Below are 115,343 nucleotides of genomic sequence, written 5' to 3' on the forward strand. Positions count from 1 at the left end.
ATAATGAAAAACTAAACGCCTTTTCCCGAACTCAGGTTAAATCTAAGTGCAAAAAAACCGCTGGAAAATCCAACGGCTCTATTTTATAAAGAAGTAAAAATTATTTTGCTCTCAATCTTTCTTTAATCGATTCGATATTCTTTTTTGCAGAATCTTCCAGAATTAGGCTTGCACTCATGTGGATTCTTGCAGGCATCAATTCATTGAAATGATCTGTTCCTTCCCATGAAACTTTTTTAATCAGAGCTAATGCATCACTGCTTCTTGAAGACAATGTCTGTAGAAACTTTTCGAGTTTTTGGTCCATCTCTTCTATATTTTCAGAAACTGAATGATATACATTATGCTGCTCAGCCCATTCTGCTGATCTGAAGTCTGCATCAATTGCCATTGCCGAAAACTGAGATTTTCCAATTTTTCTTTCTACATAAGGTCCGATTACGAAAGGTCCGATTCCCAGATTAATCTCCGTTAAAGCCAAAGCTGAATCTTTCGTTGCAAAACAATAATCTGCTCCACAAGCCAATCCTACTCCACCACCTGTTGTTTTACCCTGAACTCTTACCACCACAATTTTTCCGCAATTTTTCATGGCATTTAAAACTTTTGCAAAACCTCCGAAAAACTGAGTCGATGCTTCCAGTTCTTCAATGGCCAAAAGCTCATCAAAACTTGCTCCCGCACAGAAAGCTTTTTCACCTTCACTTTTTACCAGAATAGCTTTAACCTCATCTTTTGCCCCTTCTTCTAAAATAGTCTGAGCCAGTTTTTCAAGAATTGCCCCTGGAAGAGAATTACTTTTTGGAGTGCCGAATGTGATTTCGGCAATATTGTTTTTAAGTTCTGAAACTACGAATTCGTTCATTTTTTAGATTTAAATAGATTCTTACAAAAATAATAAATAAGAACCTTTTACTGAGAACAAAAGAGAAATATTCTCACATAAAATCAATAGCCCGTTCAGTAAAAATACGGAAGGCTCAATTTGGTATTTTCTACTCTACCCTGACTTTTACAGATATCGTTCCTTTGACTTGTAAATAAACATAACCACCGGCGGAATCCGAAAAGCCTGAGAAAAGAGTAGGAACATTTAAAACTGAAAAAAAATAATATCATGGAAGAAATGATCGGAGTCATTAAGTTATTTGCAGGAAACTTTGCACCTAGAGGTTTTCTATTCTGCAACGGAGCGATTTTAAGTATTGCGCAAAATCAAGCATTATTTTCAATTTTAGGAACGACTTACGGAGGTGACGGCATCACTACTTTTGCTTTACCCAACTTAAACGGACGTTATCCAATCGGGGCAGGCAGCTCAAACACCGGTAAAAATTATGTATTAGGAGAAATGGCAGGAACAACTCAAAATACACTTTTACAATCAAACTTACCAAGTTTTATCAGCCAGTTGAAAGTTTCGAAATCCAATGCTAACACAACTTCACCTGCATCAGGGACATCAATTGCGGTAACCGGAACACCGAACGGAAGAGAATTTGATGCTGTTCCAAGTTATGTAGATGGAGATCCTGATACTATGATCAATGCAAAATCTGTTTCATTCACAGGGCAGAACTTACCGGTAAACAATATGCCGCCTTATTTAGGGCTTAATTATATTATTTGTGTGGAAGGCATTTATCCTTCAAGATCATAATTTAAATAAATCTAAACCAACTATTTAAAATTATCATCATGGAAGAAATATTAGCAACCATCAAATTATTTGCAGGAAATTTTCCACCAAGAGGATTTATGTACTGCAACGGGCAAATATTAAGCATTGCACAAAACACAGCCCTTTTTTCTATTTTGGGAACGACTTACGGAGGTAACGGACAAACGACATTTGCTTTACCCAACCTGAACGGTCGCTATCCAATCGGAGCAGGAAGTTCTAATACGGGAAATATTTATGAGCTTGGTGAAATGGCAGGAACACCTGAGAATACTTTAATTCAAACGAATCTTCCTTCATTTGCAAGCCAACTGAAAGTTTCCAAATCAAATGCTAACTCTACCTCGCCGTCGTCTACGAGCTCTTTAGCTGTTACAGGTACACCAAACGGAAGAGAATTTGATTCCATTCCAAGTTATGTAGATAGTGATCCTGATACTATTATTAATATGAAATCTGCCATGTTCATCGGTCAGAATTTACCTGTTAATAATATGCCGCCTTATTTAGGGCTAAATTACATTATTTGTGTCTCAGGAATTTTCCCGGCAAGACCATAAATAAATTTTAAATCAAAAAACCTAAAAAATTAAAATCATGAAAAGCACTACTTTTTTTACAATCTGTAGTCTGCTCATTTCCTTTTTTACATTTGCGCAGACCAGTACAGAAATGTTTGAAACTGAATCCGTGGGAAGTACAAGTTTTACGGATAATGGAGTAATTTTTAATATTATCTCGCATAATGCTCCTGCTTCACTTTTTGACATTGGAAATTTTGCCAATACAGGATGGAGCGGCACGGCAAATGACAACAGATATATTGATAATACGGGAACTGCAACACTGGCAAATGCCAACGTTTCTTTCAGTATAAAAACGACTTCAAACTTATTTAAAGTTAACAGATTTTGGGTATTTCTAGCCAATCATTTTATTAACCAGAATTCTACTGGCACTCTTACCGTTACGGGAAAATTAACGGGAGTAACAAAATTTTCACAAACCAAGACTACCGGCTTTGCAACAAGTCTGGGATCTACAAACGGTTATACCTTGATTGACCTTACCAACCTTAACGGACAGAACTATTCGAATATCATCGTTGATGAACTTCGCATTACCATTGGAGGAGATTACCGCTACATAGGTTTTGATGCCTTTACGTGGGTGAAAGATTCGGGTATAGTTCTAGGAACAAATGATGTAAAAGCTTCTGAGAAAGAAGTAAATATCTATCCCAATCCAACGAGCGGTCCCCTTACCATTAAAGCTACTGAAAATTCAAAATTTGAAGTTTACAGCCAAACAAGACAGTTGGTTAAAACAATTGAAGCCAGAAAAGGCGTAAACGAAGCTGATATTTCTGAACTTCCAAAAGGAGTTTACATTGTAAAATCTTCTTCGGAATCTCATAAAATCATAAAAAAATAGGATAAAAACGAACTAACTCTTCAAGTAAACTGCCTGCTTCATTGCGGGCAGTTTTAAAAATATCAAACACAAAATATCATGGGACAAGGCGCTAGAATTTTATTAACGAATAAGACTCCGTACACCTGGAAAAAGACCTACCACTACTCTTATCAGATGACGGAATGGAACTCTCATTTCCCTGAAACGATTGCACCCGGAACTTCTGTTAATATTTATACTGAATTCGAAGAAGGATCAACCATTACCGAAAAAGACGACGAAGGAATCATTGAGTATACTTTTGAAGAAACAGGAGAATCTTTTCAGGTTTTAGCAGGGTATGTAGATGAAGGTGATATCAGAATTTTTTTCAAAAACCTTCAAACACTACAAAATGCAATAGGATCTACAATAACAATTGGAAGTAAGAGAAAGCGATATGCTGGACTTTACGAAGAACTTTTTGTAAACTTTACTATTGTAAAAACAGACGTAGGATATATTACCATTGCAAGAGATCAGGACAATCCAAACTGGATGAAGTATATCTCCGATGATAAAAACTTGGCACAACTTACCATTCCAGGAACGCACGACTCTTGTACATATACGCTTAACAGCGGGTTGTTGGACAGATTCTCACAAGCAGTTCTTGAAGAAATAGCAGATGCATTAACACTTCTCATTCCTATTTTAGGAAAGCTAATAAAAACGATGGGGGGAGTAAGTATTGAAGTCATCAAAAATATTACGATGTGTCAGACAATGGATATCATGACTCAATTGTATAAAGGAATCCGATTTTTAGATATTCGATTGAGGAATGAAGGCGGAGAACTTTGTACATATCATGGTGGAATTTATTTGCGTTTAAAATTTCAAGATGTATTAGATGCTACCTATGATTTTCTTCAAAAACATCCGGGTGAAACTATTATCATGTCCATTAATAAAGATGGAGACGGAGATGACATTACAGATTTAGTAAAAAGCGCCGTTGAAGCTCGCCCCGAAATGTGGTACGGAGTTGAAAACGATTCAACCGGAACAAAATGGACAAAATTTGATATTCCAAATCTTAAAGACTCCAGAGGAAAAATTGTTTTACTGAGAAGATTTGGAGACAATAATACTCAAATGGGAATCAATGCTGCTACAATGGTTTGGCCAGATAATGGAACCAATCCGATGCCGCCGGCTGTCAACTGGAATCAGCAAGACTTTTATATTCAAGACAATTATCAGCCTTATTTCTTGAACGACCTCGACAGTAAGTTTGATGATCATGTTTTAAAACTCATTAATGCATCAAAAACAGATACAAGCAATACGCTTTACATCAATTTTACGAGTGGTACAGGTGGAGTTTATCCGCAGACATTAGCAAATGGATACCTGTCGGCGCATCCTCTAGGGACAAACGGAAAATTATTTGATCACTATGTTCCAAAAGGCGAGCAATGGTCTTCCGAAACAACAGAAAAATTAGGCATTATTCCGATGGATTTCCCTGAAACCCCTTATAATGGAGCGGTAATCGGTCAATTAATCAGTCTGAACAGCTTTACAGCTCCTTCCTCTATTACTGCAAAAGCAGTTCCCTCCATGGAAATGGAAAAAGAATAATAAAGATTCTAATACATAAGTTTGATGAGGTCCTCTGGAATATTTTTCAGGGGATTATTTTATCGGGTCCATTTATGAATGTGTTCTATTTTTAAGTTTCTCTTCATTAATGTTTGAAATCTTAGTTTTAATAAAATTCGCCTTCCTTCTATTGTACGTGTAAAAATTAAATCAGAAGCGGAAAAATTCTTGCTCCATGTATGTCGGAAAAATTCTGCACTCCTTTTATTTTTAGCAAAAGCTTCCGGAAGTGGAAAATATAAACTTTTCTTCATCAAAAAAAACTTATTTTTCTGCTCCAATAAATATCTTGGATTATCGACCGGAGCAATTAATTCCTGCAAAGTCTGAATAAACTGTGATTTTTCATAATTAGTTCCTCCTTCCAAATGACAGATCGAGTTTTTATAAATATCATTTGAGGTTACTATTTTTAATTTTTCTTCAGGGGTTTGAACAATTTTTTCGTTGATCAGACTTTTCAATACCACATCTCCTATCAATTCAAGGTGTCTTGCTATATTTTTATATTTCAGATATTGTTTTGTTGCTCTGTAAAATTTCCCTCCATAAACACCAATTCCGATAAGACCTGCGACCATAGAAACTTTGAAAAAAGCATCTATAGAATGAATATCATCAAAAGATTTAACCAACTCAGAAACAACTTCATATAGAAACGTAAAAAAAGTAGAAAGCATAATTCCTGAAAAATTGCCTATCATTTTTTTCAGATAGTCCATTTTCAGGTTTTCATTTTCCCTCATTTCTCCAATTGGAATCTGTATTTCTTCAATTAACACATTTCCTTTACTTAAAGCCATTTTCCAACGTTTAGAAAGACTCTCTCTGTCTCTAGCAAAGGCAAATGTTTGTAAATTAATTAAGGAAAATTCTTTTTTCTCTTTATCAGCTTTAATACCTAATCGTTCAAAATTATTTTCAATAGAAGGATTATCGTTATTTGAAACTCCAACGAAAGTTTTAAACCGTCTTTTTAAAATATCAAAATCCTGCCCACCGTTTTCGTTTTTTTCATCAAAACAGACCAGATGCCAAATATTTCCCGTTTTGTGCGGGTTATCTTTATCTGTCCGAATTACTCTTCCCCTCATCTGGTTCGAAAGAACAAACGAACTTACGAAACTGGCAAGAATTAAAGTATTCATTTTCGGAGCGTCCCAACCTTCTCCTAAAAGTGATTTTGTACCAATCAATACCTGAATTTCACCAATCTGAAAAATCTCTGTAATGATATGTACAATATTATGTCTTATACTGTCTGAAATATTGATTAAAAGATAATCTGGGTCGTAAGTAAGTTCAGAAACAGAAATATTAAAAATTCCCTTTTTATTGCAAAATCCAACAAAAATACTCTTGGAGGTTTTTGGAATAATTACAATACTTCCGGTAAGAACACCTAGCTTTTTCTTATTTGTATTTTCCCTCCTTAATTTTTCAAAAATGGGAATAGCTCCAATTTTATCGAGTTCTAAATCATTTTGAGTATTATTAGTTAAAAACTCTTTCTTAATGAAATCTGTAAGAATGACCATTTTTAAATCATCTTGAAGTACAGAATATTCAAAATCAACAATATCTTTTATTCCCTCAAGCTTTCCAATGCTCGAATTAAATATTTGTGTCAAGTTTTTATTATTAAAAAAACTAACCACCCTTTTATCTAAAAAACCATTCCTTCTTAATCTATTTTCAAGACTGGTACGATGTTCTTCAAATTGTTTAAAGTTCACTTCATCTACAAACAGATAAAAATCCATTAACTCTTCCAACCAAAAAATCGAACTCTGGAACAAATTTTTGCTGATCCCCTACAATTTCAAAATGAAGATCTATGATTTCTTTTCCTTTAAAATGTAAATAAACCAATCCGGAAGTATACGAAGAAAGATTTTCATAAATCCACTCAAGATAATGTTCTGGATGAAGATAAACCGGGTGATTTTCTAAAGCATGAAGAATAATTTTATCATTTTTAATTTCTTTGAAAAAATCATGGGCATGTTGATAGTAGTTTTCAATTTTGTGTTGTTCTGTTTCAGTTGGTAAAGTAAAATAGACTAAATCCTGATGTGGACAAAGATCGCCTTCAATCATCAATTCCGGAACTGAAATTTCTACATCAACATTCCCATTTAACTGAATATATTTCTGCCATTCCATACCGGAAACATCAAAAGGAGGTGTTGCTGTAAGCGCAACAATTGTAGGATTAATTTTACTTTTAAGCTCGATCAAACTCTTCCACCAAACATTTTTCAGATGGTGAGCTTCATCCAGAATGAAAGTTCCTACTTTTTGCTTTTTAAGATTTTTTATAACATTTGAAATATTTGACCCGAAAACTTCTTCAGCAAAACTTTCATCATCAAGCTCATTTTCACTTAAATTATTACATGCAGCATGAATTCCCTGATATGTTGTAACGGTAACAAAGCTTGGATTTTTAATATCTATTGAAATCCAATCGGGAGTATTTTCCTGCTGCAAAAACAATTCGCAAAATCGATAAACCCATTGATTTCTTATTGCCAAGGTCGGAGCAACAATAAGTGTAGGCTTGTCAAGACGAAGCATCATTTCTAAACCCAGAACCGTTTTTCCCGAACCGGGAGGTGCTACAATATGCAGATGATTATCATATAAATAATCATTCGCATTATCTAAAAAAAATTTCTGGTATTTTCTCCAGTTATATTTAAATCTTAAATCTTTGGGAAACGAATTCATTTAGTGAAAATTTTATGAAAAGCTTTCTATGTTTGCCTTTATTCTATTTTTTCAAAGCCAAAATATACTTATCAATATACAATTGTTTCTCTTTCGATTTATATTGCTGAATATATCTCGGATGCTCCAACACAGTCATTCTATCGAAAAGCTGAGCTTCTTTATTTAATTTTGAAATAAAATCAGCATTCTTTTTTCCTAAAACAAAAACTTCTGAAGTATCAAGATTTAAACTTATATGTTTTTTCAGAGAATCGATCATAAAATCTTTGACCTTACTGAAAAGCTCTTTGTCATCATAATAATTGGCATTCAGCCACCCGCTTTTTGATTTTCTTACAATCGCCAAAGGAAAAGGTGAATTGATATAAATATCCTTGTAAAAATCATCTGCTCCACCATACTCTGCTATCATATCATACATAAAAACAGAGGATATTTCGTGTGTATGAGCGGATTTCATTTTGATTCCACAAACACTTTCCAATCGTTTTGTATCAGTGAACGGAACTCCGGTAACTCCCGCACCATGACGACTTGGGTTTATTCCAATAATGAACTTCCTGTTATCGGAATCATTGTAATATTTTTGATAAAACTTTTGCATGACAACCATTGTTTCAGGATTATCAAGATAAGGATTCAATACCTGAAAATCTTTAGGAAGATCTCCTGTATATTTTAAATTTTGATTAAACTCAACAACTTTATCCGCAAAAGTTTTATTCATATTTAGTTTTTAAGAAAAACGAAATTTTCAGGCTGATCACTCTACATCATCCTCATCTCCATCTTCACTTAAAGCCAATTCAATATCAATAAATTGAATGTACAAACCGCAAATTTCTTCATTGGCATCGTAAGCAAAATACACAGGATAAGTTCCGTCTCCAAAACCACTTGCAAACATAGGAATCTGATATTCCGTATTTGGAACTTTCCAGTTGATCCAATCTCCCGCATCTCTTTGATTTTTTGGATTGTCTTTATAGCTTTGTTCGAAAAGTCCGGCAAAATAATCATCATAAAAATTGTCGACATCAGTTTCAGCCACAAATTTATCCACAAAAGGAAGCACTTCTTTATCGGTAATGCAACCTAGACCGGCATCTACTCCAAAACCAAAAAAATCATCTTCGGTAACGTCTTCCAATTCTTCAATCCCGACTAAAGCTTCTCTGTAAACAACAGGCTTTTCACCGGTAAACTCAACTTTTACAACAGCATACCTGTCGCCCCAATCTTCAGATTTTACTACGGAAATCGTCACTGGAAAATTTCCTTTCGGAGCCTGAACAAAATAAGGTGACTGATTACCATTCAAATCAACAAGCGGATCTCTCACAACTATTTTTCCGGAAGGGAGAGAAACATTTCCAATTTCCATTGTTTCGATTTGTTGACCAGCAATTTCATTTAAAGTGAAGTAAGATTCAAGGTCTGTTGGACAAACCAATATATTTTTCACATCTTCGTACTTCTGCATCCAGTTTTCTTTCATATAATTATTTTAGTAATTGATTTTATTCTTTAAAAATAGGCATCATTTAATCCAAATCAAAATCTTCTTCGTTTTTTAAGCCTTTTATAAAAGTTTCAAAATCTTTTGCCAGAAAAATTTTCCTGTAATCTGCTTCCTGATCTACGTGTACGACTTCCGGTTCGCCATCTTTTCCACATTTTGAATAATCCAGTAAAATCATATCATGCCCCGCAGACGGACAATCGGCAATATAAACACCATCATCCGGATATCCCCATTCTTCCATCATAAACCGACTTCCCAGTTCGCCACAAACTGAATATGTTTTTTCTCTTCCAATTCCCATAATTCCGGTGATTGCGACATGGTCATCTGCCCAAGAATTACTTTCTGCTGTTGGAAAACAGCTTTTTTCAACCAATCCTCCGTTCTGGATTCTCATTAATTCGATATAAGAAGCCGGAAGTTTATAGCCCAATTCGTTTTCAACAGAAGCAATCATTTCATCTTCCGGAAATTCCTCGATGTAATCTCTTACTGAATAACTGCTTTCACTCCAGAAATCGGTGAAGTCAAAGTCTTTGAAAAAGTGTAGATTCATATTTTGTTTTAAATAAATGAGATTCTGATTTTACTGTAAAAGTAATTATCATTTTTAATTAAAAACATTTCTTTAACTAAGATTTTTATGGAGCATCAATAATCTTGTCAAGATTTAAAACCTTGACAAGGATAGGAGCTTGCAACAGACTTCACAATGAAAAGCTAAAACTCAAAATCAATCATTTTTTTGTGTGACATTATAAAATTTTCTCTATCATCAAATAATTTAATAACCTCGTGCCTTTTCAATAACGTTTTTGAATTACTTAAAATAGATTGGTAAGAAGAAAAGCTATACTTTGAAAAATCATCTATAATTGAATGATGTAATGGGTTTTGGTGAATATAAATAATTGTATTGATTAAATATTCATCTGAAGTAATCAATTTTCTTTTAAATGGAGATTCTATCAAAGCTCCATGTTTATTGTTTTCTTTATTAAAAGCTTGAGAATAAGAATTGAAAATTCGAGAAAATTGTTTTGAGAAAATATTTTGTGGTGAGTGAAGTCCTATGCAAGCCTTGTCAAGGTTTTGAACCTTGACAAGGCTCTCCAATTCAAAATCAGATTTTATCTTAATTAAAAAATGAAAATGATTAGACATAAGACAATATGAATAAACATCACAAACCGGAGTAAGAAATTCCGAAATTTTACTTAGGAGAAACAAATAATTCCGATCGGATTTAAAGATATCTTCTCCGTTAATTCCTCTATTGTAAATATGATAGTAACAATCTGCTTCAATTGGTGTGGTTCTAATATCTGTCATTTCATTTGTGTGTTTTCCTTTAATCCTTGTCAAGGTTCAGAACCTTGACAAGGATTAAAAATAAAAAATCCCTTTCAGTAAAAACCAAAAGGGACTATAAAGTTATATTTTATTTTGAATTAAATCAATCCAAACTGCTCAAAATGATGGGTAAAATGTTTTTTGTGCATCAGTTCCCACATTTCTTTGTTTAATTTCCCGAAGACAAAATTCATGTGCTCTGCTTCTGGATTTTCTTTATAATAAATTACGAATTTCTTTAAATTATCCATGAAAGACTGTTTTGCAGCATCTAAATTTTTATGTCTTAGATCTAATAATTTTTCATCTTCAGCCAAGAAAGGCGCAGGGAAATCTTTCGGCATTTTTCTGTGATTATACAGAGAATCCTGCCATTTTTCCAATTGCTCTTCAGGAGTGAAACATTTATCCGCTTCAGGCTCACCTAAACTTACTAAAACGCCATGTTCCAAATGCTCAATCATTTGCTGAGGAGACATTTTTCCCCAACCTGGCTGGGTCGATTCAGTTAAGCCATTTAAAGCTTTTTGAATATTTTTTAAGTTTAAATCGATGAAAGGAGAATGTTTTGCCACCAATGTTAAAATAGTCGCTACACAAACAATCTCATCTCTTTGATTTACCACTTCAACCAACCATTTCACAACTCCGGAAGGAATATTTCTTCCTTTTACTCCTCTGTTGATTTTTTCTTTTGCCGTTAAATAAACCGTAATCGTATCTCCCGCATAAACAGGCTTGAAGAACGAACAGTTTTCCAATCCGTAATTCGCAATAACAGGTCCTTTTTTTCCTGAAACAAATAATCCGGCTGCCGCAGAAAGGATGAAATATCCATGAGCAACGGTTTTATCGAAGATAGTTCCTGTCAAGCTCGTTGCATCCGTGTGTGCGTAGAAATGATCCCAAGAAACATTGGAGAAATTCACGATGTCTGCATCAGTTACCGTTCTTCCTGCTGTTTCTAAAGAATCTCCAACCTCAACTTCTTCGAAATATTTCTGGAAAGGATGTTTATCTGAATATTTTTTCTCAGCGCCTTGCTGATAAATTTTAGTAATTGCCGTCAAAGTATCCGGAGACCCTTGAATCGCTGTCTTTTGAAGGAAGAAATGAAGACCGCCTAAACCACCCATTTCCTCACCACCACCTGCTCTACCGGGACCACCGTGCATTAAAGTAGGAAGTGGAGAACCGTGCCCAGTACTTTCTTTTGCATTATCTCTGTTTAAAACGAAAATTCTACCGTGCTGAGAAGCCATTTTCCACGAAGTTTCTGCCACAAATTGATCATCGTGAGAAATGATAGACCCCACCAAACTCCCTTTTCCTCTTTTAGCCAAAGCAGCTGCTTCTTCCGCATCTTTGTAAGGCATTAACGTAGAAACTGGTCCGAAAGCTTCGACATCGTGAGAGATATTTTTTGTAAACGGAGAATCGTTCAAGAACAATTTTGGACTCATAAATGCTCCATTTTCATAGTTGGCATCTATCAATTCGTGCTGTCCGTCATAAACAAGCTCTGTTTCCGCTTTTAATAAATTTATTTTTCTTAAAACCTCATCATACTGCTGTTTTCCAACCAAAGAACCCATTCTTGTTTCTCTGCTCAACGGACTTCCTATTTTTGTCTGGTCTAAAGCTTTAGATAAAGCATTCTGAACGTCTCCTATTAAGTTTTCAGGAACGATAATTCTTCTGATCGCTGTACATTTCTGTCCGGCCTTCGTGGTCATTTCGTTACGAACTTCTTTGATGAATAAATCAAATTCAGGAGTTCCCGGTTTTGCATCCAATCCAAGAATTGAACAGTTCAAAGAATCTGCTTCCATGTTGAAACGAACAGCATTTCCTGCAATTGATGGTAAAGACTTTAATTTTCTACCTGTCGTTGCAGAACCTGTGAACAACACAGAATCTCCATCCTGAATATAATCCAGAATATTTCCCGGTTCTCCACAAACCAACTGAACAGCTCCTTCCGGAAGAATTCCGCTTTCAATCATATCCTGGAAAACTGCGTTCGTTAAATATGAACCAAACGGAGAAGGCTTCACGATAGACGGAACACCTGCTAGCAACGATGTGGATAACTTTTCCAACATTCCCCAAACAGGAAAGTTGTACGCATTGATTTGTACTGAAACTCCTTCACTCGGTGTTAAAATATGAGTTCCCAGAAAAGTTCCGTTTGCTGAAATTTTCTGAGTTTCTCCATCTACCCAAAAAGGAGTGTTTGGAAGCATTCTCTTCGCCAATCCCGAATACGTAAAGAAAGTACCGAAACCTCCTTCAATATCTACCCAAGAATCAACATGAGTTGCCCCTGTTTTATATGATAAATCGTAATATTTTTTCTTTCTTTCTAAAAGGTAAAGTGCTACTTTTTTCAACATTTCCCCACGATCATAGAACGTCATGGATGAAAGATTTTTGTAACCTACTGTTCTTCCGTAATCTAAAGCCTGTTCAAAATTCAGTCCTTCTGTATCGGAAACAGCAACCTGTTCTCCTGTCACAGCGTTGTACAAAGGGATTCCGTTTCCAGAGCCTTCTATCCATTCACCGTGGATATAGTTTTTTAACTTTTCCATATAATATTTAATTTAACGATGTATCAATTTAACAGTTTACTAATGAGATGCTTCGACAGGCTCAGCATGACAGCACGAATTGTTATATTGATATATTTTTAGATTGTTACATTTTTAATTTTTCGCTTCCTGATACGGAAATAATTTCACCAAACCTTCATACAAACTTCTGTGAAGAATTGTTGCGTGATTGTCTGTTTCCATCATTTTATATTCTACCGTCCAGTTCTTCTTATTTGATTTTTTTAAAACATCAAATAAATCTTCAGCATCTTTTACCATCACCGGATGTTCACCTTTTCCAACAGAAACATAAATAAATTTCTTCGTATCCGGAATTTTGGTTAATAATTGAGAAGCCTGTTTTAAAAGACTTTCATCATCCCACCACAAACTTGGACTGATGATGAAATAATTATTGAACATTTCAGGCTTTTTTAATAAAATTTCTGTTGCTAAAAGTCCACCCAACGATTGACCGAAAAGATATTTATCGGTAGTTTTAAACTGACTTTCGATATAAGGTTTCAATTCTTTTTCAAGAAAACTGATGAATTTATCCGAATGTCCCGTTGTTGGATAATCTTTTTGTAAATCTTTTAAATCAGTGTGAAAAGTGAAGTCTCTTTTTCGATCAATATTAGCAATTCCAACCACAATTGTTTCCGGCATGGAATACATTTGATTAAAGAATTGAACTAAACCTGTCACATGAATAAAATCTTCATTCATACTTCCATCTAAAAGATAAATAATCGGGTAGGATTTTGTTTTGTCAAAATTTTGCGGAAGATAGATATTCAAAATTCTGTCTTCATTTAAAATTTTAGATTTTATGGTTCTGATTTCTCCAATAGTCAATGGTTTTACATTTATAGTCTGAGCAAAAGCCACAGATTGAAATGCAACCAGAATACTGAAGAAAATGAGAAGTTTTTTTAACATATTTAATTTTGTGTGGTAATTTATTTCACATCATCCCAAATGCTGTAATCAACAACTTTTGTAGGAATCTGCTGAACATATTCTGTAAAAGGTTCACAAGGAAGAATAGCATCTTTACCTTCTCTCGCTAACTCCTGGTATAGTTTTGTTCCTTCTGTTTTCCATCTAATCATTTCATCAGAAACATCACGGATGATTTTTGCAGGACTTCCCACGATTAATTTTCTTGCATCACATTTGAAATTTGCGGGAACAAAAGCCAAAGCTCCGATGATACATTCGTCACCGATAACGGCTTTGTCCATCACCACTGCATTCATTCCAACCAAACAATTTTTTCCGATATGTCCGGAATGAATAATTGCACCATGACCGATGTGTGCTGATTCTTCTAAAATAGTTTCAATTCCCGGAAAGACATGAAGTGTACAGTTTTCCTGAACATTCGCGCCGTCTTTGATGATAATTTTACCCCAATCCCCACGGATTACCGCATTGGGACCGATATAAACTTCTTCGCCAATTTCCACGTTTCCGATGATTACCGCCTGTGGATGAACATAAGCGGATGGTTTGATGATGGGACGAATTCCGTGATATGAGTAAATATTCATAAAATTTTTGTTAAAAATTTAATTTAACAATGTATCAATCTAACAGTTTACCAATTGAGATGCTTCGATAGTTCGACAAGCTCACTACAAGCAAGCTCAGCATGACAATGGAATTGTTACATTGATACATTTTTATATTGTTACATTCTTGAAAAAGTTATACTTTTTCAATTACCATTGCATAGCCTTGTCCGACACCGATACAAAGGGTACACAATGCATATTTTTTATCTTGTTTTTGAAGTTCCATAGCGGCAGAACCAATGATTCTTGCGCCTGAAACGCCAAGTGGATGACCGATTGCAATCGCTCCTCCGTTTGGATTTATTCTTGAATCATCATCTTTTAAACCTAATGTTCTTGTTACTGCTAAAGCCTGAGCTGCAAAAGCTTCATTCAATTCAATGATATCCATATCATCTAAAGAAAGATTCAGTCTTTTTAATAACTTCTGAGTCGCTTCAACAGGTCCGATTCCCATAATCCTTGGCTCAACACCAGCAACAGATGAACCTAAAATTTTAGCTTTTGGTTTTAGACCATATTTTTTTACAGCTTCTTCACTTGCCAGAATTAAAGCAGCTGCTCCGTCATTCATTCCAGAAGCATTTCCTGCCGTTACTGTTCCTTCTTTTCTGAAAGCCGGACGAAGTTTTCCTAATCCTTCCATTGAAGAAGTTGGCTTGATAAATTCGTCTGTATCGAAGATTTTCGGTTCGCCTTTTCTTTGTGGAATTTCAACTTTTACAATTTCCTCCGCCAGTCTTCCGCTTTGCTGAGCTTTAGTCGCTTTTTGTTGAGACCAGACAGCAAATTTATCCTGATCTTCACGGCTAATGTTATGCATATCTGCTAAATTTTCAGCAGTATCTCCCATTCCGTCAACTCCGTATAATTCTTTCATCTTAGGATTAACGAATCTCCATCCGAAAGTCGTATCAAACATTTGGCTATCTCTACCGAAAGCTGCGCTAGGTTTTGACATTACATAAGGCGAACGCGTCATATGTTCTACCCCACCTGCAATATAAATTTCACCTTCGCCCGCAGCAATTGAACGGAAAGCATTTGCTACCGCCGACATTCCCGAAGCGCAAAGTCTATTTACCGTTTCACCACCGATTTTATACGGAAGTCCAGCCAGTAAAAGCCCCATTCTTGCTACATTTCTGTTATCTTCACCCGCCTGGTTTGCGCATCCGAAAATAACATCCTCAATTTCTTCAACAGGAACTTCAGGATTTCTTGCTACCACTTCTTTAATAACAATTGCCGCCAAATCATCAGCTCTTACTTCCGATAATCCTCCCTGTAATTTTGAAATGGGAGTTCTGACATAGTCAATGATATATACGTTATTCATAATGATTTTAATGTAACAATCTAGCAATGTAACAGTGTACCAATGCTAAATTGGTTGATTTTTATTTAGACTTGTACTTAATATTTTATAAATAATTTTCCCAATCTCAATGATCTGAAGTTCTAACTTTTCATTAAAAGGATAAGTCTTAGAATTCTTACAGAGATAGAGCCAATATTTTGTTTCTTCTAATTCTTTAGCCGCAATTTTAATTTTATTTATAAAATCATTTTTGCTGTGAGGGTTTTGTGCTTCAAATGCGTTCGCTCCGATACTTGTTCCAGAACGCAACAATTGTTTTGCTATAACAAATTTTCTTCTTTCATCTAACAGTTCACAAAATTCAATTATATCTAAAGAAAATTAAACTGTTTTCGAAATTAATGGATTGTTGTCAAAGTTTATCATTTGTGTAAAAAATTAATTTTATCTCATCATTATCATTGGTAAACTGTTACATGGATAGATTTTTATATTGAGCCTAAAGCTCCGTTACTTTTTTTCCGATTTTATAAACTGTTCCGACAAATTTCGCAACCAATTCTTCATTTTGATTGGTAATTTTAATGTCATAAACAGCGGTTTTTCTGGTGTCGTTTACTAAGATACTTTCTGCTCTGAAAACATCGCCTTCTTTTCCCGCTTTGGTAAAATTGATGATACAATTCAGTGCAACAGCTGCATCTCCGGAATTATTAGACGAAAATGCCAGTGCAGAATCTGCAAAAGCAAACGTAACACCTCCGTGAACGGTTTTTAACCCATTCAACATTTCCTTTTTGATGGGCATTTCGAGTAAACAATAATTTTCTTTGACTTCGATCATTTTAATGTTCATCCACTGGGAAAAATAATCCTGATCGAACATATATTCTGCAACCTGTCTTGGATTCATTTTAATTTATGTTTGTTATTTCTTCATATAATTCATCAACCAATTTGTCATAAATACTCATGGTTTTGCCAAGAATTATCTGTTCGTATGAAAGGTTTTCTGAATCGGATGGATTTTCAGTTGGATAAGCTTCATTTAAGTCAATACCATATTCATTGGCTAATCTTTTGATCAACCCGCGATATTGGTCATTAAATTTCCCCAATAAATTCAATTTTTCCTGATCATCATGTATTGAAGAAAGTTCCTGAATTATATATTCTTTTTCAATGAGAAGCCTCGTTTCCAATTCGGCTCTGAATCCGTTTATATCCATAATATTAATTTGAGAATTTGAAAATGAAAACCATTGATAATCAATTTTCAAATTGTTTAATTCATTTTACGTAGTAACGGGCTTTGTCTGTATCTTTCTTCTTGATATTCTTCATAAAGACTTTGAAGAGTTTCTGAGATTTTTGCATAACCGATTTCTTTTCCCCAAGCCAATAATCCTTTTGGATAATTTACCCCTTTCTGCATTGCTAATTCAAGATCTTCGTCGTTCGCAACACCTAATCTTTTTGCTTCAACCGCTTCATTAATCAACATAGAGATAATTCTCAGAAATATTTGCTGATAAAGGGCATCATCTTTTTCGGCAACAGGTTTTTCAGCACCTTCAGAATAATCATAAAAACCTTTTCCTGTTTTTCTGCCGTGAAGTTTTGCTTCAGACATTCTTTGTTGAAGAAGAGATGGCTTGTATTTCGGATCGTAGAAGTATTCGTTGTAAACCGTTTTTGTTACTGAAAAATTGACATCAACACCAATGAGATCCATTAATTCAAACGGTCCCATTTTGAAATTTCCGATTGTCTTCATGGCTCCATCAACCTGTTCTATTGTTGCGATGTTTTCTTCAACAATTCTTAGGCCTTCACCGTAATAAGGGCGGGCAATTCTGTTAACGATAAATCCGGGAATATCTTTTGCAATAACAGGTGTTTTACCCCAATCTTTCATAAGATTGTAGATTTTTTCCGCTAAAGATTTTTCTGTTAATAAAGATGGAATAACCTCAACTAAAGGCATCAATGGAGCCGGATTGAAGAAGTGAATTCCGATGAAACGCTCCGGTTTTTGTAATTCCACACCGAGAGAGGTGATGGAAATAGATGATGTATTGGAACCAATCACACAGCTTTCTGAAACATGTTTCTCTAATTCTGTGAAAACTTTGGTTTTAATTTCTTTGTTTTCGATGATGGCTTCGATCACTAATTCGCAATCTTTGAAGTCCTTCAATTCTGTAGCAATGGAAATATTAGCTAAGATTTCAGTCATTTTCTCTGCTGAAATCTTCTGTTTATCAACCAATTTGGTTAATGTTTTTTCCAAACCTACGGTTGCCGTTTCTACTTGTTTTGCATTGGCATCATAGACCCAAACTTTGCATCCGTTCGTTGCGGCTACTTGTGCAATGCCGATTCCCATCGTTCCGGCACCGATAATTCCTACTTCCATAATGTAACAGTGTATCAATGTAACAATGTAACAATCACTGTTAAACTGCTACATTGGTACATTGTTATATTAATTCTTATTTTCCTTTATAATTAGGTTTTCTTTTTCCTAGAAAGGCACTTACCCCTTCTTTAAAATCTTCTGTTTCTGCAGCTTCCTGCTGTAAATCTCCTTCCAGTTCCAATTGCTCTTTCAGCGTATTATTGTAAGAAGCAGCAAATGCTTTTTTGGTTAATTTAAGTCCAACAGTTGGCATATTTGATGTTTTTTCTAAAATTTCTAATGATTTAGAAGCGAATTCCTCTTCAGTAAAAATTTCAGCCACCAAACCGTAAGATTTTGATTCTTCAGCAGATAATTTCTTACCCGTAAATGCTAAATAATTTGCTAATTGTCTTCCCAATAATTTAGGTAAGAAATACGTTCCTCCTGTATCAGGAATTAAACCGATATTTGAAAATGCCTGAGCAAAATACGCTTTTTCAGAAGCTAAAACGAAATCACAAATTAATGCCAACATTGCTCCAGCTCCTACTGCAGGACCGTTTACCAATGCAACTACAGGTTTTTTGCAACGTGTAATTTCCGTAACCAAAGGGTTGTAATAATCTACTACAATCTTTCTGATGATATCATTGTCATGATGCTCGTTACCTTGAACAAACGCATCATCCAGATTCTGACCGGAACAAAAAGCTCTTCCTCTTCCCGAAATGGCCACACATCTTACCGTAGGATCTTCACTACATTCTTTAACAAAGTCTTTTAGATCTGATAAAGACGGCTTTGTAAGCGCGTTCATAGTTTCCGGCTGATTCAGGTAGGCAATTTTCAGTTTTCCGTCAAAATGCGTTTCAATATCAAGTTGTGTATACATAGTATTAATTTTTAAATTTAACAATGCACTAATTTAGTCATAATGTAACAATTTATCAGTCTAATAATATAACAATTGTAATGTCATACTGAGCATATTGGTAAACTGTTACATTGATACATTGCTATATTAGTTTTAGTGACATTTAAAATAGTCAAAAGGCTCTAAACAGTCTAAGCACTGATACGAAGCCTTGCACAATGTAGATCCGAATCTGCTGATCTGTTTTGAATTCATAGAACCACAACGCGGACATTTTTTCGGCTTCCCGATGTGATGTTCGTCGGCTCCTTTTTCGGGAGGTGTGATTCCGTACACACGAAGTTTTTCTCTCGCTTCATCTGTCAACCAGTCTGTTGTCCAAATCGGAAACATTTTGGTGACTACTTTCGCATCCCAACCATTTTCTTTCATGATTTTCATGATGTCTTCCTCAATGGTAAACATGGCTGGACAGGCAGAATAAGTCGGCGTAATGGTCACTTCGCAAGAATTCTCACTCGTGATTTTCGCTTCTCTTACAATACCTAATTCCACAATATTGATTACCGGAATTTCCGGATCGGGAACGAGCTCTAATATTTCTAAAGGATTTTTCATAATTAATTTGAAAATTTGAAAATGTGCTAATTTGAAAATGATACGTTGCTCGTAATTTTCAAATTCTCCGATTTTCAAATTAACTCATTGATTTTTTTACCATGTACATCCCGGATATGCTCTCTGCATATATTGCAATTCACAAAGGATAAATCCAAAATATTCTGTGTGGTAACCTGTTCTTGATTTTGGCTGCATAAAAGGATTCGTTGGATATTCTAAACCGAAATCTGCAAAATCTTTCTGTGTAATTGCTAAAAATTCTTCATAAAGAGCATCTGTATTCGGAGCAATATTTAAAGCTACCAAGTCATCTTCTCCTTCTGTTTTTGCAAATAGACCTTTTGTGTATTCCCAGATACTTTCAATCGCTTTTTCTAAACGGGATTTACTTTCTTCTGTTCCCTGAGCGAAAATTTTCATCCAGGAAGCAGTGTGAGTATAATGGTATCTTACTTCTTTCAAAGATTTCTGAGCAATGGCAGACAATTCTTCATTGGCAGAATTCGATAATGCTTCGTACATCAATTTCTGATATACTGCGAAAACATAAACCTTTAAAATTGTCTGTGCATAATCTTCGTTCGGAAGTTCCGTCCAGTGTGCATTTAAATATTCATGCTCGTATCTTAAAAATGCCAAATCATCTTCACTTTTACCGTTATCGATCACTCTTGAAGCATAAACGTAAAAGTTATTCGCCTGACCAAGCTCATCCAACGCAATGTTTGTCAATGCAATATCTTCCTCCAAATAAGGACCTTCACCACACCATGCAGACAAACGCTGTCCCATAATGAAACTGTCGTCCGCTAGTTTTAATAAATAATTATATAATGGGTTCATTTTTTATAGAATTTAGAAATTAGAGGTTAGAAATTAGACTAAATTCTAGAATCTAACTTCTAACTTCTTTATTACATATTTTTTACATCGTTAGGAATATCGTAGAACGTCGGGTGACGGTACAATTTGTCATCAGCCGGATCAAAGAATGCTTCTTTATCAATTCCTTCTGAAGTCACAATATATTTACTTGGAACAACCCAAACGGAAGTTCCTTCTTTTCTTCTTGTATAAACGTCTCTTGCGTTCTGCAAAGCCATTTCTGCTGTTGGTGCCTGTACAATTCCAACGTGTTTGTGAGATAATCCCGGTTTAGTCTGAATAAACACTTCCCACATATCTAAATTTGCCATAAATAAAATTAAATTAACAATGTATCAATGTACCAGTTTAACAATAATGAGATTCTTCGCTTTGCTCAGAATGACAATTGAATTGCTACATTTTTACATCGGTATATTGTTATATTGAAATTTTTTCCTGTTTTTCTGCGAAAGCTGCCGCAGCTTCTTTTACCCAAGAATTTTCTCTTTGAGCTTTTCTCTTGGTTTCAATACGTTTTTTGTTGGCAGGACCGTTTCCTTTTAAGATTTCCATGAATTCATCCCACGGAAGTTCTCCAAAATCATAATGCTGTCTTTCCTCATTCCATTTTAAATCTTTATCAGGAACGGTTAATCCTAAAAATTCAGCCTGAGAAACCGTAACGTCGATAAATCTCTGACGAAGACTGTCGTTACTTTCTCTTTTTACTCTGTAATTCATAGAAATTTTAGAGTTTGGCGAGCTGTCATCATTAGGTCCAAACATCATTAAAGCCGGCCACCAGAAACGATTTAACGAAGCCTGAGCCATTTCTTTCTGCTGTTTTGTACCTCTACAAAGCGCCATTAAAATCTCGTAGCCCTGTCTTTGGTGAAAAGATTCTTCTTTACAGATTTTCACCATCGCTCTTGAATAAGGACCGTAAGAATTCCCCATCAACATTACCTGATTCATAATCGCAGCTCCATCAACCAACCAGCCAATGGCACCGATATCTGCCCAGCTCAACGTCGGATAATTGAAAATACTTGAGTATTTTGCTTTTCCTTCCAACATATCATCATAAGTCGCATCTCTATCCGCTCTGATGGTTCCATTTCCTAACGTTTCAGTCGCAGAATACAAATATAAACCATGACCTGCTTCATCCTGAACTTTAGCCAACAGCGCCATTTTTCTTCTCAATGAAGGTGCTCTGGAAATCCAGTTGGCTTCAGGCAACATTCCAACAATCTCAGAATGTGCGTGCTGTGAAATCTGACGAACCAATAGTTTTCTGTAATCATCAGGCATTACATCTTTTGGTTCTACTTTATTTTCGTCGTGTACGTATTGTACAAATTTTTCTAAGTCCATAATTTTTTCAATTTAACAATGTATCAGTCTAACAATGTACCAATGATTACTACACTGGTAAATTGATATATTGTTACATTAAATTATACATCATAATTAAGCATCACCACATTCGTTGTCGGGTGACATTGACAGGTAAGAACAAAGCCTCTGGCTACTTCTTCTTCGGTAAGCGCGTAGTTTTTCTCCATGAAAACTTCTCCCTCCAAAACTTCGGCTTTACACGTACAACAAACTCCTCCTTTACATGCAAAAGGTACAGGAAGATTGTCTTTCAATGCTTTATCTAAGATACTCTCTTTTTTAGAATTAAGGTGGAACGAATATTCATCATCATCAATGATTACTGTTACCATACTTTCTATATTGGCAATAGCTTTGAATTCATCGCTCATTTCCTCCGTATTCTCTTCGTCTGGAGCGGTGAAATATTCAAATAAAACCTGAATGGCAGGTACTTTTTTATCCTTCTTTAAATAATCAGCAATCCCTTTAATCATTTCTGAAGGGCCGCAAATGAAGAAGGTAGATTCTTTAACATCAATATCTGTATATCTTTCGAACAGCTGATCTAATTTTTCAGGAGAGATTCTTCCTTCAAAAATCGGATCTTCGTGTTGCTCACGGCTTACTAAATAAACAACTTTCAGTCTTCCGTTAAAAGTGTCAACCAGTTTATCGATCTCAGCTTTTTTCATGACATGATTCATGCTTCTGTTGCTGTAGAACAAATAAGCGTTTGAATTCGGTTCCTGATAAAGACTTTCTTTAATATTTGACAACACCGGAGAAATTCCGCTTCCTGCCGCCAAACCAACGTAAGTTTTTACGTTTGTCGGGTGATAAGATGTATTAAAGCCACCCATCGGAGGCATTACTTCAAGGATTTCGTCCATGTGAAGATGTTCATTGAAATAACCGGAAACTTTTCCGTTTTCCAATAATTTCACCAATACTTCCAGCGTGTTGCTTTTTTCACTCGGAGCATTGCAGATAGAATAAGAACGTCTCTCTTCGTTCCCGTTGATCATCATTCGGAAATTAAGATACTGCCCCTGCTTGAATCTGAATTTATCCTTCAGCTCCTCAGGAATTTCAACGGCTACATTTACAGCATCGTTGGTATCTTTCTGAACTTTTACAGTTTTTAATTTATAAAATGAATTCATTTTGTTTTTAGTATTCTATTAATTTTTCCACCTTCGCATTTAGGTAAACTGTCCTGAGCATGAATTTTCACTTTCGTGGTGATTCCTACTCGTTTTTTTATTTCGTTTTCTATACTTTTTCCAAAGTTTCCGACAAAAATAGCATAATCATCGGTATTTTGATCCAAATTTTTCGAAGCTACCAATTCATCATCAATTTCAACATCAATATCCAGCGCCACACACATTTGTTCTTTCTCAATTGGTGTTAAATAATAATTCGGAACCACGCCTTCCACATGGGAAAACGCTTCCTCAATCTGACTTGGATATACATTTACCCCTCTTACGATCAACATATCATCGGCTCTTCCAAGAATTGGCCGCATTTTCACCATTGATCTTTTTGAGTTTTCATCATAATAAAGACTGGTAATATCGTTCGTCCAGTAACGTAAAAGCGGCATCGCTTTTTTCGTTAAAGTGGTAATCACCAAAACGCCTTCTTCACCAAAAGGAACGGGCTGTTTTGTAATCGGGTCTAAAATTTCAGGATAAAAATGGTCTTCCCAAATATAAGAGCCTCCTTTTTCTTCAAAATCTTCCATTGAAACTCCAGGTCCGATAATTTCACTTAACCCATAAATATTGGTTGCATGAACGCCTAATCTTTCTTCAATATGATGTCTGATCAATTCCGTCCACGGCTCTGAGCCTAAAACAGCGTATTTTAAACTGATTTCTTCCGCCGAGATTCCTCTTTTTGCAAATTCATCAGCGATTGTCAACGCGTAAGACGGTGAGCAACAAATAACTTCAGGTTTAAAATCTATAATTAAATCGACCTGTCTCGCGGTCATTCCTCCCGAAATCGGAAGAACGCTCATCCCTAATTTTTCCGCTCCGTAATGTAATCCCAATCCGCCCGTGAAAATTCCGTAACCGTACGCGTTATGCAACTGCATTCCTGGTTTCGCTCCTGCTGCGTTCAAAGATCTTGCTACTACTTCGCTGAATAAATCAACGTCTTCTTTTGTATATCCTACAACCGTTGGTTTTCCCGTTGTTCCGCTTGAACAGTGAATTCTCTGTAATTCATTTTTGGGAACGGTAAATAATCCGAACGGATAGTTATCTCTTAAATCCTGTTTGTAAGTAATCGGAAGTTTCGTAATATCTTCGATCGACCTGACCTCTTGTGGAGATATTCCTGCTTCATTAAATTTTCCTTTATAAAATTCCGACTTCTCCCCAAGATAGTCTACCAATTTCGCCAATCGCTCAGATTGAAGCTGTCTCAACTGGTCGAGCTTTAAATATTCAACTGAAAAATCCATACCTTAACTAACTAACATTTGTTAGGTGTAAATTTAAAAAGATTTTGGAACGTGACAAAATTTTTATGATTTTCGTCATATTTTGAATGATTCTAAATAATTTGAATAAGGTTGAGGTTAAGTTTAAGCTTTGTTTCACGCTGATTTTGTCATCCAGAGCGAAACAAAGTGGAGCGTGGAATCTCTAATACTAAGTTTAGATTCTTCCTTCGTCAGAATGACAAAGACTCTGATAAAATTTGGGGAAATTTTCGTGATAAAAAAATTTAATGAGTTTTATTTTTTCTCATTTCCCAATAACCCAAAAAGAACTTTATCCCTTATCTCATCAGTGATATCATTGGTTGATTCAATGTTTCTTTTAAACCAGAAATAGGAATTATTTAAGGTATGAAGAATAAACCTTGTGGTAAAAGCAGATGATCTCAATTCCCAGTTTTCGGACTTATAAATTTCAGAAATTAACTCTTCAACTTCTTCCTGATAATTTTTTCTCAACTCTACAAATTCGGGAAGTCTCTCTTCTAAATGCCTCCATTCATTGGAATAGATATGGGTAACATCACGGTTTTTCAAAACAACTGATAAATGTTTATCAATAAAAAGATTGAGCTTTTCCTTTGGCGGAATATCGGTATTTTTCACCTCCTGAAGTTCATCGAAAAACTCCTGAGCAATTCCAAAACAGATCCATTCCAGAATTTCTTCTTTTGAACGAATATGCGCATATAAAGAAGCCGCCTTAATATTGAGTTTTGTTGCCAAATCCCTCACAGAGCTGCCCATATACCCTTTCTCTTTGAAAAGTTCTACGGCAACATCCAGTATTTTCCTTTGTTTTTCTTTTAACTCCATCTGGTAAAACACAAAAGTAATTATTTTGATTTTAATATTTTGATTTTGGGGAGATGATTTTTACCATTAGAAGTTGACATACATTAATATGTTTACGAAATACATTGTGTTCATTTGGCTTTATTCGAAACTCTTATATATTTTTTAACCACCCCGTCAAAAATTCTTTGAATTTTCGCCCCCAAAAGGAGGAGAATTTTAACTTCGCTAATAATTATCTGGAAATTTAGAAATAATCTTAACATTCAATTATTTTTCTATTTCGAACAAACCTGACTGTTTTTCCATAATTTTTAATTCAAATTATCTGAATCGGAAATTTTGTCTTTACTACATGAATCAAAAATACATATTTCTGAAAATTTGTCCGTTATTTTTAAAAATTCAACAATTGAACGGTTTTTGCGATATACCCATCAGAATTAAATGATTAAATAAGATTGAGGACATCAGAAATTAGAACTTCGGATTTAAAAATTAACATTTATTAGACTCTTATGGTCTGAAATCTGATGTCTAAAATCTAAAATTGAAAACTAAAGATTAAAGAATCAAAAATATACAAAATATGAACTTAAACCAATATACCGTAAAATCACAGGAAGCCATTCAGGCTGCACAACAAGTGGCCATGGAATTTGGCAATCAGCAAATAGAACCTCAACATTTACTGGAAGGAATTTTTCAGGTAGATGAAAATATATCGCCTTTCTTATTAAAAAAATCTGAAGCAGATGCCAATTTGGTAAGAGAGCGCAACCGTGAAAATCTTGAAAAACTTCCAAAAGTACAGGGAGGAAATATTTATCTTTCACAATCTGCAAATAAAGTCTTGCTTGATGCTCCCAACATCGCTAAAAAAATGGGTGATGAATTTGTAACGATCGAACATTTATGGCTTTCACTTTTGGAAACCAGTTCAGAAGTTTCGAAGATGCTGAAAGATATGGGTGTTACAAAAAACCTGTTGGAAGGCGGAATTAAAGAATTAAGAAAAGGAAGTAAGGCAACTTCTGCAAGTTCGGAAGAGACGTATCAGTCCTTAAATAAATACGCTAAAAACTTCAATGAATTAGCTGCAGAAGGAAAATTAGACCCAGTAATTGGTCGTGATGAAGAAATAAGAAGAGTTTTACAGATTCTTTCAAGAAGGACAAAAAATAATCCGATTCTGATTGGTGAACCCGGAGTTGGTAAAACCGCCATCGCAGAAGGAATTGCACATAGAATTATTTCCGGAGATATTCCTGAAAATCTAATGGATAAAACATTGTATTCACTGGATATGGGAGCTCTAATTGCCGGTGCAAAATACAAAGGTGAATTTGAAGAGCGTTTGAAATCTGTTGTAAATGAAGTGATCAAATCAGACGGACAAATCATTCTTTTTATCGACGAAATCCACACATTGGTGGGAGCCGGAGGTGGTGAAGGTGCAATGGATGCTGCCAATATTCTGAAACCTGCTTTGGCAAGAGGAGAATTAAGAGCGATCGGTGCGACCACTTTAAATGAATATCAGAAATATTTCGAAAAAGATAAAGCACTTGAAAGACGTTTCCAGAAAGTGATGGTTGAAGAACCGGATACAGAATCCGCAATCTCCATTCTTCGTGGAATTAAAGATAAATATGAGGCTCACCATAAAGTAAGAATCAAAGACGAAGCGATTATTGCCGCAGTGGAAATGTCTCAACGATATATTTCGGATCGATTTTTACCGGATAAAGCGATTGACTTGATTGATGAGGCTTCGGCTAAATTGAGAATGGAAATCAATTCAAAACCGGAAGAGCTGGATGTCTTAGACAGAAAACTAATGCAGATGGAAATTGAATTGGCAGCGATTTCAAGAGAAGGTAATCAAACAAAAATTGACCATTTAAAAGAAGATATTTCGAAAATTTCTGAGGAAAGAAATGAAATTAATGCTAAATGGCTTAAAGAAAAACAAAAATCTGAGGATTTAACATCCATCAAAAAAGATATAGAATCTCTGAAACTGGAAGCTGAAAGAGCATCAAGAGCAGGAGATTATGCAAAAGTGGCTGAAATTCAGTACGGAAAAATTAAAGAAAAAGAAGATGCTTTGCAAAAACTGGAACTGGAGATGCAAAACCATCAGAATGAATTAATTAAAGAAGAAGTAACAGCAGACAATATCTCTGAAGTGATTGGAAAATGGACAGGAATTCCTGTAACAAAATTATTACAATCCGAAAGAGAAAAATTATTGAATCTTGAAACCGAACTTCATCACAGAGTTGTTGGTCAGGATGAGGCGATAACTGCCGTTGCAGACGCAATCAGAAGAAACAGAGCGGGATTAAGTGATGATAAAAAACCAATCGGTTCATTCTTATTCTTAGGAACAACCGGAGTTGGAAAAACCGAGCTTGCAAAAGCATTAGCCGAGTTTTTATTCGATGATGAAAACAATATGACGAGAATCGATATGAGTGAATATCAGGAAAGACACAGTGTGTCTAGACTTGTCGGTGCGCCTCCGGGATATGTTGGATATGATGAAGGCGGGCAGTTGACGGAAGCCGTGAGAAGAAGACCATATTCGGTAGTACTTTTAGATGAAATTGAAAAAGCACATCCGGATGTTTTCAACACATTGCTGCAGGTTTTAGATGACGGTCGATTGACGGATAATAAAGGCAGAGTCGTGAATTTCAAAAACTCGATTATCATTATGACTTCGAATTTAGGTTCGCACTTGATTCAAGAAAATTTTGAGAATATTACCGATGAAAATCAGGATGAAATTGTCGACAAAACGAAAGATCAGGTCTTTGATCTATTGAAACAGACCTTGCGTCCGGAATTTCTGAACAGAATTGATGAGGTGGTATTGTTCCAGCCTTTAAGAAAAAAAGAAATTGGAAAAATCGTAACGTATCAGTTGAGAGGATTCAATGATTTGTTGGCCAAACGAAATATCATCATGACAGCAACACAAGACGCTGTAGATTATCTGATGAATAAAGGATATGATCCGGCTTTCGGTGCAAGACCGTTGAAAAGAGTGATCCAACAGGAAGTTCTCAACAAACTATCAAGAGAAATTCTTGCAGGAACCGTGAATGACGGTGACAGAATCACATTGGATTATTTCGAGGAAACAGGTTTGGTTTTCAGACCTGCTGAACAATAAGTAGTTTTTTTCATATATATTATTTTTGAAGAATTTCCGCAGACAAAATCTGCGGAAATTCTATTTGTAACATATCAGCTGTAAAATAAGCAAATTCAATTGTCACCGACCTTACAAGCCACAATATTTCTAGTTTATATTCACTAATTCTACATCAAAAATGATGGTAGCGCCTGCAGGAATTGCTGGTCCGGCACCATTATCTCCATAAGCCAGATCCGAAGGAATGTAAAATCTGTATTTAGATCCTTTGCTCATGAGTTGGATACCTTCTGTCCATCCTTTAATTACCGCGCCCAGATTAATATCCATTGGTGCGCCTCCATTTTTGTCAGTAGAGTCGAAAACAGTTCCATCCAGAAGCTTTCCGGTATATTTTACCTGTACAACATCTGTTGCTTTTGGTTTTGTTTTACCATCGCCTTCCTGCAACACTTCATATTGTAAACCTGAAGCTGTGGTCTTCACTTTAGAATTACTTTTATTTTTTGTAAGAAAATCCAGACCCTTTTTCTTATTTTCTTCTGCTTGTACCCCCGCTACAGCTTGTTTTTTTTCATGTTGCTTCTGCATAAACTCCTGCATAAAGGCATTCATTTCTTCCGCAGGCATCAACTTTTTTCCTCCCTCCATTTCTTCTTTAATAGCCTGAGCCAAAAGATCTGCATCTACTTTGAAACCTTCTTGTTTCATGTTTTGAGCAATACTTAAACCTATATAATAAGAAGCTTTTTGGTCATCCGTGTATTTGCTATCTACTTTAGTCTCATCTTTCTTAGCACATGAAATACTAAATACTGCTATGCAAAATAATGCGATAGTCTGTCTTTTCATTTGATAATTTTATTGTTTATGATTAATGAATTAAATAATCGCTGCAAATCTATCCAAATTCTTTATAATTTTAATTAAAATTTGCAATCCGTAAAAACCCCATAAATAAATAGGAGAAAACCGCATCCTATTAAGATAAAATTTATCGAAATTTGCATTACTAACTAACATTTTACTATAAATTCTAACATTATGAAAACAAAACCTATCTCAGATGCTGAAACACTTGAACTAACTTCAGTTCCAAACACGATGAACTATGAACTAATCCAGACTTTGGTAGACAATTACAGAAACAACCATCTTGTTGCCATTAAGGATAAATTAGATATTGATGATGCACATTCCATTCATTTTAGTCTGGCAACTTTGAAAAAATTCATCACCGATATTGAAACGGAAACTCAAAAAAATAATCCGGAAGTTACAGAAGAAGATTTAGGAATCAGATTTTATTATGCAGCCTACCCTACTACAGAGAACTGGAGCGTGATGGCCAATACACCTATCGGTACAGAGTACGCAGAAAGACACACATTGGTAATGATTCCCACTTTGAAAAAAGAAGATGAAAACGGAGATCTTCTAAGCTATGATTTCAATCCGTTGGAAGGCAGCGAAGGGGAATTTATGGCTATGGCATCTAATAAAAAATCCGGACCATCAGGAGAAGTAATGTCTCAGAACCATGGTGCCTTAAACCCGCCCAATCAAGTTAAAGTTGAATTATTTTAATTTTTTATACATTTAGATCTTTATTAAAAACGCAATGACTGAACTTGAGAGAATTTTACAGGAATCAATGATTTGGGTCGAAGGCTTGGCGGCTGTCGTTTCTCTGCTTTATTACAATCGAATAAAAAATCAGTATTGGAAATATTTTACTTATTATTTGGTTCTGATGTTTTTGTCTGAAGTTATTGGAAAATGGGGGCAATTTTTTTTTGAATATAATAAGCCTGCATTTTTTAATTATTTTGTAATTCCGCTGGAGTTTATCTTTTTCTATTGGTTGTATGCAGCAAAATCTTTTGGAAAACCAAAACTATTTTATACGATATCCGCATTATACCTGTTATCATTTATTCCGAATGAAATTTTCATGACAAAGAAAATAATTTTTTCGTTCAGTTATACCTTCGGGTGCCTCATTCTCATGGGGTTGGTGGTCATGGAGTATTATAAACAGATCAACTCATCAAACATTCTTGATTTCAATAAGAATCCAATGTTTTATATTAATCTGGGGGTTACCTTATTTTATATCGGGACTTTACCTTTCTGGGCATTTTTTGCTTATATTACAATTTACAGAGAAATCTATCATATTTATTTCTCATACTTCTTGATATCAGGAATCGTGATGTATTTATTATTCTCAATTTCATTCATATGGGGAAGACGGAACTCTTAATAACGCTTATCTTATTCAACATATTTTTTGTGTTGTTTGTAGCTGCTGTGATGGTTTACATCCGAAAATATAAGCAGCGTAAAAAAGAATATCTCAATGAAATCGAAATAAAAAATGAGATTCACCAAAAGGAGCTTCTGGCTACGCAGCTGGAAATTCAGCAGGCTACTATGCAGCAGATCGGGCGCGAGCTTCATGATAATATCGGTCAGAAATTAACCCTTGTAAGCCTCTATACCCAACAGCTTTTATATGAGAATAAAGTTCCGGAAGTAAGTGAAAGAATAGATCAGGTATCACAAATTATCAACCAGTCTCTTCAGGACTTAAGGAGTCTTTCAAAAACCCTGACAGACGATAATATAAATCAAAAGGAAATCGTAACTTTAATTCAGGAAGAGGTCGACAATACCAACGCTTTTAAAAAGTGTAATGTAGATTTTAAACATAACTTTAAGCAGCTGGATTTAGGCTTTGTCCATAAGAATGTATTGCTAAGAATCACCCAGGAATTTATTCAGAACAGTATAAAACATGCCAACTGCAGAAATATTTTTATTAATCTGAATACTTCTGAAAAATACCTTTGGGAACTGACTATAAAAGATGACGGCATCGGATTCGATCAATCCAATATAAAATCCAACGGCATCGGCCTGACCAATATGAAAAACAGAGCAGCAATCATTGGTGCAGATTTCAGTCTTGAAAGCGAGGAAAACTGCGGAACAACGCTCAATATTATTTTAAAGAAACAGCCATGAAAAAGACCATTGTTATTGTTGATGACCACGTACTTATTGCAAAAGCTTTGGAGGGGATCATTGATAATTTTAAAGAATTCGAAGTGATCTACGTTGCCGAAAACGGCAAAGATCTTATCCAAAAGTTTGAAAACAACAGTAAGATTCCAGACATTATCCTTTTGGACATCAGTATGCCCATTATGGATGGTTTTGAAACGGTACTTTGGTTAAAGGAAAATCACCCGAATATTAAAGTAATGGCCTTAAGCATGCAGGGAGATGATAAAAGCGTCATCAAAATGATTAAAAACGGAGCCAAAGGATATTTACTGAAAAACACACATCCAAAGGATCTTGAAACGGCATTAACAAAATTAAACAATGATGGATTCTTCTACCCTGAATGGGCTTCAAAAATCATTTTTTCCAATATGAATAATGAAGAACAGATCAGCAATATAAGAATTTCAGACCGTGAGAAAGAGTTTTTAAAATATACTGTTACCGAACTCAGTTACAAAGAAATTGCCGATAAAATGTGCTGCAGCCCAAGAACGGTTGAAAGCTACAGAGATCAGCTTTGTGACAAATTAGATCTCAAAACACGTGTCGGCCTTGCTGTTTTTGCCATTAAAAACGGTTTTGCAGAATCATAAAATAAAACACATTCACTCATATTTATCTTAAAAAAACCTTTCCCCAGATTTGGAGAAAGGTTTTATTTTGATCAGCAATTTTGTAAAAATCACATTATAAATTTTTTGAATTATCAGCAGGCGTGTAATCCATAAAAAGATCACCATCCAGTTTGATCGATTTCACTTTCTTCTTAATAGGAATCGTCAGCATCGTTTGTTTTTGATCTTTCTCCCATAATGCCGGTGAGAAATGCAGTTTCTCTACACCTCCATCTTCATAGCTAAGAATAGCATCAAAAGGGATGGCAAAACCTCCGACATTATCTACATTTACCGTCAGGAGATCATTCATCTGAGAAACGTTGCTTATTTTCAGATCAATATAATTATTGGTGTAGAACCAGTTATTAAAGAACCAGTTTAAATTCTTTCCGGAGCCTGTATTCATAGAATTAAAATAATCCCATGGGATCGGATGTTTTCCGTTCCAGTTATCCATATAGTGGTGAAGAGCTTTTTTGAACAATTCATCTCCAAGATAATCTTTCAGTGCTAAATACGACAACGATGCTTTCACATAAGAATTATTACCATATCCTGCTCCGCTTACCTGCGTACTCATAGAAATAATAGGCTGATCCTGCTCTGTGGATGGATCACTGATCCATTTTTTAACTCTGAAATTTTGATAGAATTCTTTGGCAGCCGCCTCACCATTCTCATCGATCCCGATAAGGTATTCTAATGTGGTTGCCCAGCCTTCATCCATAAATGCATAACGCGTTTCGTTGATTCCCATATAAAAAGGGAAATAAGTATGGGCAATTTCATGATCTGCAGTCAGTCTTGCATCCTGAAAATTATCCGGAATACTGGAATCATTGATCATCATCGGATATTCCATATCTGCATATCCTTGAATAGCCGTCATTACATTGTACGGATATTCCACTCCGGGCCAGTTTTTTGAAAACCAGTCCAGATTATAACGCATCCACTCTACATATCGTTCAAAATCTTTTGCACCAGCTTTGTAGCCTGCCTGTACACTTGCTCTTTTTGTTTTAAGCTGTACACTTGAGGCATCCCAGACATAGTGATTGCTCAGCGCGAAGCAAAAATCTGTGATATTATTGGCTTTAAATTTCCAGATATTCCATTTATTCTGCCTCGTTACTTTTCCGGATTTCATTTCCTGTTCAGTAGCGATATGCATTATTTTATCGCTTTTTAACGAAGCTTTATATCTTTTTAAATATTCTGGCTGAAGGACAGCATCAGGATTTAAGAAATCACCGGTTGCCCAGACCACATAATTTTTCGGAGCCGTAATGGCAAAACTGTAATCATTAAAATCATTATAAAACTCCTGTCTGTCCGAATGCTGAATCATATCCCAACCGTTGTAGTCATCATATACAGAAATTCTCGGGAAAGAATAGGCTACATAAAAAGTTTCCGGATCGATCTGTCCTTCTCTTCCACTTTGTACAGATAGCGGGTATTCCCATTCTATTTTAATTTCGGCTTTTGTTTTTGATTTTAAAACTTTGGTAAGCTTTACTTTTTCAACGGTGCTCCAGTCTTCACTGTTGATATTATATTTTTCACCATTTACGATGAATGACTTAATATTCAGTCCTGATGACAGAAAATCTTTTGAAACAAATCCCGATCTTGGAGACTGTGGCTTATGAAGATTATTTACAAACCGTATCGCCAGATCATCCAGATCATTGGGACTGTTGTTGGTATAGATAATTGTTTCTTTTCCGGAAACCGTTTTTGAATTGGCATCTACTTTTACCTCAACATTATAAATCCCTTTATTCTGCCAGTAATTTTTTCCCGGAGCACCAGAAAGGTCTCGGGTTCCGTTTTCGTAAGCTTTTTTAATATTCCTCGGCATATACAATTCCTGCGCGGAAAACTGCCATAATGAAACCATCATTACTATTCCGGAAAGAAGTTTTTTCATATCTCCTGCTTTTTTTTAAATAAATTACATCAAAAGTAGGAAAAATGTCACATAGAACAGTCAATTCTTTTCCAGTAATCGTTCTTAAATGAGTTTTAAGTTTATTTTTATAATCTTTCCTGCTCGTCGGTTTTTTTTATGGTTTTTGCATTTTTCACCGATTGATTCCCAAAATTGAACTTTAAAGAAAGGGTAAAGCCCTGTGTATCGCGATAATCTAAAAAATAGTTATCCTGATTGGCATATTTGGTACTTATTTTTTCCCGTGTGGATCTGAAAATATCATTAAAAATAAAACTGGCTTCCAGTTTTTTATTGAAAAACTTTCTGTTCATTACAAAATAAGCAGACCAGGAATTCGATATTCTGAAGGTTCCCTGTATTCCCGGAGAATAGTATTTGTGTCCCACTTCCATTTTCCAGTCTGAAGTTTTATCTAGAGTAAAGCTTGTGGATATATTGGAAACCCAGTTCCAGACTTTATTTTTATACACAATATCATCCACACCTTTGAAATAATTTTCATTATGTTCAAGATTCTCGGACATCACCACATTCCACCATGGTTTGACCTGAAAATTTTTGTAGAGACTGAGGCCAAAAGCCTGCCCTTTCTCAATATTGGTAAAATAATAAATCAGATGATTGGTACTGTGCTCCTGAAATGATATTTCCATGGAGGGATTAATTTCTTTCCGATAATACAGATCCAGATTCCATTCTTTCCATGAATATGTAAAATTAAGATTATGAGTAATTGTCGCTTTTAATTTTGGATCTCCCTGATAATATGAAAAAAGATTAAAGTAGGACTTAGCAGGATTCAGCCATGAATAAAAGGGTCTGGTAATACGTTTTCCGTAAGAAAATCCAAACTCATGCTTACTTTCTGTAGTATATTGTGCATAAAAAGTAGGAAACAGATTCCAGTAATTATTTTTATTCACCTCATATGGCTCGGAAACAATGCCTTCAAGATCTGTCATCTCAGCACGTAATCCTCCTTTAAAATCCCATTTTCCTATTTTGTAGCTGAGAGAAGTGTACAAAGAAAAATTATGTTCTTTATAATCAAAAAGGCTGCTTTTTTCAGGTCTATACAGCAGTTGACCATTTTCGTTATCCGAAAAGTACAACTGGCTGTAGGTTTTTACAAAACTGTATTTTGTTCCGGCTTCCAGTTCAATCTTATCATTTTTCCATTGATAATCCAGCTGGGTCGAATACAGCTTAACATCACTCTTGTTATCTGTTAAAAAGTTGTCTTCTTTGGGCTGCTGATTGACAAAATTCAGATGAGTGAGAACGTTCTGATATTTCTGGGAATTATTCCCTGTAAAATAATTAACCCACGATATACTGCTTTTCTTATTTAACTTCCGGTCAATCTGAAAGCTTACCGAATTATTAATTGTCCTTGACTGATGATCATTTATTGTAAGGTAATCAGACTCTACCCTATCCTGAGTATTATAAATCAGGGTTGGGACATGATATGTTCCAAAAGACTTAGGGGTAAAATATCCTGAATAATTAAGACTGGCATTCGTTAGACTGTCTATTTCATATTCAATATTGAAATTAACGGTATTCTGACTGTTGTTCTGATCTTTTCTGTTCATCGTACTGATCCATGTCGTTCCACTTTCCGGATAATTAACATAATCTGTTCCTTCCCTGTAATAAGTCCCCGCTCCTCTGTAGAAACTTCCCATAACGGAAAGTTTATTTTTTTTATAATATTGGGAAAGCCCTACATTTCCTTTCGCATATTGGGTTTGTGTATATTTTGAGGATAGAGTTCCTCGATAGCCTTCTATTTTATTTTTTTTCAAAACAATATTCAGAACGGCACTTCCGGAAGCCTCATACCTGGCAGGCGGGTTGGTAATAACTTCTACTGATTTTACTTCGTCACCCTGTGTATTTTCCAGCAGGTTTTTTAGTTCATCACCGGTTAGCATTATTTTTTTATCATTTATCGTAACCAGAATTCCGGTACTACCTTTAATCGCCAGGACATCATTATTTGCTGTAACGCCCGGTGTCTGCTTCAGGATTTCCCATGCATTTTGTGATGAAATATTAGAGTTTTCAACGTTGAATTCCAGACGGTCTACTTTCCTTTTTACCAAAGGTTTTTTCTTTGTGAGTATGACCCCATCAATATTTTGCTGATTTTTTTTCAGGATTATTTTCAAAGGCTCTATTTGTTTACTCCAGTCAATGAGTTTTTCAAAAGGATCATACTCATTTTCTTTAATAACTAATTTTACGGAATGCTGATCAACTTCAGCTAAAGTAAAATGCCCTTCTCGGTTTGTCAGCCATGTTTTAACCAAAACATTCTGAGAATTATAAACCTGGACAGCTATTGAATCGAGTTGATGATTTTCGGAATCCAGAACTGTCACCTCAATATTTCGTTGTTGAGAGAATATAAAAAAAGGGACGCAGAGAAAAAACAGGAGTTTGTACATGGTATATGGTGAAAAACAGTTTCGTTACATTATTTTTCATTTACAAAATTGCAGATTGACAGGAAGAATTACAGTTAATGGAAGGTTAATGCGAGGTTAATGTCTATTAGGGAAAGACTAAAATTTTATCTTTGTCTCAGATGATTCTAAAAAGTAAATACCTGATTTCGCTCTTTGCAGCATTATTCCTGCTTCTCTTGGGGATTCAGGTATATTTTATGTACAAAACTTATCAGGTAAAAGAGCGCGAAATCTACAGAACTGTCCATGAAGGGCTTACTCATTATACCGACAAATTGGAAGATGTAGGCGGATTAAAAAAAGCCAACAATGATGATATCCTTCAAAAGCTGTTTATCGATTATCATAATAAAAAGATCAACAAGAAGGAATTTCTGGAACACTTTGAAAAAAATAGAAGAAACAACCAGAAAAAGCTCAGTAAATACGTCGACCAAAAATTCGAAAAAGAAGGCTATATCATTGCTGCCAAAGTTCAATACATATCCATAATTTTTATTCCTGACAGTACAAAATTAATTGATCATCCGATTGTTTTATATGACACTAAAAACAGGCTCGAAAAAGCTGGAATTTCAAATTCCGGAAGGTGGGAAACCTCATCATCAGCCACGAATGATGAAAACAAAAAATTAGAGAGAAATGATTCTTTTCTGGTAAAAAGTAAAACCGAATTTCAGATTTTAAATATAAAAAGTATCGTTTTCAGGGATCTTACTTTACTTATTTTGTGTTGTGCTGTTTTACTGTTAAGTGTTTTATTGATTTATCTTTTCACCGTTAAAAATTTAATTAAACAACAAAAGCAGGTCGAAGTTCTCCACACTGTTGTGGATAACATTTCTCATGAGTTTAAAACACCGATTGCAACTTTAAAAATTGCTTTAAAAACATTAAAAAAAGAATTCAATCCGGAAACTCTGCCTCTAATTGACAGACAAATACAGCGTCTCGAAAGTTTAATGTTTCAACTTCACAAAGATGAGTCAGGGGAAGAAATGACAAAAATTCAGCCCGGTGACTGGAACTTTTTTATTCAGGATCTGGCTTTCACCTACCCTGCAGTAAAATTTGAGTTAAAAAATTCTATTTCTCAGGAGTTTCATCTGGATAAAAGTCTGATGGAAACTGTCATCAAAAACCTTTTTGAAAACAGTGTAAAATATGGGGCTTCAGAAATAACAACAGAGATAAGTTCTTCGAAAGGTATTCTAGAGATCAGAGTCTCCGATAATGGAAACGGAATAGAAAATAAGGAGCTTAAAAATATTTTTGAAAAATTCTACAGAATACAGTCCAACAATATTCATAACAGTAAAGGATTGGGATTGGGGCTCTATTTTGTAAAGAAAATCATTACAAAATACAACGGAAAAATAGAAGTTTCAAGCACAGTCAATATTGGTACTTTATTTAAAATATCTATTCCTTATGAAAACTAAAATTCTCCTGGCTGAAGATGATCCGGATTTCGGAATGATTTTAAAACAATATCTTGAACTTGAAGATTTTGAGGTCACCTGGTTTCAGAATCCGGAAGAAATTATCCCTCTTTTAACATCTGAATTTCAATTTCACATTGGTATTTTAGACATTATGATGCCTAATATTGACGGTTTTTCTTTAGCTAAAATGATTTTAAAAGAAAAAACCAGCTTCCCGTTATTATTTTTAACGGCCAAAAACCAAAAGATCGATCGCTTAACCGGTTTAAAAATCGGAGCAGATGATTATATCGCGAAGCCTTGTGATCCTGAAGAACTGGTATTAAGAATTAAAAACATCCTGAAAAGAACAACGTCCACAGCCATTGAAACATCCATCAAAATAGGCGAATATCTTTTGGACACCGAAAAACAGCTCCTCTCTCATCCAAAAGAAAATATTCGGTTGACCATTCGCGAGCAGGAGCTACTGCTTTATTTCCTGAAACATCATCAAAAGACCTTGAAAAGAGATGACATCCTTGATAATCTCTGGGAAACAAATGATTATTTTACAGGAAGAAGCCTGGATGTTTTTATCAGCAGACTGAGAAAATATTTCCAGCATGATCCCAAAATAAAAATCCAGTCTCTTCGGGGAATTGGTTTTGAGATTGATTTTCCGAAAGAATAATTTTAATTACAATCAAAAGAAATGTTATTTTTATAACCGTGAAAAGCTAAATTTCATTACAACGATTCTTAATTGACTTATAAAAAACACAGCGTTATGATTGATCCTAAAAAAGCAGTTCATCTGGTCTATGGCAGTTCAGGAAGTGGTATTTTAAATTATTACTTTAAAACAAACTTTCCGGATGATGAAATTCATATACACTGTATTTATAATGATCTGACAACAGGTCCTCTGACTGATTTCACCTCTGAAACTGATTATGAAGCTTATATTTCTTATTGGAAAACAATTGACAGGATTTGTCATCAAGAATCCACTGAAAATGAAGAAAGTCATTTTGAATATCCGGAGCTTTCGATCGAATTTAGCATTAATTTCCCGGAAAACCAACCTCTAATTATCTGGCATGGATCTGATGCAGGAGAAAAACTGATGCTGTATCGGTATTGCCATCTTTTACAAGAGCGGAATTTATTTGAGATCAATTCAGATGAATGGGCGGTAAACTCAGAAATCCCTGACAGTCAAAATCGTTTAGGAAAAAGAAATCCGGAGTTACTGAATGGGATACTAAACCTCGTAAAAAAAATTAATGATGACGATAAGAACTTCTATGCTGAAGAATGGGAAAGATTGAAAAAAGATCAGAAATCAAACAGAATATTAAAAAATGACAGAATCATTTCAGTTGATGAAGATTATTATGATCAGAATCTTTTATCACTGTGTACTTCTGAATACCAGAATGCAGCCAGAATAATTGGGGAAACTATGGGGCAGCAGGAATCCACCGTAGGGGATCACTATTTATTTTACAGGATTCATGTTCTTATTGATCAAAACCTGCTGGAATGTAAAGGAAATTCAGCACTTATGAGAGACCTTGAAATCCGAAAAAAATAAGCTTTATTCCATGGAATAAAGCTTATTTTTTTATTTTATATCGTTATTTTTTAAAACTGTAAATCCACTAATACCGGAAAATGATCCGATGGATACAGTAAATTTTCTCTTCTGTCATTGACATGTCTGTGAGACTTTATTCTCAATCCTTTTACAAAAATATAGTCGATCCTGTCTTTAGGAACTTCGTTAACATTAAATGCGGTGAAAGTTCCCACCGGGCCATAATGTAGTTTTTCTGAATTGTAGAAAGAATCTTCAAGATTTTGGGAAAGAATTTTGATCGGTTCAGAATCTTCCGTTAAATTAAAATCACCACTCAAAGTCAAAGGTAAATTATCCGGATTTAATTCTTTAATCTTCTTTAAAATCAATTCTGAAGATTTCACTCTTGCCACATTCCCGATATGGTCAAAATGAAGATTCATGGCCATAAATTCTTTCTTCGATTTTTTATCCCTGAAAACAGCATATGTACAAATTCTGTTCAATGCAGCATCCCATCCTTTTGAAGGTTTTTCAGGAGTTTCTGAAAGCCAGAAAGTTCCGGATTTTACAACCTGAAGCCTGTTGGTATCATAAAAAATAGCCGAAAATTCGCCCTTGGTTTTCCCATCATCTCTTCCTACTCCTACATAATCGTAATTTCTCAATCCTATTTTGATATCTCTCATCTGTTCCGGAAGAGCTTCCTGAACTCCGAAATAATCGGGATGATAATAGCTTAATAAATCCATTACATCCTGTTTTCTCTGTGGCCATGCATTTTCTTTATCCGATTCTACATTCAGTCTGATGTTGAAACTCATCACTCTAAGATCCTGCGAAAAACTTAACCCGAAAAACATCAGGAATACGATTGAAAATCTCCAGTTCATAATTATATATTTTAATTTACAAAGCAACAAAAATAAGACTTCTTCCAAAGAGAAAAGCCCTAAACGCATGATTATACTGTTAATTTTTCGGTCAGGAAGCTGGAGGACAGGAGAGGGAAGGTGATGATCGACATTAATTAATACTCAGTCGTAATAAAAAAACTTCTAAAAACTTCAAGCCTCAGGCTTCCATCTTCCCAACCAAAAAATCAGTTCGATTTTTTTGCTTTGATCATTGCTTCCAAAGCATCCCACATATCCTGCGGAATATCTTCCAGCATATTGAATTCACCTGCGCCCTGAAGCCATTCTCCACCATCTATTGTCACCACTTCACCATTTACAAAAGATGAAAAATCAGAAACCAGATAAGCCGCAAGATTTGCCAGCTCCTGATGTTCACCGACTCTTTTAAGCGGATTTTTTTTCGCTAAGTCAAACTGATCTTTCATATCTCCCGGAAGCAGCCTGTCCCATGCTCCTTTCGTTGGAAATGGTCCTGGTGCAATGGCATTAAACCTAATATTATATTTTCCCCACTCAACTGCAAGAGATCTTGTCATAGCCAATACTCCCGCTTTTGCACAGGCAGATGGAACTACATAGGCAGAGCCTGTCCAGGCATAGGTTGTAACAATATTTAAAACAGTTCCCGGAGTTTTCGAATCGATCCAGTGCTTTCCGATAGAAAGAGTACAGTTTTTTGTTCCTTTTAATACAATATCTAAAATAGAATCAAAAGCCGAATGCGTTAATCTCTCGGTTGGTGAAATAAAATTTCCGGCTGCGTTATTCAATAAAATATCAATCCTGCCGAATTCTTTCAGTGTAGCTTCTTTCATAGCTTCCACTTCATCCCAGTTTCTTACATCACACGAAACACAAAGAACTTTTCCACCGGTTTCTTCTTCCAGCTCTTTCGCAGTTCCCTGTAATTTCTCCAGGTTTCTGGAGGTGATCACCACTTTTGCTCCCAATTGAAGAAAATATCTGGTCATCGCCTTTCCAAGACCGCTTCCGCCTCCTGTAACAATGGCAACTTTATCTTTAAGTGCATCTTCACGCAACATCGGTTGTGTATATAGACTCATACGTTTTAATTTTTCTTAAAAATAATAAATATTGAATGGATTCTCTCTAAATTAAATTTATAAATAATGTCATAAATAATATTCTTTGATTTTTTAATTAATTTTATCCTTTGAAAATATATTTACACATGAAAAGGTCAGGAACTTATGTTTTTCTATTTTTTTTATTTTTTAGTTTACATTTTAAAGCTCAAAAATTCGAAAAATTATACCAATATGTCAATCCTTTGATCGGAACAGAAAAAATGGGTCACACCTATCCCGGAGCAACTGCGCCGTTCGGAGCGGTTCAGCTGAGTCCGGAAACTGATACGATTTCCTACGAAATGAATGGAAAATACAATGGTGATGTTTATAAATATTGCGCGGGTTATCGTTATGAAGACAAAACGATTGTTGGCTTCAGTTCTACCCATTTCAGCGGAACAGGGCATTCCGATCTGGGAGATTTTCTGGTAATGCCTACCGTTGGAAAATTACAGTTAAATCCCGGAACGGCAACGAATCCCGAAAGCGGCTACAGAAGCAGATTTTCACATCAAAATGAAAAATCAGAAGCAGGATATTATAAAGTAAAACTGGATGATCATGATATTTTAGCTGAATTAACGGCCACGACGAGAGTTGGTGTTCATCGTTATACTTTTCCTAAATCTGATCAGGCACATATCATTTTGGATCTGATGGCAGGAATTTACAATTATGACGGTAAAAATGTATGGACCTACGTTCGTGTCGAAAACGGAAATACCATTACAGGTTACCGACAAACAAACGGTTGGGCGAGAACAAGAACAGTTTATTTCGCGATGAAGTTTTCAAAGCCATTTAAATCTTACGGCCAGAAAAATTATGATGGTAAACAGGTTTACAACGGATTTTGGAGAAAATTCGACCAAACGAAAAACTTCCCTGAAATCGCAGGAAAAAACCTGAAAATGTATTTTGATTTTGATACGAATGAAAACGAAGCCATTGAAGTAAAATTGGCAATATCACCAGTAAGTCAAGCTAATGCATTGGAAAATTTGGAAAAAGAAACCGGAAATTTATCTTTTGACCAGGTTAAAGCACAAACGCAGGAAATCTGGAATAAAGAATTAAACAAAATTGTCATTAAAGGCTCTGAAACAGAAAAAACGAATTTTTATACAGCAATGTATCATACGTTTATCAATCCGACAACATATACAGATATAAACGGAGAGTATAAAGGCTTAGACCAAAACATTCATAAAGCAGAAGATTTTACCAACTACACAACCTTCTCAATCTGGGATACCTATCGTGCGCTACATCCTTTCTTTAATATTATTCAGCCGAAAAGAAACGGTGATATGGTGAAATCTATGATAGCTCATTACAATCAGTTTTCGATGAAAATGCTGCCCATCTGGTCTCATTATGCAAATGACAATTGGTGTATGAGCGGTTATCACAGCGTGAGTGTGGTTGCAGATGCAATTATCAAAGGAAATTATCACGGTGATGCAAAAGAAGCATTGAAAGCTTGTGTCGCGACTGCTAACAAAAGAGATTACGAAGGCATTGGACAATATATTGATTTGGGATATATTCCTGCTGAAAAGAATGGAACTTCGGTTTCCAATACTTTAGAATATGCTTATGACGACTGGGCAATTGCTCAATTGGCGAAACATTTGGATGAAACTGAAATTTATAATCAATTCATCAAACGTTCTGAAAACTGGAAGAATAATTTCGATAAAACCGTTGGATTTATGCGTCCTCGACTAGCAGACGGGAGCTTTAAAAAAGATTTCAACGCATTAAGTACGCATGGACAAGGTTTTATTGAAGGAAATTCTTGGAACTACAGTTTCTTCGTTCCTCAAAATCCAGATGAATTAATTCAGTTAATGGGTGGAAAGAAAAAATTCGCTTCAAAATTGGATGAACTGTTCACCATGCATCTTCCGGACGAGTTTTTTGCAGATACAGAAGATATTACAAGAGAAGGAATTATCGGCGGGTACGTTCATGGAAATGAGCCGGCACATCATGTGGCCTATCTTTATAACTGGGCGGGACAACCCTGGAAAACTCAGGCACAAATCAGAAGAATTTTGGAAATGCAATATAAAGACACTCCCGATGGATTGGGAGGAAATGATGATGCAGGACAGATGAGTGCCTGGTATATTCTGAGTTCGCTTGGTTTTTATCCTGTTGCTCCGGGTTCAGAAGATTATGCTATTGGAAGTCCGGCGATTGACAATGCTGTTTTAAATTTAGAAAACGGAAAAACTTTTGAAATCGAAGCGGTTAATCAAAATCCTAAAAATGTGTATGTTGAAAAAATCCTATTAAACGGAAAGGAAGTTAAAAACTTTACGTTGAAACATTCTGATATAATGAATGGTGGAAAGTTGAGTTTTTATATGAGTTCTAAACCTAAAAAATAATCTGCATTATACACAATCAGTGATTTGCATACGACAACCATGGTTTTGCATACATCCGGTTTCTAATTTCTGCGGAATTTTGTATCAAATAAAAATCAAAATATGAAATTGAATCAGGTAAAATTAGGAAGTCAGGGGCTAATCGTTCCGAATATAGGTTTGGGATGTATGGGAATGACAGGTTTCGGAGATGCAGACATGTACGGTAAGACCGATGAGAAAGAAGCTGTAGCAACGATTCACCGTTCTTTGGAATTGGGTGGGAATTTTCTGGATACTGCAGATTTATACGGGCCTTTCAAAAATGAGCAATTGATTTCAAAAGCTATTGAAGGCAATCGTGATCAGTATATTATTGCTTCAAAATTCGGTTGGGAAATTGATGATAACGATCAGATAACCTGGAAAATCAACGGAACTAAAGACTATGTAAAAAAATCAGTCGAACGGTCGTTGAAAAATCTAAAAACAGATTACATCGACCTTTATTATATGCACCGTCTTGATAAAAATACGCCCATTGAAGAAACTGTGGGAGCGATGAGCGATTTGGTGAAGGAAGGGAAAATTGGTTATATCGGGCTTTCGGAGGTATCTTCTGAAACGGTGAAAAGAGCTCATGCTGTCCACCCTATTTCTGCGGTACAAAGTGAATATTCTCTGTTTGAAAGAACTGTTGAAGAAAAAGGCGTAATCAAGACTTTAAATGAGCTGGGAATTGGTTTTGTGGCGTATTCACCTTTAGGAAGAGGATTTTTATCCGGAAATATCAAAACGATCGATGATTTGCCGGAAAATGATTTCAGAAGAGGAATTCCACGTTTTCAAGGGGAACATTTCCAAAAAAATATCGAATTGGTGGAAGCGATTGAAAATATGGCGAAAGAAAAAAATATTACATCGTCTCAATTAGCTTTGGCCTGGATTATCAGCAAAGGAATTCTTCCTATTCCGGGAACAAAACGTAGAAAATATCTTGAACAGAATATTGAAGCATCAAAGATTGAATTGTCTGAAACCGAGCTTCAAAAGTTAGAAAGTATTGTACCTTTGGGAACAGATACGGGGGCACCTTATGATGAATTCAGTATGGGATTGTTGGATTATTAATTTGTAATTTTAATTGTTTAAATAAATTCAAACCTCATAGGTTTTTGAAACCTATGAGGTTTATGTCTAAAACGCAATCCTGTCGCGCCCCGGCTTGAACGGAGCTCTTTTTGCGGAACGAAGTGGAGCAAAAAAGCGGGAGTGGAAGACGGAAAAAGGCGCCCTAAAAAATAAAAATTATGAACACTATAAAATCTATTTCGGCATTTCACAGATTGCTTTCTCTTCCCGAACCGAAGCATCCGATGGTAAGTGTAATCAACCTTCATGAAAGTATTTTTATTGAGGATGAGGTTTGGAAAGGTTTTGTAAGCAGATATTATTGCGTTGCCCTGAAACGGAATGCGACGGGGAAAATAAAGTACGGACAACAACATTATGATTATGACAAAGGTGTTCTGAGTTTTACGGCTCCGAATCAGGTTCAGTATCTGGATTTGAAGACGATGGATTGTGAAAATACAGGTTATCTGCTCATTTTCCATGAAGATTTTTTACTGAAACATCCTTTGGCAAAGACAATTTCATCTTATGGATTTTTCTCTTACGCTGTAAATGAAGCTTTGCATTTATCTGAAGATGAAGAGAATGACTTGCTTGAAATCATGAATAAAATTGATAAGGAATGTCAACATATCGATCATCATACGCAGGAAATTATTTTGTCGCAGATTGAATTATTGTTGAATTATTCGAAGCGTTTTTATGAAAGACAATTCATCACCCGAAAAAGTGGAAGTCATCAACTTTTAACGAAATTTGAAACTTTTTTGAATGATTATTTTAATCAGGAATCTTCTGATAAAGGGCTTTTAACGGTTCATCAAATTGCAGAAGCGATGAATCTTTCTGCGAATTATTTAAGTGATCTTTTGCGGGTTCATACGGGACAAAATACACAGCAACATATTCATGAAAAGTTAATTAGTAAGGCTAAAGAAAAGCTTTCGACGACTGAACTTTCGGTGAGCGAAATTGCTTATGAATTGGGATTTGAGCATTCGCAGTCTTTTTCTACACTGTTTAAAAAGAAGACGAATATGTCGCCTTTGGAGTTTAGGCAGTCTTTTAATTAAATTTTCCTTAGATTTTCACAGATGATTGCGTTTAAATATCTGCAAAATCTGCGAGAGAAAAATTATGTTTTGGCTAAAGCCGATTTCGATGCTCTAAAATGAAAAAGCGGACTAAAGTCCGCTAATTAGTTATTAAATCTATTTCATAAATTTTTACTTCTAAAACGCATCTTCTCTGATATTTCGTTTATGGGTTTTTCCCCATTCTGAAAGCGACATGATAACATTTTTAAGTGTCTTACTGTAATCGGTAGAAATATATTCTACAATTACCGGTATTTGTTCCGCGTGAACCACTCTTTTCACAAAGCCATTCAATTCAAGATCTTTCAATTCATTAGAAAGTACTCTTGCTGAAATTCCCTGAATGCTTCTTTGAAGTTCATTAAAACGGATATTCCCGCTTTCCTGTAAAACAATGATGATTTTCAGTTTCCATTTTCCACCGATCACATACAATGCATCTTCAACAGCCGAAAGACCTTCAGAACATTTCTGACTGCATTCAGAATTATTTACGATAATTGTTTTTTCCATAAATCAGAATTTTTAAACTAACCAAAAGGTTACTACTAACCTTTAGTTCACTACTAACTTTTGATAAGCAAATGTACATAATTTTGTCAAAGAAATTTTAATTAAAAAAAATGAAAAACATACTTCACATTATTTCAAGCCCTAGAAAGGAAGTTTCGGCAAGTAGAAAATTAGGAAATGCTGTTATTGAAAAAATTCAGGAAAAATATACGGACAGTATTGTAAAGGAACGTGATCTTACAACAAGTCCAACTCCACTTTTGGACGCTGCTCATATCAACACATTTTTTTCTCCGGCAGAAAGCCATTCTTCAGAACAGCAATCCATCAACAAATATTCTGAAGATTTAATTTCCGAATTAAAAGAAGCCGATATTATTGTTATTGATTCCCCTATGTACAATTTTTCTGTGCCTGCAACTTTGCGAGCTTATTTCGATTTTACTTCAAGAGCAGGATATACTTTTAAATACGACGAAAACGGACCTAAAGGCTTGCTGAATGATAAAAAATTATACATTGCTTTTACATCCGGAAATATTTATTCCGAAGGTCCTTATCAGATTTATGATTCTAATGTTCCGTATATTAAAAATATTTTTAGTTTTTACGGAGTTTCGGATGTCAGCGTTTTCCGAGCAGAAGGTTTGGCGATTCCGGGAATCATGGAAAATTCTTTGGAAAAAGCGATTGAAGGGATTGCTATTGATTAATTTTTTAAATATAAGTGTTAGAAAACGAAGCCTTCTCAAATGGGAAGGCTTCGTTTTTTTATATCAGTTTTAATTAAAAAAATCTCTCGCAGATTTTGCAGATGACGCAGATTTTTTTTGCTCAATCATCTGCTAAATCTGCTTGATCTGCGAGAGAAATAAATAGGTTTTGGCTAAAGCCAATTTTTCGTTTTAAACTAAAAAAGCGGACTAAAGTCCGCTCCTATTGATATAATGATACTGTTATAATTTATTCTTGAACCTCAAAAAGCAAACGCTCTCCAAATTTCTGTTCATTAATTTTTCCGTTTTCATAAACCAGATTTCCGTTGACGAAAGTGTGGGTAACTTTAGAATGGAAATTCATCCCTTCCAACGGACTCCAACCGCATTTGTAAAGGAGATTTTCTTTTTCAACCGTCCAGTTTTCGTTTAAATCAACCAAAACTAAATCTGCTTTATACCCTTCTCTCACGAAACCTCTTTTTTCAACCCTGAACAAAATCGCAGGATTATGAGCCATTTTTTCAACGATTTTTTCTAAAGAAATTTTTCCGTTTTTGTAATTTTCAAGCATCACCACCAAAGAATGCTGAACCAAAGGTGCTCCCGAAGGACATTTTGTATATACATTCTGTTTTTCTTCCCAGGTATGAGGAGCATGATCGGTTGCAATTACATCAATTCTGTCGTCCAACAACGCTTCCCAAAGTCCGTCTTTGTCTTTTTGAGTTTTTACGGCAGGATTCCATTTGATCAGTCCGCCTTTTGTTTCATAATCTTCATTAGTAAACGTCAGGTGATGAACACAAACTTCTGCCGTGATTTTTTTATCTTTTAAAGGAATATCATTTCTGAAAAGTTCCGTTTCTTTCGCTGTTGATAAATGGAAAACATGAAGTCTTGCTCCCGTTTTTTGTGCCAACTCAATTGCTTTTGAAGAAGATTTATAGCACGCTTCTTCACTTCTGATCAAATGATGGAATTTTACAGGAATATCTTCTCCATACTCATCAACATATTTTTGAGTATTGGCTCGGATCGTTGCTTCATCTTCACAATGAACGGCAATCAACATTTTTGTATTACTGAAAATATTCTCCAGGGTTTCAGGATTGTCAACCAACATATTTCCAGTGGAAGAACCTAAAAACAATTTAATTCCGGGAACGTTTCTTGGATTTGTCTTCAATACTTCCTCCAGGTTATCATTTGTTCCGCCCATCATAAAACCGTAATTAGCATAGGCTTTTTGAGCAGCAATTTCGTATTTATCTGCCAATAACTCCTGAGTGACAGCATTCGGAACAGTGTTTGGCTGATCGATAAAACTTGTTGTTCCGCCTGCAATAGCAGCACGCGATTCAGTTTCTATTTCTCCTTTGTGTGTTAACCCCGGCTCACGGAAATGCACCTGATCATCAATAACTCCTGGCAAAAGATATTTTCCGGAACCGTCGATAATCTGATCCGCTTCTTCAGAAATTTGAGAATCTATTTTGGAAATTAAATCATTTTCAATTAAAATATCGCCTTCAACGATCTTTCCTTCGTTTACGATTTTTACATTTTTGATTAAGGTCTTCATTTACTTTTAAGAAATTAGATGTTAGAAATTAGAAGTTAGAAAAGTTTTGAGTCTTAAATTATGAATCATGGGTGATCACTAATTTCCGGCTTCTAACCTTTAGCTTCTATGAAAAACAAAATTAAGGTTTATGAACGAATTTTACCCTCGCTGATAAAAATCTATTTCTAAATATTTACATTTGTAAAAAAAATTTCGACTTTGTATAAGAAACTATTAGGGCAGACAATCATCTACGGAGTAGGAGCCATAGCGCCTAGGATAATTTTATTTATCCTTAATCCACTTTTGATCTATAAAATTCCCAATGAAGGTTTTGCTATTTTCACACAGCTGTACGCATGGATTTCATTTGTTAATATTATACTTTCTTTTGGTTTTGAAACAGCTTATTTTCGATTTTCAGCTGAAGAAGGCAATGAAAAGAAGACTTTCAATACTTCCTTTTGGTTTTTGTTTTCGACTTCTACTGTATTCCTCGCATTGTGTTACTTATTCAACCAACAGATAGCTGATTACGCAGGCTACCATGATAATCCTGAATACATTAAGTGGTTTGCATTGATTGCATTTTTTGACAATTTACTGGTTATTCCGTTTGCATGGCTGCGTTTTCACAACAAACCTATCAAATATTCTGCGGTGAGAATTGTTCAGGCTGTTTTTCAGGCTGTTTTTACAGCAGCGCTATTCTTCTGGATTCCGGAAAGCATTTCAAAAAGTTTTGGACTAGACCAAAATGTAGATTATCCGTTTTTCAGTAATCTTGCAGGGAGTGCCTTAGGGTTTTTATTATTACTTCCTATTATATTAAAGGTGAGATTTCAGTTTATCACCGCCTTATTTGGACGTATGATCAAATATTCATTTCCATTAATGCTGGCTGGTTTAGCATTTATGGTTAATGAAAACTTTGACAAATCTATTCAAAGAAACCATATATCGGATGAAGAAGCCGGTGCTTACGGTGGTTGTTATAAGTTGGCGGTACTGATGACCTTATTTGTTACAGCTTACAGAATGGGTATTGAACCTTTCTTTTTTAAACAGATGGATAAAGGGGATGCTAAGAAAACTTATGCTAAAGTTGCCGAATATTTTGCATTTTTCGCCTGCGCTGTTGCCTTAGGAATTATCGCTAATATTGCATGGCTGAAAGATGTTTTCATCCCCAACAAATCTTATTGGATTGCCATAGACATCATCCCGATCATTGTTGTAGCCAATCTTTGCTTCGGTATTTATTACAACTTTTCAACCTGGTACAAAGTAACAGACAGGACCAGCGTCGGGACTGTTATTTCGTGGCTGGGAGCAGGCATCAATATCGCGCTTAACCTTTTAGCATTAAATTATTATCACAGCATGATTGGTTCTGCATGGGCAACTTTCGGTGCCTATGTCATTATGATGATCGTATCTTATCTGTTAGGTCAGAAATATTATCCGATACCTTACAGAATGAAAAAAATGTCTTTCTTTCTGATATTACTTGGAGTTTTCAGTTTTATCATTGTGAAATATCTTAATTATAATATCTTAACGAGCAACTTGTTATTTTTAATTTTTATCGGAATTTTAGTTTACTCAGAAAAAGAGATGCTGCTTTCAAGAATCAGAAAGAATTAATTTTTGGTCTCTGTTTTGCAGGTAAACAAGTCTATTAAAAAAACGTAACAAAGGTTTCAGATATGACAAATATTACCCTAAAGATGGGTTTTAATTATTATCTTTAACCTGAAATTAAAACAAACTAAATAAAAAACATTCTTATATAATTTATGAAAATTATTGTTCCTATGGCTGGGCGTGGTTCCAGATTACGTCCACATACATTAACTGTTCCAAAACCTCTTATTCCTATCGCCGGAAAGCCGATTGTACAAAGATTGGTGGAAGATATTGCTAAAGTTGCAGGAGAAGAAATTGAAGAAGTAGCTTTTATCATCGGAGATTTTGGTCCGGAGATTGAAAAATCTCTGATTCAGATTGCTGAAAAACTGGGAGCAAAAGGAAGCATCTACTATCAAAATGATCCTCTTGGAACCGCTCATGCCATCAAATGTGCTGAACAGTCCATGACCGGAGATGTAGTGATTGCTTTCGCAGATACGCTTTTCCGTGCAGATTTTGTTTTAGACAAAAATTCTGATGGTGTTATTTGGGTAAAAAGTGTAGAAGACCCTTCCGCTTTTGGAGTTGTAAAATTAGACAACTACGGTTTCATTACAGATTTTGTTGAAAAACCGACAACTTTTGTATCAGACCTTGCTATAATTGGTATTTATTATTTCAACAGTGCTGAAAAGCTGATGGACGAAATCAATTACATCATGGATAATAATATTAAAAATGGTGGTGAATATCAGTTGACAACAGCCTTGGAAAATTTAAGAGCAAAAGGGGCAAAATTTACCTTAGGAAAGGTAAATGACTGGATGGATTGCGGAAACAAAAATGCTACCGTAGAGACCAACAGTAAAATTCTTGATTACGAAAAAGAAGAAATGCTAAACTACCCTGCCTCAGCGGTTATTGAAAATTCATTGATCATTCAGCCTTGTTTTATCGGCGAAAACGTGAAAATTTCAAACTCTAAAGTTGGTCCTGGTGTTTCATTAGGAAACAATACGATAGTGGTCAACTCAAATATCGAAAACTCATTGATCCAGGAAAACACAAGAATCAATCACGGAAACCTTTCTAATTCAATGATTGGAAATTCTGCTCAGTATTTTGGGGTTTCCAGGGAGATTTCATTAGGAGACTATTCAGTTTTGGATTTTTTATCTAAATAATAGATTATCTTTAACTTAACCCATATAAATTCAAACCACACAAAATGTTTTTGTGTGGTTTGGCGTTAATATTGCAACGTATTTTTTAAATTGAAAAGGTAAATACATGAAAAATTGGATTCCGCTATTGTTATTACTTTTTGTAGTGACTTCTTGTAAAACAAGGAATGCTCATCGAAAAAAAGACAATAATATAAAAACAGACAGTACTTTCGTGATCGGCAACGATGACAATCCAAAGGATGCCAATGAACCGGTAAGAGATAAACTTACTTTCTATGAGCATGTATTGATTCCGCCAAAATTCGATCAGGTAAAAATCAACAGTAAAGTAAATGTAGAAACCGGCAGTTTTATTCCTACCCTTGATGCAACGATTTATATTGAAAATAACAAAAAGGTATGGATGAATTTATCGGCGCTTTTATTTAATGTTGCCCGCGGAATTGCTACTCCTGAAGGTATCAAAGGACAGGATAAGACCAGCAGAACCTACATTGATTCGGATTTTGATTATCTGAATAATTTACTGAATGTCAATTTTATCGATTACAAATCTTTAGAGAAAATTTTAATAGGTCGAACTTTTGTAAAAATCAGTGACTCTCAATTTACCCTTACCAAAAATGCTCAGGGTTTTAAAATGGCCTCTAATACCAACCAAAAGATCGTAACAGACGAGAAAACAAGAGAATATAAAATTGTGTTACAGTATGACACCAATTATGATTTATTGAGCGTTAATTTAAAAGATGTTTTATCTCCCGATGAATTAGAAATTTCTTACAGCAACTGGGATGAGTTTAATGGAATTCGTCTTCCAAAAAGTGTTAAAATAATTATAAAAGGCTCAAAATCTAGTCAGATTTTACTGGAAAATACGAAATTTGACTTTTCGAGGATGGAAACGCCCTATTCTGTACCATCTAGTTACAAGAAAATTGAGATTAAATGATTAAAAAATTTAGCTTTTTAATAGGTATTGTATTGTTCGGACTCCATTATGGGCAAGGTCCAAAGAAAGAACAATTACAGAAACAAAATGCCGAGCTTAAAAAACAAATTGCACAAATAAATACAGATCTTGCTAAGACCCGAAATGAGTCTAAGCTGTCTATTGGCTACCTTACAAATGTCAACAAAAAATTAGTTCTAAGAGAAAAAGTATATTCTAACACTCAAAAAGAGAAAAGATTTATTGAGGACGATATTTATCTTCGTCAGTTGGAAATCAATCGCCAAAACAGAGAATTAGCCGTTCTTAGAAAGAATTATGCTGAAGTATTGGTGAATGCTTATAAAAATAAAGGGGTACAGAACAAAGTAACCTTCATTCTTTCTGCTAAAAACATGGGCGAAGCCATCAGAAGAGTTCAATATCTGAAACAATACTCTGATTATCAAGACAAAAAAGCAGCAGAAATCACCGACGCTGCCAATCAGATCAAAAAAACAATTGCTCAGAAACAGTCATCCGTAAAAGCTAAAGAGCAGCTTTTGGTTAATCAGCAGAAAGATTTAGCCACAATTAATGTTGAAAGACAGCAAAAAGAGCAGCTTGTAGCAGAATTCAAACAGAATGAAACTAAATTAACAGGTGAGCTTAAGCAAAAACAAGCGCAGTCAAAAGCCCTTGAAGGTCAAATCAGAACGATTATTGCTGAAGAAATAAAAAGAGCAAAAGCTGAAGAAGAAGCAAGAAGAAAAGCCGAAGCAGAAAAAATACGCTTGGCAAAAATCGCAGCTGAAAGAGAAAAAGCAAGAATTGAAGCTGAGGCAAAAGCGAGAGCTGAAGCCTTAGAAAGAGAAAGATTGCTTGCTGAAGCTGAAGCTAAAAGGGCAACCGAGCTGGCTGCTAAACGAGCTGAAGAAGAAAGAAAACGTACAGAAGAAGCTGCAAGAGCAGAATCTAACGCAAGAGACGAGGCACGAAAAGTAGCTGCTAAAAAAGCATCTGAAGAAGCTGCAGCAAGAGCAAAAGAAGCAGCGAATAAAGTTACTGCAGCCCGAGCAGCTGAAGCAGCTCTTGAAAAGAGAAAAGAAGACGATAAAAAAGCCGCTGAAACCAAAGCAATGACCAACTACGGGGTTACGACTGTAGCTGGAAGTAATTTCGCAGATAATAAAGGGAGATTGGGATATCCAGCCGACAGAATCGGACAAATTACTCACCGTTTCGGAAGACAGCCGCATCCTGTTTTCAAAAATATTTACGAAGAAAATAACGGTATAAAAATATCTGTAGCTTCAGGTACCCGTGCAAAGTCTGTATTCCCGGGAACTGTATCTTCAGTGATAGCAAGTAGTGACGGCACCAAAACCGTTATGCTTAAACATGGAAACTACTTTACCATTTATTCAAACTTGGGAAGTGTAAGTGTTTCCAAAGGTCAGCAGGTATCTGCCGGAACTATTCTTGGAGCTGTAGGTCAGGATTTTGACGGGTCTTACACGCTTGATTTCCAGGTATGGAACGGAAGTACACCAGTTGATCCATTAGGTTGGGTTTCTTATTAAAAAAGATTAACTTTGCAAAAAGAATTGAAATGAATACACTAACAATACTTGCCTTATCTTGGCAACATATCCTTATCGTAGCAGTACTTCTTGTATTACTTTTCGGTGGTAAAAAAATTCCGGAATTAATGAGAGGTGTTGGTTCAGGTATTAAAGAATTTAAAGATGCGGTAAAAGAAGAAGACAAGCCAGGTGCAGAAAAAAAGAGTCCTTCTACACCTACTAATGATAATTCTTCCAGCAACTAAAATTCTACAGAATTAATGAACTTTACAGAGACTGCATGGCCAATCTTCAATCAATCCATTGAAGATTATCACGTGCTTGATGACGTTAACGCTCTAATTAATAACCCGTTCGAAAAAGACAGTTTGGAACGGATTTTGTATGCAAAGAACTGGATTGATACCGTTCAATGGCATTTAGAAGATATTATTAGAGATGAAAATATTGATCCGACTGAAGCTCTTCAACTGAAGAGAACTATAGATGCTTCCAATCAGAAAAGAACTGATTTGGTGGAATTTATAGACAGTTGGTTTCTTAAAAAGTTTGAAAATATAACTCCTAAACCTGATGCAAAATTAAATACGGAAACTCCCGCTTGGGCAGTAGACAGGTTATCAATTCTTGCATTAAAGGTTTATCATATGTCATTAGAAGCTCATAGAGAATCTGCTTCTGAGGAACACAGAGCCAATTGTCAGGCGAAATTGGATGTGCTTCTTACTCAGAAAGAGGATCTGTCAACTTCTATTAATCAGTTGCTTGCTGATATTGAGAACGGTAACGTTAAGATGAAAGTATACAAACAAATGAAAATGTATAACGATGAAAGTCTTAACCCAATCCTTTATCAAAAGGGGCAAAAATGAAACGACTATTTTTCTTTGGAGTACTATTAATAATAACATCTTGTGCAACGGAAAAGCTTAATTTTTCTCCGTTGTCAAATAATTTTTATAGCGAATCAAAGGGTTCTAATTCCGACAGAGGTTTGAAGAAGAGTATTGACATTAACATTAAGGAAAATGTGAATGCTTCTGAAATTTCAAACTTAATTTCTACTTTTCCTAAGTTTAAAAATACAGATCTTAATGACGAAATAACTTCATTGAAGTACAGTTTGCAGAACTATTTATATGCAATCGATGCCAACAATGTAGCAGGAAAAAACAGGGCGGTTAAAGACTTTGAAAAATCTTATAAGAAAATCCAAAAACTCAGAAAAAATCTTAATAAAGATGATGATGAGGTTCTAAACAGGTATCTTGTAAGATTAAAAACAAATATCACAGTAATAGAAGACGCTATAAAAGGAAGTTAAAAAACTAATTTGAACGATTAATGATTAAAATTCAGGCGGAAGCAAATGTTCCTACAGAACATGGAAACTTCCGAATGATTGCTTTCTCCGAAAACGAAAACGACTGGATGCCGCATATGGCTATTATTGCCGAAAGTACAGATTTTTCAAAACCTGTCAATGTGCGTTTTCATTCAGAATGTATTACCGGAGAAGTTTTCCATTCAAAAAAATGTGAATGCGGTCAACAATTGGATGCCGCAATGAAATATATCCATGAAAATGGAGGGGTCATTATTTACCTTCGCCAGGAAGGAAGAAATATTGGAATCATCAATAAACTTAAAGCATATTCTTTACAGGAAAAAGGCTTTGATACAGTGGAAGCTAATTTAAAACTGGGTCTTCCGGCTGATGACAGAAATTTTGGTGTAGCCATCGAAATTTTAAATCTACTGGAGATAAAGGATATTAATTTACTGACCAACAATCCTGAAAAGGTAAAGCATGTACAGGAAAGTAATATTCATCTTAATTCAAGGATCCCTTTACAAATTCCCGCAAATGAAATAAGCAAAGGATACTTACAGACAAAAAAAGATTATTTCGGTCATTTACTCGATGATAATGACAACTAAATAAAAAAGCAAAAGCTCCGGAATTTCTTCCGGAGCTTTTTTGTAATTATAAAAAACTGAAAAGATATATTCTTAATTTGCTTTATAAGTCTTTATTTTAGACTCATCAATATTGTAATATTTTATGACAGCATTATAATCAGAAGTATCTACTGTCGATGTTCCTTTAGCAGCACTTGCAGGTACTAGTACCACTCTAAATGTCTGATTATTTAAGTATTGGTTCGCCTCAGCGCCTGACATAGTTGACTGATCAAAGTTAGCTTCTGTATAAATTTCTACAGTTTGAGTAGAGAAAAGAAAATTATAATCTAACTGTCTATTACCTGATAAAAAGTAAGTTTTAGGAAGTAACTGCCAAGCATTCCCATTATTTAAATCTCTTCTGTATACCAAAACGACATCAGTAGAACTGATGGTAATAGGAACAGTAAACCCATAATTATTTGAATTATTAAAAGACCCGGTAACATCTCTAGATTGAGAATATGTATCATAATCTTGATCATCATCTTTGCAGCTGAATATGAATAAGCTCACAAAAGCCAGTAATAAAATTGGAAAAAATTTTTTCATTTTATAAAAGTTTAGTTATTATTTATAAAGCGTATTCAAATCATATACCAAAAAATTCAAAAACCTTGTTTTCATCGTTTTTTTAATTGTATTTTTGTTCATATTCAAAAATCATGAAGAAATTAGTTTACACTTCCCTCTTTATATTCTTATTTTTAAGTTCAAAAATATCAGCGCAGTATCAGCCTAAAAACATATCAAAAGAAGATTTGAAAAAGGCTCACCAATGGGTTGACAAAACATATCAATCTCTTTCTCAGGACGAAAGATTAGGGCAGCTTTTTATCGTGGCTCTCTATACCAATAAAGGTGAGAATGAGATCAGTAATGTAAGAAACATTGTTACCAACGATAAAATTGGAGGGTTGATTTTAATGCAGGATGATGCCGCAAGAGAAATAAATCTTGTCAACGAATTTCAGCAAAAATCAAAAATTCCTTTAATGATCGGGATGGATGCAGAATGGGGTTTATTTCAGAGAATTGCAACCGCTCACAAATTCCCCTGGGCTATGACACTGGGAGCTATTCAGGATAAAAAATTAATCGAGCAAATGTCTGCCAAAATAGCCGAAGACTGTCACAGAATGGGCATTAATTGGGATTTTGCGCCAGTTGTTGACGTTAATACTAATCCTAATAATCCAATTATCGGGAACAGGAGCTTCGGTTCTGAAGTAAATAATGTGATCAGCTCTGCTTTATCATATTCAAACGGACTTCAGGACAACAATATTCTGGCAGCGATTAAACATTTCCCTGGACATGGTGATACCAATACAGATTCACATCTTGACTTACCTGTTGTTTCTCACAACCTGGAAAGATTAAATACCATTGAACTGGCCCCTTTTAAAGCCTTAATGAATAAAGGAATCGGAGGCGTTATGGTTGCCCATTTATATGTACCGGCTTTAGAATCCGGAAAAGGAATTCCTGCATCAGTTTCAAAAAATATTATTACAGGTCTATTAAAAGAAAAACTAGGTTATAAAGGCTTAATTATCACTGACGCCCTGAATATGGGAGCTGTAGCCAATAAATACAATCCAGGAGAATTAGATGCGATGGCCTTCAAAGCCGGAAACGATATTATGCTATTCTCTCAAGGTGTTGCTAACGGTAAAAAATTAATTCAAAAAGCAATTGATAACGGAGAAATTTCACAATCCAGAGTAGAAGAAAGTGTAAAGAAGATTCTTTTAACCAAATATTTCTTAGGCCTCGATAAATATACGCCCAGAAATCCTGAAAATATCAATTCGGATATCAATAATGATTCTCATAAAGTATTGGTTCAGAACCTATATTCCAATGCTTTGACATTAATAAAAGACAACAAAAAATTGCTTCCGTTGAAAGGAAAACAAGTCTATTATGTTCCTTTGGAAGAAGCTCCTTACCAAACTTTTGCCAATCAGTTGGGTTCAGGTGTAATCATTAAAAAAGCAGGTGAGATCAATACAATCCCTGCTAACTCTACAGTGATCGTTGGTTTTCATAAAGATAATTCCACCGCTTATAAACCTTATAAAATTTCAGAACCGTCAAAAAAAGTTTTGGCTGATTTAACAAAGAACCAAAATATCATTCTAAATGTTTTCGGAAGTGCTTATGCATTAAAAGATATTGACATTTCTAAAATTTCAACAGTACTGGTTTCATACGAAAATAACGATGATTCGATGACAGCTACAGCGAATGCATTAAAAGGAAAAACAAAAATCTGGGGCAGACTTCCTGTCTTGGTTAATGATAAATTAAAAGCAGGAATGGGAATCGATTTGAACCCTTCAACTGCAAAATAAAAGTGTGAATTCAGGTATTTACAACATCAAAACAATAATAAACTAATGAAAATAGGCATACTTTGCTATCCAACATATGGTGGAAGCGGAATCGTAGCAACAGAACTGGGAATGTCATTGGCCAACAAAGGCTATGAGGTTCACTTTATCAGTAATGCGCTTCCTGCAAGATTAGACATTACCAATCCGAATATTTTCTTTCACAGAGTAAATGTTCAGACCTATCCTCTTTTTCAATATCAACCTTATGATATTGCATTAAGTTCGATGATTTACCGTGTTGTGAATCTTTATAAACTGGATTTACTTCACGCACATTATGCCATCCCTTATGCATATGCAGCTTTTACAGCAAAGCAGATGTTACAGGAAGACAACAATGATATTCCTTTGGTAACAACACTTCACGGAACGGATATTACGCTGGTTGGTCAACATCCAAGCTACAAACATGCGGTAGAATTCTCAATCAATCAGTCAGACGCCATCACTTCTGTTTCAGAAAGTCTGAAAAGAGATACTTTACAGTTCTTTAAAATCAAAAAAGAGATTCAGGTAATTACCAACTTTATTGATAATTCTGAGTTTGATGAACCGAGTGACTGCCAACGAACGCAGTTTGCCAATCCTGATGAAAAAATCTTGATTCACGTTTCCAATTTGCGTCCTGTAAAGCGTGTGGATGAAGTTTTACAGATTTTCAAAAATGTTGAGAAAAAGGTAAAATCAAAGCTGATCATCATCGGCGAAGGTCCGGATATGGAAAAAATCAATCAGTTTTTAGAAGAAAATCCTGATTTGATCTCAAAAATCCGCCTGCTGGGGAAAGTAAATGACTTATATAGAATTCTTCAACTCTCAGACGTATTTTTATTGCCTTCGGAACAGGAAAGTTTTGGTTTGGCAGCATTGGAAGCAATGGCAGCCAATACCCCGGTAATCAGCTCCAATGCAGGTGGAATCCCGGAAGTAAACATTCAGGGAGAAACAGGATTCTTAGCAGAAATAGGAAATGTAGAAGCAATGAGCAACTACACCATTAAACTGTTGAGCAATGATGAACTTTTAGCTAAAATGAAAAAAAATGCGAAAGATCAGGCTATAAAATTCGATTTGAAAAACATTCTTCCTATATATGAAGAAATGTATAGAACAACGATCGAAAATTTCAAAAAAGAGTTGACAAAAGTCTAGCACTTCTGCTATATTTGTGTCACACTCATGACGGAAAAACTACTTCAATATCTTTGGAACTTTAAGGTTTTCAGACATTTTGACTTCAAGGATATTGAAGGAAATTCCGTTGAAATATTAGATTTCGGAAAATGGAATACCGATTCCGGACCGGATTTCTTATCTGCAAAAATTAAAGTCAATACCATTATTTTTGCAGGAAATATTGAGCTTCACGTAAAATCTTCCGACTGGATTTTTCACAATCATTCTCCTGACCCTAACTATCAAAACATCATTCTTCATGTCGTTTTTCAAAATGATATAGAAATTGAAGAGCTTAGCAGTAAACGTATTCCAACATTGGAATTAATAAGCTATATCGATCAAAATATACTCTGGAAATACGAAAAACTCGTGGGTGGAAGTCAGTTTATCCCTTGTGAAACAATTTTTAATCCAACTCAAATTCCGGTTAATTTCCATGAACAGAATGTGTTGAAAAAACTGGAAAATAAATCGTTCGAACTTGAAAAAAGCTTAGCGCAGTTTAAAAATAATTTTGAGGCGGTTTTATTTCACAGCCTAGCCTATTCTTTTGGTTTAAAAGTAAATGCTTTATTTTCAAACAGATTGCAGAAAGTATCGACTTCAGTATCATCAATAAAATCCGCCAGAATGAAACTCAATTGGAAGCATTATTTTTCGGAATTTCCGGTTGGCTGGAAAATTCTGAAGATGAATCAATGAAAATATGGAAACGTGAATTTGATTTTCTACTGGTTAAATTCAAAATTTCCGATTTAAAATTCCGTCCCAAATTTTTAAGATTACGACCACCTAACTTTCCGACAATCCGTTTATCACAATTAGCCAGCCTTTATCATCAGCATCAAGGTTTGTTCTCTAAAATTATATCTGTTAAAAATCCAGAGGATTTATTTGATCTATTTAAAGACATAAAAGCTTCGGAATATTGGGATAATCATTACAATTTCGGGAAACTTTCTCCGGTGGACCATCCTAAAACGGTAAGCAGAGATTTTATTGAATTACTCATTCTCAATACTATTTTACCCTTAAAATATACCTATCATAAATATCATCATGAAGAAATTGCTGATGAAGTACTAAATTTTTATAAAAATATTTCTCCCGAAAAAAATTCAGTGGTTGACAGTTGGAAAAAATTGGGCTTATTGTGTAAAACAGCTTTGGAAAGTCAGAGCCTGATTTATCATTATAAAAATTCATGTGAAGAAAAAAATTGCTTAAATTGCGGTATTGGATTTAAACTTTTAAAAGAATCTTCAAATGTTTGATAATATTCGCCATAAAATGGAAAGAGAATGGTTTGGTGTTCTGACAAGAACAGGCGCAAAACTGGGAATTCCTGTTTCTAAGCTAAGGGTGTTTTTCATCTACTCTACTTTTGCGACTGCAGGTTTTTTCTTTCTTATTTATTTAGGACTGGCATTTACCCTTTGGATTAAAGATATTTTCATTACAAGAAGACCAAGCGTTTTTGATTTATAATCATGGAATTTTTACAAATTACAAGCCCTGACGACTACAGAGTTCAGGAAATTTTCGACTCCTATTGCAGTACTTTTCCGGAGGATGAAAGAAGAGACTGGGGAAAACTGGTTACTCTTTTTTCAAACCCAAAAGTTAAAATAATTTCGGTTTCACATGAAGCCCGAAATGTAGGATATCTTATTATCTGGGAACTGAGTAATTATACTTTTGTGGAGCATTTTGAAGTGTTTCCTGAGTTTAGAAGCCAGAAATTAGGTTCTCATATTACAGGTTATTTATTCGAAAATTATCCTAGAATTATTCTGGAAATCGAACCTGAACATTTAGGTGATGATGCAAAAAGACGCTATTCCTTTTATCAGCGAAATGGATTTAACCTGATTGACGAAATGTATGTTCAGCCAAGTTACGGGCAGGGCAAAAAACCTCTCGATCTATGGCTACTGGCCAATTATTCTCCTGAAAATCTAAAGGAGATCAAAGATGAAATTTACGATGTCGTTTATCATTAAAAATATAAAACCGGGGAATATACCCGGTTTTTTTTGTCTTTTTTATTTTCCACTGATTATGCAGTTTTACACAGATGATCGCACACAATCTTTCAATATCTTATGATAAACACGTAAGAAAGACTTCAATTTAAAAAATTAGTTGACTTCATATTCCAGTTTGATCGTGATACTCGCTTCCTTTTCTTTGGAAGAAGTATTGAACGTTCCGCCATAAGAATAATCTTCATTGGAATTGGGTGCCGTAATCTGAATAACACCCATTGTTGCTTTCTTGAGATTTCCTAAATCACTTCCGGCATTTTCTGCAATCTTTTCAGCGCGCTCTTTGGCATCTTTTGTCGCAGACGCGATCATTTCCTGTTTTACAGTGGCTAATTTTGTATAGAAATAACTTGGTGAAGATGAAGTAAATTCAATTCCACGATTAATAATTTCTGTTATATTTCTGGAAAGATTTTCAATTTTTCCAACTTCTTTACTCTCTATGGAAACCCTTTGAGTCAGATTATATCCGGAAAATTCACCCTGAACATTATTCCCATTGGTATCTGTATAATTTCTGAACTGTTTTTGAATATCAACAGACGAAAAAACAATTTCGTTTTGCTTAACTCCTTTTGAAAGCAGATAATCATTAATTGTTTTGCGGTCTAAAGCCAGTTCATCATACGCCGCTTTAAGATCAAAATTATTTTTGGAAAAGCTACCGGACCAGGTGATAAGATCTGAAGTAAATTTTTTTGAGCCCAATCCGGTGACAGAAATTGTATTTTCAGATTTATTCCTGTTTTTGATGGCATTTCCCAAAAGTCCGAGACCAATGATAAATCCCAATGCTCCGACAGCTATAGCGATAATATTTTTATTCATAAAATTTTTGTGATTTGATTTTATATCATAATCATATCAATTCCTATTCCAAATTTTAAGATTTTCTTAACAATTAATTCTGAAGCTTATTTCCGTTTAATCTTTTTACAAAAACAGGGATTGAATCTTCCATTCTGCTCAATACGGCTTCTAATTTCTTACGCCTCACAAAATTTCTTACTTGTGGTCTGTTTACAAAAGAAAACTCAATAAACTCAGAAATTCTAGTTTCAGGAATCCCTAGCTTTATAAAATATTCATTATCTACCCTATCCCGAACCCACTTGACATCATCCTGTAAATCATCATATCTATATCTTCTTTTCATCCTTCTCGCATCTCCGCTGATCAGATCATATAGTGCCTGAACATCTAAATTTCCTAAAAGAGCGTTAATAATAACAACTTTTACTTCTGCAGGCGTAGTTCTCATTTTGCCCACAGGTTGAGGAATACCTACAGCATCCTGAACTATTTTTGCTTTATCAACCTTAGTTACTGCTTTCGAATCTTTTGAGAGGTCTCCTGTAAGTTTCAGAAGTTTGATTTCTTCAATCTCTTCAGGAGTTCTGATCATCATTACAGAAAGGTCATTGGTCAGGGATGTCACTCTGATCTCCGCTCTTTCATAATAAGGTTTTGTAAATCTTATGATATCATTATCTGAGGCTTCTATTGAGAAATCCCCTGAAAAATCGGTATATATTTTATGACCATTTGATATATTGATGACCAATACATCAGTTATAACTCCTTTGCTTTCGCCGGTAATTCTCCCGTGAAGTATTCGTTGGGCAAAGATACTTTCACCTAGAAAAAGGGTAAGTATTATCAAAAAAAATTTCATCAGTGTATGTTTGTGTTCTTTCTTTTATCTTTAATCTATTATCTCAGAGATTTTATCCTTTTAATAAATTTAGGAAGAGTTTTATCAATATAAAAAATAGCTCCATTGATATTTTTTTTCTTTATGTTTTGTAAAATTCTAGGATCTTCTGTAAATGAAAACTCCAGAAACTCATTAATTCTTTCCTTAGGAATATCAAGACCTGTAAAATAGTTGGGATCTATTCTGTCCCGTAGCCATTTTATATGTCTTTCCCTGTCATCAAATTTGTACTGACTTTTCATTCTTCTTGCATCTCCGCTTAGCACTTTGTACAAGGCATCCATATCTGCTATTATAGTAGGAGGAAAACCGACTGCAAAGGCATCTTTAAAATCGGGAGCTTTTTCTCTCATAATCTCCGGGGGTCTTGGAAGGCCTATTGCTTTTTGAAGAATTTCTACTTTATCTTTTTTGGTCAAAGTTTTGGAATCTTTAGAAAGATCTCCTGTAAGTTTCAGAAGCTTGATTTCTTCAATCTCTTCAGGAATTCTGATCATTAATACAGAAAGATCATTGGTCTGGGAAGCCACTTTTATCTCAGCTCTTTCGTAGTAAGATTTTATAAATCTGATAACATCATGATCTGAGACTTCAATTGAGAAATCACCTACAGAATTGGTATATGTTTTTTGACCATTTGATATATTGATAACCTGAACAGCGTCTATAACTCCCCCGCTTTCACCTGTAATCCTCCCATGAAGTATCCGCTGGGCACAGATGCTCTCTATAATAAATAAAGAGATCAGTAAAAATATCCTTTTCATCATTTGTTGTGTGTTTCATTTGTGTGTTTTATGTTTTTTGAGTTGGTTATTAATTTTGCTTATCTAATCATCTTTTTTTCTTGTTTTTAAACGCTCAAGATAGATCGGAACCACTTCTTCCATTCTGAACAAAACTCCCGATACATTTTTTGATCTTACATACGTTCTGATATGAGGGTTTTCAGAAAAAGAAAATTCTATAAACTCAGAAATTCTTTCAGCAGGAATCCCCAATTCTGTAAAATAATCATCATCTACCCTGCTTCTTACCCATAAAATATGCTCCTGCAGATCATCATACCGGTAAGCTCTTTTTTGACGTCTTGCTTTTCCGCTTATCAGGTCATACACTCCCTGTACATTCAACTGTCCTAAAAGAATGGGAAGTAAAACCTGTTTCACTTCGGCCGGTTTCTCTCTCATCTTTCCTTTGGGTTGCGGGAGTCCTACTGCATCTCTCACCTGTTCTCCTTTAGAACGCCGGGTAGCATCATCTTTTCTGGCAACCTTTACTTCTTCAATTTCTTCCGGAGTTTTTATCATCCTGATCAATATCTTAGAATTTATCCCGTATATCAAAACTCTTGCCGAGTTCCTTTCATAGCCCTTTTTCACAAACCTAAGCTCATCATTCTGAGATGCCGAGATTGAAAACTCTCCCACAGAATTACTATATGTTTTCTGATCGGTTGACATATTGATAACAATAACAAATCCGAGTTCTGCATTATCCTGATCTGTAATTTTTCCGGTGACCATTTCTTGAGAGAAAACAATCCCACACAAAAAAAGTAAAACAAATCCCAATCTACCCTTTACCATTTCAGAATTTATTTTTGAGTATATGGAGCGCGGTAAGAAGAAATTCTGGTCAAAACAGCTCTCTGAAATCTATTGAGATCTGCATCATTGCAAAATCCATATTTTAAAATATTTTTTCTTTCAAAACCTCCGGCAAAAACATAATAAATAAAATGCTGAATATTCGGCTTATCTATTTTTAAATCTGTAAAATACTGCTCTCCCAGCGCACTGATAAGGTAAGTCATAAAGTCAACATCATCCCATTTGTTTTTTATTTTACCGACTGAAAAACCTTGTCCTTTAGGCTGTACAAATTCTCCTGCCCGTGCCGCTAAAACTCGTGGATCGGATTTCTTCACCATATACTGATCAATTTCTTTAATCAGCCGTTCCACTTTTTTAGGCCTGTTAAGCGTTTTCGAATCGATTTTCAAATCTCCGGTAAGTCCTTTAGAAATTTCGATCTCAGGAATTTGTATAATGGCTCGGGTAAGGGTGATATTAATTGGTGAGCTTATATTTTCATTGGTTACTTTTTTATTGAAACGCTCATATCCTGTTTTAACAAATCTCAACTCATCCCCCATTTTTCCTGATATCATGAAATGTCCGTCTTTGTTCGAAGAGACCCGTTCACTTGTTCTGATATTAATAACAGTAACGTCCTGCATCTCAAAATTTTCTTCAGATATCACCTTCCCAAAAATATATTCCTGAGCGTTGATATTGATAAAAAATAGCGTCAATAAAATAAAGAGTAGTTTAATTTTCACGAATAGTTTTTTATGAGGCAAAACTATCATTATTTTTAGATTATTATATAAGTTTAACCACAGTTAACGTGTTTTAGGATTTATTTTAGAGTTTTGATTTTCAAAACTGTTAAATAGCGAACGCAAATTGTTAAAATTTCACTTAAATTTTAGCTAACTTGCACTCTCAATTCTTCGTAAAAATGCAAAATTCTTATACAGTAATCAACGCTTCTGCAGGCTCAGGGAAAACTTACGCCCTGGTTCAGCGACTTTTGATGATCTGTCTTCGCTATCCTCATCAACAGCATTCGATAAGGAATATTTTGGCATTGACTTTTACCAATAAAGCAGCCAACGAAATGAAGGAAAGAATTTTATCGTGGCTGGGGAACTTTGCTGCAGACACTTATATTGAAAACGGAGATTTAAAAAATATTCAGAAAGCATTTGAACAGGAAGGACTGAAAATCACAATTGATGAGCTTCATTACCGATCCAAGAAACTTCTGGATTATGTTCTCCACAACTATTCAACCCTGAACATCGGAACGATTGACCGTTTCAACTCAAGGCTGGTAAGAAGCTTTTCTTATGAGCTCGGTCTGGCCAAAAATTTCAATCTGGAAATTGAAGCAGAACCGTTTTTAATAGAAGCAGTGGATAAAATGCTTGATCAGATCGGAGAAAATGATGTTATCTCCAATTCTTTCATGGATTATGTAGATTACAGTCTGGAAAACAACGAAAGAATCAATCTTAACAAAAGTCTTTATGATTCTGCGAAAGAATTTGTAAAAGACATCCACTATGAGCATCTTAAAGACAATAAAGATTTTGATAATACCAATTATGAAAATATAAAGAATGCGCTCCGAAAAGAAATCATCACGAATAAAAAGCAGGCTCTGGAGCTTGCTACAAAATCGATTGACCTTTTCAAATCCAGAAATATAGAAATTGAAGATTTTGCGCAGGGGAAAAATGGAATCGGAGGCTTCTTTACAAAAGTTTCAGACTTTTATAATCAAAAAAGAGCAGGATTTCCATTTCCAACTACCCAGGAAGAATCTGTGGTTAATAATTATAGGAAAGGGTCCTCTGCAAAATCAAAAAATAAAGAACCTGAGATATTTGAAATTTTAGAACAACTGCTTGACAACAGGATGCAGCTGATTCTTTTATATATAGAGACTCAGAAAAAAGAGAAAATTTTATCAGCTCTTCTTCCATTGAAAGTCAATAAAGATATTCAGGACGAACTGCATAAGATTGAGGAAGAAAATGATCTTGTTTTGTTATCAAAATTCAATATACTGATTAATGAAAATCTTAGAAATGAGCCTTCTGCTTTTATTTATGAAAAAGTAGGATCTCAGTTTCAGCATTATTTTTTCGATGAGTTTCAGGATACTTCGGAACTTCAGTGGCAGAACTTTGTACCGTTAAGAGATCATTCGGTTTCAACGGAAAATACTTCGTTTACATTGGTTGGAGATCCCAAACAGAGTATCTACCGCTTTCGTGGCGGAGAGAGCAAGATCATGCTTGACATTATCAATAAGAAAGAATTCTCACCGCGGGATGCAGAACTTCTTGTCTTAAAAGATAACTGGAGAAGTGCAAAAAATATTGTTAATTTCAACAATGAGCTTTATCAATATCATTCCAGAGGCTTACTGGATGAGCACGCTTCTATTTTCGGAAGTGATGCAGAGCAGAATCCCAGATCTTCAAAAGAGGGTCGCGTGAAAGTCAACCTCATTGAAAATTTAACAAATGATGATTTCTATAACGACACTTCCGAGAAGATGCGAAAAGATATTCAGGAGAGTCTGGATCATGGTTTTAAGTTTTCGGATATTACAATTTTATGCAGAGGAAATTTTGATATCTTCAGTTATTCTCAAAAACTGGGAAACCTGAAAGTGAAATACAATGGTGAAGAAACGAATGTTAAAACCATATCAGACAAGGGACTGACGCTTGAACTATCCAATACACTGAAGGCTGTCATAGAATTTCTAAAATGGGAAACCAATCCTAAAAATAAGCCTAACCTCATCATGATGATGTATTATCTGAACCAACTGGGAAGAATAAAGATGGCAGATTTTACATTGGAAATGAAAGAAATTCTGGAGATTGAATCTCATGAAGAAATTTTACAGTTTATTCAGAAGACCTATTCTTTACAGCTCAAGAAGGAAAACTTCCCGAGGTTTAATCTGTACAACTTTGTAGAATATTATATCAATGAATTTTCTTTTGAAGAAAAGGAAACAGATTTCCTTCTGAACTTCCTAGAAATGCTGTTTAATTTCACTCAGAATGCCGGAGCAAGTACAAAGGAGTTTTTAAAATACTGGGATGAGGAAGCCTCTAAATATACGATTCAGGCATCGGAGAATATTGATGCAATCCAAATCATGACGATTCATAAAGCCAAAGGTCTGGAATTTCCGATTGTATTTATCCCAATGATGAATAAAAACCGGGACAGCGAATTTACAAACTGGTTTGAGACAAGCAGTGATGCTGCTTTGAAGTCCGTAAATATCAATCAGTTTAATAAGAATCTGGAGGTTTATGATCAGGAAATTGAGATCTTTAACAAGCAAAATTCCTACAAAAATTTAATCGACAGATTATGTCTTCAATATGTAGCTACCACAAGACCTGTGGAGCAGTTATTTTTCTATATTCAGAAAGCTAATAAGACTTCAAATAATCTTGAACTGCTTGATTTTCTTAATACTAAAAATCCGGAAAATCTGGACGAATTTGATTTGTACGATGTAAATCCGGAAATGCTGAAAAAGTATTCTAAACACAAAACCTCATCTTTTAAAACTAAAGATATCCGCATCCTTAAAAATGTGAATGAAAGCAGTACTTCAATAAAAATAGCAACGCCGTCAAAAAACTATCAGGTCCGTAATGAAAAAGTAAGAATCGGTCTTTTTGTGCACGAACTTTTATCCAAAATCAACACAAAAAGAGATATTCCAAAAGTTCTGGAAAGTTATGTACTCGAAGGACAGATCATTATGGCGGAAAAAAACGAAATTGAGAAGACTCTGAAAGAAATTGTAAACACTCATGCGGAATTTTTTGATGAAAAATGGCACGTGATCAACGAAAAAGACATCATGATTTCAGAAAATGGCGAAAGCAGAGTCTACAGACCAGACCGTATTTTGAAAGGTCCGGAAGGCTATATCATTGTTGATTTCAAAACAGGAGAAGAAACTTCGGAGAACGAAAAACAGATCGAAAACTATAAAAGAATCCTGGAATCGCTTGGAAGAAAGGTCTTAAAAACACAGCTTATTTACTTATAATGAGTTTTAAATAGTTCTCACTATTTCTTAAGGTATAATTCACACTTACCTCATTAATTTCACCATTTAATCATTATCTGCGATCAGTTAATTAATCTAACTGGTCACAGATAATGATTTTCCTATAACTTTAATAAAAGCTACTTAAGACATTGAATGTAAATATTTTAAGAATAGCTTTCTATTAACATTAAATACATGAATTATGCCAAAAAAACATTTTCATCCGCCTTAGGTTATATTTTAATGATTCACTTTTAAAAATATTAACCACTGAATAACAAATCATTATGAAAATTAAAATTTTTACCCTCATCTTATCGCTCTTTATGATACTGGGCATAAGTGCACAATCCAAATATTTCTATTACTATCAAGGAAAGAAATATTTTCTTCAGGCAGACAAATCCTCAATAGCCATCTCATCGAGTACGGCGGGTATTTCGAAAGCATTTAAAACAAAAACACCCATTGTTGAGAATTTCACCAAAAACTCACTGGTTGCTGCTGACAGAAAATCTTTAGAAAATAATAAAACATTTTATGTTGAAATAGAATCTGAAGCTACTACAGAAGAAAAATACGCAGCTAACATCGCGGAAAAAAATACCAATTCGGATATATTGATCGCATCGCCTTGCTTTATAAGCGCTGAAGGTCAGAAAATGGGGATGTCTAACAATTTTTATGTTAAACTTAAATCTAAAAATGATATCAAACTTTTACAGGATCTTGCTGCTAAAAATAATGTAACTGTATTAGGCTATAACGAATATATGCCATTATGGTTTACCGTTGCCGTTACTAAAAGCTCTACACGAGCTAGTGCTATGGATATGGCCAACTTATTCTTTGAAACAGGAAAATTTGAAATCGCAGAGCCTGAATTTATGTATCACAACCTTGAGGCTACAGCAGATCCTTATTTTCCAAACCAATGGTCATTAAAAAATACAGGACAATACGGAGCTGCATATGCGGGAATTGATATCAAAGCTGAGCAGGCATGGACTCTATCTACAGGCGCCAATGTAAAAACTGCAATTTTCGATCATGGATTTGAAATGAATCATCCTGATTTAGCAGCAAATGTATTCGGAACAGGATACGATGCACAGACCAATACCTCACCTTCTGTTGTAAGAGGAGATCACGGTACTGCGTGCGCAGGAATTACCGGAGCTGTACAAAACAACAATATTGGGGTAAGTGGTGTAGCTCCTAATACCCGGTTAATCTCAATCAGTATTAATCTTACTTTTGCAGATACTCCTCAACAGCTTGCCAACGGTTTCAACTGGGCTACTACTAACGGAGTGGATGTCATCAGTAATTCCTGGGGAGGTTATGCCCCTTCTGCAATCATTGAAAATGCAATTACAAATGCCCTTGTCAATGGTAGAGCTGGTAAAGGTATGGTGGTTGTATTTGCTGCCGGAAATGAAAATAATACCAATATCAGATACCCGGGAGGCTGGGATCCGAGAATTCTTGTCGTAGGAGCTTTAAGCCCTTGCGGAGAAAGAAAAAGCCCATCTTCTTGCGATGGAGAAGGTTGGGGAAGCTGCTATGGAACTCAGCTGGACATCATGGCACCGGGTGTAAAAATGGCTACCACAGACAGACAGGGAAGCAATGGGTATGATCCTTCCAACTATACTCAGACTTTTAACGGTACCTCATCAGCTTGCCCGGTTGTGGCAGGGGTTGCAGCATTGATTTTATCTGCCAATCCTTGTTTGACAGGTCAGCAGGTAAGAGATATCATAGAACAAACTGCTCAAAAAGTAAGAACTGACCTTTATACTTATGCATCTACTTCCGGAAGAACAAACGGAACATGGCATAATCAAATGGGTTACGGACTGGTAAATGCTTATGCAGCAGTGCAAAGAGCAAAATCTATGTCTGGCTTAGCAGCTCTTGACAGTGCTGCAGATATTGGATTAGAGCCAAACCCTTCAGCAAATACATGGGCAAATATTTATCAAAGTCCTGATATCTGGAACAGATTAACCAATGACAACCTGAATATTACTCATGAAAACCCTGGATATGCAGGACCTGGTCATAACGTTATGAGATTCAGAGTGCGTAATCTTGGATGCGCCACTTCAGCACCAAGTTTCGCTAAATTATACTGGACCATGGGATCTACAGGAGAAACATGGCCAGAGTCATGGAACGGAACAAGACTGATCAACGGATATTCCGCAGGTGGAGAGCTTACTACGCCTTACACAGGATTCAATCCTTCAAATTCATACGCAACAGCACAAGGATTTAAAATACCTCCTATCGCACCCGGACAGGAATATATTATTGATGCTAAATGGACTCCGGTAGATCCTGCGATCTATGGCGGACATTCAGACAACGTAATCTGTTTCTTAGGAAGAATTACTTCTGCCAATGACCCTATGTTTAATGAAAATCCAGGACCAAACGCCCCTCTTGAACCTAATGTGGTAAACAATAACAATATTGTAACAAGAAATGCAAGATTGGTGAATTTAAGCGGAACATTCTCTAAATTCTCAGGGTTCTACTTCGGAAATTATTTCGGATATGCGATGCCATTTGATATCCGTTTACAATTGGTGAAAGATTCTAATACCCCTTTCAAATCAATCGGAAGAACTGTTATTAAATTAAGTGATGTTATCTGGGACAGATGGAAAGAATCCGGAATGCAGGGTAGCGGAATTGATATCTTAAATTATAATACTCATGAGGTATTGGTAGTAGACCCTTCCAATGTTGTTTTAAGAAATATCCGTCTGGAAGCTGATGAATATTATCCGGTAACATTAAGCTTTTCTGTAGCCAATAATGGTAACGGAGCTCCTGAAACTTACGATTTTGCTGCGACTCAGATTATTTCTGATAAACCGGATGAAATCTACGGAACCGCATGTCATTTCTTAGTATCAATCAATCAGAAAGATTCAAACGGAACGCCTTACTGTGATGAAAAATGCAGACAGGCTCAGGCTCAGAGTATGATTGTTCAGGATCTGAAATTATCTCCAAATCCGGCATCCAATGTGGCTACTTTAGAAATGAATTTACTTCAGGATGCGAAGATGAATATCCAGATATTGGATTATAACGGCAAAACTCTTAAAACGATCAGCAATGGTGAAGGAATGAGAAAAGGTATTAATAAAAAATCTTTCTCTATTTCTGAATTGATTGACGGAGTTTATGTGGTAAGTATTCTGGCTAATAATGAGAAAAGATCAGTACATCTGATTGTAAAACATTAAAATAATTGATCAACATCCATAAAAAAAGAGCAGAAATTTCTGCTCTTTTTTGTTTTGTCAATTTATATTGAAAAATATCTTACGCTGTAGGATCTGCAACGAAAACTCTTTGCGCCAATTCCTGATCGAAAAGGTATAATGCTGATGGGTTATCGCTTACCATTTTAATTTTAGTCACATATTGAGATGCACTCGCCTCTTCTTCCACCTGCTCGTTGATGAACCACTGAAGGAAAGATGTCGTTGCAAAATCCCCTTCTTCATTAGCATTTTTTACAATATTGAAAATACTTTTCGTCACTGTTTTTTCATGCTCCAATGCTTTTTGAAAAATATCAATCGCACTGTCAAACTGATGAGGTGGTTTAGCAATTTCACCGATGATGATTTCTCCTCCTACATCATTCAGATAATCAAACATTTTATCAGCATGCATCAATTCTTCTTTGCTCTGTACTCTGAAATAATTAGCAATCCCGTCAAGATCTTTACTTGAAAACCATGCAGACATTGAAAGATAATATTGTGCAGCGTATTGTTCGTGAGCTATTTGTTCGTTAATTAATTTTGCAATTTTTTCGCTTACCATAAGTAATAAATTTATCTTCAAAATTATGGAATAAAACCCCGAAATCAAAAGATTTAAGGAAAATTAATACAAAAAGGACGGAAATACATCCGCCCTCTTAACATTAAAAAATCGAAATTACAAGCTCTTAATTTGCTTCAGGAGCTGCCGTATTCATTGGCTTCTTCATTTTTCCTCCTTTCATACCTCTCTCCTTCATTGCTACTTTTCTCTGCTCCATTTTTACTTTTCTGTCAGCCTGCCATTTATCATATTGCTGAGGAGTAAGGATCTGCTTCATATCTGCATCCATTTGCGCTCTCTTTGCTTTCATCTCCTCCATTTTAGCTTGTCTTTGATCTTTATTTTTATCAAAGTCAGCTTTCATTTCAGCTTTTCTTTTATCATGAAGCGCTTTGATTTTATCTACCTGCCCTTGGTTCAGATTCAGGTCTTTTTGCATCTGAGCCAGATGCTCCTGCTCTTTCTGTTGTCTTTTTTGTTGGAACTCAGCTTTTCTTGCGGCTTTGTCCTTTGGAGTTGTAGTTTGTGCCATGGCAAAACTTCCCATTCCAATAAATGCTATTGCTAAAATTAACTTTTTCATCTTTAAAAAATATTTAATTAATTGTTATACATCTTTTTGATTATTAGTTAAAACATAAGTTAAATCAAAATATTCATAAATAATGTTAAATTTTAATACAAATAATTAAATTACCCTAAATAAAAAGAGCAGATTATAAAAATCTGCCCTCACACCACTTAAATATAATATATGAAAATTAATTATTCGCAAATCCGTTTCTAAAACCGGAATTTCTTCTTTCGCTGCCGTTGTTATTTTCCTGTCTCGGAGCGGCATTTTCTCTTTGATTTCTGAAGCCTCCATTATTTTCCCGAGGTCTGTTATTTTCAATTCTTCTCGGTTCTTCTCTTCTTACTTCAGAATTTCGGAATCCTCCGTTATTTCTGGTTCCGGAATTGTTTTCAGTATTTCCTCTGAATCCTCCGTTATTATTTCTTACTCCGTTGTTATCATTACGGAAACTTCCGGAATTATTACTTCTCGTTCTGTTATCAGACTGATTACGGAATCCGCTGTTGTTATCTCTCACTCCTCCTCTGAAGCCATTATTGGGTCTGTCACTTCTTACGATATTAAACGTAGGATTATCACTTCTGCGGAACTTCGCTCTGTCGACTCTGTAAATATTAATATTTACATTTCTGTAACGAGGCATCGGTCTGTATCTCGGAGTATAGTAAGTTCTTCTGTAGTTCTGAAAATAAACTACGGGGCTTGCTCCTCTGTAATAATTATTCTGAAAAACAACAAATACTCTGGGTCCCATAATTCTTTCCAGGGCATAGAATCTGTCATAATACCATCTGTCCGGATTGTATCTGTAGTAGTTGTTCCAGTTTGAGAAGCTTACATACAGATTATTTAATCTTAAAATCTGGTCTATCTGCCATCTGCTTAATCTGTTCTGATTAAAGAAAACATTCCAGTTTACATTGACAATACTGTTTCTGTAATCGTTATAATAATTCTGATAATAGTCTGTAGGGTAATAATCCTGAGGATAGTTGTAATAATAATCGTCCGGAAAATAATTCTGATCATCCTGATCACTGTAATATCCGTCATTACTTCCGTAATACTCATCATCTCCCCATCCGTTATTCGGATATTGCTGAGCAAACGACAAAGTCGTCAAAGTCAAAGCAAATCCCAAAAGTATTTTTTTCATTTCTATAGTCGTTAATTGGTTAGTATATAGTAGAATATCTCTATTCTATCTTTTGGATATAAATAAAAAAAAGAAGTTAAATCATATGATAAAACTTCTTTTAATTTATTATTAAGTAATTGATAATCAAATGTTAAATTTATGATCTACCACTATCTTTCACCCAATTTGCAATCTTCCGGTTAAAGTCCGATGCTGTTTTTAAATCTTCGAGATTCAGATGCATCCTGTATCTCCAGTAATGTGGGAAAACTGCGGGATTATTGATTCTTTCATTATCCATTTTAGGATTAACAAGCGATTTATCCGTTGCCAGAAACTCCTGAATAGGGAAAATAGCCAGCATAGAATCATTATAAAGATGCTGCTTCATAATAATTTCAGCAAGATTTTCATCTAATTCTTCAGGTGCTTTTCCATATTGAACCAATTGCTGGTTAAAATACTTCTGCGTCAAAGCCGGATCTTCTTTCCACCATTGTCTCAAGGTCGAACTATCGTGTGAAGAAGCCGTCACTACATTCAGATAACTTGCATTTTTCGGGTTATAAAACGGAATATCATCAGAAGGCATACGCTGAACTTTTAAAGCGATAATTGCCAGCTCATCCATCACTACCGGAACGCAATCCGGAACCATTCCAAGATCTTCGCCACAGATCAGCATTTTGGTGGCATTCAGAATCATCGGAAGCTTTTCCATTGCTTTTTCATACCATAAATAATCCTGTCTTTTAAAGAAATAATCGTGGTAAAGATCATAGATAGATTTCTTTTCCCATTCAGATAAATATTGATAAGAATCTGTGTTGTAAACATTGAATCTCGGATGATACACCAACTGTCCGTTTCTTTCTTCAATTAAAAATAATACGTTTGCACAAAGAGAAATTAGCTGTTCTTCAATTGTCCCTTTCGGGTTTTTCTTAAAGAAATCTGACAATTTCCGTTGAGTATTAAATTCTTCTTTAAATGAATAGGTTCCGTCCTGATTATTCGTGATAAATTCCAGTGCTTTACTGCTGTTCTCACCAAAATATTTCCAAAGGATTTCATCATTGATAAATGGTTTGCAATACCTGTCAAAATTAAACGGAATATGCCACGCGTTGAATTCTTCCAGCGTGATCGGCACGGCAGGATAAAAATATCCCAAAATACCTTGTGTTGCCGAAACCGGCATTCTCCAGATTCTGAAAAAACCTAAGATATGGTCAATTCTCATTGCATCAAAATACTGTTCCAGAGCTTTGAATCTGTTTTTCCACCATTTATAATCGTCAGCTTTCATTGCTTCCCAGTTGTAGGTCGGAAACTCCCAGTTTTGTCCCAATTCTGTAAACTGATCAGGCGGTGCTCCGGCCTGAAAATCCATACCGAATAATTCAGGCTCAGTCCAGGCTTCGACAGAATATCGGTAAATCCCGATCGGCAAATCACCTTTTACAGACACGCCTAAACTATGTGTATAATCCACAGCCTCTTTCAGCTGCTTGTGAAGCTGATACTGTACCCAGGCATGAAGCATGGACGCATCATAATCCTTACTTTTTACAGTAAAAAAAGGAGCAATTTTTCCGGCGATATATTTTTTATGTGTCTTCCATTCATTAAAATTCGGAGTTTTGTATTTATCTCTCAAAACACAGAACGCAACATACGGAAGCAGCCAACTTTCATTGTCTTTAATAAACTTTTTAAAGTTTCTGTCTTTATAAATCTTTTCTTTATCCTCATTAAAAATCACTTTCAGATATTTCCATTTTGAGGAAATCATCTTTTCGTAATCAATTAATTCTAAAGAATTTAATTCTTTTTTCTCAGCTTCATACTCTTCAACTAAATCTTTCGGTAGTTTAAAATCAAGATTTTCCAAAGAAATATATTGCGGATGAAGAGCGTAAACGGAAACAGCCGCATAAGGATAAGAATCTGTCCACGTATAATTTGCTGTTGTATCATTGATTGGCAAAATCTGGATAATTCCAAGACCTGTTTCTTTGTTCCAGTCTGCCAGTTGTTTCATATCCGAAAATTCTCCGACTCCGAAACCATTTTCTGTCCTTAGTGAAAAAATCGGAACGGCAACTCCTGCATCATGATACATTTGATACAGCTTAAATCTAAAATAATGATTAGAAACTACGTGCAACACATCCTTCAACACATTAGGAAGTGCAAATCTGTTTTCACCTGTTTCAACATCAATTATCTTATTTTCTTTACGGTCATAAAGACAATATTTATACTGAATAAATTCATTTTCCGGAATTTCAACCGACGTTTCCCAAACTCCGAAATCAGTCTGAGATAAATGAATGGCTTTCTCATAATCCCAATTTCCTAAAGAAGCGGTATTTCCAATTAAAACAAGTTTCCAATCCGGGTTATAAACCGGTGCTTCAATTCGGAATAAATGAGTATGTTTTTTTAATACTGTAATTTTCTCAGGAGAAAACTGATTCAGCTTGTTGTAAAGAATTTTATTATTTAAATAGTTTTCAGGAAAATTTTTGTTATTCCATTCGTCAAAAATGATAAATTCTTTGTAGTTATGCGGAAAATTAAGGCTGTGAAGAACAAACTCTTCCCTCTGTATATTCCCTTTATCATCTACCAGCTGATATTGATAAGAAATGGATTTTGAAAAGTAGTCGACCTCACATTTCCACAAACCATTCTCTGTGTAAAACATCACATGACTCTTCGAAACAGAACCTTCTTCATTGATAATCAATAATAATTTCTCACCAACTTTCGCATTGTAACCAACATTAAAATATAGCTTCATTTATATTTTTTTATAAAAATACATTATAATCTCGAAAAACTAAACTTATTGAATATCAAATATTCATTAAAAAAACCTTCTCAAAATATTTGAAAAGGTTTCTAAGTTATACACAAAGTTAAAGATTATTCTGTAACTAAAATTTTCTTGTTTAATAATATTTTCCCTGATTCATTGGTGATATTTACCAGATAAGCTCCGGTCAACAGATTTTTAAGATAAACCTGCTGATTCAAAGATCCTCCTTTTACAGATAAATTCTGGGTCATTATATTTTTACCGGATAAATCAAATACATTCATTTTGATGTTTCCTTTTACTGATTTATCATTCACCCGAACATTGATTAAACCTTCATCCACACGGGTCGGATAGATATCCAGATTAGCGAAAATTGTATTTGAAACAGCTTTGTCATTCGCGAAATATTTACTTGCTAAATCATAAATATGCAGATTCTGCTCACCTCCGATTGGTTTTGCCTGCAGCGTCTTCAGGTCGACCTCATACAAAGGAGCCCCTTTTGCACTTGCAATCACGACATTTCCTTTTGAATTTACTGCAGAACCGTTCACAGAATAATTTTCAGGAATACCCGAAATTTTTCCCACAAATTTTGCTTTCAATTCTTTCGTTGAAACTTTAAAAACATTTCCTGAAGTTGCAAAAACATAGAAATTATTTTCTGCATCAGCAATCATATCGCCTCCAAATCCTGTCTCAATCGTAGTAAAAGAATTTTTCCCGTTGGAAGCATCATCTTTAATGATTCCAAGGTCATTAACAGCGTATTGGCTTCCCTTTCTGCTGATCTGTAAAAACTGAGTTCCAGCGTTATTGATCGCGTAAATATTTCCGTCGTAACCTGTTGCCATTCTCGTAATATGAGAATTAATATCACATGAAGTCACTCTTGTCACATTGTTTTCCACCAAAGTAATTTCTTTTGTTTTTGCATTCAAAACATAGACGTTGGAAGAAAACATCGGCATATATACCAGATTATTATTGAAAGAATCATACGCCAGCGTTGCCATTGTAACTGCCTGAGAATTGTTGTAGGTATTTTTGTCTTCAGTAACAGAGCCGTTTCTGGATTGAGAAAAAACTTTAGCCGAAGAATCAGATGTGAAAATTTTCTCACCCGAAGTGCCGTTTGTCACATCAAGTGCACGGAAATCATTAAAAGTAATACTCGGTGTATCTTTTCCTACCAATGCAAAGAAATCCTGTTGTGCATTCATATTTGCTCCAAGTAAAAGCAAAAACAAAGGGAATAAATGTTTTTTCATATATATAATTTTTATTTTTAATCATTTTAGTATGACTAAGTTACGTAATTTATAGATTGAATGACAAAATTTTTTAGGCTAAGATTAAGTTCAAACTGATCTTTGACAGTAAATTTTTTTTTCTAATGAATGATAGGATTACAACAAAAAACTCTCACAAATTGTGAGAGTTTATCTATTTATTGAATATTTTTTTAACCTTAATTTAAAACGTAGGTCGTTCCGTCTCTTCCGTCTTTCAATTCGATACCTTCTGCCAGAAGTTTATCCCGGATTTGGTCTGAAAGGTCGAAGTTTTTAGATTTTCTCGCCTGATTTCTCAGTTCAATTAAAACCTGTAATGTCTGATCCAGTTTTTCATTGTTATTTTCCTCAACTGTCTGTAAGCCTAAAACATCAAAAATAAAAGCATTTAAAGTCGTTTTTAAATCCTCTAAATCTTTTGTGGAGATCGTTTCTTTACCGTCATTTAAAGCAAAAATATACTTTACGGCTTCAAATAAATGAGCGATTAAAACCGGAGAATTGAAATCATCTGTCAAGGCATCATAGGCTTTATTTTTCCATTCTTCAAGATTGAAACCAGATTGTTTTTCATCATTCGGAACAATAGAGTTCAATACTTTAACAGCCTCCATTAATCTGACAAAACCTTTTTCACTAGCCAACATCGCATCATTTGAAATATCCAAGACACTTCTGTAATGAGCCTGCAGGAAGCAGAAACGAACAATTGACGGATGGAAAGGTTTTTCAAAGAAATCATTCTCACCTGTCACCAACTGCATTGGTAAAATATAATTCCCGGTCGATTTACTCATACGCTGAGTATTCATTGTCAGCATATTGGCATGCATCCAGTAATTTACCGGTGCCGATCCATTGCAAGCTTTTCCCTGAGCAATTTCGCACTCGTGATGAGGAAATTTCAAATCCATTCCGCCGCCGTGAATATCGAAAGTTTCTCCCAAATATTTTGTACTCATCGCAGTACACTCAAGATGCCATCCCGGAAAACCTTCTCCCCAGGGAGAATTCCATCTCATGATGTGTGCCGGTGAAGCTTTTTTCCACAGTGCAAAATCCTGTGGATTTTTCTTTTCACCCTGACCGTCTAAATCACGTGTATTGGCGAAAAGCTCTTCTATATTACGTTTTGAAAGTTCACCATAATTCAAACCTCTCCTATTATATTCCAGCACATCGAAATAGACAGAACCATTGCTTTCGTAAGCGAATCCTTTTTCAATCAATTTTTGCGTTAATTCAATCTGCTCTACGATGTGACCTGTTGCAGTAGGCTCGATATTCGGTGGCAATAAATTGAACATATCCAAAACTTTATGAAAATCAACTGTATATTTCTGTACAATTTCCATAGGCTCCAGTTTTTCAAGACGGGTTTGCTTTACAAATCTGTCGTTATTGACGTCACCATCATCGGTAAGGTGACCAGCATCAGTAATATTTCTTACATACCTTACCTTATACCCCAAATGAGTCAAGCTTCTGTAAATAAAATCGAAAGAAAGGAAAGTTCTCACATTTCCCAAATGCACATTACTGTAAACAGTAGGTCCACAAACGTACATTCCTACGTTTCCGTCTAAAATTGGTTTAAATATTTCTTTTTCTCCCGCAAGCGAGTTGTATATTTTTAATTGCATCGTTTTTGTTTTTGATGTAATGATTTTAAGTTTAGTTTAAAGTTTCAAATTTGCCAAAAGATAAAATCCTTTAACAGCAGCATCTACAGCAACAACAAATAATTGTGGCTACAAAAATCTTATCCGAAACTTTTTTAAATTTTATCATTACTTAAATTATTAATAATCCAATTTTGCATGACTTCCCACATAATGCAGGAATTCCTGTCTTGTAATAGGATTGGTTCTGAAAATACCACTCAATTCAGCTGTAATTGTTGAACTTGCTGTATCTTTTATTCCTCTGCAATTTACACAAAGATGTTTTGCATCGATGATACAAGCAACATCTTTTGTTCCTAACGCTTCTTTCAGAGCATCCACAATTTGCATGGTCAGTCTTTCCTGAACCTGCGGCCTTTTCGCGTAATAATCAACAATTCTATTGATTTTTGAAAGACCAATCACTTCACCGTTCGAAATGTAAGCAACGTGCGCTCTTCCGATAATCGGCAAAAAGTGATGTTCACAGAACGAATATACTGTAATATCCTTTTCCACCAACATCTGGCGGTATTTATATTTGTTTGAAAATGTAGAAATTCCGGGTTTATTTTCAGGAAGCAATCCTCCGAAAATTTCGTTCACATACATTTTCGCAACACGTTTTGGAGAATCTTTCAAAGAGTCGTCGGTCATATCCAAGCCCAACGTTTCCATAATTTCACCAAAAAGTTCTGTGATTTTTTCTATTTTTTCCTGTGGCGATTTATCAAAAGCATCTTTCCTTATAGGCGTATGTTCTTTTCCTGTGAAAATATCATCGTCGTTATCAGTAAAATCAACCATTTTTATTTAATTTGCAGCAAAAATACGGATAATATCTATTCGTTATATTTCAATTTAGCTTAAAATACACCTTAATTATTTCATTTGGATAAAAATTATGATAACTGTTGAAGAAGTACAAAACGAAAATCAAAAAAAAGAATTTCTAGAGTTTCCGGCGAGACTTTATCAACACGACAAAAACTATATCAGACCTTTAGACAAAGACATCGAAGAATTTTTTAATCCTGAAAAAAATAAATTCTTCAGAACCGGAGAATGCAAAAGATTTTTATTTAAAAATAAGCAGAACGAAACAGTTGGAAAGGTAGCCGCTTTTGTTAATCAGCTTTACACCCAAAAACAACCTACAGGAGGCCTCGGTTTTTTTGACTGTATTAATGATCAGGAAACTGCCAATTTCATTTTTGACCACTGTAAAAACTGGCTCCAGCAAAAAGGAATGGAAGCAATGGACGGTCCCATAAATATTGGTGAGCGAGATAAATTCTGGGGACTTTTGATTGAAGGATTTATCGAACCTTTATACGGTATGAATTATAATTTCCCATATTATAAAGATCTTTTTGAAAATTACGGTTTCAATATCTATTTTGAACAACTCTGCTTTTCGAGACCCATTTTTGCAGAAGTTTCAAGAGTTTTCACGGTAATGCATGCAAAACACAGTAAAAATCCGAATATTTCAGCAAGGCCCATGAAAAAAAATAATCTTGAAAAATTTGCAAAAGATTTTACTGAGATTTATAATAAGGCCTGGGCAGCTCATGGAGAAGGAAAATGTTTAGATAAATCAAAAACTCTAAAAATGTTTAAAACCATGAAGCCCATCATCAATGAACATATTTCATGGTTTGTCTATGAAAATGAAAAACCTGTTGCGATGTGGATGAACATTCCTGATTTAAATCAATGGTTCAAATATCTGAATGGAAAATTTGGCCTTTTAGAAAAACTTAAATTTCTGTGGGTAAAAAAAACCAAGAAAAATGAAAAAATGGTAGGGCTTGTTTTTGGAGTGGTTCCGGAATGGCAAAAGAAAGGGCTTGAAGGATATATGATCTGGGAAGGCACTCAGCATTTAAGAAAATATACCGATTTTAAAGAAACCGAACTTCAGTGGATTGGTGATTTTAATCCTAAAATGATAAAAATCGCTGAGAATCTGGATACAAAAGTGACCAGAAAATTGGCAACATATCGATATTTGTTTGATAGAGAAAAGTCTTTTGAAAGACATCCTATTCTTTAATTGTAATTTTCTTAGACGAATTAGATTTTTTTTAAAATCTGTACAAGAATATTTGTACTTTTGGTAACTTAATAAAAACATATTAATAACAAATGAAAAATATTACATCAATTGCATTATTGCTGGGAACATTTACTATTTTATCAGGTCAAGCCAATACTATAACTGGAAACATGAATGGAGGGCCAAGAGAGGTTTTTTACAAAATTAAATCAGAAGGCGCTGGAAGATCTTTAAGTTATGATGAAATTATCGGTTCTCCGTATATCAATAAAAACTTTAGTTTAGCTAAAGTTGCTGATGACTACGAAAAAGCACCTGCTAGATATAATACATATAAAGATGAAATAGAATTCCAAAAGGATGGAACTACTTTAGTATTGCCAAATGATTCAAAGTTTTCAAGGATAGAATTTTTTTCACCAAAAACAACATTGGTAAGACTTGATTCAAAAGATGATTTAAGCGGATATTTTTTTGAACTTGTAGGAGGAAAAAATGCATTGTACAAAAAAATTAAAACTAAATTTATTGATGCTGTTCCTGCCCAAAATTCTTATGCCACTGACAGACCTGCATCTTTCAAAACATTAGATCCTGTATATTATATCAAAACTGAAAAAGGATTTATAAAAAAAGCTAAAAACTTAAAAGATCTTACTGAGCAATTTCCAGATAAAAAAGAAGCTATTGAAGGTTTTGTTAAATCAAACAAAATAAAATTTAATAACGAAGCTGATCTTATAAAACTAGTGACTTTCTTAAATCAATAAATTCACTACAAATTACAAAAAAGCCGTTTTAACTTGGTTAAAACGGCTTTTTTGTAATTTTTTCTTATCTCAATCTCTGGATTAAAATTAAACTTCTGTATGAATTACCGGTTCCCGGAGAAGCACTTGAAGAAGTTGTAAATGTATTTGTTCCCGGACTTATCGTAAAGTCTACTGTTTGTGCAGTACCTGTGATATTGATAAAGTCATCGAAATAATAAGTTGTTGTCTGATTTGAACTGTTGGTAAAGTTAACCAAAGAATACTCATTATTATTCACAATACTTTTTAGAAAAACATTATTGGCAGAATTTATTCCTCCAAAATTCCCGACCAGTCTTACCTGTACTTTATAAATTCCAGGCTGCAATACGATTCGATCTGTTGTTCTTGCTGGTGATCCCTGACCCGCTACTGCAGCTACTGCTGCAGTGATGGATGCACCTACGATTGTATTAATAAAATTCGGTGCTGCATTGGGAGCATTTCCCATTTCACCTGCGGTATCATTTAAATTAAATCTCAATCCCACTTCTGTATTCACAGCATAGGCAACAGCATTTAAACCCAATCTAAGAATCTGCCCTTCTACAGAAACCGTATTATTTTTATAAATATCTCCATTATCATCAATCACTAAACCTGTAGAAGAAGTATTTGTTGGTAAAGTCCCCAGACTTTCAAATCTTACAGCGCTTGAATTGGCGTTTACATGGAGTCTTCTTGCAGGAGTAGTGGTTCCGATTCCAACATTTCCAGCTGAAGTAATTCTCATACGCTCATTCAAGCCGCCTCCCAAAGAGTTTCCAAAGTAAAAATCCTCTTCTGCTCCTGTTGTTACGGCTGCTCCTGTTCTGATACTTCCAATTGCCCAGTTTCCACCTCCGGAAGTAGGTCCGCTATTGGTAAAATTAAGCAATGAGAAATTCCCGGTTGCTAAAGGCGATGTATTTCTTAAGGTAATAATTCCATACTGATTGGTTGAAGCTAGCGCATCAATTAAATTATATCTGTTTGCACTTGCCACATCAGAAACCACATGAAGCCTATGGGCCGGAGCCGCCGTTCCTATACCCAATCTGTGATTTGCGGCATCAATAGAGAGTGTGGTTCCATCAACAGAAAACCCATTGACCGCAGTAGATGTGAATGCCAATGTATTCCCCGCCTGGGTTACAGTTCTTGGACTCGTTAAGCTCCCGTTAGAATTATAAATATTTACAGAAGCCGATCCGGCATCCTGCCAGCTACCTGTTCCATTGGCATCAGAAGTTAAAATTTTCCCTGCCGCCTGATTTCCGTCAACAATTCTTATCGCCGGAACTGGAGTTGTGGGAGTTCCACCGGAAACAATATGTAATTTTTGTGCAGGTGTTGAAGTTCCAATCCCAACATTTCCCGTTGTCGATGCAATCCTAAAACGTTCAACCAAAGTACTTCCGTTAGAATTGCCCATAAAAAAGTCTTCTTCAGTTCCATTCACGGCAGTAGCGCCGGTACGAACTGAACCAATCTGCCAATTGGCTCCACCTGAAGCAGGTCCGCTATTGGTGAATCCTAATAAGGAATAATTACCTGTAGCCAAAGGAGAAGTATTTCTTAATGCTAAGAACGCGTATTGATTAGTGGAGTTGGCAGCATCAATAATATTATATCTGTTAGAGATTGCAGTTCCTGAAATCAAATGAAATCTTGTCTCTGGTGTTATTGTTCCGATTCCTAATCTATGATTAAATGCATCTATAGAAAAAGTAGACCCATCTACAGAAAAGTGATTGTTTCCCGACGTTGCAGCATTTGTAAAAGCCAGAGTATTTGTGCCCTGCGTTACACTTCTATTTCCCGTAAGACTTCCATTGGAATTATAAATATTTGTAAAACCCGTAGAATTTACTACCTGTTTCCAAATTGTTCCGTCAAAATAATAGTAACCGGTTCCATTTACTTCTGCGACCTGCACCAAACTAGGTGTTGTACCACTGGGAGCCGTTATATCTGTTATATAAACCATTGCTCCGCTTTCATTTGCAGAATATGTTCCCGCGACTTTGGCAGCTAATTGCTGTTTGGTAATTCTAGGAGCTCTAATACCGTCTTTTACCGTTGTTGAAGCACCGTTACCTACTACATCTAAAGTTGTTTGTGGATTGGGTGTATTGATACCAATTTGGGCATTTGAATTTGTATATAATGCAACAAATCCAAGAAATAATATAGTCTTCTTCATAAAAATTGAATTTTTAATGAAAATAATAATTACTTCTGAGAAATAATGTTAAAAAATAAATTTTAACATTATTGATTAATTAAAAAAATTAATGACCACATCAAAAAGAGATTGTTTTTATTATTTAAATTTTTAATCATAAAAAAAGCCCTGCAAAAACAAGGCTTAAAAATCAAATCATTTTTACTTTATTAGAATAGCTCTCCGGCTACTTTTTTGATATTATCACTTTTACCCATTGAATAAAAATGTAAAACAGGAACCTTAAAATCAAGCAATTCCCTGCATTGATTGATTGCCCATTCAATTCCTATCTGCTTTACAGCTTCATTATTTTTTGCTTTTTCCACTTCATTAATTAATTCTTCCGGTAAATCAATTTTAAAAATCTGAGGAAGAATTTTTAAATGTTTTTTAGTTGCAATAGGTTTAATTCCCGGAATAATAGGAACTGTAATTCCCATTTCACGAGCTTTTGTAACAAATTCTATATATTTTTTATTGTCAAAAAACATTTGAGTTACAATATAATCTGCTCCTGCATCAACTTTCTGTTTCAGCCATTTCAAATCATAGTTCATAGAAGGTGCTTCCATATGCTTTTCAGGATATCCCGCTACACCAATGCAGAATTTGTTGTGTTCTTCACATTCCTTATCTTCATTATGCAGATATTTCCCTCTTCCTAAATCATTAATCTGATGAACCAAATCCATTGCACTTGCATGACCACCCTGAGTTGGCTCGAAATATTGGTGACCTTTCATTGCATCCCCTCTCAGCGCCATTATATTATCAATTCCCAAATACATACAGTCGACCAAAAGATATTCCGTTTCTTCTTTGGTAAATCCTCCACAAAGCAGATGCGGAACGGTATCTACATTATATTTATGTTGAATTGCGGCACAAATCCCCAATGTTCCGGGACGCATTCTTGTGATTCGACGCTCCATCAAACCGTTACCTTTATCAATATAAATATACTCCTCTCTGGAAGTTGTAACATCGATAAATGGTGGTTTAAACTCCATCAAAGGATCAATATTCCTGTATAAATCTTCAATCCCGATTCCCTTTTGCGGCGGAACAACCTCGAGGGAAAACAAAGTTTTTCCGTTTGCGTTTTTTATGTGATCTGTTATCTTCATTTTATATTTTTGTTGAGTGTTGAAAGTTGCTACTTGATGGACACGATGGTAAAACCAGCAACCAACAACTGCCAACCATTAACTTTTATATTAATCTGCTAAATTCGGTGACAACCATTTTCTGGCTTCCTGTAAAGAAATTCCTTTTCTTTTAGAATAATCTTTCAATTGATCTTCCGTGATTTTACCCAATCCGAAATATTTTGCATGAGGACTACCAAAATAATATCCGGAAACAGCAGCCGTTGGAAACATTGCCAGACTTTCTGTAAGATAAACTCCGATTTTCTCTTCCACCTTTAAAAGATCCCAAATCGCATGTTTTTCTAAATGATCGGGACACGCAGGATAACCTGGTGCAGGACGAATTCCTTTATATTTTTCGGCAATCAGATCTTCGTTACTTAAGCTTTCCTGATTGGCGTAGCCCCAATACTCAGTTCTGACTTTTTTATGTAAAAATTCGGCATAAGCCTCCGCAAAACGGTCTGCTAGGGCTTTTACCATAATCGCGTTGTAGTCGTCATTTGCTTTTTCGTATTCTTCAGACAATTCATCTGTTCCGAAACCCGTCGTAACACAGAAAGCTCCCATATAATCGGTTTTTCCGGAACTTTGAGGCGCGATAAAGTCACTCAATGCGATATAATCTTTTCCTTTCGACTTCTGAGATTGCTGTCTTAATGTTAAAAACTTAACCTGTTCCTGATCATTTTCATCAAAAATTAAAATATCATCCGTTTCAGTTGAATTTGCTTTAAAAATTCCGAAAATAGCTTTTGCGGTTAATAATTTTCCGTCCAGAATTTTCTTTAAAATAACCTGGGCATCTTTAAATAATTCCGTTGCCTGAGCTCCCACAACCTCATCTTTTAAAATTTCAGGATATTTCCCGTGCAGATCCCAGCTTCTGAAAAATGGTGACCAGTCGATGAAAGGAACCAATTCATTCAAATCCTGATTTTCAAAAATCTGAATACCTAAATTGTTCGGTGTGAAAATTTCTTCATTTTCCCAGTCAATTTTAAACTTATCTTTTCTTGCATCCTCAATGGAAACATAATTTTTATCGACCTGTCTGTTTAAAAATTTCTCTCTGAAATCAGAATAATCATTCTTTAGATCCTCAACATATTCTTTATTTCTGTCTCCCAATAAAGAACTTACTACGTTTACGGCTCTTGAAGCATCATTTACGTGAACGACAGCGTTTTTATATTTTAAATCTATTTTCACAGCGGTATGCGCTTTTGAAGTTGTCGCACCACCAATTAACAATGGAAAATCCAGATTTTGTCTTTCCAATTCCTGTGCGATATACACCATTTCATCCAGACTTGGTGTAATCAAACCGCTCAATCCAATTACGTCTACTTTTTCAGCAATCGCTGTCTGAATAATTTTTTCGGCAGGAACCATTACACCAAGGTCAACAATTTCATAGTTGTTACAACCCAGTACAACGCTTACAATATTTTTACCGATATCGTGAACATCACCTTTTACCGTTGCCATCAAAATCTTCCCATTGGCTGGTCTTGAGCCGTCTTTTTCCGCTTCGATAAATGGCTGTAAATAAGCCACGGCTTTTTTCATTACCCTTGCCGATTTTACAACCTGAGGCAAGAACATTTTTCCGCTTCCGAATAAATCTCCTACAACGCCCATTCCTGTCATTAAGTTAATTTCAATCACATGAAGTGGTTTTGCAGCCTGCAGTCTTGCTTCCTCAACATCTTCCTCAATGAAACGGTCGATTCCTTTTACCAAAGAATGAGTAATTCTATCCTGTAAAGGTTTTGTACGCCATTCAAGCTCTTCAACTTTTTCTTTTTTGACAGATTTATGCTTTTCGGAATAATCAAGAAGTCGCTCTGTAGCATCTTCTCTTTTATCAAGAATTACATCTTCAACAAGCTCAAGAAGCTCTTTATTAATTTCATCATAAACCTCCAGCATCGCGGGATTTACGATTCCCATATTCATCCCCGCCTGAATTGCATGGTACAGGAAAACCGAGTGCATCGCTTCCCTCACCGTATCATTTCCACGGAACGAGAACGAAACATTGGAAACTCCACCGCTCACAGAAGCATATGGAAGATTCTGGCGAACCCATCTCGTTGCTTCGATAAAATCGATTGCATTTCTTCGGTGTTCATCCATTCCTGTTGCGACAGGGAAAATATTTAAATCAAAAATAATATCTTCAGCAGGAAAATTTAATTCATTCACCAAAAGATCATAAGAACGCTTCGAAATCTCGATTCTTCGTTCGTAAGTATCGGCCTGTCCAACCTCATCAAACGCCATAACAATCATCGCAGCTCCGTACCTTTTAATCGCTTTTGCATGTTTGATGAATTCTTCTTCACCTTCTTTTAAGCTGATGGAATTCACCACACATTTTCCTTGGGCAACCTGAAGTCCAGCCTCCAAAATTTCCCACTTTGAAGAGTCGATCATCAAAGGAATTCTGGAAATATCCGGCTCAGAAGCGATTAAATTTAAAAATTTAATCATCGAAGCTTTCCCATCAATCAATCCGTCGTCGAAATTGACATCAAGAATCTGTGCACCGCCTTCAACCTGATGGCGTGCAATATCCAGAGCTTCCCCGAACTTTTCTTCTTTTATTAATCTTAAAAATTTCTTTGAACCGGCAACATTGGTTCTTTCCCCAACGTTGATAAAATTACTTTCCGGTGTAATAATCAAAGGCTCAAGCCCCGATAATCTTAAATATTTCATCAATTTATTCTTCTAAAATAAAATATGCGTTATTCGCATTTTGCTTCAGCAAATCAACATGTTTGCCCAAAGCAGTAAAAATTGGAAACCTTTTGTACGCCAAATTGTGTTCTTTGGCAAATTCTTCGATTTCCTCTGTAATTTCATTATAATAGCAATAGCTGTAGTTAGGGAAAAGATGATGGGCAACGTGAAAGTTGAAATTTCCCAGCACATTTCTTACAAACCAGTTATTTTCCTGTAAATCATTGGTGACTTCAAATTGATGATGAAGCCAGCTAAAAGGCAGTCCGTTCTTTTCATCAAGTCTCGGAAAGGCATTGTCAGGAAGCGGATGTAAAGGCAACAACACAAAAAGTGCAAAAATACTCGCCGCGATTACCTGCAAAAACCAAGCTCCCAAAGCCAAACCGACAGATACCTTAAAAAATAAAACAGGAACTGCAATCTGATAGAAAAAATAGAACAGTTTATAGGCAACCATTTTCACTTTTTCAATAGCCGGAATTGCTCCCTGCGTTTTCAGAATCACTCTTTCTTTGTCGAAAAAGTCTCTGAAATCTCGGATAAACATCCAATTAAAAAGATATAAAGGATATACCAGAAAGAAAAAGAAGTGTTGATACTTTTGAACACCTTTCGCTTTAATCCATGGAACGATTAATAAAAGTCCGCTTTGTTCGATGTCGGTATCCCAACCATCAACATTTGGATAAGCGTGATGTGCTGCGATATGTCTTTTTTTCCAGATATAGGAATTCGCTCCTACAAAATCGAAAATCTGCAAAACCAAACTGTTTAGTCTCTTCCTTTTGTAAATATTATTGTGGGCTGCTTCGTGAATTAAATTCAAATAAATCAACACCAAAGAAATTCCCATCAACACAAAACTCGAAATGTAAACCCACGATTTATCCACATTAAAAAGAGCAAACACATATAAACCAAAATAGACCAAAGGCAAAATAATGGCTTTGATCTGAATATAAATGTCCCTGTTTTCGGGAATGGCTTCTACACGCTGGTTCACTTTTTTTCTTAGTTCATTAAACAGTTTTATATCCTCTGAATCTTTTAAGTAAATCGGCTTTTCCATAATATTAAATTTGTGTGATATTTAAATTTAATATTAAAAACCGTTCCTTTTATTATCGATTCAATAAAAAAAATCTATTAAATCAGACAAATTCCTTCAATTTTCTTGGGGGATATTGCGCTACCAGATCTGCAATTGCTTTAATGTGGTCCGGCGTTGTCCCGCAACAGCCTCCGATAATGTTGATCAATCCTTTTTCTACATATTCTTTAATCTGTCCCGCCATATCTTCTGGTGTTTCGTCATATTTTCCGAAAGCGTTTGGAAGACCTGCATTCGGATAAGCTGAAACGTGAAATTCTGAATTGTGAGCCAATGTTTCCAAATAAGGTGTCAACTGATTCGCTCCCAAAGCACAATTAAAACCAACACTTAATAAATTCAAATGCGAAACAGAAATTAAAAACGCTTCTGCAGTTTGTCCGCTCAAAGTCCTTCCTGACGCATCAGTAATCGTTCCTGAAACCATAATTGGAATTTTAATTCCTCTTTCATCCTGAATTTCATCAATCGCGAATAATGCAGCTTTTGCATTCAACGTATCAAAAATTGTTTCCACTAACAGAATATCCGAACCTCCGTCTAATAACGCTTCTGACTGTTGCTTATAAGCAATTCTCAATTCATCAAAAGTGATGGCTCTGTAACCAGGATCGTTTACGTCAGGACTTAAACTTGCCGTTCTGTTTGTCGGACCGATAGAACCTGCTACAAATCTTGGCTTGTCAGGATTTTGAGTCGTGAATTCATCACATACTTTTCTGGCAATTTTCGCAGATTCGTAGTTTAATTCATACACCAAATCTTCCATGTGATAATCAGCCATCGCAATTGTAGTTCCCGAAAACGTATTCGTTTCCAGAATATCGGCTCCTGCTTCCAAATATTTTCTGTGAACTTCTTCGATTGAATGAGGCTGCGTTAATGACAATAAATCATTATTTCCTTTTACAGGATGCTCCCAATCTTTGAAACGCTCGCCACGATAGTCTTCTTCTTCAAATTTGTATCGTTGAAGCATTGTTCCCATCGCTCCGTCAAGAATTAAAATTCTTTCGGATAATGCTTTATATAATTGTTCTGAATTTTTCATTTTATTTATTTTTTCATCGTTGAATTAATTCGTGATCGATATTTTATCCATAGGTTTCACCTACGGCTATTGTTGTTGAACCCTTCAGGTTCGTTGTTAATCCAATGCCTGTTTTAAATCTGCAATGATATCATCTACATTTTCCAATCCAACCGAGCAACGAACCAAACCTGCTGTGATTCCTACTTCATTTCTTTCTTCATCTGATAGTTTGGAATGCGTTGTAGAAGCAGGGTGCGTAACAATAGTTCTCGTGTCTCCAAGATTTGCAGAAAGTGAACACATTTTAATTTTATCTAAAAAGTTTCTTCCGCCTTCAATTCCACCTTTTATTTCGAATGCTACGATATTTCCGCCTAGCTTCATTTGCTTTTTTGCCACTTCATAACTTGGATGAGATGGTAAGAAAGGATATTTCGTCAATTCTACATTCGGATGACTTTCTAAAAACTCAGCAACCTTTAAAGCATTTTCACAATGTTTTTCAACACGGATTGCCAACGTTTCCAAACTTTTTGACAAAACCCAGGCATTGAAAGGCGACATTGCGGGTCCTGTATTTCTTGCGAAAAGATAAATTTCACGAATTAAATCTTCTCTTCCAACTGCTACTCCACCCAAAACACGACCTTGCCCATCAATCAATTTTGTTGCTGAATGTACCACGATATCTGCTCCATATTTTATGGGCTGTTGCAGATAAGGTGTTGCGAAACAGTTATCCACAATGAAAATCAGATTATGTTTTTTTGCAATCTGTCCAAAAAACTCTAAATCCAACACCTCAATCGCCGGATTGGTAGGTGTTTCCAGATATAAAATTTTTGTATTAGGCTGAATATATTTTTCAACGTTTTCAGCATCTTCCGCTTTGAAATAGGTTGTTTCAATATTCCATTTTGGAAAATATTTTGTGAATAACGTGTGTGTCGAACCGAAAACTGACTGACAGCTTACAATATGATCACCCGCATTAAGCAAAGTGGCAAAAGTTGAATAAATCGCTGCCATTCCTGTTGCGAAAGCATATCCTGCTTCTGCACCTTCCATTTTGGCAATTTTATCGGTGAATTCCGTTACATTCGGATTTGAAAACCGGCTGTACAAATTCTTTGGTTTTTCTTCTGCAAAACTCGCTCTCATATCTTCCGCATCCTGAAAAATAAAGCTGGAAGTTAAATACAAAGGCGTTGAATGCTCATCAAACTGAGTTCTTTCCGTTTGGGTTCTGATGGCAAGTGTTTCAAAATTTGACAGTTGCTCGTTGTTAGTTTCTGGTTGAAAATTATCGCTCATAAACCTGTTTATCTTTTTAGCAATGCATCAATTTAATGATGATTTTTTTCAATTTTTAAATTGATGCGTTACTATTTTATTATATTTTTATTCTATTATTTTTTGATAGGGGTTTCATCCTACCGTTATTTTTTATTTTTCCATAGGTTTCACCTACGGCTATTGATATTGAACCCTTCGGGTTTTCTGATTATTTCTTCCATAGGTTTCACCTACGGCTACTAATATTGAACCCTTCGGGTTCGCTGATTATTTCTTCCATAGGTTTCACCTACGGCTACTAATATTGAACCCTTCGGGTTCGCTGATTATTTCGTTTCGCTTACTCTTAGAATATCTCCGAAGACTCCTCTTGCTGTCACTTGTGCTCCGGCTCCGGCCCCCATAATGACAATCGGATTTTCACCGTAACTTTCTGTATAAATTTCGAAAATCGAATCCGAACCTTTTAATTGTCCTAAAGCAGAAGTTGCAGGAACAGAAATTAATTTCACATCTAATTCCCCTTTATCTTTTTGTAAGTCTCCATGTAAATCTCCAACATATCTTAAAACGTGACCCGGCTCCTGATTTTCTTTAATTTTTTGATATTCTTCATCTAATTCCTCCAGTCTTGAAAGGAATTCCGGTTTTGACACAGAAAGTAAACTTTCAGGAACTAAGTTCTGAATATTGATATCATCAAATTCATTAATCAAATCTAATTCTCTTGCTAAGATCAATAACTTTCTAGCTACGTCATTTCCAGATAAATCTTCTCTTGGATCCGGTTCTGTGTAACCTTTTTCCAAGGCTTCGTTGATGATTGTTGAAAACTTATCATCTCTCAAAGAAAAATTATTAAAAACATAACTTAATGTACCTGAGAAAACCCCTTTAATTCTGGTGATATTTTCTCCTGAAAGGTGTAATAATTTAATGGTATCAATTAGCGGCAAACCTGCACCAACATTGGTTTCATATAAATAACGTCTGTTATTTTTATTCAACGTATATCTTAGTTTACGATATTCTTCGATGGGAAGAGTATTAAAGATTTTATTAGAAGAAACCAAATCGAAACCGTTTTCTGCCAGCGCATGATAATTGTGAACAAAATCTTTACTTGCCGTATTATCGACAACGATCAGGTTTTCCAGTTGGTTTTCTTTGGAGAATCTGATTAATTCCTGAACATCAGAAGGACTTTCAGCTGTCAATACCTCATTATTCCAATTATTACCAAACCCTTTTTTGTTGAAAGCTATTTTTCTTGAATTGGCAACCGCTACAACTTTTAAGTCTATTTTTTTACGTCTTTTAATTTCATCCGAAGATTCTAAAACCTGTTCTATTAAGGTCTTTCCAACGTTTCCGTGACCAATAATTGCTAAATGAACCGTTTTCGGCTTTTTAGAAATCTCAGATTCGATGATATTTTTTGCTTTTTCGTCCTGAGAAGATGTTACCACGATATTGATACGTTTTTCGCTTGCCACTTGGCTTAAAAGCAATGGAAAAACGTTATTTCTAGCCAGTTCTGCTAATACTTTATTGAAATCTTCAGCAACAAAGCCTAACACTGACACATTATTTATACTGTAAATCTGAGAAACTTTCCCTGATTTTCTTTCCGCTTCAAATTCATCAATCAGGCAATTTACCGCCTTTTCAGAATCAGCTTCCTGAACTAAAATTGACAGTCCGTTTTCAATGGCCTGCTGAGAAATTACCCCAACACTAATTCTCGCTAAAGTAAGCGCTTTAAAAATTCGTCCGTCAATCCCGATTTCACCTAAGAAATCCTCTCCTTCAAATTTGATGATTGATCTGTTTTTTAAAAATTTTATTTCGTTAGCATTTTTCATTCTACAAAATATTTTTAATAATATTATTTAATTGTTCGTATTCCATTAAGAAGGCGTCGTGCCCGTGAATTGAGGTGATCTCGTGATAGAAAACATTTTCCTTTTTTTCTTTAAGCTTTTCAAAACACATTCGGATTTCAGAAGCCGGGAAAAATAAATCTGTATCAACGGAGATCATGTGCATTCGCGCCTGGATTTTTTCCAGTTGGCTTTCATCAGCATTAATGTTCATCAGCAAATGGTTCATCAGCCTATAAGACTTTAAACTAAATCTTTCGTTTAAAGCATTTCCGTGATAAATCAGCCAATCTTCTGACTCTAACCTCTGTTTTTGTTGATTGTATTTATTTTGAAATCTATCATTTAATGATTCAGGCGTCCGGTAGCACAACATTGCATGAATTCTGGCTTTTTGTAGAGGTTCATCATTTTGGTTTAATAAAAACTTCTGGACCAGACATTGTGCGTGAAGCCAATCGTGGGTTTTAAAATCGCAGGCAACGGGAATGAAAATTTGGGCAAGATCGGGTTGTTGAACCAACATTTCCCAGCCGATTCCACCTCCTAATGACCCTCCAATAATGGCGTATAAACTTTTAATATTTAAAATTTCAAGACCTTGTAAAAAGATATTGGCAATATCTGAAGCTGTGAAATCTTCATAATCATCAATTAAAAAATCATCATAGCCGTTTCCGGGAATATTGAAACACAGAACTGTGTACTTTTTGGTATCGATCACCTGGTTTTCACCAATTAATTTTCTCCACCATCCTTTTTCTCCTGAAACATCAGAATTTCCGGTTAAGGCATGATTCACTAAAATAATCGGAGCTGAAAACAGGTCTTTCCCGAAAAGCTGGTAGCTCAACGGGATATGGCATTCCTTTTGGGAATTTGTCTGATACGAAAGATTAATATAGTTTAGTTCTGTTTTCAATTCTATTATACTTTTTGATAATACAATTTGAAAATGCCATGAGAAATGGCTGAAAGAACTTCAGTAAGTTATCTGTCCAAATAATTTTGGTAGAACGTAGCACCTTCTTCGCTTTCGCAAAGGGTTGCTAAGGTTTCACAGGGTCTAATCCCTCAACCTTTCTTGATAACATTTTCAATATGTGAATGATCGAATGCTGCAAAGATAGAACATTTCTTTTAAATATTTATAAAAATTTAATTTAATATCACAAACACTGATAAACAGAAGGTTTTTAAAACTATATTAACGATTCTTCAGATTTGGAAAGTTGGAATTTTTTTTCAAAAAAGCTACCTTCGTAATGAAAAATGGTGAAATATGAGTGCCGAAAAACAAAGATTACAAGATAATAACTGGAAAAATTGGGGACCATATGTCAGCAACAGACAGTGGGGAAATGTACGTGAAGACTATAGTTCAAATGGCGACGCGTGGAATTTCGCCAATCACAATAACGCTGAAAGCTATGCATATCGTTGGGGGGAAGAAGGGATCGCAGGCATCTCTGATGTAAAGCAGCTTTTTTGTTTTGCCCTTTCATTCTGGAACAAGAAAGACAAAATGGTAAAAGAGCGTTTCTTTGGATTAAGTAACCCTCAGGGAAACCATGGTGAAGATATTAAAGAACTTTTTTATTATTTAGATAACACACCGACTCATAGCTATATGAAAATGGTGTATAAATATCCTATCAACGAATTTCCATATGATGATCTTCGTGCTGAAAATGCCAGACGCAGCAAGAAAGAACCCGAATACGAAATATTTGACACCGGAATTTTCGACAAGGATGAATATTTCGATATTTTTATAGAATATGCCAAAGCAGATCATAATGATTTTTTAATTCGTGTTACGGTTTGTAACAGGAGTGAAACCGATGCTCCGATTGTGGTGGCTCCGACAGTTTGGTTCAGAAACAACTGGAAATGGGGCTATAATACCTACAAAGGTCAGGCAAATGCTTCTAATAACGGCTGCATTAACATCAATCATGACAGCATTTCTATCAAAAAGTTTTATTCAAGAAATACTGATGCAGAAAGCGTTTTCTGTGAAAATGAAACAAACAATCCGAAATTATACGGCGCTCCTTATCCCGGGAATACCTATTTCAAGGATGGTATTAACGATTATATTATTTATGGAAGCAATACCGTTAATCCTGAAAAAAAAGGGACAAAAGCTTCATTTCTGATTGATGATATGATTGCAGCCAGGCAGTCAAAAACATTTGATTTTAGATTGTCTCCCAATGATCTGGATGAACCTTTTCTTGATTTTGACAGAATATTTGAAACGAGAATTAATGAAGCCAATGAATTTTATAATGAAATTCAATATGACACCAATAATGATGATGAAAAAAACGTTCAGAGACAGGCTTTTGCAGGTTTACTTTGGAATAAACAGTTCTATCATTACAATGTAGGAAAATGGCTTAAAGGAGATCCGAATTTTGACGCTCCGAGAGATTTCAATAATTACGTAAGGAATACGGAGTGGAATCACATGCACAATAAGGATATTATTTCAATGCCCGACAAATGGGAATATCCGTGGTACGCAACCTGGGATTTGGCCTTCCATTGTGTGCCGTTTTCTATTATTGATGCTGAATTTGCAAAAGGGCAGCTTCTTTTGCTAACGAAAGAATGGTATATGCACCCGAACGGACAGCTTCCTGCTTATGAATGGAACCTGAGTGACGTTAACCCTCCCGTTCATGCATGGTCATGTTTCCGCGTTTTTAAAATTGATGAAAAACAAAACGGAAAACCCGATCTTTTATTTTTAGAAAAAGTTTTTCAAAAACTGTTGTTAAATTTCACATGGTGGGTCAACAGAAAGGATAAAAACGGCAAAAATATTTTTGGAGGAGGCTTCCTAGGACTCGATAATATCGGAGCCTTTGACCGAAACATGGAACTGAAGGACGGTCAGCATCTTGAACAGGCCGATGGAACAAGCTGGATGGCAATGTACGCTTTGAATATGATGCGAATTGCTATGGAACTTGCTCAGTATTATCAGGTTTACGAAGATATGGCAATCAAATTTTTTGAACACTATCTTTATATTGCTGAAGCTATGGAAAATCTTGGTGAAGGCACAAAAGGTCTGTGGAATGAAGAAGATGGCTTTTTCTACGATGTCCTGCAGCTTGGAAACGGCAACAGTGTTTCTTTAAAACTGAGAAGTATTGTCGGATTGATTCCAATGTTTGCTGTCGAAATTATAGATCACCATTTGCTTGATAAAATGCCAAATTTTACAACCAGAATGGAATGGATTCTAAAAAACAAGCCGGAGCTGACCAAATTGGTTTCACACTGGGAAGAAGAAGGTCATGGAAGAAAACATCTGATGAGTATTCTGCGAAAAAACCGTTTAACAAAAGTTTTATCGAGAATGCTTGATGAGAATGAGTTTTTAAGTCAATACGGAATTCGTGCGATGTCAAAAGTGTATCAGGAAAATCCTTTCAAATTTTCCGTTCACGGCAATGAAAATGTCGTGTATTATACCCCTGCAGAAAGTGACAGCCGAATGTTTGGAGGTAACAGCAACTGGCGGGGTCCGATTTGGTTCCCAATTAACTTTCTGATTGTGGAAAGTTTGCAAAGGTTTCATTTTTATTACGGGAATAGCCTGAAAGTAGAATTGCCAACCGGAAGCGGGGACAAAAGAAATCTTGATGAAGTGGCACAAAATATCAGCGGAAGATTATGCTCAATATTCTTAAAAGATGAAAACGGAGAACGTGCTTTCAATGGTGGAAATGCCAAATTTAATTATGATGAAAATTTTAAAGATTATATCACTTTCTTTGAATATTTTCATGGAGATAACGGTCGCGGGGTCGGTGCATCACATCAAACCGGATGGACGGCAACAGTCGCCAAACTGATGAAACCCAGATTAACAATATAATGCAAAGCCTCTTTTTAAGGGGCTTTTTTATTTTTGCATTCCTCATTTTTTACAAATTATAAGTTTTCAATAATTTATTTATATTTGTAGTAATAAAACACAAACAAATGAAAACAAACTCTACTCTTGTTTTCCTAATCTCTATATTAGGAAAACAGAAATACACAACAACTGTTTCCCGACTTCTTTTTACATTCAAAAAGTTTATTTATTCCAAACATTTTTCGATTTAACTTTTAGAGCTCTGATAATAATTTCAGAAAAATAATCACGTCTACAGTCAGACAAATAACCATTATAAACACACAATATGACAACAAAATTATTTTATTTTTCAATTTTCTTATTGCTCAGCTTGGGAATCAAAGCCCAAAACATAAACATTCCGGATGCAAATTTTAAAGCGAAACTTCTATCTTCATCGATAAACAATCCTGTAGCTCAAAATCTTGCCGGGAATTATTTTGCTATTGACACTAATAATGACGGGCAAATACAGCAAAGTGAAGCTGATCAGGTAGGAGCTTTGGTACTTATAAGCAGTACCAATAGTAATCCTATACAAAACTACCAAGGAATTTTGTCTTTCAGAAATATTAAAACAATACATATAGATTACCATAATTCTCCGGATAATAATCTTTCAATTTCAGATTTAAATCTTTTGGAAAATATAGATATATCATTTCAGGGAGCATCCAGTTTCACCCCCGGAATATTATCCATAAACAATTGTTTAAATCTTAAAAATCTCAAAGTAAACGTAATTACTCTTCAAAACCTTACAAATACGCCATCTGTAAAAAATGTCGAGCTTAATATTTATCCGACCGGAAGCACACAAAATATTTTGAATGATCTGGGAAATTTAACAAATCTGGAAACAATAAGATTGCTTAGTACAGGTACTATTAATTCTGGAGTAACAGCTGGCACATTGAATCTAAGTAACCATCAGTTTTTAAAAGAGGTCAGTATAAATTCTTTAAAACTGACAGAATTAAACCTTAGTCATTGCAATTTACTGGATACCGTAAATATAAATATGGGGTATAATCTTCCAAATGTTAATCCAAATTATTTCGGGAGTTTAAATGTGAGTTTTTGTCCGGCTCTTACGACTATTGATCTTGCCGGTGATTCAAATATTGGAGGTCTGAATGCAGATAATTGTATAAACCTTCAAAGTATTACTTGTTTCTCAGAATATCTTGGGAATTTCAGTGCCAATAACTGCCCTGTGCTTAATGAAATAAAACTGACTTCTTTTAGTTCATTTAATGCATTTCAGATGGTAAACTCTCCCAACTTAAAAAATATTTGGATCGATAAATACGGAAATGATTCTTTTGATGCAACTCCTGCCCCTAATCTTGAGCATCTTTATTTAGGTTCACCATGGTACTATCCTGGTTATAATACCAATTTTTTCGGAACACTTCAAAATCTTACGATTTCGAATAATTTAAAACTTAAAAGTTTAGGATTACGGAATCATAAAATAACACAACTGAATATTAATGGACTTCCAATGCTGGAAAATGTAGTTATAGAATTATCTTACAATTCTAATACAAGTTACACACCTCAGCCAGATTTTGCTACAGAGTTTTTGCAGTCTGTGAATATTCAAAACTGCCCTTCACTTACCAGTGCTGGATTTCCGGGACAGAAAGGCCTTAAGAATATTACGATTAAAAACTGTGGAAGCCTTACAAGCTTAGAACATTCAAACTCGGGGATGGCTTATCCTGAATCCGGAGAATTAAAAACCGTTGACATAGAGGATTGTGCAGCTTTATCTTTCGTCAATCTAAGCTATAATAAAATTGATGATTTTAAATTAAAAAATACCGGAGCACATACTATTGACATCAGCCATAATGAACTTGCAAATTTTGAATTATTAAACAACAATAATTTAACCGAACTTTTAGCTTCAAAAAACAAATTTACAAGCTTAAATCTTTCTGCTTTACCCAATAATCTTCAAACATTAGATAATTCATTTAATTTAATTTCTACTGTTACCGGAACATCTTCTTCTATAAAAAGTTTGAATATATCTAATAATAATCTCACTGATTTTAATATTCACAATCTTGCAAATTTAGATGCTTTGATTATGGGAAGAAACAGAATTGTAGATGTAGATTTTTCGGGACATACAAAGATCAAAACAATTTATGAGTTTGATTACAGTAATTTCTTTGGAAATACAGGTTTCACAAATCCTTCCACATTCACAAAAACTTTTAATGTAAATAACTGTACAAACTTAGAAACCTTACTTCTCGAATCTTCTTCTTTAGAAAAAGTTTTCGCTAAAAATGGCGTCAATGAAAACATAACCTTTCAGATGACAGGAAATTATCCTAATCTCCAATATATCTGTTGTGATGCGTCTCAGATTACAGATCTTACAAATTGGCTTGCAATGGATGGTATCGTTTGTAGTATTAATGATTATTGCAACTTTCAGCCAGGCGGAAATCATAATACGATTACCGGAACTGTAAGATTTGACGAAAACACCAATGGCTGTGATACAAACGACGAAGCTTTTGAACATTTAAAGCTAAAAATCAGCAACGGAACAACTACCTCAGAAACTTTTGTAAAAAACAACGGTGAGTACAATCTATACAACAGCCAAGCAGGAAATTATACAGTGACATCAGAAGTAGAAAATCCTTCATTATTTACCATTACTCCTTCAACGTTCACAACTAATTTTACCGATAACAACAATAATATTTTTACTCAGAATATCTGCGTTACCAAGAACGGAAATGCTAAAGATCTTGAAGTAATTATTGCTCCGGTCACCGATGCAAGACCTGGTTTTGATGCCGTATATAAATTAATCTGGAGAAATAAGGGGAATACAAGCCTTTCCGGAAGTGCAGTCCTTAATTTCGATGCTTCAAAAATGGCTTTCATTTCTTCTGTTTTACCTTCAACAGTTTCAGGAAATCAAGTTAGTTTTAATTTTAATAATTTAAAACCATATGCCAGTTCATCTTCAGAAATCACATTTAAAATCAACACTCCTACCCATCCTACAAATCCCGTAAATAATGGAGATATTCTGAATTTTACGGCAAATGTAACTCCCATTTCAGGAGATATAAATCCTGATGACAATACATTTAATTACAAACAAACCGTTGTCGGCTCATTTGATCCCAATGATATTACCTGTCTCGAAGGAAATACAATTCCATTATCAATGGTAGGAAAATATCTTCACTATATCATTAATTTTGAAAATACAGGAACTGCTCCAGCTACTCATATTGTTGTAGAAATGGATATCAATCCTGATGATTTCGATATTAATTCTCTGCAATTACAAAATACTTCGCACAACAGTTATACAAAAGTGACGGAAAATAAAGTAGAAATGATCATGAAAGACATCAATCTTACGGCGGCAGCACATGGAAATATTGCCTTAAAAATAAAATCTAAAAACAATCTCGTTTCCGGAGACAGCGTAAGCACTAAAGCAAATATTTATTTTGATTACAATTATCCTGTAGAAACCAATGAAGCGATTACCAATATCAGTTCTGCCACTTTGGGTACTGATGATATAGTCAAAGGAGATTCTTCGGTAAATGTTTATCCAAATCCAACAAAAGGAGATGTAAATATAGATGCCAGTTCAAAAATAAAATCTGTCGAAATATATGACATCCAAGGAAGAATTATCCAAAAACAGCTGGGAATCAATGCTCAGAAAGCAAAAATCTCTATTCAGCATAATGTTTCTGGAGTCTATATCTTCAAAATATTTACTGAGAAAGAAACTTTTGTGAAAAAAGTCATTAAAAACTAATTCGTTACAATTATTTTCAATTCAGCCGCTCTTCTTTTTATTAAGAGCGGCTTTTTATTTTCCCACTATGGTATTTACAAACACTAAGAACAACAGATAATAAATCTACTTATTTATCATGTTATAAATAAAAAATTAATATTATTTTAATCATTACAGTGAATCATTTGCAATATATTAATTATATTAGCATCACAAAAACTAAAAAGTATTCTTATGAAAGGAAAACTACTACCTATTACGGGCTTGGTACTGTCAAGCATGTTCACTACTCTTATTAACGCTCAGGAATATCAGCCACTCACCATACAAAGTGGATTGAATGCTGACGTAATTGCCAATGGCATCGGTACTTCAGCTTCATCAACAAATAATGATGTAGACGGTGTAAACTATGCTTTTGTATCAAGAGATTTTCAATTAACAGGATCAAGCACCCCACTTTCCTACGGTCTTCCCATTAACGGAATTATCAATACGGCTGTTGGCTCTACTTCAGGATTGAGTTATCAGCTCGCTTCTTATTCTTCCAACAATTCATTAAGACTGCAAGCTGCAGGAAGCAACGGAACGATTGCATTTTCAAATCCAATTCCGGTTATCAGTTTATATATGCTGGCAACAGGAGGTAGCGGAGCATGTGTCGTAGATGTGGACGTCAATTTTTCAGACGGCAGCTCTCAATCATTTGCAGGAGTAAATATCTCAGACTGGTACGGAGGAAGCAGTTATGCAATTCAGGGAATTGGAAGAATTAATCTTACCAATGATAATCTGGAATCCGGAAGTGGCACCAATCCAAGGCTGTATCAGATCCCTTTAGCTATTAATGCAGCCAATCAATCAAAGAATGTCCAGAGTGTTACTGTAACTAAAGTATCCGGAGGCGTTCCCAATATTTTTGCATTTTCGGCAGATGCTTATAACGCATGCTCTGCTCCGACCAATATCACTTCTACAACGACAACTACGACAGCAACGCTAAACTGGACAGCACCAACCAGTGCTCCTTCAGCAGGATATCAGTATTATTACAGTACTGCCTCCACTGCTCCTACAGCAACAACGACTCCTTCAGGAAGTGTGGCAGCAGGAACAACGACTGCTACTTTAAATAATTTAACTACCGGACAAACCTATTATTTCTGGGTAAGATCAAACTGTGGTTCTTCACAAGGTTTCTGGAGAATGAAAGAATTTGTTACCGGGCAGCTGTCAACTACTTATTCTGTAGGCGATATCAACACAGAATATAGTGACTCTCTTCCAACGACTACATCAACTACAAGCTGTCCGGGTACGCTTACTGTAAGTGTTCCGGCCGGATATAAAATAAAATCTACCAGCGTATCTTATACAATGACTGCACAGGCAGGTGCATGGATGTCTGAACAGAAAAGTTTATTGGTTTGTACAACAAACGGAAATACTGAAACAGATGTTGCGTCAGGATCTTCTTCTTCAGGAGGCACATTCTCCTATAACAGAACAGGTTTGGCTCTTGCTAATGACCTGACAGGAAATGTTAATTTCGAATTAAGAGCCTGGAGAATGTGGGGTGATCAAAGTTTAGGCTGCGATGCATCTTACAATAAAGTCGATAATAATACATGGACGGTAACGGTAACTTTGGAGCCTCTAAATTTAGCGACCAGCGAAACCAAAGCCCAAAAACAAATATTAGCTTATCCGAATCCGTTTACAGATGTTTTGAATATTGATAAATCAGACAATGTAAAACGTGCTGTAGTAACAGATCTTTCAGGAGTTGCAGTAAAAACTTTTGACAATCCTTCTTCAGGACTTCATCTTGAAGGGGTAAAAGCAGGAGTTTATATCTTAACATTAACCATGAAAGACGGCTCAGTTAAAAGTACAAAGGTTATTAAAAGATAATTGACAAAATAGCATAAACAAAAAACCGGACTGCCAGTCCGGTTTTTTTTTATTTAAAAAAAAAGATTAAATTTTCTCTCCGTTTACATATACCTCATATCCAATTTCTACATTGGGTTCTAAAGTTTTCGAAACAGAACAATATTTATCAAAAGATAATTGTGCTGCTTTTTCGGCTTTTTTAGGATCAATATTTCCTTCAAGATAAAATTTCACCTGCATAGACTTGAAAGGCTTTGCGTCTTCTACCTGTACTCTTTCCCCTTCAACTTCTGCTTTAAAACCTGTGATTTCCTGTCTTTGTTTTTTCAAAATAGAAACTACATCTATCCCGCTACATCCTGCAACTGCCATAAGAACACTCTCCATTGGCGAAACCCCTTTGGCTCCCGGTTGTGTAGTATTGTCCAGCAATATTGAATTTCCCTGTGAATTGGTACATTCAAATAAAAAATCGTCGTTTATTCTGTTTAATGTAATTTTCATTTTTTGAAATTATATTTAAAGTGCTTCGACAGGTTCAGCATGACTAATCCTTACAAGTAATTTTAAGCCGTGCGATGTTGAGCTTGCTGAAGCATTTATTGTTAATTAATATTCTACAAAACTATAAAATTCCTCTCGCTTTTATCTCTAAATATTTATTGATAACATCGATATTTAAATTTTCAGGTAAGGTATATACTGTATAGATACCATATTTCCTAAGTTCCTGAATGATGAGCTTTTTTTCAAATTCAAATTTTTCGGCAATAATTTCGTCATAAATTTCCTGAATACTTTCAGGATTTTTATGAATCAGGGATTGCAGCTCCGAATTTTTAAAGAAAACAACAACCAGTAAATGATTTTTAGCAATTCCCCGGAGATATTTCATCTGTCTGTTGAGACCATCTAATGTTTCAAAGTTGGTAAAGAGCAGAATCAGACTTCTTTGGTTGATCGAATATTTAACATCCTGATACAATCTGTTAAAATCACTCTCAAAAAAGTCGGTTTTTATATTGTATAATGCCTCGGATATTTTTTTCAGTTGTCCTGATTTATTTTCTGCCGCAATCTTATTTTCAGTTTTTTTAGAAAAAGTCATCATTCCTGCCCTGTCATTTTTCTTTAGAATAATGTGGGAAAGTGCCATTGTTGCATTAATCGAATAATCGAGCAGGCTCAATCCGTTAAAAGGCATCTTCATCGTTCTTCCCGTATCGATCAGCATAAAAATACGTTGAGATTTTTCATCCTGAAACTGGTTAACCATCAATCGGCTGGTCTTGGAAGTTGCTTTCCAGTTAATAGTGCGGATATCATCTCCCGGAACATATTCTTTGATTTGCTCAAATTCCATTGTGTGCCCCAGTTTTCTTATCTTTTTGATTCCACCAAGCATGAATTCACTCTGAATAGCCATTAATTCATATTTTCGGAGATGGATAAATGACGGATAGGATGGTAAATTAGCATCCTTTAAAAACTGAAATCTCTTTGAAACAAAACCAATCGGCGATTCTGTATAAATATTTAAATTTCCAAAATTATATTCTCCTCTTTCTTTGGGTTCCAGAATATACTGGAAAAATGTATTTTTTCCGGATTCAATCTGTTTTTGAATCATGAAATCTCTCTTTTGAAACTGAAAGGGGATTTCATCAATAATTTTAGTATTAATTTTGAATCTGTAATTGTTTTTAACATCAATTTTCACAGAATTTTCATCTCCATTAGACAGTTTCTCCGGTAAAATTCTTTGTGCCAAAACACCATCCTTCTGATTGAACAGCAAAAGGCAGTCAACTAATACCACAACGAAACACACTATCAGCCCAATATGGGCAATCCACATGAAAATTGGAAAGAAAAATGCCAAAACATACAATGCTCCCACCCCGATGAGTGCGAAAAAAAAACGTGTATTAATGTATAAGTTTTTCATTTCTTTTTAAGGGCTTAGGAATTAAAGTTTAAGGGTTTAGGAAATAACTTTTAAATTATCCAGCATCAGCTTTCTAAATCCTAAGCCCTAATTCTTATAATCTACCTAGGAATCTCTATTCCCTCTAATATTTGTCTGATAATCTCGTCTGCAGTAAGACCTTCCATCTCTCTTTCCGGCGATACGATAACCCTGTGTCTTAATACCGCGTAACTCGCTTCCTTAATATCTTCAGGAGTTACAAAATCTCTTCCTCTTAAAGCCGCAAATGCTTTTGAAGCTGTTAGCAAAGCAAGACTGGCTCTTGGGGAAGCTCCCAGATATAAAAACTGGTTTTCTCTTGTATTGATAATAATCTTGGCAATATATTCCATCAACTGAGCCTCAACAATGATTTCTTTAACCAATTGCTGATAGCTTTTCAACTGTTGAGCTGTAATTACCTTGTTTACGGCTTCTGTTTTGTCTTCTTTTTTATTTTCGTGCTGGTTTTTAATGATCCTAATCTCCTGTTCAAGATTAGGATAACCAACATTTATTTTGAACAGAAAACGGTCAAGCTGCGCTTCAGGAAGTCTGTACGTTCCTTCGTGTTCTATAGGGTTTTGGGTAGCCACTACTAAAAATGGTTCTTCCATGGTGTAACGTGTTCCATCCATAGTTATCTGTCGCTCCTCCATTACTTCAAACAAAGCAGCCTGAGTTTTAGCGGGCGACCTGTTTATTTCATCAATCAAAATAAAATTGGAGAAAATAGGTCCTTTTTTAAATTCAAATTCTGAATTCTTGACGTTAAAAATAGACGTTCCTAAAATATCCGAAGGCATCAGATCCGGCGTAAACTGAATTCTGCTAAAATCAACATCAATAGTCTTAGCTAATAATTTTGCAGTAATGGTCTTTGCCACGCCCGGAACTCCTTCAATCAGGACGTGTCCGTTTGATAAAAGCGCTGCCAAAAGATGCTCAATCATCGTTTCCTGACCTACGATCACCTTTGCGATTTCAGCTTTTACTCTATCTAAACTCGCACGAAGCTCAATCATATCAATTCTTGACTGAAACTGATCTTCTTTTTTATCGATATTTATAGAATTCTGATCTTCTATGTTTTGGTTTTCAAGGTTTTCCATATTCTTTTAATTTAGCAATGTAAGCGTTAACTGACTTTACAATGTTATATTTTTAAGATTTGTTATATTTTTATTATTTCGTCCAGTACTTTATTCATTCTCGCAAGATCTTCTTTCATCACACTTGCATATGGATCTTGGGCTTTTTTGATCAGTTCAATACCTTCATTAATCATTTCAATAGGTTTCCCGGTTTTCAACTGAAGTTTTTTTGCAAAAACATCATCCAGATTTTGGGTATCGATTAAAAGATCCAATCTTACTTTATTCAAAAAATACTGGGCTTTCTTGGCCATCATATCATGAAAATCTCCTTCCTGTAAATAAAGATTTCCGATACTTTTGACAAAATCAACTGATGTATTTTTTAAAGGCTCGATAATCGGAACTATTCGCTGTTTTCTTTTTGCATTAAAGAAAATAAATAAAATCAAACCACCCAAAAGCACCCACCAGGCATATTTCAGAGCCGGATTTGAGAGAATAAACCTCATGAAAAACCGTGAAGATTTTGTATTGCTCTCTACAAACCAGAGGGTTTCCTTATCGTCAAGATAAGAAAAAACATCCTGTGCATATTGTACATTTCCGGATTTTAAAAGATAATAATTCGTCAGGAAAAGAGGCTCACAATGAACATAAATATTTCCTTTTCCAAGTTTTCTTTTGATAAAATTAACCTGTTCATGTTTATTTTTCTCAATCATTTTCCCCAGAATCTCTACCTGAGGTTTTATATAAACAAAACCTCTTCCCGATGGAAATTTATCTAAGGTAATAAAATCGTTTTGATATTTTCTATCCGTCAGTTTTAAAACCGCCTGGTCATCAAAAGAAATCTGTGAATCATAATATCCGATACTGTCTGCTATCTGTTTTGGCATCTCACTTACAATAACCATGGCATCCGAACCTTCCGAAACTCTATCCAGAATTTTGTTCCAGGATTCTATATCAACATCATTTTCGACAATCAAAATATTATGAGCATCTTTTTTATGCTGGTTATAATAATCGTAAGGAGTCTGCTCTATTTTTTTTAATTGATTTTTAAAAAGATTTTTAGCTTCTTCATTAAAAACAAATAATCCGAACGGTGATTTTTCATTAACGTTGAAATTCTTACGCCAATCCGTTGTTTCTTTTTTACTAACTTCAAGCAATGCCAGAATCACCATCACAATGATGAAAATTACAGCATATATTTTGAAAGTTTTATTCATGGTAAAAGTTTAATTACGGTTTAAATGACTGATATTGGTTCCTGAATTTCAAATAATTTTCTTCATCAATACTGAATTCTCCATACCATACATATTCAAAAATATATGAGAGTCCCGAAAATTCATTTTTAAGATGCGGCGTTTTAAGTTCTTTTTCGTAATCTTTATTCGTTTTCTCAGGATTCCAGTTGATGAATTTTTTATCACTCAGTTTTTTTAAAACATATAAAAACTGATATCGGATGGCGGAACGATAATCATGTGTTTTCTCAAATGCTAAGATACTTTCCGGAAAATTGATTTCATGAATATTTTCGTGCAGCTCTTCTTCAGCAATATCTACTTTTTTATTCTTCTTTCCAAAAATAAAATTTCCGTCTTTACCCAGAAGAAATTTAATGATAATATATAAAAGAAAGCCTACAAGAACAATAGCGAAGACGCGGATAAGAATTTCAGCACCTTTAGCTGATGATGAAAAAGCTGTTTCTCCAAAAATACTTTCCAATATTTTCGCGATCTTACGCATTAGCTTCTGTCCGAAAGACTCTCTTGGTTTTGAAGTTGAATAATCAAACTCATTACCTTTATACCGCGACTGTATATTCTCTTTAAATTTTTTTGGGTAAATCTTATTCTCAGAAACAGGTTTTTTAAGCAATACAGAATCCGCACGCAACATGTTTCCATAGCCTGTAACCCCCATTGAATCCAGATAAGCTTCAGCGACAGGCGGCGGAACCGGCTCTGTATCACTTTGAGCATATGCACATTCAGCGGAGAAAAAAATCAGTAAGAAAAAAAGAATTTTATTCATTGATACCGATCGTTTCTATTTCTTCAAGTTCCACTTTTTGATGAAGATCTGTTCTGCTGTCGTAATACATTAATCCTGAATTGATATATAACAGGTTCATCATTAAAAATGAAATTAAAGCAGAGATTCCATATACAATAAATACTGCAATTCCTAAAGTTCCCGAAAACGGATTCTGTTCAAAATTACCATCAGACGGTGTTGTAAACAGCGAACCATAAAACAACATCATCGGAACAAACGTAAATATCAAATTAATAATATAATAAATGATCGCTAAAATAAGTGTAGATCCCCAATATTTCCAGTAAGGAGAGTCTTCTCTGCCGTTTGCATAGGAAAATTGTGATCGTATAGCATAACTTAAGCTTTCAAAAAAGCCCCGGTTGCTGCTAAAATAATCATAGCTCAGGAAAGTAATGACATTAAATAAGGTAGGAGCAACAAAAAGGAGGATAATTAGGCCTATTAAAACAAAAATCAAAATATATGAAATTCCAAAAATAATGATTGAAGCAGGCATCACAAGAAAAGTAAGACCTAAATAAAGTTTAAAAATCTTCCCTGCATTTCTTTTAAAATCACCCAGAATTTCATCGGTTTTAATCTTCGTTTCTCCTGCTGAAACCCTTTTGGTATAAAATACTGGAAAAAGGAAATTGATAACCATTAATGCCGAATACAAAAAAAACATCAACATAGCAGTCACTAAAAGCATCCCTAGGTTATTCTGAAAATATTCTTCAAAATAATAAGCATCTCCATTCAGATTTGATCCGAAAGCCTGCCCAAAAAGCTCTTTAAATCCAAAAATCCCGACTACAACGAGTAGAATCAACAGTAGACCATTGATTAAAATATAGCTTTTGAAATAATTTTTTCCGTATAGTTTAAAGAAATTGAAGGTATCACTTATAAAAGTACCGAAATCTCTTTTTTTATAAAACTGCATCATTGATCTGGTTATTAATTTTTTTACTGACTATGGTAGGATATACAAGGTAATAAAATCCAATGATAAAAAGAGAACCGAAAATAATAATCAGGTTCAGAATTAAAGGCATTTTTAAGGCATGCCTGGTGACATATCCTTCAATAATCCCAGCACAGACCGTAAATGGAACCGTACTTAAAAATATTTTAAAAGAGTCTTTAAACCCATTTTTAAAAGAATTAAATCTTGACAAAGTTTTTGGGAACAGAATAGAAGCACCCAAAATTAATCCGCACATCGCTTCTACTACCATCGAAAAAATTTCGAAAACACCGTGAAGCCAGATTCCTCTCGCGCTGTCTTTTAATGCTCCATAATCATAGAAAAAATATTGAAAAGAGCCCAACATCACACTATTCGACAACAAGGCAAAAAGAGTTCCGACTCCTCCAAAAATACCGTATACATAGAGTTTTGCTCCGACTCCAATGTTATTAAAAATAATACCGATTGAGCTTCCCCATGTTGAACCACTCTGATAAACACCTACAGCATTTCCTTTTTTAATATTTTCAATTGTTTCGTTCACATAACTTTCACCAAGAATAACATTAGCAAAATCCTTGTCATAAATAGCGGAAAGTACTCCTATTGAAGTAAATAATATAAAAAACAGAAAGGCATACATCAAAAATCTTCTGTATTCGAAAACCAGTAAAGGAACTTCAGTCTTAAAAAAATATAGCAGTCTGTTTTCTTCCACTCTCTTCGTCTTGTAAATTTTCTGAAAAATCTGTGAAGAAAGATGATTTAAATAAACCGTTGTATTACTTTTGGGATAGTAGGTTTGTGCAAATGAAAGATCATTGATAAGGTTAATATACAACGAAGACAGGTCATCAGGATTTTTTTTAATTTTCCCTTGAATAACCTGTTCAATTCCCAACCATTTTTCTTTATTTTGTTTAATGAAATAAACCTCTCTCATAATGATAAGGCTAAAATAATAAAAAATATGTCTCAAATTGCGATTAATACTTCACAAAATGTAAATATTAATTTCAACATTGCCGGTGTTGGAGAAAGGATGCTTGCCTTCATTATTGATCTTCTGATCAAGGTGGCTTATGGAGTATCTATATTTTATATTTTCTTCAATTTCTTCAATTTAGGATATGTTTTAAATGGTCTTGATCAGTGGTCCGTGGGGGCAGTATATATCATTCTTCTTCTTCCTGTCGTCATTTATCCGGTTGTTCTTGAAAGCTTAATGGAAGGACAGACTCCAGGTAAAAAAGTAATGAAAATAAGGGTTGTGAAGATTGATGGTTATCAGGCTGGTTTTGGAGATTATCTGATCCGTTGGTTCTTCAGATTGATTGATACTTCTTTTGCAGGAGTGATTGGGTTAATTTCGATGATTGTCTCAAAAAATAACCAACGTCTTGGAGATATCGCTTCGGGCACAGCTGTAATTTCTTTAAAAAACAACATTGACATTTCTCATACCATTTTAGAGAATATCAAGGAAGACTACGTTCCATCATTCCCACAGGTTATTGCTCTAAGCGATAATGACATGAGAATTATCAAAGATAATTACACCAAGGCTTTACGGAGTGACGACAGACAGATTATCAGTAAACTTTCTGATAAAATTAAAAGCATTTTAAAACTGGAAGTCGATCCTACAAAAATGACAGAAAGACAGTTTATCGGGGTTGTTATCAAAGATTACAACTATTATACAGGAAAGGACAGCTAATTGCGTAATCTTTAGTAAAGCTGAATGCGATTGGTATTTTTCATTAAATAGCTAAAGCCTATTTTTATTGACGAGAATATTACATTAACTCAACTTATTTTATTTACAAATTCATATTCAAAAAAGAATTTCAAATCCAATTTATCTGAAAACTTTTCTTGATTTAAGTCAAAACCTAAGCGGTGCGGTTTTTGTATTTTTACTCAACATTAAAACTTAATTATGAGATTCGAAAATAATAAATCAGGAAACGGCGGAGTCATTACCTTAAATAATGAAATTAAAGAAATAGGAAGATTAACGTATACAATCTTTCCGGAAGATCATAAATTCATCATTTCCTTTGTTTTGGTTCATCCTGAATTTGAAGGTCGTGGTATGGGCAAATACTTAGTTGAGGAAGCTATTAAATTCGCCAGGGAAAACAACTGGAAAGTTTATCCACACTGTTCGTACGCAAGAGCAGTGATGACCAGAATGAATGATGTAGAAGATATTTTTTTAAAGAACTAGTACTTCATTTACTAAAATATCTTCAATATTATCGGGGTAGTTTACTTTGAGATGATGATCGGAAGCTACCCATTTTTGTATTTCCTCCAATTTCAGAACTTTGGAATTTGGTATCCCCATTTTATCTAATGCACAGGCATTGCACTCCTGTTCGTATTGATTGTGAATCGGAATAACAAATAATTTCTTATCCATAAAAAGAGCTTCTGCAGGACTTTCAAAACCTGCATTACAGAGAATTCCGTCACAGTTTTCGAAAGATTTTAAATACTGAATTTCATCTATCGGAAAGACTTCAACATTATAATCTTTAAATTGCAATTTGCTGTATTTAGAAAAGACTTTCCATTCAACAGGAATTTGCTTTAAAACTTTAATAATATTGTCATCAGAAAAACTCGGAAGATAGACGAGATAAAATCCTTTTTTATCAGGATCAAGGTTTCTGATTTTTCTCCTTATCACAGGTTTTTTAATCTGAGGATGATAATTTTCAAAATGAAACCCTATTTTTTTGTCACTCGGTACGTAATATTTCAACACCAATTCTCCGAAAAAATCTTTTTTTTCAGGTTTTGGAGTTTCCTTAAATAACATTGAAGCCTGATGGCTCAATTCAATCATCGGATATTTTTTTAACTTACATGCCCAACCCGTTAAAGGTTCGTAATCGTTAATAATCAAATCGTATTGGGATAGTTCAATTTCTCTAATCGTTTTGATCGCCTGAAGAAAATTATTATCCATAAGCGTTTTACGATAGGATAAACCTCCTGTTTTGTTATAAAGAAGAGAAATTCCTTTATGCTGGAAATTAACGTCAAAATCAGCCTTTAATTGCGATTGATGCCCACTGATCAAAGTATCAACTGAAGCATGCTTTTTAAGAATGGGAACAATCTCCTGAGCTCTTGCTACATGACCGTTTCCGGTTCCCTGAAATGCGTATAAAATTTTCATTTTGTGAAATTGGTTACTATTTTTAAAAGTTCTGAATGATCGATGTCCTGAATTTCTTCAGCTTCATCGTCTTTCAGCAAATGCTTATGTTCATCATAGTAAAAAATGTTCCATTCTTGATCATGATACTCCAATGCCGAAAGATTTTCAATCCAGTCTCCGGAATTAAGATAGGTGCAAGATCCTTTTTTGTTCACAACTTCACGAATCTGCGGCTGATGAATATGTCCGCAAATAACATAATCATAATGATTATCTATGGCCAATTCAGAAGCTGTCAGTTCAAAATCACCAATATATTTAACCGCTTTTTTGACGTTATTTTTAATTTTCTTTGAAAATGAATATTTTTCTTTACCCATTTTATCCAAAAACCAGTTGACAATATTATTGATGACGATAAGAAGATCATAGCCTTTTCCTCCTAGTTTGGCAATCCATTTAGAATGCTGAACTGAGGCGTCAAAAACATCGCCGTGAAAAATCCAGGTTTTTTTATCGTTGATATCTAAGCAGATTTTGTTGCAGACTTTAAGCTTACCCAGCTCGAAATCGGTAAACTTCCGGAACATCTCATCATGGTTTCCGGTAATATAGTAGACATCTGTATTTTTTGTAGCAAATGAAAGGATCTTTTTGATCACTTTCAGATGGGGTTTAGGAAAGTAAGACTTTTTGAATTGCCAGATATCGATAATATCTCCATTCAAAACTAAAGTTTTCGGCTGAATAGAATTGAGATATCTCAGTAATTCTTTAGCCTTACATCCATAAGTTCCCAAATGAACATCCGATATGACAACTAATTCAACGTTTCTTTTCATAGTTTTATGCAAAGAAACTACTTGAAAGTTAACTGTATATGAATGTTATATTATTTTTTATAGAGAGTTCATTAACTCCTCTGTTATTTCCATATTATGATAAACGTTCTGTACGTCATCGTCATCTTCGAAACGCTCAAGCATTTTCATATTTGCTTTAAACTGATCGGCATTCACTTCTTTTGAATTATTTGGAATTCTTTGAAGTTCTGCACTTTTTGCTTCGATTTTAAGCTCGTCTAATTTGTGAGACAAAGAACCAAAATCTTCAAAAGCAGTTGTAATCATTACTTCTTCATCATCTTTTTCTACATCTTCTGCGCCACCATCGATCATTTCCATTTCGAAATCATCCCAATCCATTTTAATTTGAGCTAAATCAATTGTAAAAATTCCTTTTCTGTCAAAAATGAATGCCAATTCTCCGTTCTTTCCAAGGTTTCCATCAAATTTATTGAAGATAGCTCTTACGTTCGCAACCGTTCTTGTAGGGTTATTTGTTGTACATTCTACAAAAAATGCAACTCCACCCTGTCCGTATCCTTCATAAGTAATCTCTTCGTAGTTTTCCGCATCTG

98 protein-coding genes, 1 pseudogene and 1 riboswitch (1 of these 100 only partly in view) are annotated in these 115,343 nt (G+C 35.0%); of the genes and pseudogenes, 38 read left to right on the forward strand and 61 right to left on the reverse strand.

All coding sequences use genetic code 11. The features are described from left to right. Positions 1–100 precede the first annotated feature (100 nt). Entirely contained in the window at positions 101–865 is a 765-nt protein-coding gene (locus M2373_RS11080) for an enoyl-CoA hydratase/isomerase family protein (protein ID WP_259110601.1), read from the reverse strand. Between the two features lie 252 nt (positions 866–1,117). Here M2373_RS11080 and M2373_RS11085 point away from each other — a divergent pair, with 252 nt between their 5' ends. The 4 genes from M2373_RS11085 (at position 1,118) to M2373_RS11100 (ending at position 4,723) form a co-directional block, all read left to right on the forward strand. Further along, positions 1,118–1,660: a phage tail protein gene (locus tag M2373_RS11085; RefSeq protein WP_259110602.1), complete on the forward strand. Its 543-nt coding sequence runs from the start codon at positions 1,118–1,120 to the stop codon at positions 1,658–1,660. Positions 1,661–1,698: 38 nt separating this feature from the next. Next, the gene (locus M2373_RS11090) at positions 1,699–2,241 is read left to right on the forward strand and encodes a phage tail protein (protein ID WP_259110603.1); all 543 of its coding nucleotides are present in this window, start codon (positions 1,699–1,701) and stop codon (positions 2,239–2,241) included. Positions 2,242–2,278: 37 nt separating this feature from the next. Further along, the gene (locus tag M2373_RS11095) at positions 2,279–3,115 is read left to right on the forward strand and encodes a T9SS type A sorting domain-containing protein (protein ID WP_259110605.1); all 837 of its coding nucleotides are present in this window, start codon (positions 2,279–2,281) and stop codon (positions 3,113–3,115) included. Between the two features lie 78 nt (positions 3,116–3,193). Further along, on the forward strand, positions 3,194–4,723 hold the full coding sequence (locus tag M2373_RS11100) for a phosphatidylinositol-specific phospholipase C (protein WP_259110606.1): 1,530 nt from the start codon (positions 3,194–3,196) through the stop codon (positions 4,721–4,723). A gap of 59 nt (positions 4,724–4,782) precedes the next feature. Here the strand turns inward: M2373_RS11100 and M2373_RS11105 are convergent, their stop codons facing one another. From M2373_RS11105 to M2373_RS11210, 22 genes are all read right to left on the reverse strand, one after another. Further along, a complete protein-coding gene (locus M2373_RS11105) occupies positions 4,783–6,375 on the reverse strand; it encodes a hypothetical protein (protein ID WP_259110607.1) in 1,593 nt (530 codons plus the stop codon). 106 nt (positions 6,376–6,481) lie between these two features. Continuing rightward, positions 6,482–7,477 (reverse strand): DEAD/DEAH box helicase, encoded by a 996-nt coding sequence (locus tag M2373_RS11110; protein WP_259110608.1) that lies wholly within the window; start codon positions 7,475–7,477, stop codon positions 6,482–6,484. Positions 7,478–7,520: 43 nt separating this feature from the next. Next, positions 7,521–8,207: an SMUG2 DNA glycosylase family protein gene (locus M2373_RS11115; RefSeq protein WP_259110609.1), complete on the reverse strand. Its 687-nt coding sequence runs from the start codon at positions 8,205–8,207 to the stop codon at positions 7,521–7,523. A gap of 36 nt (positions 8,208–8,243) precedes the next feature. Beyond that, entirely contained in the window at positions 8,244–8,978 is a 735-nt protein-coding gene (locus tag M2373_RS11120) for a DUF4241 domain-containing protein (RefSeq protein ID WP_259110610.1), read from the reverse strand. A 46-nt stretch (positions 8,979–9,024) separates the two neighbouring features. Further along, a complete protein-coding gene (locus M2373_RS11125; RefSeq protein WP_259110611.1) occupies positions 9,025–9,561 on the reverse strand; it encodes an SMI1/KNR4 family protein in 537 nt (178 codons plus the stop codon). Between the two features lie 164 nt (positions 9,562–9,725). Next, positions 9,726–10,337 (reverse strand): transposase, encoded by a 612-nt coding sequence (locus tag M2373_RS11130; RefSeq protein WP_259110612.1) that lies wholly within the window; start codon positions 10,335–10,337, stop codon positions 9,726–9,728. Between the two features lie 119 nt (positions 10,338–10,456). Continuing rightward, positions 10,457–12,952, reverse strand: a complete 2,496-nt coding sequence (paaZ, locus tag M2373_RS11135) for a phenylacetic acid degradation bifunctional protein PaaZ (protein WP_259110613.1) — start codon at positions 12,950–12,952, stop codon at positions 10,457–10,459. Positions 12,953–13,066: 114 nt separating this feature from the next. Beyond that, entirely contained in the window at positions 13,067–13,897 is an 831-nt protein-coding gene (locus M2373_RS11140) for an alpha/beta hydrolase (RefSeq protein WP_259110614.1), read from the reverse strand. 20 nt (positions 13,898–13,917) lie between these two features. Continuing rightward, on the reverse strand, positions 13,918–14,511 hold the full coding sequence (locus M2373_RS11145; RefSeq protein WP_259110615.1) for a transferase hexapeptide repeat family protein: 594 nt from the start codon (positions 14,509–14,511) through the stop codon (positions 13,918–13,920). Between the two features lie 157 nt (positions 14,512–14,668). Then, positions 14,669–15,874: a 3-oxoadipyl-CoA thiolase gene (pcaF, locus tag M2373_RS11150; RefSeq protein ID WP_259110616.1), complete on the reverse strand. Its 1,206-nt coding sequence runs from the start codon at positions 15,872–15,874 to the stop codon at positions 14,669–14,671. Positions 15,875–15,919: 45 nt separating this feature from the next. Continuing rightward, positions 15,920–16,225, reverse strand: a complete 306-nt coding sequence (locus M2373_RS11155; protein WP_259111086.1) for a four helix bundle protein — start codon at positions 16,223–16,225, stop codon at positions 15,920–15,922. Positions 16,226–16,355: 130 nt separating this feature from the next. Continuing rightward, entirely contained in the window at positions 16,356–16,769 is a 414-nt protein-coding gene (locus M2373_RS11160) for a PaaI family thioesterase (RefSeq protein WP_259110617.1), read from the reverse strand. 1 nt (position 16,770) lies between these two features. After that, the gene (locus M2373_RS11165) at positions 16,771–17,085 is read right to left on the reverse strand and encodes a hypothetical protein (RefSeq protein WP_259110618.1); all 315 of its coding nucleotides are present in this window, start codon (positions 17,083–17,085) and stop codon (positions 16,771–16,773) included. Positions 17,086–17,141: 56 nt separating this feature from the next. Beyond that, positions 17,142–18,275, reverse strand: a complete 1,134-nt coding sequence (locus tag M2373_RS11170; protein ID WP_259110619.1) for a 3-hydroxyacyl-CoA dehydrogenase NAD-binding domain-containing protein — start codon at positions 18,273–18,275, stop codon at positions 17,142–17,144. Between the two features lie 76 nt (positions 18,276–18,351). Then, positions 18,352–19,152, reverse strand: coding sequence for an enoyl-CoA hydratase-related protein (locus tag M2373_RS11175; protein ID WP_259110620.1), 801 nt, complete (start codon positions 19,150–19,152; stop codon positions 18,352–18,354). A 135-nt stretch (positions 19,153–19,287) separates the two neighbouring features. Further along, positions 19,288–19,752, reverse strand: a complete 465-nt coding sequence (gene paaD, locus M2373_RS11180) for a 1,2-phenylacetyl-CoA epoxidase subunit PaaD (RefSeq protein ID WP_259110621.1) — start codon at positions 19,750–19,752, stop codon at positions 19,288–19,290. Positions 19,753–19,848: 96 nt separating this feature from the next. Next, positions 19,849–20,598 (reverse strand): 1,2-phenylacetyl-CoA epoxidase subunit PaaC, encoded by a 750-nt coding sequence (gene paaC / locus M2373_RS11185; protein ID WP_259110622.1) that lies wholly within the window; start codon positions 20,596–20,598, stop codon positions 19,849–19,851. A 71-nt stretch (positions 20,599–20,669) separates the two neighbouring features. Beyond that, on the reverse strand, positions 20,670–20,951 hold the full coding sequence (gene paaB / locus M2373_RS11190; RefSeq protein ID WP_034679196.1) for a 1,2-phenylacetyl-CoA epoxidase subunit PaaB: 282 nt from the start codon (positions 20,949–20,951) through the stop codon (positions 20,670–20,672). A 109-nt stretch (positions 20,952–21,060) separates the two neighbouring features. Then, positions 21,061–21,999, reverse strand: coding sequence for a 1,2-phenylacetyl-CoA epoxidase subunit PaaA (gene paaA, locus M2373_RS11195; protein WP_259110624.1), 939 nt, complete (start codon positions 21,997–21,999; stop codon positions 21,061–21,063). A gap of 83 nt (positions 22,000–22,082) precedes the next feature. Beyond that, positions 22,083–23,168 carry a 2Fe-2S iron-sulfur cluster-binding protein gene (locus tag M2373_RS11200; protein WP_259110625.1) on the reverse strand — a complete coding sequence of 362 codons (1,086 nt, stop codon included), beginning with the start codon at positions 23,166–23,168 and terminating at the stop codon, positions 22,083–22,085. Further along, the gene (locus M2373_RS11205; protein WP_259110627.1) at positions 23,165–24,484 is read right to left on the reverse strand and encodes a phenylacetate--CoA ligase family protein; all 1,320 of its coding nucleotides are present in this window, start codon (positions 24,482–24,484) and stop codon (positions 23,165–23,167) included. Before M2373_RS11205 ends, M2373_RS11200 begins: the two co-directional genes overlap by 4 nt. 276 nt (positions 24,485–24,760) lie before the next feature. After that, a complete protein-coding gene (locus M2373_RS11210) occupies positions 24,761–25,339 on the reverse strand; it encodes a TetR/AcrR family transcriptional regulator (protein WP_259110629.1) in 579 nt (192 codons plus the stop codon). 568 nt (positions 25,340–25,907) lie between these two features. Here M2373_RS11210 and clpB point away from each other — a divergent pair. Continuing rightward, complete coding sequence (clpB, locus tag M2373_RS11215) at positions 25,908–28,502, forward strand: ATP-dependent chaperone ClpB (RefSeq protein ID WP_259110631.1); 2,595 nt, start codon at positions 25,908–25,910, stop codon at positions 28,500–28,502. 129 nt (positions 28,503–28,631) lie between these two features. Here the strand turns inward: clpB and M2373_RS11220 are convergent, their stop codons facing one another. Further along, positions 28,632–29,336: an FKBP-type peptidyl-prolyl cis-trans isomerase gene (locus M2373_RS11220; protein ID WP_259110633.1), complete on the reverse strand. Its 705-nt coding sequence runs from the start codon at positions 29,334–29,336 to the stop codon at positions 28,632–28,634. A gap of 192 nt (positions 29,337–29,528) precedes the next feature. On the opposite strand from M2373_RS11220, the gene M2373_RS11225 reads away from it, so the two are divergent. The 4 genes from M2373_RS11225 to M2373_RS11240 are packed head-to-tail and all read left to right on the forward strand — an operon-like array spanning position 29,529 to position 32,152. Beyond that, a complete protein-coding gene (locus tag M2373_RS11225; RefSeq protein WP_259110634.1) occupies positions 29,529–30,071 on the forward strand; it encodes a hypothetical protein in 543 nt (180 codons plus the stop codon). A gap of 34 nt (positions 30,072–30,105) precedes the next feature. Then, positions 30,106–30,750: a hypothetical protein gene (locus M2373_RS11230; protein WP_259110635.1), complete on the forward strand. Its 645-nt coding sequence runs from the start codon at positions 30,106–30,108 to the stop codon at positions 30,748–30,750. Further along, positions 30,729–31,514: a sensor histidine kinase gene (locus M2373_RS11235; protein WP_259110636.1), complete on the forward strand. Its 786-nt coding sequence runs from the start codon at positions 30,729–30,731 to the stop codon at positions 31,512–31,514. Before M2373_RS11230 ends, M2373_RS11235 begins: the two co-directional genes overlap by 22 nt. Beyond that, the gene (locus M2373_RS11240; RefSeq protein ID WP_259110638.1) at positions 31,511–32,152 is read left to right on the forward strand and encodes a response regulator transcription factor; all 642 of its coding nucleotides are present in this window, start codon (positions 31,511–31,513) and stop codon (positions 32,150–32,152) included. The genes M2373_RS11235 and M2373_RS11240 overlap by 4 nt, the downstream gene beginning before the upstream one ends. A gap of 94 nt (positions 32,153–32,246) precedes the next feature. Here M2373_RS11240 and M2373_RS11245 read toward each other — a convergent pair whose 3' ends face one another. Beyond that, positions 32,247–34,112, reverse strand: a complete 1,866-nt coding sequence (locus M2373_RS11245; RefSeq protein WP_259110639.1) for a M1 family metallopeptidase — start codon at positions 34,110–34,112, stop codon at positions 32,247–32,249. A gap of 107 nt (positions 34,113–34,219) precedes the next feature. Then, the gene (locus M2373_RS11250; protein ID WP_259110641.1) at positions 34,220–36,526 is read right to left on the reverse strand and encodes an outer membrane beta-barrel family protein; all 2,307 of its coding nucleotides are present in this window, start codon (positions 36,524–36,526) and stop codon (positions 34,220–34,222) included. A 206-nt stretch (positions 36,527–36,732) separates the two neighbouring features. On the opposite strand from M2373_RS11250, the gene M2373_RS11255 reads away from it, so the two are divergent. From M2373_RS11255 to M2373_RS11265, 3 genes are all read left to right on the forward strand, one after another. Next, positions 36,733–38,055: a sensor histidine kinase KdpD gene (locus M2373_RS11255; protein ID WP_259111088.1), complete on the forward strand. Its 1,323-nt coding sequence runs from the start codon at positions 36,733–36,735 to the stop codon at positions 38,053–38,055. Then, entirely contained in the window at positions 38,045–38,731 is a 687-nt protein-coding gene (locus tag M2373_RS11260) for a response regulator transcription factor (RefSeq protein WP_259110642.1), read from the forward strand. Before M2373_RS11255 ends, M2373_RS11260 begins: the two co-directional genes overlap by 11 nt. A 96-nt stretch (positions 38,732–38,827) precedes the next feature. Continuing rightward, the gene (locus M2373_RS11265; RefSeq protein ID WP_259110644.1) at positions 38,828–39,637 is read left to right on the forward strand and encodes a DUF1835 domain-containing protein; all 810 of its coding nucleotides are present in this window, start codon (positions 38,828–38,830) and stop codon (positions 39,635–39,637) included. Between the two features lie 50 nt (positions 39,638–39,687). Here the strand turns inward: M2373_RS11265 and M2373_RS11270 are convergent, their stop codons facing one another. Further along, positions 39,688–40,515, reverse strand: a complete 828-nt coding sequence (locus M2373_RS11270; RefSeq protein WP_259110645.1) for an endonuclease/exonuclease/phosphatase family protein — start codon at positions 40,513–40,515, stop codon at positions 39,688–39,690. Between the two features lie 209 nt (positions 40,516–40,724). Further along, the gene (locus tag M2373_RS11275) at positions 40,725–41,606 is read right to left on the reverse strand and encodes an SDR family oxidoreductase (protein WP_259110646.1); all 882 of its coding nucleotides are present in this window, start codon (positions 41,604–41,606) and stop codon (positions 40,725–40,727) included. 128 nt (positions 41,607–41,734) lie between these two features. On the opposite strand from M2373_RS11275, the gene M2373_RS11280 reads away from it, so the two are divergent. The 3 genes from M2373_RS11280 (at position 41,735) to M2373_RS11290 (ending at position 46,218) form a co-directional block, all read left to right on the forward strand. Next, entirely contained in the window at positions 41,735–44,032 is a 2,298-nt protein-coding gene (locus tag M2373_RS11280; RefSeq protein ID WP_259110647.1) for a GH92 family glycosyl hydrolase, read from the forward strand. A 102-nt stretch (positions 44,033–44,134) separates the two neighbouring features. Beyond that, positions 44,135–45,142 carry an aldo/keto reductase gene (locus M2373_RS11285; protein ID WP_259110648.1) on the forward strand — a complete coding sequence of 336 codons (1,008 nt, stop codon included), beginning with the start codon at positions 44,135–44,137 and terminating at the stop codon, positions 45,140–45,142. Between the two features lie 179 nt (positions 45,143–45,321). Continuing rightward, positions 45,322–46,218 (forward strand): AraC family transcriptional regulator, encoded by an 897-nt coding sequence (locus tag M2373_RS11290; protein ID WP_259110649.1) that lies wholly within the window; start codon positions 45,322–45,324, stop codon positions 46,216–46,218. A 159-nt stretch (positions 46,219–46,377) separates the two neighbouring features. Here the strand turns inward: M2373_RS11290 and M2373_RS11295 are convergent, their stop codons facing one another. Beyond that, a complete protein-coding gene (locus tag M2373_RS11295) occupies positions 46,378–46,755 on the reverse strand; it encodes a helix-turn-helix domain-containing protein (RefSeq protein WP_259110650.1) in 378 nt (125 codons plus the stop codon). A 110-nt stretch (positions 46,756–46,865) separates the two neighbouring features. Here M2373_RS11295 and M2373_RS11300 point away from each other — a divergent pair, with 110 nt between their 5' ends. Further along, positions 46,866–47,468 (forward strand): FMN-dependent NADH-azoreductase, encoded by a 603-nt coding sequence (locus M2373_RS11300; protein ID WP_259110651.1) that lies wholly within the window; start codon positions 46,866–46,868, stop codon positions 47,466–47,468. A gap of 250 nt (positions 47,469–47,718) precedes the next feature. Here M2373_RS11300 and M2373_RS11305 read toward each other — a convergent pair whose 3' ends face one another. Further along, positions 47,719–49,056: a dihydroorotase gene (locus M2373_RS11305; RefSeq protein ID WP_259110653.1), complete on the reverse strand. Its 1,338-nt coding sequence runs from the start codon at positions 49,054–49,056 to the stop codon at positions 47,719–47,721. A 201-nt stretch (positions 49,057–49,257) separates the two neighbouring features. On the opposite strand from M2373_RS11305, the gene M2373_RS11310 reads away from it, so the two are divergent. The 8 genes from M2373_RS11310 to ribA all read left to right on the forward strand — a co-directional run bounded on the left by M2373_RS11310 (position 49,258) and on the right by ribA (position 56,315). Beyond that, positions 49,258–50,685, forward strand: coding sequence for an oligosaccharide flippase family protein (locus M2373_RS11310; protein ID WP_259110655.1), 1,428 nt, complete (start codon positions 49,258–49,260; stop codon positions 50,683–50,685). 152 nt (positions 50,686–50,837) lie between these two features. Then, positions 50,838–51,854 carry a sugar phosphate nucleotidyltransferase gene (locus M2373_RS11315; protein ID WP_259110657.1) on the forward strand — a complete coding sequence of 339 codons (1,017 nt, stop codon included), beginning with the start codon at positions 50,838–50,840 and terminating at the stop codon, positions 51,852–51,854. Between the two features lie 106 nt (positions 51,855–51,960). After that, on the forward strand, positions 51,961–52,809 hold the full coding sequence (locus M2373_RS11320) for a DUF4292 domain-containing protein (protein WP_259110658.1): 849 nt from the start codon (positions 51,961–51,963) through the stop codon (positions 52,807–52,809). After that, a complete protein-coding gene (locus tag M2373_RS11325; RefSeq protein ID WP_259110660.1) occupies positions 52,806–54,371 on the forward strand; it encodes a peptidoglycan DD-metalloendopeptidase family protein in 1,566 nt (521 codons plus the stop codon). Before M2373_RS11320 ends, M2373_RS11325 begins: the two co-directional genes overlap by 4 nt. 29 nt (positions 54,372–54,400) lie before the next feature. After that, a complete protein-coding gene (locus M2373_RS11330) occupies positions 54,401–54,619 on the forward strand; it encodes a twin-arginine translocase TatA/TatE family subunit (protein ID WP_259110662.1) in 219 nt (72 codons plus the stop codon). A gap of 15 nt (positions 54,620–54,634) precedes the next feature. Continuing rightward, positions 54,635–55,246: a DUF4254 domain-containing protein gene (locus M2373_RS11335; protein ID WP_259110664.1), complete on the forward strand. Its 612-nt coding sequence runs from the start codon at positions 54,635–54,637 to the stop codon at positions 55,244–55,246. Next, positions 55,243–55,698 carry a hypothetical protein gene (locus tag M2373_RS11340; RefSeq protein WP_259110667.1) on the forward strand — a complete coding sequence of 152 codons (456 nt, stop codon included), beginning with the start codon at positions 55,243–55,245 and terminating at the stop codon, positions 55,696–55,698. Before M2373_RS11335 ends, M2373_RS11340 begins: the two co-directional genes overlap by 4 nt. Before the next feature lie 20 nt (positions 55,699–55,718). Next, a complete protein-coding gene (ribA, locus tag M2373_RS11345) occupies positions 55,719–56,315 on the forward strand; it encodes a GTP cyclohydrolase II (RefSeq protein WP_259110669.1) in 597 nt (198 codons plus the stop codon). 72 nt (positions 56,316–56,387) lie between these two features. Here the strand turns inward: ribA and M2373_RS11350 are convergent, their stop codons facing one another. Next, the gene (locus M2373_RS11350) at positions 56,388–56,891 is read right to left on the reverse strand and encodes a hypothetical protein (protein WP_259110671.1); all 504 of its coding nucleotides are present in this window, start codon (positions 56,889–56,891) and stop codon (positions 56,388–56,390) included. A gap of 113 nt (positions 56,892–57,004) precedes the next feature. Between M2373_RS11350 and M2373_RS11355 the strand changes: the two genes are divergently transcribed. The 5 genes and pseudogenes from M2373_RS11355 (at position 57,005) to M2373_RS11375 (ending at position 61,923) form a co-directional block, all read left to right on the forward strand. Continuing rightward, entirely contained in the window at positions 57,005–58,699 is a 1,695-nt protein-coding gene (locus M2373_RS11355) for a glycoside hydrolase family 3 protein (protein ID WP_259110673.1), read from the forward strand. Positions 58,700–58,744: 45 nt separating this feature from the next. Further along, positions 58,745–59,893 (forward strand): N-acetyl-alpha-D-glucosaminyl L-malate synthase BshA, encoded by a 1,149-nt coding sequence (gene bshA / locus M2373_RS11360; protein ID WP_259110675.1) that lies wholly within the window; start codon positions 58,745–58,747, stop codon positions 59,891–59,893. 27 nt (positions 59,894–59,920) lie between these two features. Further along, a pseudogene (locus tag M2373_RS11365) lies at positions 59,921–61,194 on the forward strand (DUF2851 family protein). Beyond that, positions 61,187–61,408: a PspC family transcriptional regulator gene (locus tag M2373_RS11370; protein ID WP_169234843.1), complete on the forward strand. Its 222-nt coding sequence runs from the start codon at positions 61,187–61,189 to the stop codon at positions 61,406–61,408. The pseudogene M2373_RS11365 and the gene M2373_RS11370 overlap by 8 nt, the downstream one beginning before the upstream one ends. Positions 61,409–61,410: 2 nt before the next feature. Further along, positions 61,411–61,923 (forward strand): GNAT family N-acetyltransferase, encoded by a 513-nt coding sequence (locus M2373_RS11375; RefSeq protein WP_259110680.1) that lies wholly within the window; start codon positions 61,411–61,413, stop codon positions 61,921–61,923. 138 nt (positions 61,924–62,061) lie between these two features. Here the strand turns inward: M2373_RS11375 and M2373_RS11380 are convergent, their stop codons facing one another. The 5 genes from M2373_RS11380 to M2373_RS11400 form a co-directional block, all read right to left on the reverse strand. Further along, positions 62,062–62,796 carry an SIMPL domain-containing protein gene (locus M2373_RS11380; protein WP_259110681.1) on the reverse strand — a complete coding sequence of 245 codons (735 nt, stop codon included), beginning with the start codon at positions 62,794–62,796 and terminating at the stop codon, positions 62,062–62,064. Between the two features lie 73 nt (positions 62,797–62,869). Next, positions 62,870–63,643: a carboxypeptidase regulatory-like domain-containing protein gene (locus tag M2373_RS11385; protein ID WP_259110683.1), complete on the reverse strand. Its 774-nt coding sequence runs from the start codon at positions 63,641–63,643 to the stop codon at positions 62,870–62,872. 38 nt (positions 63,644–63,681) lie between these two features. Then, a complete protein-coding gene (locus tag M2373_RS11390) occupies positions 63,682–64,455 on the reverse strand; it encodes a hypothetical protein (protein WP_259110685.1) in 774 nt (257 codons plus the stop codon). A gap of 60 nt (positions 64,456–64,515) precedes the next feature. Beyond that, complete coding sequence (locus M2373_RS11395) at positions 64,516–65,274, reverse strand: carboxypeptidase regulatory-like domain-containing protein (protein WP_259110686.1); 759 nt, start codon at positions 65,272–65,274, stop codon at positions 64,516–64,518. Positions 65,275–65,282: 8 nt separating this feature from the next. Beyond that, a complete protein-coding gene (locus M2373_RS11400) occupies positions 65,283–66,029 on the reverse strand; it encodes a hypothetical protein (RefSeq protein ID WP_259110688.1) in 747 nt (248 codons plus the stop codon). A 182-nt stretch (positions 66,030–66,211) separates the two neighbouring features. Here M2373_RS11400 and M2373_RS11405 point away from each other — a divergent pair, with 182 nt between their 5' ends. Next, positions 66,212–69,352 carry an exodeoxyribonuclease V subunit beta gene (locus tag M2373_RS11405; RefSeq protein WP_259110690.1) on the forward strand — a complete coding sequence of 1,047 codons (3,141 nt, stop codon included), beginning with the start codon at positions 66,212–66,214 and terminating at the stop codon, positions 69,350–69,352. Between the two features lie 290 nt (positions 69,353–69,642). Further along, positions 69,643–72,621: a S8 family serine peptidase gene (locus M2373_RS11410; protein WP_310468345.1), complete on the forward strand. Its 2,979-nt coding sequence runs from the start codon at positions 69,643–69,645 to the stop codon at positions 72,619–72,621. Between the two features lie 79 nt (positions 72,622–72,700). Here M2373_RS11410 and M2373_RS11415 read toward each other — a convergent pair whose 3' ends face one another. The 7 genes from M2373_RS11415 to folE all read right to left on the reverse strand — a co-directional run bounded on the left by M2373_RS11415 (position 72,701) and on the right by folE (position 81,524). After that, the gene (locus tag M2373_RS11415) at positions 72,701–73,210 is read right to left on the reverse strand and encodes a ferritin (protein ID WP_259110692.1); all 510 of its coding nucleotides are present in this window, start codon (positions 73,208–73,210) and stop codon (positions 72,701–72,703) included. A gap of 127 nt (positions 73,211–73,337) precedes the next feature. Next, positions 73,338–73,796, reverse strand: coding sequence for a hypothetical protein (locus M2373_RS11420; protein ID WP_259110694.1), 459 nt, complete (start codon positions 73,794–73,796; stop codon positions 73,338–73,340). A 178-nt stretch (positions 73,797–73,974) separates the two neighbouring features. Next, positions 73,975–74,946, reverse strand: a complete 972-nt coding sequence (locus tag M2373_RS11425; protein ID WP_259110695.1) for a hypothetical protein — start codon at positions 74,944–74,946, stop codon at positions 73,975–73,977. 139 nt (positions 74,947–75,085) lie between these two features. After that, positions 75,086–77,737, reverse strand: coding sequence for a 4-alpha-glucanotransferase (locus M2373_RS11430; RefSeq protein WP_259110697.1), 2,652 nt, complete (start codon positions 77,735–77,737; stop codon positions 75,086–75,088). A 125-nt stretch (positions 77,738–77,862) separates the two neighbouring features. Continuing rightward, positions 77,863–79,029: a T9SS type A sorting domain-containing protein gene (locus M2373_RS11435; protein ID WP_259110698.1), complete on the reverse strand. Its 1,167-nt coding sequence runs from the start codon at positions 79,027–79,029 to the stop codon at positions 77,863–77,865. Positions 79,030–79,229: 200 nt separating this feature from the next. Beyond that, positions 79,230–80,696 (reverse strand): cysteine--tRNA ligase, encoded by a 1,467-nt coding sequence (gene cysS, locus M2373_RS11440; protein ID WP_259110700.1) that lies wholly within the window; start codon positions 80,694–80,696, stop codon positions 79,230–79,232. A 159-nt stretch (positions 80,697–80,855) separates the two neighbouring features. Next, on the reverse strand, positions 80,856–81,524 hold the full coding sequence (gene folE, locus M2373_RS11445) for a GTP cyclohydrolase I FolE (protein WP_076353379.1): 669 nt from the start codon (positions 81,522–81,524) through the stop codon (positions 80,856–80,858). A 97-nt stretch (positions 81,525–81,621) separates the two neighbouring features. Here folE and M2373_RS11450 point away from each other — a divergent pair, with 97 nt between their 5' ends. Both M2373_RS11450 and M2373_RS11455 read left to right on the forward strand, forming a co-directional pair. Beyond that, positions 81,622–82,776, forward strand: a complete 1,155-nt coding sequence (locus M2373_RS11450; RefSeq protein ID WP_259110705.1) for a hypothetical protein — start codon at positions 81,622–81,624, stop codon at positions 82,774–82,776. A gap of 92 nt (positions 82,777–82,868) precedes the next feature. Beyond that, positions 82,869–83,549, forward strand: coding sequence for a hypothetical protein (locus M2373_RS11455; protein ID WP_259110706.1), 681 nt, complete (start codon positions 82,869–82,871; stop codon positions 83,547–83,549). 64 nt (positions 83,550–83,613) lie between these two features. Here the strand turns inward: M2373_RS11455 and M2373_RS11460 are convergent, their stop codons facing one another. From M2373_RS11460 to M2373_RS11495, 8 genes are all read right to left on the reverse strand, one after another. Further along, on the reverse strand, positions 83,614–85,776 hold the full coding sequence (locus tag M2373_RS11460) for a hypothetical protein (protein ID WP_259110708.1): 2,163 nt from the start codon (positions 85,774–85,776) through the stop codon (positions 83,614–83,616). A gap of 191 nt (positions 85,777–85,967) precedes the next feature. After that, positions 85,968–86,927 carry a methylenetetrahydrofolate reductase [NAD(P)H] gene (gene metF, locus M2373_RS11465; RefSeq protein ID WP_259110709.1) on the reverse strand — a complete coding sequence of 320 codons (960 nt, stop codon included), beginning with the start codon at positions 86,925–86,927 and terminating at the stop codon, positions 85,968–85,970. Positions 86,928–87,017: 90 nt separating this feature from the next. After that, positions 87,018–89,678 carry a methionine synthase gene (metH, locus tag M2373_RS11470; RefSeq protein WP_259110711.1) on the reverse strand — a complete coding sequence of 887 codons (2,661 nt, stop codon included), beginning with the start codon at positions 89,676–89,678 and terminating at the stop codon, positions 87,018–87,020. A 4-nt stretch (positions 89,679–89,682) separates the two neighbouring features. Continuing rightward, on the reverse strand, positions 89,683–90,774 hold the full coding sequence (locus M2373_RS11475; protein ID WP_259110713.1) for a fatty acid desaturase: 1,092 nt from the start codon (positions 90,772–90,774) through the stop codon (positions 89,683–89,685). 82 nt (positions 90,775–90,856) lie between these two features. Next, positions 90,857–91,867 carry a homocysteine S-methyltransferase family protein gene (locus M2373_RS11480; RefSeq protein ID WP_259110714.1) on the reverse strand — a complete coding sequence of 337 codons (1,011 nt, stop codon included), beginning with the start codon at positions 91,865–91,867 and terminating at the stop codon, positions 90,857–90,859. 96 nt (positions 91,868–91,963) lie between these two features. Next, positions 91,964–93,124 carry an O-succinylhomoserine sulfhydrylase gene (locus tag M2373_RS11485; RefSeq protein WP_259111093.1) on the reverse strand — a complete coding sequence of 387 codons (1,161 nt, stop codon included), beginning with the start codon at positions 93,122–93,124 and terminating at the stop codon, positions 91,964–91,966. A 347-nt stretch (positions 93,125–93,471) separates the two neighbouring features. Beyond that, positions 93,472–95,010: an ACT domain-containing protein gene (locus tag M2373_RS11490; protein ID WP_259110716.1), complete on the reverse strand. Its 1,539-nt coding sequence runs from the start codon at positions 95,008–95,010 to the stop codon at positions 93,472–93,474. Between the two features lies 1 nt (position 95,011). Continuing rightward, positions 95,012–95,950 (reverse strand): alpha/beta fold hydrolase, encoded by a 939-nt coding sequence (locus M2373_RS11495; RefSeq protein ID WP_259110717.1) that lies wholly within the window; start codon positions 95,948–95,950, stop codon positions 95,012–95,014. Positions 95,951–96,015: 65 nt separating this feature from the next. After that, positions 96,016–96,122, reverse strand: a riboswitch (SAM riboswitch). A 188-nt stretch (positions 96,123–96,310) separates the two neighbouring features. On the opposite strand from M2373_RS11495, the gene M2373_RS11500 reads away from it, so the two are divergent. The 3 genes from M2373_RS11500 to M2373_RS11510 all read left to right on the forward strand — a co-directional run bounded on the left by M2373_RS11500 (position 96,311) and on the right by M2373_RS11510 (position 104,666). Next, complete coding sequence (locus tag M2373_RS11500) at positions 96,311–98,926, forward strand: MGH1-like glycoside hydrolase domain-containing protein (protein ID WP_259110718.1); 2,616 nt, start codon at positions 96,311–96,313, stop codon at positions 98,924–98,926. Positions 98,927–99,236: 310 nt separating this feature from the next. Beyond that, entirely contained in the window at positions 99,237–102,770 is a 3,534-nt protein-coding gene (locus M2373_RS11505) for a T9SS type A sorting domain-containing protein (protein ID WP_259110719.1), read from the forward strand. 216 nt (positions 102,771–102,986) lie between these two features. Next, the gene (locus tag M2373_RS11510) at positions 102,987–104,666 is read left to right on the forward strand and encodes a T9SS type A sorting domain-containing protein (protein ID WP_259110720.1); all 1,680 of its coding nucleotides are present in this window, start codon (positions 102,987–102,989) and stop codon (positions 104,664–104,666) included. Positions 104,667–104,732: 66 nt separating this feature from the next. On the opposite strand, the gene M2373_RS11515 is transcribed toward M2373_RS11510, so the two are convergent. From M2373_RS11515 to M2373_RS11545, 7 genes are all read right to left on the reverse strand, one after another. Next, positions 104,733–105,152 (reverse strand): OsmC family protein, encoded by a 420-nt coding sequence (locus tag M2373_RS11515; protein ID WP_259110721.1) that lies wholly within the window; start codon positions 105,150–105,152, stop codon positions 104,733–104,735. Positions 105,153–105,273: 121 nt separating this feature from the next. Next, entirely contained in the window at positions 105,274–106,596 is a 1,323-nt protein-coding gene (locus tag M2373_RS11520; RefSeq protein WP_259110722.1) for a DUF58 domain-containing protein, read from the reverse strand. Between the two features lie 101 nt (positions 106,597–106,697). Further along, a complete protein-coding gene (locus tag M2373_RS11525) occupies positions 106,698–107,729 on the reverse strand; it encodes a MoxR family ATPase (RefSeq protein WP_259110723.1) in 1,032 nt (343 codons plus the stop codon). Between the two features lie 62 nt (positions 107,730–107,791). Beyond that, positions 107,792–108,952 carry a DUF4350 domain-containing protein gene (locus M2373_RS11530; protein ID WP_259110724.1) on the reverse strand — a complete coding sequence of 387 codons (1,161 nt, stop codon included), beginning with the start codon at positions 108,950–108,952 and terminating at the stop codon, positions 107,792–107,794. A 13-nt stretch (positions 108,953–108,965) separates the two neighbouring features. Beyond that, positions 108,966–109,769, reverse strand: a complete 804-nt coding sequence (locus M2373_RS11535; protein WP_259110725.1) for a DUF4129 domain-containing protein — start codon at positions 109,767–109,769, stop codon at positions 108,966–108,968. Beyond that, the gene (locus M2373_RS11540) at positions 109,762–110,724 is read right to left on the reverse strand and encodes a DUF4013 domain-containing protein (protein ID WP_259110727.1); all 963 of its coding nucleotides are present in this window, start codon (positions 110,722–110,724) and stop codon (positions 109,762–109,764) included. The genes M2373_RS11535 and M2373_RS11540 overlap by 8 nt, the downstream gene beginning before the upstream one ends. Next, positions 110,708–111,691: a stage II sporulation protein M gene (locus M2373_RS11545; RefSeq protein ID WP_259110730.1), complete on the reverse strand. Its 984-nt coding sequence runs from the start codon at positions 111,689–111,691 to the stop codon at positions 110,708–110,710. Before M2373_RS11545 ends, M2373_RS11540 begins: the two co-directional genes overlap by 17 nt. A gap of 27 nt (positions 111,692–111,718) precedes the next feature. Here M2373_RS11545 and M2373_RS11550 point away from each other — a divergent pair, with 27 nt between their 5' ends. Together M2373_RS11550 and M2373_RS11555 are read left to right on the forward strand one after the other, a co-directional pair. After that, a complete protein-coding gene (locus M2373_RS11550; protein ID WP_259110732.1) occupies positions 111,719–112,468 on the forward strand; it encodes an RDD family protein in 750 nt (249 codons plus the stop codon). A gap of 222 nt (positions 112,469–112,690) precedes the next feature. Then, the gene (locus tag M2373_RS11555) at positions 112,691–112,981 is read left to right on the forward strand and encodes a GNAT family N-acetyltransferase (protein ID WP_259110735.1); all 291 of its coding nucleotides are present in this window, start codon (positions 112,691–112,693) and stop codon (positions 112,979–112,981) included. On the opposite strand, the gene M2373_RS11560 is transcribed toward M2373_RS11555, so the two are convergent. The 3 genes in view from M2373_RS11560 to M2373_RS11570 are tightly spaced (at most 57 nt apart) and all read right to left on the reverse strand, a layout consistent with a single transcriptional unit that may run on beyond the window. Further along, complete coding sequence (locus M2373_RS11560; RefSeq protein WP_259110738.1) at positions 112,970–113,941, reverse strand: glycosyltransferase family protein; 972 nt, start codon at positions 113,939–113,941, stop codon at positions 112,970–112,972. The genes M2373_RS11555 and M2373_RS11560 overlap by 12 nt on opposite strands. Further along, positions 113,938–114,765 carry a UDP-2,3-diacylglucosamine diphosphatase gene (locus M2373_RS11565; protein WP_259110741.1) on the reverse strand — a complete coding sequence of 276 codons (828 nt, stop codon included), beginning with the start codon at positions 114,763–114,765 and terminating at the stop codon, positions 113,938–113,940. Before M2373_RS11565 ends, M2373_RS11560 begins: the two co-directional genes overlap by 4 nt. A gap of 57 nt (positions 114,766–114,822) precedes the next feature. Next, positions 114,823–115,343: the 3' portion of a YebC/PmpR family DNA-binding transcriptional regulator gene (locus tag M2373_RS11570; protein WP_259110744.1), read on the reverse strand. The gene runs 220 nt beyond the window's last position; 521 of the gene's 741 nt are visible here — the last part of the coding sequence; its start codon lies off the right edge, out of view; the stop codon is at positions 114,823–114,825.

Source organism: Chryseobacterium sp. JUb7 (genome assembly GCF_024806495.1).
Classification (GTDB): Bacteria; Bacteroidota; Bacteroidia; order Flavobacteriales; family Weeksellaceae; genus Chryseobacterium.

What these genes read in the sequence shown, in the direction of transcription:
- M2373_RS11080 (WP_259110601.1), bottom strand. Translation starts at nt 865, where the DNA reads ATGAACGAATTCGTAGTTTCAGAACTTAAAAACAATATTGCCGAAATC.
- M2373_RS11085 (WP_259110602.1), top strand. Translation starts at nt 1,118, where the DNA reads ATGGAAGAAATGATCGGAGTCATTAAGTTATTTGCAGGAAACTTTGCA.
- M2373_RS11090 (WP_259110603.1), top strand. Translation starts at nt 1,699, where the DNA reads ATGGAAGAAATATTAGCAACCATCAAATTATTTGCAGGAAATTTTCCA.
- M2373_RS11095 (WP_259110605.1), top strand. Translation starts at nt 2,279, where the DNA reads ATGAAAAGCACTACTTTTTTTACAATCTGTAGTCTGCTCATTTCCTTT.
- M2373_RS11100 (WP_259110606.1), top strand. Translation starts at nt 3,194, where the DNA reads ATGGGACAAGGCGCTAGAATTTTATTAACGAATAAGACTCCGTACACC.
- M2373_RS11110 (WP_259110608.1), bottom strand. Translation starts at nt 7,477, where the DNA reads ATGAATTCGTTTCCCAAAGATTTAAGATTTAAATATAACTGGAGAAAA.
- M2373_RS11115 (WP_259110609.1), bottom strand. Translation starts at nt 8,207, where the DNA reads ATGAATAAAACTTTTGCGGATAAAGTTGTTGAGTTTAATCAAAATTTA.
- M2373_RS11120 (WP_259110610.1), bottom strand. Translation starts at nt 8,978, where the DNA reads ATGAAAGAAAACTGGATGCAGAAGTACGAAGATGTGAAAAATATATTG.
- M2373_RS11125 (WP_259110611.1), bottom strand. Translation starts at nt 9,561, where the DNA reads ATGAATCTACACTTTTTCAAAGACTTTGACTTCACCGATTTCTGGAGT.
- M2373_RS11130 (WP_259110612.1), bottom strand. Translation starts at nt 10,337, where the DNA reads ATGACAGATATTAGAACCACACCAATTGAAGCAGATTGTTACTATCAT.
- paaZ (WP_259110613.1), bottom strand. Translation starts at nt 12,952, where the DNA reads ATGGAAAAGTTAAAAAACTATATCCACGGTGAATGGATAGAAGGCTCT.
- M2373_RS11140 (WP_259110614.1), bottom strand. Translation starts at nt 13,897, where the DNA reads ATGTTAAAAAAACTTCTCATTTTCTTCAGTATTCTGGTTGCATTTCAA.
- M2373_RS11145 (WP_259110615.1), bottom strand. Translation starts at nt 14,511, where the DNA reads ATGAATATTTACTCATATCACGGAATTCGTCCCATCATCAAACCATCC.
- pcaF (WP_259110616.1), bottom strand. Translation starts at nt 15,874, where the DNA reads ATGAATAACGTATATATCATTGACTATGTCAGAACTCCCATTTCAAAA.
- M2373_RS11160 (WP_259110617.1), bottom strand. Translation starts at nt 16,769, where the DNA reads ATGAATCCAAGACAGGTTGCAGAATATATGTTCGATCAGGATTATTTT.
- M2373_RS11165 (WP_259110618.1), bottom strand. Translation starts at nt 17,085, where the DNA reads ATGGATATAAACGGATTCAGAGCCGAATTGGAAACGAGGCTTCTCATT.
- M2373_RS11170 (WP_259110619.1), bottom strand. Translation starts at nt 18,275, where the DNA reads ATGGAAGTAGGAATTATCGGTGCCGGAACGATGGGAATCGGCATTGCA.
- M2373_RS11175 (WP_259110620.1), bottom strand. Translation starts at nt 19,152, where the DNA reads ATGTATACACAACTTGATATTGAAACGCATTTTGACGGAAAACTGAAA.
- paaD (WP_259110621.1), bottom strand. Translation starts at nt 19,752, where the DNA reads ATGAAAAATCCTTTAGAAATATTAGAGCTCGTTCCCGATCCGGAAATT.
- paaC (WP_259110622.1), bottom strand. Translation starts at nt 20,598, where the DNA reads ATGAACCCATTATATAATTATTTATTAAAACTAGCGGACGACAGTTTC.
- paaB (WP_034679196.1), bottom strand. Translation starts at nt 20,951, where the DNA reads ATGGCAAATTTAGATATGTGGGAAGTGTTTATTCAGACTAAACCGGGA.
- paaA (WP_259110624.1), bottom strand. Translation starts at nt 21,999, where the DNA reads ATGGACTTAGAAAAATTTGTACAATACGTACACGACGAAAATAAAGTA.
- M2373_RS11200 (WP_259110625.1), bottom strand. Translation starts at nt 23,168, where the DNA reads ATGAATTCATTTTATAAATTAAAAACTGTAAAAGTTCAGAAAGATACC.
- M2373_RS11205 (WP_259110627.1), bottom strand. Translation starts at nt 24,484, where the DNA reads ATGGATTTTTCAGTTGAATATTTAAAGCTCGACCAGTTGAGACAGCTT.
- M2373_RS11210 (WP_259110629.1), bottom strand. Translation starts at nt 25,339, where the DNA reads ATGGAGTTAAAAGAAAAACAAAGGAAAATACTGGATGTTGCCGTAGAA.
- clpB (WP_259110631.1), top strand. Translation starts at nt 25,908, where the DNA reads ATGAACTTAAACCAATATACCGTAAAATCACAGGAAGCCATTCAGGCT.
- M2373_RS11220 (WP_259110633.1), bottom strand. Translation starts at nt 29,336, where the DNA reads ATGAAAAGACAGACTATCGCATTATTTTGCATAGCAGTATTTAGTATT.
- M2373_RS11225 (WP_259110634.1), top strand. Translation starts at nt 29,529, where the DNA reads ATGAAAACAAAACCTATCTCAGATGCTGAAACACTTGAACTAACTTCA.
- M2373_RS11230 (WP_259110635.1), top strand. Translation starts at nt 30,106, where the DNA reads ATGACTGAACTTGAGAGAATTTTACAGGAATCAATGATTTGGGTCGAA.
- M2373_RS11235 (WP_259110636.1), top strand. Translation starts at nt 30,729, where the DNA reads ATGGGGAAGACGGAACTCTTAATAACGCTTATCTTATTCAACATATTT.
- M2373_RS11240 (WP_259110638.1), top strand. Translation starts at nt 31,511, where the DNA reads ATGAAAAAGACCATTGTTATTGTTGATGACCACGTACTTATTGCAAAA.
- M2373_RS11245 (WP_259110639.1), bottom strand. Translation starts at nt 34,112, where the DNA reads ATGAAAAAACTTCTTTCCGGAATAGTAATGATGGTTTCATTATGGCAG.
- M2373_RS11255 (WP_259111088.1), top strand. Translation starts at nt 36,733, where the DNA reads ATGATTCTAAAAAGTAAATACCTGATTTCGCTCTTTGCAGCATTATTC.
- M2373_RS11260 (WP_259110642.1), top strand. Translation starts at nt 38,045, where the DNA reads ATGAAAACTAAAATTCTCCTGGCTGAAGATGATCCGGATTTCGGAATG.
- M2373_RS11265 (WP_259110644.1), top strand. Translation starts at nt 38,828, where the DNA reads ATGATTGATCCTAAAAAAGCAGTTCATCTGGTCTATGGCAGTTCAGGA.
- M2373_RS11270 (WP_259110645.1), bottom strand. Translation starts at nt 40,515, where the DNA reads ATGAACTGGAGATTTTCAATCGTATTCCTGATGTTTTTCGGGTTAAGT.
- M2373_RS11275 (WP_259110646.1), bottom strand. Translation starts at nt 41,606, where the DNA reads ATGAGTCTATATACACAACCGATGTTGCGTGAAGATGCACTTAAAGAT.
- M2373_RS11280 (WP_259110647.1), top strand. Translation starts at nt 41,735, where the DNA reads ATGAAAAGGTCAGGAACTTATGTTTTTCTATTTTTTTTATTTTTTAGT.
- M2373_RS11285 (WP_259110648.1), top strand. Translation starts at nt 44,135, where the DNA reads ATGAAATTGAATCAGGTAAAATTAGGAAGTCAGGGGCTAATCGTTCCG.
- M2373_RS11290 (WP_259110649.1), top strand. Translation starts at nt 45,322, where the DNA reads ATGAACACTATAAAATCTATTTCGGCATTTCACAGATTGCTTTCTCTT.
- M2373_RS11295 (WP_259110650.1), bottom strand. Translation starts at nt 46,755, where the DNA reads ATGGAAAAAACAATTATCGTAAATAATTCTGAATGCAGTCAGAAATGT.
- M2373_RS11300 (WP_259110651.1), top strand. Translation starts at nt 46,866, where the DNA reads ATGAAAAACATACTTCACATTATTTCAAGCCCTAGAAAGGAAGTTTCG.
- M2373_RS11305 (WP_259110653.1), bottom strand. Translation starts at nt 49,056, where the DNA reads ATGAAGACCTTAATCAAAAATGTAAAAATCGTAAACGAAGGAAAGATC.
- M2373_RS11315 (WP_259110657.1), top strand. Translation starts at nt 50,838, where the DNA reads ATGAAAATTATTGTTCCTATGGCTGGGCGTGGTTCCAGATTACGTCCA.
- M2373_RS11320 (WP_259110658.1), top strand. Translation starts at nt 51,961, where the DNA reads ATGAAAAATTGGATTCCGCTATTGTTATTACTTTTTGTAGTGACTTCT.
- M2373_RS11325 (WP_259110660.1), top strand. Translation starts at nt 52,806, where the DNA reads ATGATTAAAAAATTTAGCTTTTTAATAGGTATTGTATTGTTCGGACTC.
- M2373_RS11330 (WP_259110662.1), top strand. Translation starts at nt 54,401, where the DNA reads ATGAATACACTAACAATACTTGCCTTATCTTGGCAACATATCCTTATC.
- M2373_RS11335 (WP_259110664.1), top strand. Translation starts at nt 54,635, where the DNA reads ATGAACTTTACAGAGACTGCATGGCCAATCTTCAATCAATCCATTGAA.
- M2373_RS11340 (WP_259110667.1), top strand. Translation starts at nt 55,243, where the DNA reads ATGAAACGACTATTTTTCTTTGGAGTACTATTAATAATAACATCTTGT.
- ribA (WP_259110669.1), top strand. Translation starts at nt 55,719, where the DNA reads ATGATTAAAATTCAGGCGGAAGCAAATGTTCCTACAGAACATGGAAAC.
- M2373_RS11350 (WP_259110671.1), bottom strand. Translation starts at nt 56,891, where the DNA reads ATGAAAAAATTTTTTCCAATTTTATTACTGGCTTTTGTGAGCTTATTC.
- M2373_RS11355 (WP_259110673.1), top strand. Translation starts at nt 57,005, where the DNA reads ATGAAGAAATTAGTTTACACTTCCCTCTTTATATTCTTATTTTTAAGT.
- bshA (WP_259110675.1), top strand. Translation starts at nt 58,745, where the DNA reads ATGAAAATAGGCATACTTTGCTATCCAACATATGGTGGAAGCGGAATC.
- M2373_RS11370 (WP_169234843.1), top strand. Translation starts at nt 61,187, where the DNA reads ATGTTTGATAATATTCGCCATAAAATGGAAAGAGAATGGTTTGGTGTT.
- M2373_RS11375 (WP_259110680.1), top strand. Translation starts at nt 61,411, where the DNA reads ATGGAATTTTTACAAATTACAAGCCCTGACGACTACAGAGTTCAGGAA.
- M2373_RS11380 (WP_259110681.1), bottom strand. Translation starts at nt 62,796, where the DNA reads ATGAATAAAAATATTATCGCTATAGCTGTCGGAGCATTGGGATTTATC.
- M2373_RS11385 (WP_259110683.1), bottom strand. Translation starts at nt 63,643, where the DNA reads ATGAAATTTTTTTTGATAATACTTACCCTTTTTCTAGGTGAAAGTATC.
- M2373_RS11390 (WP_259110685.1), bottom strand. Translation starts at nt 64,455, where the DNA reads ATGATGAAAAGGATATTTTTACTGATCTCTTTATTTATTATAGAGAGC.
- M2373_RS11395 (WP_259110686.1), bottom strand. Translation starts at nt 65,274, where the DNA reads ATGGTAAAGGGTAGATTGGGATTTGTTTTACTTTTTTTGTGTGGGATT.
- M2373_RS11405 (WP_259110690.1), top strand. Translation starts at nt 66,212, where the DNA reads ATGCAAAATTCTTATACAGTAATCAACGCTTCTGCAGGCTCAGGGAAA.
- M2373_RS11410 (WP_310468345.1), top strand. Translation starts at nt 69,643, where the DNA reads ATGAAAATTAAAATTTTTACCCTCATCTTATCGCTCTTTATGATACTG.
- M2373_RS11415 (WP_259110692.1), bottom strand. Translation starts at nt 73,210, where the DNA reads ATGGTAAGCGAAAAAATTGCAAAATTAATTAACGAACAAATAGCTCAC.
- M2373_RS11420 (WP_259110694.1), bottom strand. Translation starts at nt 73,796, where the DNA reads ATGAAAAAGTTAATTTTAGCAATAGCATTTATTGGAATGGGAAGTTTT.
- M2373_RS11425 (WP_259110695.1), bottom strand. Translation starts at nt 74,946, where the DNA reads ATGAAAAAAATACTTTTGGGATTTGCTTTGACTTTGACGACTTTGTCG.
- M2373_RS11430 (WP_259110697.1), bottom strand. Translation starts at nt 77,737, where the DNA reads ATGAAGCTATATTTTAATGTTGGTTACAATGCGAAAGTTGGTGAGAAA.
- M2373_RS11435 (WP_259110698.1), bottom strand. Translation starts at nt 79,029, where the DNA reads ATGAAAAAACATTTATTCCCTTTGTTTTTGCTTTTACTTGGAGCAAAT.
- cysS (WP_259110700.1), bottom strand. Translation starts at nt 80,696, where the DNA reads ATGCAATTAAAAATATACAACTCGCTTGCGGGAGAAAAAGAAATATTT.
- folE (WP_076353379.1), bottom strand. Translation starts at nt 81,524, where the DNA reads ATGGTTGATTTTACTGATAACGACGATGATATTTTCACAGGAAAAGAA.
- M2373_RS11450 (WP_259110705.1), top strand. Translation starts at nt 81,622, where the DNA reads ATGATAACTGTTGAAGAAGTACAAAACGAAAATCAAAAAAAAGAATTT.
- M2373_RS11455 (WP_259110706.1), top strand. Translation starts at nt 82,869, where the DNA reads ATGAAAAATATTACATCAATTGCATTATTGCTGGGAACATTTACTATT.
- M2373_RS11460 (WP_259110708.1), bottom strand. Translation starts at nt 85,776, where the DNA reads ATGAAGAAGACTATATTATTTCTTGGATTTGTTGCATTATATACAAAT.
- metF (WP_259110709.1), bottom strand. Translation starts at nt 86,927, where the DNA reads ATGAAGATAACAGATCACATAAAAAACGCAAACGGAAAAACTTTGTTT.
- metH (WP_259110711.1), bottom strand. Translation starts at nt 89,678, where the DNA reads ATGAAATATTTAAGATTATCGGGGCTTGAGCCTTTGATTATTACACCG.
- M2373_RS11475 (WP_259110713.1), bottom strand. Translation starts at nt 90,774, where the DNA reads ATGGAAAAGCCGATTTACTTAAAAGATTCAGAGGATATAAAACTGTTT.
- M2373_RS11480 (WP_259110714.1), bottom strand. Translation starts at nt 91,867, where the DNA reads ATGAAAAATTCAGAACAATTATATAAAGCATTATCCGAAAGAATTTTA.
- M2373_RS11490 (WP_259110716.1), bottom strand. Translation starts at nt 95,010, where the DNA reads ATGAAAAATGCTAACGAAATAAAATTTTTAAAAAACAGATCAATCATC.
- M2373_RS11500 (WP_259110718.1), top strand. Translation starts at nt 96,311, where the DNA reads ATGAGTGCCGAAAAACAAAGATTACAAGATAATAACTGGAAAAATTGG.
- M2373_RS11505 (WP_259110719.1), top strand. Translation starts at nt 99,237, where the DNA reads ATGACAACAAAATTATTTTATTTTTCAATTTTCTTATTGCTCAGCTTG.
- M2373_RS11510 (WP_259110720.1), top strand. Translation starts at nt 102,987, where the DNA reads ATGAAAGGAAAACTACTACCTATTACGGGCTTGGTACTGTCAAGCATG.
- M2373_RS11515 (WP_259110721.1), bottom strand. Translation starts at nt 105,152, where the DNA reads ATGAAAATTACATTAAACAGAATAAACGACGATTTTTTATTTGAATGT.
- M2373_RS11520 (WP_259110722.1), bottom strand. Translation starts at nt 106,596, where the DNA reads ATGAAAAACTTATACATTAATACACGTTTTTTTTTCGCACTCATCGGG.
- M2373_RS11525 (WP_259110723.1), bottom strand. Translation starts at nt 107,729, where the DNA reads ATGGAAAACCTTGAAAACCAAAACATAGAAGATCAGAATTCTATAAAT.
- M2373_RS11530 (WP_259110724.1), bottom strand. Translation starts at nt 108,952, where the DNA reads ATGAATAAAACTTTCAAAATATATGCTGTAATTTTCATCATTGTGATG.
- M2373_RS11535 (WP_259110725.1), bottom strand. Translation starts at nt 109,769, where the DNA reads ATGAATAAAATTCTTTTTTTCTTACTGATTTTTTTCTCCGCTGAATGT.
- M2373_RS11540 (WP_259110727.1), bottom strand. Translation starts at nt 110,724, where the DNA reads ATGATGCAGTTTTATAAAAAAAGAGATTTCGGTACTTTTATAAGTGAT.
- M2373_RS11545 (WP_259110730.1), bottom strand. Translation starts at nt 111,691, where the DNA reads ATGAGAGAGGTTTATTTCATTAAACAAAATAAAGAAAAATGGTTGGGA.
- M2373_RS11550 (WP_259110732.1), top strand. Translation starts at nt 111,719, where the DNA reads ATGTCTCAAATTGCGATTAATACTTCACAAAATGTAAATATTAATTTC.
- M2373_RS11555 (WP_259110735.1), top strand. Translation starts at nt 112,691, where the DNA reads ATGAGATTCGAAAATAATAAATCAGGAAACGGCGGAGTCATTACCTTA.
- M2373_RS11560 (WP_259110738.1), bottom strand. Translation starts at nt 113,941, where the DNA reads ATGAAAATTTTATACGCATTTCAGGGAACCGGAAACGGTCATGTAGCA.
- M2373_RS11565 (WP_259110741.1), bottom strand. Translation starts at nt 114,765, where the DNA reads ATGAAAAGAAACGTTGAATTAGTTGTCATATCGGATGTTCATTTGGGA.